115 protein-coding genes, 5 tRNA genes and 52 pseudogenes (1 of these 172 only partly in view) are annotated in these 111939 nt (G+C 36.5%); 93 read left to right on the forward strand and 79 right to left on the reverse strand.

The genetic code is table 11. The features are described from left to right. The first annotated feature begins 428 nt into the window (after nucleotides 1-428). Complete coding sequence (locus AYJ55_RS11565) at nucleotides 429-641, forward strand: hypothetical protein (RefSeq protein WP_063656500.1); 213 nt, start codon at nucleotides 429-431, stop codon at nucleotides 639-641. 16 nt (nucleotides 642-657) lie between these two features. On the opposite strand, the gene AYJ55_RS11570 is transcribed toward AYJ55_RS11565, so the two are convergent. After that, entirely contained in the window at nucleotides 658-1050 is a 393-nt protein-coding gene (locus AYJ55_RS11570) for a hypothetical protein (RefSeq protein WP_063656501.1), read from the reverse strand. 100 nt (nucleotides 1051-1150) lie between these two features. Between AYJ55_RS11570 and AYJ55_RS11575 the strand changes: the two genes are divergently transcribed. The 6 genes from AYJ55_RS11575 to AYJ55_RS11595 all read left to right on the forward strand — a co-directional run bounded on the left by AYJ55_RS11575 (nucleotide 1151) and on the right by AYJ55_RS11595 (nucleotide 4160). After that, nucleotides 1151-1621 carry a KilA-N domain-containing protein gene (locus AYJ55_RS11575; protein ID WP_063656503.1) on the forward strand — a complete coding sequence of 157 codons (471 nt, stop codon included), beginning with the start codon at nucleotides 1151-1153 and terminating at the stop codon, nucleotides 1619-1621. Nucleotides 1622-1943: 322 nt separating this feature from the next. Beyond that, nucleotides 1944-2531 carry an ORF6N domain-containing protein gene (locus tag AYJ55_RS33105; protein WP_063656505.1) on the forward strand — a complete coding sequence of 196 codons (588 nt, stop codon included), beginning with the start codon at nucleotides 1944-1946 and terminating at the stop codon, nucleotides 2529-2531. Then, complete coding sequence (locus tag AYJ55_RS30750) at nucleotides 2524-2730, forward strand: hypothetical protein (RefSeq protein ID WP_063656507.1); 207 nt, start codon at nucleotides 2524-2526, stop codon at nucleotides 2728-2730. Before AYJ55_RS33105 ends, AYJ55_RS30750 begins: the two co-directional genes overlap by 8 nt. Before the next feature lie 65 nt (nucleotides 2731-2795). Beyond that, on the forward strand, nucleotides 2796-3617 hold the full coding sequence (locus AYJ55_RS35140) for an antA/AntB antirepressor family protein (RefSeq protein WP_074168048.1): 822 nt from the start codon (nucleotides 2796-2798) through the stop codon (nucleotides 3615-3617). A 9-nt stretch (nucleotides 3618-3626) separates the two neighbouring features. Then, nucleotides 3627-3764, forward strand: coding sequence for a hypothetical protein (locus AYJ55_RS30755; RefSeq protein WP_187153132.1), 138 nt, complete (start codon nucleotides 3627-3629; stop codon nucleotides 3762-3764). 147 nt (nucleotides 3765-3911) lie between these two features. Then, nucleotides 3912-4160, forward strand: coding sequence for a hypothetical protein (locus AYJ55_RS11595; protein WP_063656509.1), 249 nt, complete (start codon nucleotides 3912-3914; stop codon nucleotides 4158-4160). A gap of 92 nt (nucleotides 4161-4252) precedes the next feature. Here the strand turns inward: AYJ55_RS11595 and AYJ55_RS11600 are convergent, their stop codons facing one another. From AYJ55_RS11600 to AYJ55_RS11610, 3 genes are all read right to left on the reverse strand, one after another. After that, nucleotides 4253-5293 carry an IS481 family transposase gene (locus AYJ55_RS11600; protein ID WP_063654070.1) on the reverse strand — a complete coding sequence of 347 codons (1041 nt, stop codon included), beginning with the start codon at nucleotides 5291-5293 and terminating at the stop codon, nucleotides 4253-4255. Between the two features lie 77 nt (nucleotides 5294-5370). Then, on the reverse strand, nucleotides 5371-5910 hold the full coding sequence (locus AYJ55_RS11605; protein WP_342668165.1) for an IS630 family transposase: 540 nt from the start codon (nucleotides 5908-5910) through the stop codon (nucleotides 5371-5373). Next, nucleotides 5834-6199 carry an IS630 transposase-related protein gene (locus AYJ55_RS11610; protein ID WP_063653415.1) on the reverse strand — a complete coding sequence of 122 codons (366 nt, stop codon included), beginning with the start codon at nucleotides 6197-6199 and terminating at the stop codon, nucleotides 5834-5836. Before AYJ55_RS11610 ends, AYJ55_RS11605 begins: the two co-directional genes overlap by 77 nt. Before the next feature lie 31 nt (nucleotides 6200-6230). Here AYJ55_RS11610 and AYJ55_RS35945 point away from each other — a divergent pair. The 3 genes and pseudogenes from AYJ55_RS35945 to AYJ55_RS11620 form a co-directional block, all read left to right on the forward strand. Continuing rightward, nucleotides 6231-6422 (forward strand): annotated as a pseudogene (locus tag AYJ55_RS35945) (IS701 family transposase); the annotation flags it as partial. Nucleotides 6423-6810: 388 nt separating this feature from the next. Further along, entirely contained in the window at nucleotides 6811-7218 is a 408-nt protein-coding gene (locus tag AYJ55_RS11615; RefSeq protein WP_063656513.1) for an InvB/SpaK family type III secretion system chaperone, read from the forward strand. A gap of 33 nt (nucleotides 7219-7251) precedes the next feature. After that, the gene (locus AYJ55_RS11620) at nucleotides 7252-7968 is read left to right on the forward strand and encodes a hypothetical protein (protein WP_063656515.1); all 717 of its coding nucleotides are present in this window, start codon (nucleotides 7252-7254) and stop codon (nucleotides 7966-7968) included. 621 nt (nucleotides 7969-8589) lie between these two features. Here AYJ55_RS11620 and AYJ55_RS11625 read toward each other — a convergent pair. Then, the gene (locus AYJ55_RS11625; protein ID WP_063656517.1) at nucleotides 8590-9168 is read right to left on the reverse strand and encodes a metal-dependent hydrolase; all 579 of its coding nucleotides are present in this window, start codon (nucleotides 9166-9168) and stop codon (nucleotides 8590-8592) included. 203 nt (nucleotides 9169-9371) lie between these two features. Here AYJ55_RS11625 and AYJ55_RS11630 point away from each other — a divergent pair. After that, nucleotides 9372-9964, forward strand: a pseudogene (locus AYJ55_RS11630) (Rpn family recombination-promoting nuclease/putative transposase); the annotation flags it as partial. A gap of 186 nt (nucleotides 9965-10150) precedes the next feature. On the opposite strand, the pseudogene AYJ55_RS35950 reads toward AYJ55_RS11630, so the two are convergent. From AYJ55_RS35950 to AYJ55_RS11680, 8 genes and pseudogenes are all read right to left on the reverse strand, one after another. Further along, nucleotides 10151-11025 (reverse strand): annotated as a pseudogene (locus AYJ55_RS35950) (IS701 family transposase); the annotation flags it as partial. A 188-nt stretch (nucleotides 11026-11213) separates the two neighbouring features. Continuing rightward, a pseudogene (locus AYJ55_RS11650) lies at nucleotides 11214-12402 on the reverse strand (IS91 family transposase). A gap of 433 nt (nucleotides 12403-12835) precedes the next feature. After that, nucleotides 12836-13096, reverse strand: coding sequence for a hypothetical protein (locus tag AYJ55_RS11655; protein ID WP_187153242.1), 261 nt, complete (start codon nucleotides 13094-13096; stop codon nucleotides 12836-12838). A gap of 45 nt (nucleotides 13097-13141) precedes the next feature. Further along, nucleotides 13142-13675 carry an IS630 family transposase gene (locus AYJ55_RS11660; RefSeq protein ID WP_162505291.1) on the reverse strand — a complete coding sequence of 178 codons (534 nt, stop codon included), beginning with the start codon at nucleotides 13673-13675 and terminating at the stop codon, nucleotides 13142-13144. Then, the gene (locus tag AYJ55_RS11665; RefSeq protein WP_063653415.1) at nucleotides 13599-13964 is read right to left on the reverse strand and encodes an IS630 transposase-related protein; all 366 of its coding nucleotides are present in this window, start codon (nucleotides 13962-13964) and stop codon (nucleotides 13599-13601) included. Before AYJ55_RS11665 ends, AYJ55_RS11660 begins: the two co-directional genes overlap by 77 nt. A gap of 33 nt (nucleotides 13965-13997) precedes the next feature. After that, a pseudogene (locus AYJ55_RS11670) lies at nucleotides 13998-14282 on the reverse strand (BRO-N domain-containing protein); the annotation flags it as partial. A gap of 18 nt (nucleotides 14283-14300) precedes the next feature. Next, a complete protein-coding gene (locus AYJ55_RS11675) occupies nucleotides 14301-14834 on the reverse strand; it encodes an IS630 family transposase (protein ID WP_342668166.1) in 534 nt (177 codons plus the stop codon). Beyond that, nucleotides 14758-15123 (reverse strand): IS630 transposase-related protein, encoded by a 366-nt coding sequence (locus AYJ55_RS11680; protein ID WP_063653415.1) that lies wholly within the window; start codon nucleotides 15121-15123, stop codon nucleotides 14758-14760. Before AYJ55_RS11680 ends, AYJ55_RS11675 begins: the two co-directional genes overlap by 77 nt. Nucleotides 15124-15201: 78 nt before the next feature. Between AYJ55_RS11680 and AYJ55_RS11685 the strand changes: the two are divergent. After that, nucleotides 15202-15393: pseudogene (locus tag AYJ55_RS11685) on the forward strand (IS256 family transposase); the annotation flags it as partial. A gap of 30 nt (nucleotides 15394-15423) precedes the next feature. Here AYJ55_RS11685 and AYJ55_RS11690 read toward each other — a convergent pair. Further along, nucleotides 15424-15600: pseudogene (locus AYJ55_RS11690) on the reverse strand (IS701 family transposase); the annotation flags it as partial. A 321-nt stretch (nucleotides 15601-15921) separates the two neighbouring features. Between AYJ55_RS11690 and AYJ55_RS11695 the strand changes: the two are divergent. Continuing rightward, nucleotides 15922-16221, forward strand: coding sequence for a hypothetical protein (locus AYJ55_RS11695; RefSeq protein ID WP_063656535.1), 300 nt, complete (start codon nucleotides 15922-15924; stop codon nucleotides 16219-16221). 339 nt (nucleotides 16222-16560) lie between these two features. Next, nucleotides 16561-16707, forward strand: coding sequence for a hypothetical protein (locus tag AYJ55_RS30760; RefSeq protein WP_187153243.1), 147 nt, complete (start codon nucleotides 16561-16563; stop codon nucleotides 16705-16707). Between the two features lie 529 nt (nucleotides 16708-17236). On the opposite strand, the pseudogene AYJ55_RS33115 reads toward AYJ55_RS30760, so the two are convergent. Continuing rightward, nucleotides 17237-17380: pseudogene (locus tag AYJ55_RS33115) on the reverse strand (integrase); the annotation flags it as partial. Nucleotides 17381-17601: 221 nt separating this feature from the next. Continuing rightward, on the reverse strand, nucleotides 17602-17883 hold the full coding sequence (locus AYJ55_RS11705) for a hypothetical protein (RefSeq protein WP_063656539.1): 282 nt from the start codon (nucleotides 17881-17883) through the stop codon (nucleotides 17602-17604). Between the two features lie 154 nt (nucleotides 17884-18037). Between AYJ55_RS11705 and AYJ55_RS11715 the strand changes: the two genes are divergently transcribed. Then, a protein-coding gene (locus AYJ55_RS11715; RefSeq protein WP_162505502.1) for an IS3 family transposase occupies nucleotides 18038-19203 on the forward strand; the annotation gives its coding sequence in 2 pieces (ribosomal slippage) (nucleotides 18038-18293 and nucleotides 18293-19203; 1167 coding nt in all). Nucleotides 19204-19265: 62 nt separating this feature from the next. On the opposite strand, the gene AYJ55_RS11720 is transcribed toward AYJ55_RS11715, so the two are convergent. From AYJ55_RS11720 to AYJ55_RS11745, 5 genes and pseudogenes are all read right to left on the reverse strand, one after another. Next, complete coding sequence (locus AYJ55_RS11720) at nucleotides 19266-20165, reverse strand: transposase family protein (RefSeq protein WP_063656543.1); 900 nt, start codon at nucleotides 20163-20165, stop codon at nucleotides 19266-19268. Nucleotides 20166-21037: 872 nt separating this feature from the next. Beyond that, complete coding sequence (locus AYJ55_RS11730; protein ID WP_063656547.1) at nucleotides 21038-21541, reverse strand: hypothetical protein; 504 nt, start codon at nucleotides 21539-21541, stop codon at nucleotides 21038-21040. A gap of 302 nt (nucleotides 21542-21843) precedes the next feature. Next, nucleotides 21844-22023 (reverse strand): ORF6N domain-containing protein, encoded by a 180-nt coding sequence (locus AYJ55_RS11735; RefSeq protein ID WP_063656549.1) that lies wholly within the window; start codon nucleotides 22021-22023, stop codon nucleotides 21844-21846. A gap of 196 nt (nucleotides 22024-22219) precedes the next feature. Beyond that, a pseudogene (locus tag AYJ55_RS34615) lies at nucleotides 22220-22605 on the reverse strand (KilA-N domain-containing protein); the annotation flags it as partial. A gap of 492 nt (nucleotides 22606-23097) precedes the next feature. After that, the gene (locus AYJ55_RS11745) at nucleotides 23098-23442 is read right to left on the reverse strand and encodes a transposase (protein WP_162505503.1); all 345 of its coding nucleotides are present in this window, start codon (nucleotides 23440-23442) and stop codon (nucleotides 23098-23100) included. On the opposite strand from AYJ55_RS11745, the gene AYJ55_RS11750 reads away from it, so the two are divergent. Continuing rightward, nucleotides 23441-23806 carry an IS630 transposase-related protein gene (locus AYJ55_RS11750; protein WP_063653415.1) on the forward strand — a complete coding sequence of 122 codons (366 nt, stop codon included), beginning with the start codon at nucleotides 23441-23443 and terminating at the stop codon, nucleotides 23804-23806. The genes AYJ55_RS11745 and AYJ55_RS11750 overlap by 2 nt on opposite strands. Continuing rightward, nucleotides 23775-24263, forward strand: a complete 489-nt coding sequence (locus AYJ55_RS11755) for an IS630 family transposase (protein WP_063653499.1) — start codon at nucleotides 23775-23777, stop codon at nucleotides 24261-24263. Before AYJ55_RS11750 ends, AYJ55_RS11755 begins: the two co-directional genes overlap by 32 nt. Before the next feature lie 14 nt (nucleotides 24264-24277). Here AYJ55_RS11755 and AYJ55_RS33120 read toward each other — a convergent pair. Next, a pseudogene (locus AYJ55_RS33120) lies at nucleotides 24278-25135 on the reverse strand (IS91 family transposase); the annotation flags it as partial. Nucleotides 25136-25416: 281 nt separating this feature from the next. Between AYJ55_RS33120 and AYJ55_RS11765 the strand changes: the two are divergent. The 3 genes and pseudogenes from AYJ55_RS11765 to AYJ55_RS35955 all read left to right on the forward strand — a co-directional run. Continuing rightward, entirely contained in the window at nucleotides 25417-25782 is a 366-nt protein-coding gene (locus AYJ55_RS11765; RefSeq protein WP_063653415.1) for an IS630 transposase-related protein, read from the forward strand. Beyond that, the gene (locus tag AYJ55_RS11770) at nucleotides 25751-26239 is read left to right on the forward strand and encodes an IS630 family transposase (RefSeq protein WP_063653499.1); all 489 of its coding nucleotides are present in this window, start codon (nucleotides 25751-25753) and stop codon (nucleotides 26237-26239) included. The genes AYJ55_RS11765 and AYJ55_RS11770 overlap by 32 nt, the downstream gene beginning before the upstream one ends. A gap of 23 nt (nucleotides 26240-26262) precedes the next feature. Beyond that, nucleotides 26263-27317: pseudogene (locus AYJ55_RS35955) on the forward strand (helix-turn-helix domain-containing protein); the annotation flags it as partial. A gap of 23 nt (nucleotides 27318-27340) precedes the next feature. Here the strand turns inward: AYJ55_RS35955 and AYJ55_RS25960 are convergent. Next, on the reverse strand, nucleotides 27341-27829 hold the full coding sequence (locus AYJ55_RS25960) for an IS630 family transposase (RefSeq protein ID WP_063653499.1): 489 nt from the start codon (nucleotides 27827-27829) through the stop codon (nucleotides 27341-27343). A gap of 17 nt (nucleotides 27830-27846) precedes the next feature. Then, nucleotides 27847-28164: pseudogene (locus AYJ55_RS33125) on the reverse strand (IS630 transposase-related protein); the annotation flags it as partial. 39 nt (nucleotides 28165-28203) lie between these two features. Here AYJ55_RS33125 and AYJ55_RS28830 point away from each other — a divergent pair. Then, entirely contained in the window at nucleotides 28204-28320 is a 117-nt protein-coding gene (locus AYJ55_RS28830; RefSeq protein ID WP_162505504.1) for a hypothetical protein, read from the forward strand. A 58-nt stretch (nucleotides 28321-28378) separates the two neighbouring features. Here AYJ55_RS28830 and AYJ55_RS28835 read toward each other — a convergent pair whose 3' ends face one another. The 4 genes from AYJ55_RS28835 to AYJ55_RS11800 form a co-directional block, all read right to left on the reverse strand. After that, nucleotides 28379-28681, reverse strand: coding sequence for a hypothetical protein (locus AYJ55_RS28835; protein WP_162505505.1), 303 nt, complete (start codon nucleotides 28679-28681; stop codon nucleotides 28379-28381). Continuing rightward, nucleotides 28665-28859 carry a sulfatase-like hydrolase/transferase gene (locus AYJ55_RS35960; protein ID WP_162505506.1) on the reverse strand — a complete coding sequence of 65 codons (195 nt, stop codon included), beginning with the start codon at nucleotides 28857-28859 and terminating at the stop codon, nucleotides 28665-28667. Before AYJ55_RS35960 ends, AYJ55_RS28835 begins: the two co-directional genes overlap by 17 nt. Before the next feature lie 201 nt (nucleotides 28860-29060). Beyond that, a complete protein-coding gene (locus AYJ55_RS11795) occupies nucleotides 29061-29414 on the reverse strand; it encodes a sulfatase-like hydrolase/transferase (protein WP_063656559.1) in 354 nt (117 codons plus the stop codon). Nucleotides 29415-29905: 491 nt separating this feature from the next. Further along, nucleotides 29906-30925 carry a glycosyltransferase gene (locus AYJ55_RS11800; RefSeq protein WP_162505507.1) on the reverse strand — a complete coding sequence of 340 codons (1020 nt, stop codon included), beginning with the start codon at nucleotides 30923-30925 and terminating at the stop codon, nucleotides 29906-29908. Between the two features lie 591 nt (nucleotides 30926-31516). Here AYJ55_RS11800 and AYJ55_RS35965 point away from each other — a divergent pair. Next, nucleotides 31517-32028: pseudogene (locus tag AYJ55_RS35965) on the forward strand (IS701 family transposase); the annotation flags it as partial. 503 nt (nucleotides 32029-32531) lie between these two features. Then, nucleotides 32532-34094, forward strand: coding sequence for a hypothetical protein (locus tag AYJ55_RS11810; protein WP_162505508.1), 1563 nt, complete (start codon nucleotides 32532-32534; stop codon nucleotides 34092-34094). Nucleotides 34095-34153: 59 nt separating this feature from the next. On the opposite strand, the gene AYJ55_RS11815 is transcribed toward AYJ55_RS11810, so the two are convergent. Continuing rightward, on the reverse strand, nucleotides 34154-35194 hold the full coding sequence (locus AYJ55_RS11815; RefSeq protein WP_063656566.1) for an IS481 family transposase: 1041 nt from the start codon (nucleotides 35192-35194) through the stop codon (nucleotides 34154-34156). Nucleotides 35195-35290: 96 nt separating this feature from the next. Here AYJ55_RS11815 and AYJ55_RS25975 point away from each other — a divergent pair. The 4 genes and pseudogenes from AYJ55_RS25975 to AYJ55_RS11825 form a co-directional block, all read left to right on the forward strand. Continuing rightward, nucleotides 35291-35536, forward strand: a pseudogene (locus AYJ55_RS25975) (integrase core domain-containing protein); the annotation flags it as partial. A gap of 492 nt (nucleotides 35537-36028) precedes the next feature. Then, a pseudogene (locus AYJ55_RS35970) lies at nucleotides 36029-36198 on the forward strand (IS701 family transposase); the annotation flags it as partial. A 213-nt stretch (nucleotides 36199-36411) separates the two neighbouring features. After that, entirely contained in the window at nucleotides 36412-36777 is a 366-nt protein-coding gene (locus tag AYJ55_RS11820) for an IS630 transposase-related protein (protein ID WP_063653415.1), read from the forward strand. Next, nucleotides 36746-37234 (forward strand): IS630 family transposase, encoded by a 489-nt coding sequence (locus tag AYJ55_RS11825; protein WP_063653499.1) that lies wholly within the window; start codon nucleotides 36746-36748, stop codon nucleotides 37232-37234. Before AYJ55_RS11820 ends, AYJ55_RS11825 begins: the two co-directional genes overlap by 32 nt. Before the next feature lie 19 nt (nucleotides 37235-37253). Here the strand turns inward: AYJ55_RS11825 and AYJ55_RS28850 are convergent, their stop codons facing one another. Both AYJ55_RS28850 and AYJ55_RS11835 read right to left on the reverse strand, forming a co-directional pair. Further along, on the reverse strand, nucleotides 37254-37706 hold the full coding sequence (locus tag AYJ55_RS28850; protein WP_162505368.1) for a transposase: 453 nt from the start codon (nucleotides 37704-37706) through the stop codon (nucleotides 37254-37256). After that, the gene (locus tag AYJ55_RS11835; RefSeq protein ID WP_063653415.1) at nucleotides 37630-37995 is read right to left on the reverse strand and encodes an IS630 transposase-related protein; all 366 of its coding nucleotides are present in this window, start codon (nucleotides 37993-37995) and stop codon (nucleotides 37630-37632) included. Before AYJ55_RS11835 ends, AYJ55_RS28850 begins: the two co-directional genes overlap by 77 nt. A 26-nt stretch (nucleotides 37996-38021) precedes the next feature. Here AYJ55_RS11835 and AYJ55_RS11840 point away from each other — a divergent pair. Then, a pseudogene (locus AYJ55_RS11840) lies at nucleotides 38022-38321 on the forward strand (tyrosine-type recombinase/integrase); the annotation flags it as partial. Nucleotides 38322-38431: 110 nt separating this feature from the next. On the opposite strand, the gene icd reads toward AYJ55_RS11840, so the two are convergent. Beyond that, the gene (gene icd, locus AYJ55_RS11845; protein ID WP_063656570.1) at nucleotides 38432-39682 is read right to left on the reverse strand and encodes an NADP-dependent isocitrate dehydrogenase; all 1251 of its coding nucleotides are present in this window, start codon (nucleotides 39680-39682) and stop codon (nucleotides 38432-38434) included. Between the two features lie 139 nt (nucleotides 39683-39821). Between icd and AYJ55_RS11850 the strand changes: the two are divergent. The 8 genes and pseudogenes from AYJ55_RS11850 to AYJ55_RS11885 all read left to right on the forward strand — a co-directional run. After that, a pseudogene (locus AYJ55_RS11850) lies at nucleotides 39822-40451 on the forward strand (pseudouridine synthase). Continuing rightward, the gene (locus AYJ55_RS11855; RefSeq protein ID WP_063656571.1) at nucleotides 40444-40893 is read left to right on the forward strand and encodes an NUDIX domain-containing protein; all 450 of its coding nucleotides are present in this window, start codon (nucleotides 40444-40446) and stop codon (nucleotides 40891-40893) included. The pseudogene AYJ55_RS11850 and the gene AYJ55_RS11855 overlap by 8 nt, the downstream one beginning before the upstream one ends. Nucleotides 40894-40982: 89 nt before the next feature. Next, nucleotides 40983-42092, forward strand: a complete 1110-nt coding sequence (gene mnmA / locus AYJ55_RS11860; RefSeq protein WP_063656572.1) for a tRNA 2-thiouridine(34) synthase MnmA — start codon at nucleotides 40983-40985, stop codon at nucleotides 42090-42092. Further along, nucleotides 42089-42715 (forward strand): high frequency lysogenization protein HflD, encoded by a 627-nt coding sequence (gene hflD / locus AYJ55_RS11865; protein WP_063656573.1) that lies wholly within the window; start codon nucleotides 42089-42091, stop codon nucleotides 42713-42715. The genes mnmA and hflD overlap by 4 nt, the downstream gene beginning before the upstream one ends. Before the next feature lie 21 nt (nucleotides 42716-42736). Further along, nucleotides 42737-44107, forward strand: a complete 1371-nt coding sequence (gene purB / locus AYJ55_RS11870; protein WP_063656574.1) for an adenylosuccinate lyase — start codon at nucleotides 42737-42739, stop codon at nucleotides 44105-44107. Between the two features lie 175 nt (nucleotides 44108-44282). Beyond that, entirely contained in the window at nucleotides 44283-44972 is a 690-nt protein-coding gene (phoP, locus tag AYJ55_RS11875) for a two-component system response regulator PhoP (protein ID WP_063656575.1), read from the forward strand. Further along, entirely contained in the window at nucleotides 44962-46431 is a 1470-nt protein-coding gene (phoQ, locus tag AYJ55_RS11880; RefSeq protein ID WP_162505524.1) for a two-component system sensor histidine kinase PhoQ, read from the forward strand. The genes phoP and phoQ overlap by 11 nt, the downstream gene beginning before the upstream one ends. Before the next feature lie 44 nt (nucleotides 46432-46475). Then, nucleotides 46476-46700 (forward strand): annotated as a pseudogene (locus AYJ55_RS11885) (cupin domain-containing protein); the annotation flags it as partial. A 48-nt stretch (nucleotides 46701-46748) separates the two neighbouring features. Here AYJ55_RS11885 and AYJ55_RS25980 read toward each other — a convergent pair. The 4 genes and pseudogenes from AYJ55_RS25980 to AYJ55_RS11900 form a co-directional block, all read right to left on the reverse strand. Then, a pseudogene (locus AYJ55_RS25980) lies at nucleotides 46749-46859 on the reverse strand (IS481 family transposase); the annotation flags it as partial. 20 nt (nucleotides 46860-46879) lie between these two features. After that, a complete protein-coding gene (locus AYJ55_RS11890) occupies nucleotides 46880-47413 on the reverse strand; it encodes an IS630 family transposase (protein WP_162505291.1) in 534 nt (177 codons plus the stop codon). Beyond that, a complete protein-coding gene (locus tag AYJ55_RS11895; RefSeq protein WP_063656581.1) occupies nucleotides 47337-47702 on the reverse strand; it encodes an IS630 transposase-related protein in 366 nt (121 codons plus the stop codon). Before AYJ55_RS11895 ends, AYJ55_RS11890 begins: the two co-directional genes overlap by 77 nt. A 37-nt stretch (nucleotides 47703-47739) precedes the next feature. Continuing rightward, nucleotides 47740-48042: pseudogene (locus AYJ55_RS11900) on the reverse strand (transposase); the annotation flags it as partial. A 100-nt stretch (nucleotides 48043-48142) separates the two neighbouring features. Here AYJ55_RS11900 and pagP point away from each other — a divergent pair. Further along, a pseudogene (pagP, locus tag AYJ55_RS11905) lies at nucleotides 48143-48502 on the forward strand (lipid IV(A) palmitoyltransferase PagP); the annotation flags it as partial. Nucleotides 48503-48560: 58 nt separating this feature from the next. Here the strand turns inward: pagP and AYJ55_RS11910 are convergent. Together AYJ55_RS11910 and mgrB are read right to left on the reverse strand one after the other, a co-directional pair. Further along, nucleotides 48561-49922 carry an amino acid permease gene (locus AYJ55_RS11910; protein ID WP_063656588.1) on the reverse strand — a complete coding sequence of 454 codons (1362 nt, stop codon included), beginning with the start codon at nucleotides 49920-49922 and terminating at the stop codon, nucleotides 48561-48563. Between the two features lie 152 nt (nucleotides 49923-50074). Further along, nucleotides 50075-50227 (reverse strand): PhoP/PhoQ regulatory lipoprotein MgrB, encoded by a 153-nt coding sequence (gene mgrB, locus AYJ55_RS11915; protein ID WP_187153245.1) that lies wholly within the window; start codon nucleotides 50225-50227, stop codon nucleotides 50075-50077. A gap of 349 nt (nucleotides 50228-50576) precedes the next feature. Between mgrB and AYJ55_RS11920 the strand changes: the two genes are divergently transcribed. After that, the gene (locus tag AYJ55_RS11920) at nucleotides 50577-50969 is read left to right on the forward strand and encodes a helix-turn-helix domain-containing protein (RefSeq protein WP_063656590.1); all 393 of its coding nucleotides are present in this window, start codon (nucleotides 50577-50579) and stop codon (nucleotides 50967-50969) included. A gap of 493 nt (nucleotides 50970-51462) precedes the next feature. On the opposite strand, the gene AYJ55_RS11925 is transcribed toward AYJ55_RS11920, so the two are convergent. Next, on the reverse strand, nucleotides 51463-52923 hold the full coding sequence (locus AYJ55_RS11925) for an alanine/glycine:cation symporter family protein (RefSeq protein WP_063656592.1): 1461 nt from the start codon (nucleotides 52921-52923) through the stop codon (nucleotides 51463-51465). A gap of 1550 nt (nucleotides 52924-54473) precedes the next feature. Here AYJ55_RS11925 and mgtS point away from each other — a divergent pair. After that, entirely contained in the window at nucleotides 54474-54551 is a 78-nt protein-coding gene (gene mgtS / locus AYJ55_RS35975; protein ID WP_148305538.1) for a protein MgtS, read from the forward strand. 336 nt (nucleotides 54552-54887) lie between these two features. Continuing rightward, nucleotides 54888-55157: a hypothetical protein gene (locus AYJ55_RS11930; RefSeq protein WP_063656594.1), complete on the forward strand. Its 270-nt coding sequence runs from the start codon at nucleotides 54888-54890 to the stop codon at nucleotides 55155-55157. A 10-nt stretch (nucleotides 55158-55167) separates the two neighbouring features. Here AYJ55_RS11930 and AYJ55_RS11935 read toward each other — a convergent pair whose 3' ends face one another. The 7 genes and pseudogenes from AYJ55_RS11935 to AYJ55_RS11960 all read right to left on the reverse strand — a co-directional run bounded on the left by AYJ55_RS11935 (nucleotide 55168) and on the right by AYJ55_RS11960 (nucleotide 61315). Next, the gene (locus AYJ55_RS11935) at nucleotides 55168-56040 is read right to left on the reverse strand and encodes an IS982 family transposase (RefSeq protein WP_063656596.1); all 873 of its coding nucleotides are present in this window, start codon (nucleotides 56038-56040) and stop codon (nucleotides 55168-55170) included. A gap of 461 nt (nucleotides 56041-56501) precedes the next feature. After that, nucleotides 56502-56831, reverse strand: coding sequence for a pyrimidine dimer DNA glycosylase/endonuclease V (locus AYJ55_RS35980; RefSeq protein WP_074168037.1), 330 nt, complete (start codon nucleotides 56829-56831; stop codon nucleotides 56502-56504). 86 nt (nucleotides 56832-56917) lie between these two features. Next, nucleotides 56918-57589: a transposase gene (locus AYJ55_RS11940; RefSeq protein ID WP_063656598.1), complete on the reverse strand. Its 672-nt coding sequence runs from the start codon at nucleotides 57587-57589 to the stop codon at nucleotides 56918-56920. Nucleotides 57590-58446: 857 nt separating this feature from the next. Beyond that, nucleotides 58447-59211, reverse strand: coding sequence for an N-acetylmuramoyl-L-alanine amidase (locus tag AYJ55_RS11945; RefSeq protein ID WP_063656677.1), 765 nt, complete (start codon nucleotides 59209-59211; stop codon nucleotides 58447-58449). Nucleotides 59212-60192: 981 nt separating this feature from the next. After that, nucleotides 60193-60300 (reverse strand): annotated as a pseudogene (locus AYJ55_RS35985) (hypothetical protein); the annotation flags it as partial. A 66-nt stretch (nucleotides 60301-60366) separates the two neighbouring features. Then, nucleotides 60367-60795 (reverse strand): annotated as a pseudogene (locus AYJ55_RS11955) (integrase core domain-containing protein); the annotation flags it as partial. A 160-nt stretch (nucleotides 60796-60955) separates the two neighbouring features. Further along, nucleotides 60956-61315, reverse strand: a complete 360-nt coding sequence (locus tag AYJ55_RS11960; RefSeq protein ID WP_063654074.1) for a transposase — start codon at nucleotides 61313-61315, stop codon at nucleotides 60956-60958. Here AYJ55_RS11960 and AYJ55_RS11965 point away from each other — a divergent pair. After that, nucleotides 61314-61679, forward strand: coding sequence for an IS630 transposase-related protein (locus tag AYJ55_RS11965; RefSeq protein ID WP_063653415.1), 366 nt, complete (start codon nucleotides 61314-61316; stop codon nucleotides 61677-61679). The genes AYJ55_RS11960 and AYJ55_RS11965 overlap by 2 nt on opposite strands. After that, on the forward strand, nucleotides 61648-62136 hold the full coding sequence (locus tag AYJ55_RS11970) for an IS630 family transposase (protein WP_063653499.1): 489 nt from the start codon (nucleotides 61648-61650) through the stop codon (nucleotides 62134-62136). The genes AYJ55_RS11965 and AYJ55_RS11970 overlap by 32 nt, the downstream gene beginning before the upstream one ends. On the opposite strand, the gene AYJ55_RS35990 is transcribed toward AYJ55_RS11970, so the two are convergent. Together AYJ55_RS35990 and AYJ55_RS11975 are read right to left on the reverse strand one after the other, a co-directional pair. Continuing rightward, the gene (locus tag AYJ55_RS35990) at nucleotides 62067-62372 is read right to left on the reverse strand and encodes a transposase (protein ID WP_425393794.1); all 306 of its coding nucleotides are present in this window, start codon (nucleotides 62370-62372) and stop codon (nucleotides 62067-62069) included. The two genes, AYJ55_RS11970 and AYJ55_RS35990, sit on opposite strands and share 70 nt — an antisense overlap. Further along, nucleotides 62296-62661: an IS630 transposase-related protein gene (locus AYJ55_RS11975; protein ID WP_063653415.1), complete on the reverse strand. Its 366-nt coding sequence runs from the start codon at nucleotides 62659-62661 to the stop codon at nucleotides 62296-62298. The genes AYJ55_RS35990 and AYJ55_RS11975 overlap by 77 nt, the downstream gene beginning before the upstream one ends. A 42-nt stretch (nucleotides 62662-62703) precedes the next feature. On the opposite strand from AYJ55_RS11975, the pseudogene AYJ55_RS33130 reads away from it, so the two are divergent. Both AYJ55_RS33130 and AYJ55_RS11990 read left to right on the forward strand, forming a co-directional pair. Further along, nucleotides 62704-63766, forward strand: a pseudogene (locus tag AYJ55_RS33130) (IS3 family transposase); the annotation flags it as partial. A 105-nt stretch (nucleotides 63767-63871) separates the two neighbouring features. Further along, a complete protein-coding gene (locus tag AYJ55_RS11990) occupies nucleotides 63872-64771 on the forward strand; it encodes a transposase family protein (RefSeq protein ID WP_074168038.1) in 900 nt (299 codons plus the stop codon). 52 nt (nucleotides 64772-64823) lie between these two features. On the opposite strand, the pseudogene AYJ55_RS11995 reads toward AYJ55_RS11990, so the two are convergent. After that, nucleotides 64824-65065: pseudogene (locus AYJ55_RS11995) on the reverse strand (helix-turn-helix domain-containing protein); the annotation flags it as partial. Between the two features lie 240 nt (nucleotides 65066-65305). On the opposite strand from AYJ55_RS11995, the gene AYJ55_RS12000 reads away from it, so the two are divergent. The 9 genes and pseudogenes from AYJ55_RS12000 to AYJ55_RS12040 form a co-directional block, all read left to right on the forward strand. After that, nucleotides 65306-65671 (forward strand): IS630 transposase-related protein, encoded by a 366-nt coding sequence (locus tag AYJ55_RS12000; protein WP_063653415.1) that lies wholly within the window; start codon nucleotides 65306-65308, stop codon nucleotides 65669-65671. Continuing rightward, nucleotides 65640-66128, forward strand: a complete 489-nt coding sequence (locus AYJ55_RS12005) for an IS630 family transposase (RefSeq protein WP_222703488.1) — start codon at nucleotides 65640-65642, stop codon at nucleotides 66126-66128. The genes AYJ55_RS12000 and AYJ55_RS12005 overlap by 32 nt, the downstream gene beginning before the upstream one ends. A 90-nt stretch (nucleotides 66129-66218) precedes the next feature. Beyond that, on the forward strand, nucleotides 66219-66437 hold the full coding sequence (locus tag AYJ55_RS35995; RefSeq protein ID WP_425393798.1) for a hypothetical protein: 219 nt from the start codon (nucleotides 66219-66221) through the stop codon (nucleotides 66435-66437). 182 nt (nucleotides 66438-66619) lie between these two features. Continuing rightward, a complete protein-coding gene (locus tag AYJ55_RS12015) occupies nucleotides 66620-66895 on the forward strand; it encodes a phage antirepressor KilAC domain-containing protein (protein ID WP_162505514.1) in 276 nt (91 codons plus the stop codon). A gap of 607 nt (nucleotides 66896-67502) precedes the next feature. Next, nucleotides 67503-67670, forward strand: a complete 168-nt coding sequence (locus tag AYJ55_RS12020; protein WP_063656610.1) for a helix-turn-helix transcriptional regulator — start codon at nucleotides 67503-67505, stop codon at nucleotides 67668-67670. A 35-nt stretch (nucleotides 67671-67705) separates the two neighbouring features. After that, nucleotides 67706-68276 (forward strand): annotated as a pseudogene (locus tag AYJ55_RS36000) (transposase); the annotation flags it as partial. Between the two features lie 37 nt (nucleotides 68277-68313). Further along, nucleotides 68314-68598, forward strand: coding sequence for an IS630 transposase-related protein (locus AYJ55_RS12030; protein WP_063654386.1), 285 nt, complete (start codon nucleotides 68314-68316; stop codon nucleotides 68596-68598). Nucleotides 68599-68703: 105 nt separating this feature from the next. Further along, complete coding sequence (locus AYJ55_RS12035; protein WP_245677353.1) at nucleotides 68704-69120, forward strand: transposase; 417 nt, start codon at nucleotides 68704-68706, stop codon at nucleotides 69118-69120. 40 nt (nucleotides 69121-69160) lie between these two features. Continuing rightward, nucleotides 69161-69381 (forward strand): annotated as a pseudogene (locus AYJ55_RS12040) (IS701 family transposase); the annotation flags it as partial. A 14-nt stretch (nucleotides 69382-69395) separates the two neighbouring features. Here the strand turns inward: AYJ55_RS12040 and AYJ55_RS12045 are convergent. Then, nucleotides 69396-69929, reverse strand: coding sequence for an IS630 family transposase (locus AYJ55_RS12045; RefSeq protein WP_162505291.1), 534 nt, complete (start codon nucleotides 69927-69929; stop codon nucleotides 69396-69398). Beyond that, nucleotides 69853-70218: an IS630 transposase-related protein gene (locus AYJ55_RS12050; RefSeq protein ID WP_063653415.1), complete on the reverse strand. Its 366-nt coding sequence runs from the start codon at nucleotides 70216-70218 to the stop codon at nucleotides 69853-69855. The genes AYJ55_RS12045 and AYJ55_RS12050 overlap by 77 nt, the downstream gene beginning before the upstream one ends. Nucleotides 70219-70249: 31 nt before the next feature. On the opposite strand from AYJ55_RS12050, the pseudogene AYJ55_RS36005 reads away from it, so the two are divergent. Further along, nucleotides 70250-70363, forward strand: a pseudogene (locus AYJ55_RS36005) (IS701 family transposase); the annotation flags it as partial. Between the two features lie 179 nt (nucleotides 70364-70542). Further along, complete coding sequence (locus AYJ55_RS26000; RefSeq protein ID WP_187153248.1) at nucleotides 70543-70713, forward strand: SDR family oxidoreductase; 171 nt, start codon at nucleotides 70543-70545, stop codon at nucleotides 70711-70713. 1 nt (nucleotide 70714) lies between these two features. Here the strand turns inward: AYJ55_RS26000 and AYJ55_RS12055 are convergent. From AYJ55_RS12055 to AYJ55_RS12070, 4 genes are all read right to left on the reverse strand, one after another. Beyond that, nucleotides 70715-70790: transfer RNA gene (locus AYJ55_RS12055), tRNA-Lys, on the reverse strand. A 71-nt stretch (nucleotides 70791-70861) separates the two neighbouring features. Further along, nucleotides 70862-70937: transfer RNA gene (locus AYJ55_RS12060), tRNA-Lys, on the reverse strand. 61 nt (nucleotides 70938-70998) lie between these two features. Further along, a tRNA-Val gene (locus AYJ55_RS12065) sits at nucleotides 70999-71074 on the reverse strand. A gap of 26 nt (nucleotides 71075-71100) precedes the next feature. Continuing rightward, nucleotides 71101-71176, reverse strand: a tRNA-Val gene (locus AYJ55_RS12070). Between the two features lie 456 nt (nucleotides 71177-71632). Here AYJ55_RS12070 and AYJ55_RS28875 point away from each other — a divergent pair. Continuing rightward, nucleotides 71633-71815: pseudogene (locus tag AYJ55_RS28875) on the forward strand (hypothetical protein); the annotation flags it as partial. Between the two features lie 23 nt (nucleotides 71816-71838). Here the strand turns inward: AYJ55_RS28875 and AYJ55_RS12075 are convergent. Together AYJ55_RS12075 and AYJ55_RS12080 are read right to left on the reverse strand one after the other, a co-directional pair. Next, nucleotides 71839-72372 carry an IS630 family transposase gene (locus AYJ55_RS12075; RefSeq protein ID WP_162505291.1) on the reverse strand — a complete coding sequence of 178 codons (534 nt, stop codon included), beginning with the start codon at nucleotides 72370-72372 and terminating at the stop codon, nucleotides 71839-71841. After that, nucleotides 72296-72661: an IS630 transposase-related protein gene (locus AYJ55_RS12080; protein WP_063656616.1), complete on the reverse strand. Its 366-nt coding sequence runs from the start codon at nucleotides 72659-72661 to the stop codon at nucleotides 72296-72298. Before AYJ55_RS12080 ends, AYJ55_RS12075 begins: the two co-directional genes overlap by 77 nt. A gap of 34 nt (nucleotides 72662-72695) precedes the next feature. On the opposite strand from AYJ55_RS12080, the pseudogene AYJ55_RS36010 reads away from it, so the two are divergent. The 3 genes and pseudogenes from AYJ55_RS36010 to AYJ55_RS12090 all read left to right on the forward strand — a co-directional run. Then, nucleotides 72696-72899, forward strand: a pseudogene (locus AYJ55_RS36010) (IS701 family transposase); the annotation flags it as partial. Between the two features lie 177 nt (nucleotides 72900-73076). Then, nucleotides 73077-74501, forward strand: a complete 1425-nt coding sequence (gltX, locus tag AYJ55_RS12085; RefSeq protein WP_063656618.1) for a glutamate--tRNA ligase — start codon at nucleotides 73077-73079, stop codon at nucleotides 74499-74501. Between the two features lie 152 nt (nucleotides 74502-74653). Then, nucleotides 74654-74729, forward strand: a tRNA-Ala gene (locus AYJ55_RS12090). Nucleotides 74730-74909: 180 nt separating this feature from the next. Here AYJ55_RS12090 and AYJ55_RS36015 read toward each other — a convergent pair. The 5 genes and pseudogenes from AYJ55_RS36015 to AYJ55_RS33140 all read right to left on the reverse strand — a co-directional run. Continuing rightward, on the reverse strand, nucleotides 74910-75158 hold the full coding sequence (locus AYJ55_RS36015) for a tyrosine-type recombinase/integrase (RefSeq protein WP_222703489.1): 249 nt from the start codon (nucleotides 75156-75158) through the stop codon (nucleotides 74910-74912). Next, nucleotides 75128-75757 (reverse strand): annotated as a pseudogene (locus AYJ55_RS12095) (IS982 family transposase); the annotation flags it as partial. The pseudogene AYJ55_RS12095 and the gene AYJ55_RS36015, both read right to left, overlap by 31 nt. A 22-nt stretch (nucleotides 75758-75779) precedes the next feature. Further along, the gene (locus AYJ55_RS12100; RefSeq protein WP_342668168.1) at nucleotides 75780-76313 is read right to left on the reverse strand and encodes an IS630 family transposase; all 534 of its coding nucleotides are present in this window, start codon (nucleotides 76311-76313) and stop codon (nucleotides 75780-75782) included. After that, the gene (locus AYJ55_RS12105) at nucleotides 76237-76602 is read right to left on the reverse strand and encodes an IS630 transposase-related protein (RefSeq protein ID WP_063653415.1); all 366 of its coding nucleotides are present in this window, start codon (nucleotides 76600-76602) and stop codon (nucleotides 76237-76239) included. The genes AYJ55_RS12100 and AYJ55_RS12105 overlap by 77 nt, the downstream gene beginning before the upstream one ends. A gap of 35 nt (nucleotides 76603-76637) precedes the next feature. Continuing rightward, nucleotides 76638-76766 (reverse strand): annotated as a pseudogene (locus AYJ55_RS33140) (IS982 family transposase); the annotation flags it as partial. Nucleotides 76767-76889: 123 nt separating this feature from the next. Between AYJ55_RS33140 and AYJ55_RS12110 the strand changes: the two are divergent. Continuing rightward, a pseudogene (locus tag AYJ55_RS12110) lies at nucleotides 76890-77931 on the forward strand (IS481 family transposase). A gap of 188 nt (nucleotides 77932-78119) precedes the next feature. After that, nucleotides 78120-78260: a hypothetical protein gene (locus AYJ55_RS36020; RefSeq protein WP_187153249.1), complete on the forward strand. Its 141-nt coding sequence runs from the start codon at nucleotides 78120-78122 to the stop codon at nucleotides 78258-78260. 14 nt (nucleotides 78261-78274) lie between these two features. On the opposite strand, the gene AYJ55_RS12120 is transcribed toward AYJ55_RS36020, so the two are convergent. Continuing rightward, the gene (locus AYJ55_RS12120; protein WP_063656626.1) at nucleotides 78275-78676 is read right to left on the reverse strand and encodes a hypothetical protein; all 402 of its coding nucleotides are present in this window, start codon (nucleotides 78674-78676) and stop codon (nucleotides 78275-78277) included. A gap of 872 nt (nucleotides 78677-79548) precedes the next feature. Here AYJ55_RS12120 and AYJ55_RS28890 point away from each other — a divergent pair. Both AYJ55_RS28890 and AYJ55_RS26015 read left to right on the forward strand, forming a co-directional pair. Then, nucleotides 79549-79911, forward strand: a complete 363-nt coding sequence (locus AYJ55_RS28890; RefSeq protein WP_063656628.1) for a helix-turn-helix domain-containing protein — start codon at nucleotides 79549-79551, stop codon at nucleotides 79909-79911. Further along, complete coding sequence (locus AYJ55_RS26015; RefSeq protein ID WP_162505518.1) at nucleotides 79859-80443, forward strand: transposase family protein; 585 nt, start codon at nucleotides 79859-79861, stop codon at nucleotides 80441-80443. Before AYJ55_RS28890 ends, AYJ55_RS26015 begins: the two co-directional genes overlap by 53 nt. 260 nt (nucleotides 80444-80703) lie before the next feature. On the opposite strand, the gene AYJ55_RS12135 is transcribed toward AYJ55_RS26015, so the two are convergent. Further along, nucleotides 80704-81237 carry an IS630 family transposase gene (locus tag AYJ55_RS12135; RefSeq protein ID WP_162505291.1) on the reverse strand — a complete coding sequence of 178 codons (534 nt, stop codon included), beginning with the start codon at nucleotides 81235-81237 and terminating at the stop codon, nucleotides 80704-80706. Continuing rightward, on the reverse strand, nucleotides 81161-81526 hold the full coding sequence (locus tag AYJ55_RS12140) for an IS630 transposase-related protein (protein WP_063653415.1): 366 nt from the start codon (nucleotides 81524-81526) through the stop codon (nucleotides 81161-81163). Before AYJ55_RS12140 ends, AYJ55_RS12135 begins: the two co-directional genes overlap by 77 nt. Before the next feature lie 84 nt (nucleotides 81527-81610). On the opposite strand from AYJ55_RS12140, the pseudogene AYJ55_RS12145 reads away from it, so the two are divergent. Next, a pseudogene (locus tag AYJ55_RS12145) lies at nucleotides 81611-81889 on the forward strand (helix-turn-helix domain-containing protein); the annotation flags it as partial. Nucleotides 81890-81896: 7 nt separating this feature from the next. Here the strand turns inward: AYJ55_RS12145 and AYJ55_RS26020 are convergent. Both AYJ55_RS26020 and AYJ55_RS33150 read right to left on the reverse strand, forming a co-directional pair. Beyond that, nucleotides 81897-82154, reverse strand: a pseudogene (locus AYJ55_RS26020) (integrase core domain-containing protein); the annotation flags it as partial. 195 nt (nucleotides 82155-82349) lie between these two features. Continuing rightward, nucleotides 82350-83253: pseudogene (locus AYJ55_RS33150) on the reverse strand (IS3 family transposase); the annotation flags it as partial. A gap of 70 nt (nucleotides 83254-83323) precedes the next feature. On the opposite strand from AYJ55_RS33150, the pseudogene AYJ55_RS12165 reads away from it, so the two are divergent. The 6 genes and pseudogenes from AYJ55_RS12165 to AYJ55_RS12190 form a co-directional block, all read left to right on the forward strand. After that, a pseudogene (locus tag AYJ55_RS12165) lies at nucleotides 83324-84040 on the forward strand (integrase core domain-containing protein); the annotation flags it as partial. A gap of 210 nt (nucleotides 84041-84250) precedes the next feature. Next, a pseudogene (locus AYJ55_RS36655) lies at nucleotides 84251-84692 on the forward strand (site-specific integrase); the annotation flags it as partial. 352 nt (nucleotides 84693-85044) lie between these two features. After that, nucleotides 85045-85170: a hypothetical protein gene (locus AYJ55_RS34620; RefSeq protein ID WP_281181136.1), complete on the forward strand. Its 126-nt coding sequence runs from the start codon at nucleotides 85045-85047 to the stop codon at nucleotides 85168-85170. A 1-nt stretch (nucleotide 85171) separates the two neighbouring features. After that, nucleotides 85172-86716 carry a phosphoethanolamine transferase gene (locus tag AYJ55_RS12175; RefSeq protein WP_063656681.1) on the forward strand — a complete coding sequence of 515 codons (1545 nt, stop codon included), beginning with the start codon at nucleotides 85172-85174 and terminating at the stop codon, nucleotides 86714-86716. 88 nt (nucleotides 86717-86804) lie between these two features. Continuing rightward, nucleotides 86805-87343, forward strand: a pseudogene (locus AYJ55_RS12180) (transposase); the annotation flags it as partial. Nucleotides 87344-87418: 75 nt separating this feature from the next. Continuing rightward, nucleotides 87419-88584 (forward strand): annotated as a pseudogene (locus AYJ55_RS12190) (IS3 family transposase). Nucleotides 88585-88593: 9 nt separating this feature from the next. Here AYJ55_RS12190 and AYJ55_RS12195 read toward each other — a convergent pair. Together AYJ55_RS12195 and AYJ55_RS12200 are read right to left on the reverse strand one after the other, a co-directional pair. Then, nucleotides 88594-89994 carry a DUF6880 family protein gene (locus tag AYJ55_RS12195; protein WP_063656644.1) on the reverse strand — a complete coding sequence of 467 codons (1401 nt, stop codon included), beginning with the start codon at nucleotides 89992-89994 and terminating at the stop codon, nucleotides 88594-88596. Between the two features lie 409 nt (nucleotides 89995-90403). Beyond that, nucleotides 90404-90787, reverse strand: a pseudogene (locus AYJ55_RS12200) (transposase family protein); the annotation flags it as partial. A gap of 74 nt (nucleotides 90788-90861) precedes the next feature. Between AYJ55_RS12200 and AYJ55_RS12210 the strand changes: the two are divergent. Further along, nucleotides 90862-92028 (forward strand): annotated as a pseudogene (locus AYJ55_RS12210) (IS3 family transposase). Nucleotides 92029-92035: 7 nt separating this feature from the next. Here the strand turns inward: AYJ55_RS12210 and AYJ55_RS26025 are convergent. Then, a pseudogene (locus AYJ55_RS26025) lies at nucleotides 92036-92436 on the reverse strand (IS4 family transposase); the annotation flags it as partial. A gap of 416 nt (nucleotides 92437-92852) precedes the next feature. After that, nucleotides 92853-93828 (reverse strand): annotated as a pseudogene (locus tag AYJ55_RS12220) (IS701 family transposase). Nucleotides 93829-94211: 383 nt separating this feature from the next. Between AYJ55_RS12220 and AYJ55_RS36660 the strand changes: the two are divergent. The 18 genes and pseudogenes from AYJ55_RS36660 to AYJ55_RS12290 all read left to right on the forward strand — a co-directional run bounded on the left by AYJ55_RS36660 (nucleotide 94212) and on the right by AYJ55_RS12290 (nucleotide 106478). Beyond that, a complete protein-coding gene (locus AYJ55_RS36660; RefSeq protein WP_187153252.1) occupies nucleotides 94212-94472 on the forward strand; it encodes an aminotransferase class IV in 261 nt (86 codons plus the stop codon). Further along, nucleotides 94462-94821, forward strand: coding sequence for an aminotransferase class IV (locus AYJ55_RS36665; protein ID WP_162505521.1), 360 nt, complete (start codon nucleotides 94462-94464; stop codon nucleotides 94819-94821). The genes AYJ55_RS36660 and AYJ55_RS36665 overlap by 11 nt, the downstream gene beginning before the upstream one ends. A 57-nt stretch (nucleotides 94822-94878) precedes the next feature. Beyond that, nucleotides 94879-95904, forward strand: coding sequence for an endolytic transglycosylase MltG (mltG, locus tag AYJ55_RS12230; RefSeq protein WP_063656650.1), 1026 nt, complete (start codon nucleotides 94879-94881; stop codon nucleotides 95902-95904). Continuing rightward, nucleotides 95901-96536: a dTMP kinase gene (gene tmk, locus AYJ55_RS12235; protein WP_063656652.1), complete on the forward strand. Its 636-nt coding sequence runs from the start codon at nucleotides 95901-95903 to the stop codon at nucleotides 96534-96536. Before mltG ends, tmk begins: the two co-directional genes overlap by 4 nt. 1 nt (nucleotide 96537) lies before the next feature. Continuing rightward, nucleotides 96538-97527, forward strand: a complete 990-nt coding sequence (holB, locus tag AYJ55_RS12240) for a DNA polymerase III subunit delta' (RefSeq protein WP_063656654.1) — start codon at nucleotides 96538-96540, stop codon at nucleotides 97525-97527. A gap of 11 nt (nucleotides 97528-97538) precedes the next feature. After that, nucleotides 97539-98324 (forward strand): metal-dependent hydrolase, encoded by a 786-nt coding sequence (locus AYJ55_RS12245; protein WP_063656656.1) that lies wholly within the window; start codon nucleotides 97539-97541, stop codon nucleotides 98322-98324. Between the two features lie 38 nt (nucleotides 98325-98362). Further along, nucleotides 98363-98725, forward strand: coding sequence for a purine nucleoside phosphoramidase (gene hinT / locus AYJ55_RS12250; protein WP_063656658.1), 363 nt, complete (start codon nucleotides 98363-98365; stop codon nucleotides 98723-98725). 152 nt (nucleotides 98726-98877) lie between these two features. Beyond that, nucleotides 98878-99453 (forward strand): penicillin-binding protein activator LpoB, encoded by a 576-nt coding sequence (lpoB, locus tag AYJ55_RS12255; protein WP_063656660.1) that lies wholly within the window; start codon nucleotides 98878-98880, stop codon nucleotides 99451-99453. Further along, nucleotides 99446-100306: a phosphotransferase gene (locus tag AYJ55_RS12260; RefSeq protein ID WP_187153253.1), complete on the forward strand. Its 861-nt coding sequence runs from the start codon at nucleotides 99446-99448 to the stop codon at nucleotides 100304-100306. The genes lpoB and AYJ55_RS12260 overlap by 8 nt, the downstream gene beginning before the upstream one ends. 41 nt (nucleotides 100307-100347) lie before the next feature. Next, nucleotides 100348-100882 (forward strand): annotated as a pseudogene (nagZ, locus tag AYJ55_RS12265) (beta-N-acetylhexosaminidase); the annotation flags it as partial. A gap of 193 nt (nucleotides 100883-101075) precedes the next feature. After that, nucleotides 101076-101261, forward strand: a pseudogene (locus AYJ55_RS26030) (IS701 family transposase); the annotation flags it as partial. Between the two features lie 85 nt (nucleotides 101262-101346). Further along, nucleotides 101347-102252 (forward strand): transposase family protein, encoded by a 906-nt coding sequence (locus AYJ55_RS12270; protein ID WP_074168046.1) that lies wholly within the window; start codon nucleotides 101347-101349, stop codon nucleotides 102250-102252. Nucleotides 102253-102304: 52 nt separating this feature from the next. Next, nucleotides 102305-102454 (forward strand): annotated as a pseudogene (locus AYJ55_RS36025) (transposase); the annotation flags it as partial. A gap of 84 nt (nucleotides 102455-102538) precedes the next feature. Further along, nucleotides 102539-102904, forward strand: coding sequence for an IS630 transposase-related protein (locus AYJ55_RS12275; RefSeq protein ID WP_063653415.1), 366 nt, complete (start codon nucleotides 102539-102541; stop codon nucleotides 102902-102904). After that, entirely contained in the window at nucleotides 102873-103361 is a 489-nt protein-coding gene (locus AYJ55_RS12280; protein WP_063653499.1) for an IS630 family transposase, read from the forward strand. Before AYJ55_RS12275 ends, AYJ55_RS12280 begins: the two co-directional genes overlap by 32 nt. Before the next feature lie 173 nt (nucleotides 103362-103534). Next, a pseudogene (locus AYJ55_RS30790) lies at nucleotides 103535-103678 on the forward strand (IS701 family transposase); the annotation flags it as partial. A gap of 324 nt (nucleotides 103679-104002) precedes the next feature. Continuing rightward, a pseudogene (locus AYJ55_RS12285) lies at nucleotides 104003-105334 on the forward strand (NAD(P)/FAD-dependent oxidoreductase). 103 nt (nucleotides 105335-105437) lie between these two features. After that, complete coding sequence (locus AYJ55_RS12290; RefSeq protein WP_063656662.1) at nucleotides 105438-106478, forward strand: IS481 family transposase; 1041 nt, start codon at nucleotides 105438-105440, stop codon at nucleotides 106476-106478. Between the two features lie 72 nt (nucleotides 106479-106550). On the opposite strand, the pseudogene AYJ55_RS26035 reads toward AYJ55_RS12290, so the two are convergent. Continuing rightward, nucleotides 106551-107060, reverse strand: a pseudogene (locus AYJ55_RS26035) (transposase family protein); the annotation flags it as partial. A 22-nt stretch (nucleotides 107061-107082) separates the two neighbouring features. Beyond that, on the reverse strand, nucleotides 107083-107199 hold the full coding sequence (locus AYJ55_RS35155; protein ID WP_162505336.1) for a hypothetical protein: 117 nt from the start codon (nucleotides 107197-107199) through the stop codon (nucleotides 107083-107085). Between the two features lie 90 nt (nucleotides 107200-107289). On the opposite strand from AYJ55_RS35155, the gene AYJ55_RS12295 reads away from it, so the two are divergent. After that, nucleotides 107290-108189, forward strand: coding sequence for a transposase family protein (locus tag AYJ55_RS12295; protein ID WP_063653812.1), 900 nt, complete (start codon nucleotides 107290-107292; stop codon nucleotides 108187-108189). Between the two features lie 80 nt (nucleotides 108190-108269). On the opposite strand, the gene AYJ55_RS12300 is transcribed toward AYJ55_RS12295, so the two are convergent. Then, nucleotides 108270-108803, reverse strand: coding sequence for an IS630 family transposase (locus AYJ55_RS12300; protein WP_342668169.1), 534 nt, complete (start codon nucleotides 108801-108803; stop codon nucleotides 108270-108272). After that, nucleotides 108727-109092: an IS630 transposase-related protein gene (locus AYJ55_RS12305; RefSeq protein WP_063653415.1), complete on the reverse strand. Its 366-nt coding sequence runs from the start codon at nucleotides 109090-109092 to the stop codon at nucleotides 108727-108729. Before AYJ55_RS12305 ends, AYJ55_RS12300 begins: the two co-directional genes overlap by 77 nt. Before the next feature lie 34 nt (nucleotides 109093-109126). On the opposite strand from AYJ55_RS12305, the pseudogene AYJ55_RS26045 reads away from it, so the two are divergent. The 3 genes and pseudogenes from AYJ55_RS26045 to AYJ55_RS12315 all read left to right on the forward strand — a co-directional run. Next, nucleotides 109127-109279 (forward strand): annotated as a pseudogene (locus AYJ55_RS26045) (IS3 family transposase); the annotation flags it as partial. Nucleotides 109280-109316: 37 nt separating this feature from the next. Continuing rightward, nucleotides 109317-109682 (forward strand): IS630 transposase-related protein, encoded by a 366-nt coding sequence (locus AYJ55_RS12310; RefSeq protein WP_063653415.1) that lies wholly within the window; start codon nucleotides 109317-109319, stop codon nucleotides 109680-109682. Continuing rightward, nucleotides 109651-110139, forward strand: a complete 489-nt coding sequence (locus AYJ55_RS12315) for an IS630 family transposase (RefSeq protein ID WP_063653499.1) — start codon at nucleotides 109651-109653, stop codon at nucleotides 110137-110139. The genes AYJ55_RS12310 and AYJ55_RS12315 overlap by 32 nt, the downstream gene beginning before the upstream one ends. A 19-nt stretch (nucleotides 110140-110158) precedes the next feature. Here the strand turns inward: AYJ55_RS12315 and AYJ55_RS28915 are convergent, their stop codons facing one another. From AYJ55_RS28915 to mfd, 4 genes and pseudogenes are all read right to left on the reverse strand, one after another. Next, nucleotides 110159-110572, reverse strand: coding sequence for a transposase (locus AYJ55_RS28915; RefSeq protein ID WP_162505523.1), 414 nt, complete (start codon nucleotides 110570-110572; stop codon nucleotides 110159-110161). Then, a complete protein-coding gene (locus AYJ55_RS12325; protein ID WP_063653415.1) occupies nucleotides 110496-110861 on the reverse strand; it encodes an IS630 transposase-related protein in 366 nt (121 codons plus the stop codon). The genes AYJ55_RS28915 and AYJ55_RS12325 overlap by 77 nt, the downstream gene beginning before the upstream one ends. Nucleotides 110862-110916: 55 nt before the next feature. Next, nucleotides 110917-111111 (reverse strand): annotated as a pseudogene (locus tag AYJ55_RS12330) (transposase); the annotation flags it as partial. 360 nt (nucleotides 111112-111471) lie between these two features. Then, a protein-coding gene (gene mfd / locus AYJ55_RS12335) for a transcription-repair coupling factor (protein ID WP_063656668.1) crosses the window boundary here: on the reverse strand, nucleotides 111472-111939 show its 3' end. Its footprint extends 2970 nt past the window's final position; only the last 468 of its 3438 coding nucleotides appear in the window; the start codon falls outside the window, past its right edge — the gene reads right to left on this strand; its stop codon occupies nucleotides 111472-111474.

The following is a 111939-nucleotide window of genomic DNA, read 5'->3' on the forward strand; positions in this document are numbered from 1 at the left end:
CGAACCTGAAGACATTGAATTCCATCTGATAGGAGAATAATTAATCAATTCACAAAATCAAATCCTTTCTTTTTATTAATCATAAATAAACAATTCATAATATAATGTCTTATTAAGGTGATCATTATTCCTGTTTTTGTGTGTGTTGGATTACACAGAGGGAGCGAGCCTGACGCGCCAGAAATATCTGGCAATCAAATTAGTTTCAGGATGTGTGAATGCGGCTCTGCGCGCGGGACAGTCAACATTCTATAAATTATCTTTCAAATAGCTAAATATAGTTTGATTGCGTTTACCCGACCGTGATGACTGTAATCGGACACCAAGAGGCACTTGGCACACATCCTAACTTTTCAGCAAATGTTAACAAGGAGTACACATAATGAGATTGGACAATCCACGCAATTGTAACAGCAAAGCATCCCAATATGGGTAATCTGGTTGGGATTACTAATGGTAGTCGTCATTTGAGCGATGCAAAATACTTAAGCAGCATTGATATATGGAATGACGACGACATGGAAACAAAAACTTTCAAAGAAATTATACAGTGCTTAACAAAAGAAAATAAGCGTCTTAAAAAAGAGAATTTAAGACTGATGAAGATATATCGTGAAATTGGCGGGCTGTGCAGGACTTGAACCTGCAACCGAGGAATTAGAAGAATTTGAGTATTGCAGTTGCAGCACTAATAGTCACAACGATTACACCACCAAGTTTTAAAAGTAGTCCAGTAGCAATAGTTTCAACGTCTTTACGAATCAACGCTATCTGACCATCAGTTTTCTCGAAACGCACCGCCATATCTTTACGAACATCAGAGATTTGAGCATCTACTTTTTCAAAACGTAAATTCATCTCAGCCGATAAGTCTTTACGAACATCAGCAATATTGCGATTTACCTCAACAATATCAGCTTTAGTCGCTACATCCGCAACTTCATGAGATCTACGTACAACAAGTGAAATAGCCTTAGCTTGCTGACTAGTAAGCCCAGCCGTTTGAAGCTCTTCTGATGCCTGTAGTGTATCAAATGCAACCTGACCCATAGGAAATCCTCCTTTTGGTAAGTATAACGGGTTTAGGCTGCAATCTGCAAAATTTTTCGCGTTAATACCTTTATTTGTTTAATTACGGAGAAATATTTTTATGTCAAAATTAGTTGTTATTGAAAATACCGTTGTCCGTCAAGATGCTTTCGGGCGTTATTGTCTGAATGATTTACATCGTGCTGCAGTTGCGCAAGGTAAAGCTACAGAGTCGCAACGGCCATCTGCTTTTATTAAAAGTAAAGGTATTTCTAAAGTAATAAAAATCTTAGGTAAAAATTCAGTACAAATAATGCATGGTGGTATTGAATCAGGAATTTGGGCTGTAGAAACATTAGCTATCCGTTACGCTACGTGGCTCAAAAAAGAAACAATTATAGAAAAAAATAGAGCAACAACCGCTTGTAATTATAACGTAATAACTCATCAACAAGAGTTTACCGATAAGATTAATGCGGGACTTATATTACTGGATTTTGCAAAAACAGAGCTGAAGCTCAAGCCTTCTGAAATAATTAACGCGACAAATAAATTGGGTCAGTACATAGGCATAGAAAATATTCTACGATAACCAATTCCCACGATTGCTAAGCGTGATGGTGAACGGGATTACAGCAGCATAGTAAAACATTGACATTTTAAATACCCATTGACGAAAGAAGAAATCATGCGCTATATTCTATATCAGGTGCTGAACACACCACTAACAGCGGATACCGCTCCCGAAAGTAATGCGGTTTTTTTACGTCCATAGATTGTTATGGTCGGGTAGCGAGCAAAAGATACAACACCTTTTAGAAGGGAAAATTGCTGGCCGTCTGTTAGCGGTGTTCAAGTACCCGACCGCCCATCCGAACAATGGGTTATTTGAACAATCTAACAGGATGTAAATTATGAACTATCAAATTACTGCAGATAATCTTACTGTTATTACTCACAATGACCTCCCTGTAATCACTACCGAACTACTCGCTCAGCTTTACAGAACAGAGGTCAAACATATCCAAAATAACTATCTTCGAAATGCTGATAGATTTATTGTTGGTAAACATTTATTTAAACTTGAAAACTACGAGTTAAAAAATTTCAAGAACAGACCCTCTTTAAGAGGGTTAGTTGCTAAAAATACCCGTAGCCTCATCCTTTGGACAGAACGTGGGGCGGCAAGACATGCTAAAATGCTTGAAACCGATAAAGCATGGGATGTATTCGAGCAACTAGAAGACTGTTACTTTAATTCAGCAAAAGTTAATAACCCGCAACCAAGACCCGAAGCCCCCGAACTCTTAAATGATAACGATACTCGTAATCTAGCTCATCTTGTTTGGAGCATGGCTAATGGATTTAGGTTTGAAAAAGCATGGACACAAGGTATCTGGTATGCGCTACGTCATGCGACAGGAATCGCATCGCCTCAGCACTTCGAGGTTAATCAAATCGCAATAATTGCAAGAATGCCGCCGGATTTACGGCATGACTAACACGCTCAAATCAGCTATTTTTGATGCTGAAAAACAAGTTATCCGTCGTTTACTTCGTCATAAAGACGATGTCGAGACCGTACTTCGTGAAATGCAGCAACTGTTAGAATCCAGCACTCACGCACACGATAGCGTCATGACTCAATCCCTTGAAAGATGGCAACAGGCGAACGTCAATCGCTTCCTCCAACGTAACTAAATAATCCTAACGCCCCTTTTTACAGGGGTAATCATTCATCAATTTAACTATTGAGAGATACCTTTATGTCAAATTTAATAAACATCGAAACAAAAAACATCAACGGGGCATTAATCCAAACTGTCAATGCACGTGATCTACATGCGTTTTTGGAAATCGGTAAAGATTTTACCACATGGATAAAAGACAGAATTAAGCAATATGGATTTGCTGAAAATATCGACTTTATAGTTTTCACCAATTCTGGGGAAAACCCCTTCGGAGGCCGTCCGGCAAAGGAATACCACATTGCCCTCGATATGGCGAAAGAACTATCCATGGTTGAACGCAACGAAAAAGGGAAACAGGCCAGACAGTACTTCATTGAATGCGAAAGACGAATTTTACAATCACAATTACCCAATAACCCAACAACTTTAGGCTTACCTAATTTCATTGACCCTGCTGAATCTGCAATTGCATGGGCTGAGCAGCATAAAAAAGTTCAACTGTTAGGGGTACAGGTTCAACAGCTTGAAACCGAAATCGATAGCCTAAAAAACCTGTTTCAGATTGGTATGACACCTGTTCAATTCTGCAAGCAGCTTAATGGCGTAAATATTAACCAGGTCAACCTTTTTCTGGAATCGCGTCATTTTCTCTACGATGCAGAAAAGGATATCAGCAAGGCTTATGTCTGGCGTGTTCATTCTTATGCGAGAGATACCTATCTAACCGAATCACCCTTCATCATGACAAACGATTACGGGAAACACCAGTGTTATAAAATCGTTCTGCTAAAAAAGGGGGCTTCATGGCTATATAACCAATACCTCAAAAGTAAGCTACCGATGAAGAAAGACTGGAACGGCGAATTCACTCACGACAAATATAATCAGGTGGCATAAGGGGTAACGATGAACAAAGACAACATCCTGCTAGCGCTGGCAAGACAGGCAGCAAAGTTAGCGATTGATACCCAACGACAAGATATATGGCTAATCGCTTTATCACTGCAACTAAAAGCTTATGGAAAAAATCATCATGCCCCTTAAATCTGAAAAGGCGAAAAAACGCCATCTTAAAGAAAAAATTATCACTCTGCTACTGGATTCGTCCTTTTCACAAAATGAAATCGAGTTATTAGTCGCGGAGATTAAAACCAGAAAAAACAGGATGCTATTTCAGTTCGAGGAGGTCAAATGAAACCTTACGCCATGCAAGATTACTGGTACGAACAACAGCAAGAAATTGCTTATTGGGAAGACAGGCTGGACGACGAAATCAGCGAACTTGTCCAGCCTGTTTATGACTGCCTACCTTCCTCAGTGATGCGAAAACTCAGTATTGAGGATTTTGACGATATCTGGAAGGCGCTGTTTAACCATTTTAAAAATGAGAACATCCATCAGTACAAAGCACTTCGAGCACCTAAGAGGAAATATAGCTAGGCGACTTAATTTTGATTACAGCATATGTATTAAAATGTAGTAGCTCAGACTTAATCTGACAGTTACCGGTTATTTATACAGTACCTGTCAGGTTAAATTTGATTTAAATCTTTCTCTCTCCAAAGTTGTTTTCCATCGTGTAAAGTTGCCATAGGAGTTCGACCGCAACACATTTTTCCTTGATGAGTGCGTTGGTTATTATATTCCGCTAACCATTTATCTAAATCAGCTTGTAATTCATTTAAAGCCCTATAGATTTTCTTACGAAAAGCCACCTGATAGAACTCTTGTAATACAGTTTTATGAAAGCGTTCACAAATCCCATTAGTTTGAGGTGAACGAGCTTTAGTTTTTGTATGATCAATATCATTGATAGCGAGATAAAGTTGATAATCGTGATGTTCAACTTTACCACAATACTCACTGCCTCTGTCCGTCAGTATACGTAACACCGGTAACCCATGCTGGGAATAAAAAGGGAGAACCTTGTCATTTAATAAATCTGCCGCCGTTATCGCGCTTTTTGTTGTGTAAAGCTTACAATGAACGACTTTACTGTAAGTATCAATGTAAGTTTGTTGATAAACACGACCAACGCCTTTTAAATGACCGACATAAAAAGTATCTTGTGAACCCAGATAACCTGGATGCGCTGTTTCAATCTCACCACAGGCTTCATCATCTTGCGCTTTCTTTTCTAGAGCACTGATTTGTGATTCTGACAGGATAATTCCTTCTGTTGCGATTTTATCTTCAAGCGCTTTTAGGCGTTTTGTAAAATTTTCGAGATTATGGCGCAGCCAAATAGAGCGAACGCCACTCCCCGAAACAAAAATGCCTTTTTTTCTTAGTTCATTACTACTGCGGTGTTGACCGTGTGCAGGGTATTCAATCGCATACTCGACTACAGCGCTTTCAATCTGTTCATCTACTCTATTTTTTACGTTAGGCACCCGTCGATTTTGATTAATTAAAGCGTCTATCCCACCATCGTTAACAAGTTCCTGGTAGCGATAAAACGTATCTCGGGATACCCCCATAATCTTACAGGCTTTTGAGACGTTATTAAGCTCTTCAGCGAGGTTAAGTAACCCGACTTTATGTTTGATGATAGGATTATTTGTTTGATACATAGAATTACCTTTTATTTAATTATCTAATGATGTTAATTAAAACCGGTAACGCTCTTTTTTAAATCAGAATTGTCGGATTAAGTTAAGACTAATACAATTAAAAACAGGTCATCGATAGTGCATCCTGTTTCCATCTTTTTACGTTTAGCTTGAGACCATTTATGTTCTATAGGATTTAAATCTGGTGAATACACAGGCAAATATTCTATCTGGTGTCCTGCGTTTATAATTGCCTGTTCAATATTCTTACCTTTGTGAAAGCTAGCGTTGTCCATAAAAATAACAGAATTTTCAGGAAGTTCTGGGAGCAATATTTTTGTGATCCAAACATAAAAAACATCACGATTAATATTGCAATCAAATAATCCGATAGCAAAAAGGGTTGTTCCCAATAAAGCGCCAATAACATTTGTTCTTCCCTTAGCACCCCAGTTTTTCAGGCCAAAACAACGGTGACCTTTTGGGGAATAGCCGTGAGTTCGTGGAGTGTCATGTGAAAAACCACTTTCATCAATAAAAACAACAGATTTATCTTTTTTTTCATACTGTTGTCTTTTTTGCTGATGTGCCAGCCTGTCGCTTTCGTTGGTTTTTGGATGGAATAGAGTTTTTTTTATAGGTTAATCCCAGCTTTTTAAGGGATTGCCAAATAGTCTTTTTACAAACACCGAATCGCTCTGCCCGTTCCTTTTGGTAAGCATCTGGATACTGTTCCACATCTTTTGCTAAAGCATTTTTATCGAGCTTCCTCTTACGTGGCGTTGAATTTTTTGGCTCTGGTCGTTTAAGCCAACGTACTAAAGACGCTTTTCCAATACGGAATTGTTTCGCAGTTTCTCGAATTGTTAAACCTTCGGCTTTCCTTACAGATATTACTTTACGTCGAAAATCAATTGTATAACTCATAACACACATTGTAATCAAAATTAAGTCGCCTAGCTATATTGAACGCTGGCAGGCTCGCACGAGTCGGGCGCAAAGAAATCATATTTTTCTCGCTATTTCTGCGTGGTTTGAACAACATAAACGTCGTATATCTGAAAAAATAACCCTTTATCAACAAAATTGGCATGTAATCAAAAATGCTATTACTGAGCACATCCGTGTTTTATTAGCGTACCCAAATTAGTTTTGTGCGAAACTCGTGATATTAATTTTTTAATATTGATTAAATCATTATAATTCACGAGTTTCGCACAGGCATATAAAATTCCAGAAATGGATTAAAAGCAATGGTTAATTTGCAAATTACTAAAACGTATAAGATTTGTTTAAATTGCAATAAGTTGCTTTTAATTTATAAGATTTTGTCTATTTATATATTATGCTGAATTAAACTTTAAAATAGAGCGCTTTTTTATTGGTGCGAAACTCGTGTAATTATATTTACTTTTAATTACTTTTATTATATTGACTTTTAATTATAATTATAATTATCTTATTAAAGAGTTTTTTATAAAAATTGTTAGTAAATATTATTATGTATATAATAATTTTCTTTTTAAGATGTTTATTTTATGGAATCTAACGTATCAGAAATTTTAACTTTATTATTACAAGAAGCTGGTTTTGAATATATCGTAAATAAAAAGTTAACAGATGATTCAACTATAACTATCGATATTTATGATGATTGTCCAAATATTAATATTATTAATTTAGGAGATGAAGTTTGGATTTGGTCTGTATTATGTGATTTTAATGAATACTATTTGCTATTTGATAGTTATAAATTTTTGTCATTTTTTTTAAATATTGAAGAAGAAGTTTTTTGTTTAGGTCAACCAACCTTAAAAAAAGTAGATGGGAAAATAGAATTAAGAGCTCAAATAAGAAATGAAAGTTTAGTTTCTGTAGAGAATTTTATTGAGATGATAGAAACGTATTATTTTATTTTAAAAAAATATTTGGATTTTTTTGTTTAATTTCTTATATTTTTATCACTAGGGGGTTATTGTATGTTATCTTCATTAAATAATGTATCAAAGTTTTTTAACATATCTCATACTAGATCAGTCATAGAGGAAAATAGTGTAAATAAAGGTAATTCCACAATTTGCTGTAGTTTATTAAAAAAGATAAAGAATGTTTTTAATAGTTTTGTTAAATTTGTTAAAAAAACATCTAATAAACCTAATTTTATTAGACAAAAAGTTTTGGATAATAAAGAAGTTAGAATGTTTATTGATAATTATTTATTAGAATTAAATATATTGGGTAAAGTAAAAAATGATAAAGAGGGCAAATTTCAGCTTATAGATTCAACCTTAGCTTCTATTTATAGTCGTCAGAAAGATATGTTTTGTAAAGAAGAGAAAGATGTAAAATTAAGACAAGATTATTTAATTGAAGTTGGAGAATTGTGTAAAAATTTGGGGCTTAAAGGTAAAGAAAACAGTAAAGGTCAATTTATTCCTTCTGCTGCTGGTGCTTACCCTTATGCTACAGCTGTAATGAGTATAGTTCAAAAAAAATATCCTTTTAGAATTTTTAATTATGGTCAACGTAAAGTTTTAGAAAATTATGCAATGCAAAAAGTATATAAAGATGTAGCTAAATTATGTAAAGAAGAAGGGATTATTCAGCCTAATGATTTTTGTTCTAAACTGAATGATATTAGAGATAAATATCGTTCAAAATCAAATGCTTTTATAAATAATTTTAAGACGGTATAATAAATAACCTGAGTTCGGGATAAGCGGTAGTTATGGGAAAATAAAAACAGCTCACTTATCAATAGAAACATTTTAAAATCAATAAAATGATAAAAAAAGGAAAGATTTTTACTGATTACTAGTTAAAAAGTGAGCTGCTTTCTTTGCTAAAATCATGAAAAAAACAAAAATTGAGCACTATTTTATGTAATGATTTTAAGGTAATTATTTAAATATATAATAAAAATTTTTAATTTTCTTATCCCGAACTCAGGTTAAGATAGAGTGATGGGTGAAATCGATAGCGTGCTAACCGAAGCCAGCCAGAATAACACCTTAATACTTACCGATACGCTGGTATAAGTACGCACTCGGCTAGTTCGCGCAGAGGCAATGTATGGTCAAGCGAGTTCTTTTTAAATGGTATATACACAATAAACTTCAATATGCACGGCAAGGCAGCGAGAAAGACTTATTGTCTGTGCCTTCTGCTGGATAGGCAGATGCATCTTGAAGTACGTTGAGCATAGCGTCTAAGAGACAAATTGTAATTCATATCTGTTGATAAGCAAGGTGCATCAAATATTTGCTGCTTTTCCTAGGATTGTATGGTGACTTATATCTTCTGTGAATAATTGGATTTTAAATCAAATTGTTACGTGCCCATTGCCATATATTCTGTATAGAATCAGTGATCAATAATTTATTACTCATTAATATGTCAAAGGGATACAGAAAAGCACATACCAGTACCAATACACAAAATATTCGTTCCCACTTAGGATATTTATTGGGGTTCAATATTGGCATACAAAAACGTCGACGATATGGCCATAGTAACGGTATTCCTGCTGGTGTTAACATATCAGCTACAACATGGCTAATATAACCAACGACCATGGCATGGACAAAATCTACCGGTATCGGAATGATAATTCGTGACAATAAGTCTGAAGAAAGAAATATGCTGCATCCGGCAATAGCCAGAAAACTGTGAGTAATACCTCTATGACCGAACACCTTGGCAATGGGTATCGAAAGCCATTTTAATCGCTGGCCTAAAAAAGACTTGGGGTGATCGATGTCTGGCAGCAGGCAGGTTAATATTCCGCCAATAATGATATGCCCCCAGTTCCCTTGAGCTAATGCTGGTGATAACGCCAATTTCTTCGCAAAAATAGCACTTGCTAAAGCAAAGATCAAATGCCCGCCAGCAGTCATAGTAACCACACATAGTTATATTTGGATATCATTATTTATTTGTGTATTATGCAGCTAGAATCATTCAACAATCAACCGCTTACTCAGTTAAAAAACTCCGCCCATGCTAGATAGCTTGTGACATCCATCAGAAGCGATCCGGCTTATTAGAGGTTCAATAATTTCAATGGTAGACTATCCCCTTAACGCGGTATACTACACCCATGACAAAATCATCACTATCCCAACATGATGCCGTGTTCAAAAAGTTCCTTGGCGATATTGATGTCGCTAGAGATTTTTTGGAATCACATCTACCTCCTTATCTGCGGGAACGCTGCGATTTCAGCACTCTTGCGATGGAGTCTGGCAGCTTTATCGAAGACGACTTGCGACCCACTGTTCAGATATGCTCTACTCTGTGCAGACGAAAGCGGGAAAAGGTTATATCTACACATTGGTCGAGCACCAGAGCCGCCCAGAAAAACTAATGGCGTTTCGCCTCATGCGTTATGCTGTAGCGGCGATGCAGCGCCATTTAGAACAAGGCAACGACACCACCTTACCGATAGTTATCCCGCTACTGTTCTACCACGGCACCACGTCGCCCTATCTGTACAGCACTCAATGGTTAGACTGTTTCTGTGATCCAAAACTGGCAGCTACTGTATATCAGCAAGCTTTTCCGCTAGTTGATATTACAACGATACCGGATGAGGAGATCCTGACACACCGCAGGGTAGCACTCCTGCAACTGGTGCAAAAGCATATAAGAACGCGAGATATGTTGGAACTTGCCGTAGAGTTAGCTAATCTAACACGAGTTTCGCACCAATAAAAAACGCTCTATTTTTAAGTTTAATTCAGCATAATATATAAATAGAAAAAACCTTATAAATTAAAAGCAACTTATTGTAATTTAAACAAATTTATACGTTTTAGTAACTTGCAAATTAACCATTGCTTTTGAGCCATTTCTGGAATTTTATATGCCTGTGCGAAACTCGTGAGATATACGACGTTTATGTTGTTCAAACCACGCAGAAATAGCGAGAAAAATATGATTTCTTTGCGCTCGGCTCGTGCGAGCCTGACAGCGTTCAATACTACAATTTTGTTTAACTTCTCGATGATAAACTTCAACAGACCAACGGGCATCCATGATAGATTTGACGTATTGACGGGTGGGATTGTCTTTGTTTGTTACTCTGTAATCAATACGGCCGTTTTTGGCTGTAAATTTGAAAACAGTCACCCAACCGTAGCCTCGTAAGTGTATTGGAGTTCCTTCTTCTGAGATGTCTAACTTGTTCAGTTGTTTGTTATGGTTAACAATCCTGTTTTTCCTCAGCGTGGTTACCCAGACCCAACCATGAGAGCGAATTGATTTCAGATTATCCAGGCTAGAATACCAGGCATCCATTCACTACCGCTTCTGATATGATCCCTCTTTTTTTAGCAAGAGCGAGCATTTCGGAAAAGTGCGTGTTTTTTGTTTTTCCATCAGAATCTTTATCATAAATACGATAATCAATAGGAATTGATTCAACAGTTGTTAGATTATGCCAAAGTAAATTAACTAAACCTATGCCAGCAATAACATCATGTTCATTACCTGAATATTGATAATGGACCATCTTTATTCTTTTACTACGTGTTTTGGCAATCAATGTATCATCGGCAATTAGTACGTAAGGGCTTTTTTTGTCCATAGAAGGTTGAACTAATCGCCATAAGTCTTTAGGTCGAAAACGTCTACTTTTTAGCCATCGGCTAACAGTGTCATGAGATAAAGGCGATGGGCTTACTTCTGATAACGCCAAACCAGAGTATCTTACCACTGCTTACTTGTAAGAATGTTTTATAACCTGAGTTCATGTAATAAGAAATCAATACCCGAAATGGTTACTCATTGACCTGCGCCATGATGAAATACTTTTTATTTTCTTCTAAATTTTGTCAAAATTATGTTGAAGGTTGAGATAAGGAACGGAATAGATGGTTAAAAAACGATTAATTATTAATCAATTTTGAACAAAAGGATAGATCTACCCTGTCGTGAGTTTTTATCGCCACTGCAAACAAGCCAGATCATGGTGACGTGCCACAAGTTCTTTACGATTCAATCCAAAATTCATTCCTGCGAAAAGTAATTTTTTCCCACATAAGCGACAAGCAAGTGGATCGACTTTAAAGACGTGTTGATACATGTTTCGCCAGGTGACTTTTTTAGCGGGTTTTTTATCTTGCTGGGCTAAAGGATAAACAACCTCCGTTAACATTTTTCGCATCCGTGCTGATGGACTTAAAAAGCCGTAATAGCGGATCATGTGAAACCATTTTTCTGGCACATGAGACGCAAACTGGCTAATAAATTCATCGGATGTAATGACCAGGTCTTCCTGTTTTTTCGTGCGGTGGCTCTTAGCGTAACGTGATGTTATCTTCGCTGGAATAATGTTTTAAGCGACTGAGAGAGACAGGGGGTTTCTTTAGATAAAATCCGAGATAAAGGGTGACATGGGTAATATTGGAAAGAATATCAGAAAGATTAATATTCCACCCGCGCTTGTCGTGAGTGTTAAGTAATTGATTCCATGATGCTTTACTTCTTCCTTCAGCTTTAAGCTCATCGGGAATGGTGAGCGTGTAATAATGTTTTCTCAATAATGCCGTTATCCGATATCGCCACATTGTCATAATGTTTTCGCGATAAAAGCTGATATCCCGCCAGGTATTCTTTTTAGTCACCCCGCCGGCTGTGGTTGAAAAATGAATATGCGGATGCCATTTTTGGTCTCGTCTCCAGGTATGGATGGCAGTGAAAACGCCTGGGGTGATATTGAGGTCACGGCAGATGGTTAATATCACATCAGCGGCTAATCGATTCATTTCACCGAGAAGCCAACGGTTGGCGCGAATAATAGGCCAATATTCACAAGGCATGGTAAAAGTGATGTGCTGCCAAGGAGCTTCGGGTAACCAAGCTAGCGTATTGTTAATCCATTGTAGGCAAGCTTTGACGCCACAATGTGGGCAGCTTCGACTTTTGCAGGTAAATTTAACCCGTTTCTCAGAATTACATTGAGGGTCAGGACAGCGCCAAATTGACCACCCCATAAGCGAAGTGCCGCAAGCCATGACCTTTACCATGGTTTCCATCACAACAGTGCGGACCCTATCAGGGGGTTGGCGATTAAGTCAAGTGAGCCAGCGTTGACCAAATTGAAAAACATGACTAAAACGCGGTGACATAAAAGGGACCAAAAGATTGAGACAATAGGTATCGGGTTATACCAGTACTAACAAGCAATGACAAGTCGTCGCCATAGGCGACCATCTTAGATTCGTACGTTATGAGTTTCTTCGAAATAAAATGAGATAGCTTGTGCGGTAGTCATAATATGACCTCCGATAGTGGTTTGAATTTACTCACCACCGAGAGACGCTAACCTTTGATTTGGTGGCGAACTGAATGGAGTTAGCGTTACCGGAAACCACCGACCGGCCAACCTTTGGGTTGCCCCATCCAGCTCACCATTGAATTGTGGCTAGATTACGACATTAAAAAACACGCTCGCGGCGTGTACATGTCGTGGTAGTTTACGGCGGAACGCTAATCCCGACATCTGATTTTGCAGATGCAAATAAACTATAGCGCATGATTTCTTCTTTCGTCAATAGTGATTTAAACGAGTTCGCTTTTTGCTGCTTCCTGTTCAGCGATAGGAATGTCTTTGAATTTCTTAATTGCCTTATCGTTGTAGCGAAAGGACTCAACCTCTTTGTTACTGTAAGGTGATTTATCGAGGTAGGTATCGCCATACGTTTTAACTTTCATTTTGTTGTCATTAGCGATACGCCCAATCTTATTTGCGGAAACATTAAACATTTTACCAATCTCTGTGGCGGTATAATGTTTTTCTGTGATTAGCGGTAAAAGGATCACTTCACTACCCGCAATCGGATTTATAGCTAGGCGACTTAATTTTGATTACAGCATATGTATTAAAAACAGGTCATCGATAGTGCATCCTGTTTCCATCTTTTTACGTTTAGCTTGAGACCATTTATGTTCTATAGGATTTAAATCTGGTGAATACACAGGCAAATATTCTATCTGGTGTCCTGCGTTTATAATTGCCTGTTCAATATTCTTACCTTTGTGAAAGCTAGCGTTGTCCATAAAAATAACAGAATTTTCAGGAAGTTCTGGGAGCAATATTTTTGTGATCCAAACATAAAAAACATCACGGTTAATATTGCAATCAAATAATCCGATAGCAAAAAGGGTTGTTCCCAATAAAGCGCCAATAACATTTGTTCTTCCCTTAGCACCCCAGTTTTTCAGGCCAAAACAACGGTGACCTTTTGGGGAATAGCCGTGAGTTCGTGGAGTGTCATGTGAAAAACCACTTTCATCAATAAAAACAACAGATTTATCTTTTTTTTCATACTGTTGTCTTTTTTGCTGATGTGCCAGCCTGTCGCTTTCGTTGGTTTTTGGATGGAATAGAGTTTTTTTTATAGGTTAATCCCAGCTTTTTAAGGGATTGCCAAATAGTCTTTTTACAAACACCGAATCGCTCTGCCCGTTCCTTTTGGTAAGCATCTGGATACTGTTCCACATCTTTTGCTAAAGCATTTTTATCGAGCTTCCTCTTACGTGGCGTTGAATTTTTTGGCTCTGGTCGTTTAAGCCAACGTACTAAAGACGCTTTTCCAATACGGAATTGTTTCGCAGTTTCTCGAATTGTTAAACCTTCGGCTTTCCTTACAGATATTACTTTACGTCGAAAATCAATTGTATAACTCATAACACACCTTGTAATCAAAATTAAGTCGCCTAGCTATATCAATCCGGCTATAATAGTTTGTCTGGCGTTATCGGATAGATTTGTGGCCCATTCAAATATTTTTTTCACATTTTCCATTTGAATTTGTATGGCTTTAGCCTGAATTTCTATCGCCTTTGCTTTACGAAATTCAGGTAATCCACTACCTTCGTCTTTGTAAGATTTTTTAATACTATAATTTCCATGTTGACGTAAGGCCGGTAAAACTTCTTCACATACCCAATCTTGAATTCGTTCAGCCGATGGAAGTTTACTTTTCAGTATCAAGCGGTATATAGCTAGGCGACTTAATTTTGATTACAGCATATGTATTAAAAACAGGTCATCGATAGTGCATCCTGTTTCCATCTTTTTACGTTTAGCTTGAGACCATTTATGTTCTATAGGATTTAAATCTGGTGAATACACAGGCAAATATTCTATCTGGTGTCCTGCGTTTATAATTGCCTGTTCAATATTCTTACCTTTGTGAAAGCTAGCGTTGTCCATAAAAATAACAGAATTTTCAGGAAGTTCTGGGAGCAATATTTTTGTGATCCAAACATAAAAAACATCACGATTAATATTGCAATAAAATAATCCGATAGCAAAAAGGGTTGTTCCCAATAAAGCGCCAATAACATTTGTTCTTCCCTTAGCACCCCAGTTTTTCAGGCCAAAACAACGGTGACCTTTTGGGGAATAGCCGTGAGTTCGTGGAGTGTCATGTGAAAAACCACTTTCATCAATAAAAACAACAGATTTATCTTTTTTTTCATACTGTTGTCTTTTTTGCTGATGTGCCAGCCTGTCGCTTTCGTTGGTTTTTGGATGGAATAGAGTTTTTTTTATAGGTTAATCCCAGCTTTTTAAGGGATTGCCAAATAGTCTTTTTACAAACACCGAATCGCTCTGCCCGTTCCTTTTGGTAAGCATCTGGATACTGTTCCACATCTTTTGCTAAAGCATTTTTATCGAGCTTCCTCTTACGTGGCGTTGAATTTTTTGGCTCTGGTCGTTTAAGCCAACGTACTAAAGACGCTTTTCCAATACGGAATTGTTTCGCAGTTTCTCGAATTGTTAAACCTTCGGCTTTCCTTACAGATATTACTTTACGTCGAAAATCAATTGTATAACTCATAACACACCTTGTAATCAAAATTAAGTCGCCTAGCTATAACCGAGTAAAATAGTGGATCAATTTTCGGTGATCGTTGACAATCGGCAGTTTAGGAAATTAACTAAAACCAAAGGGGCTTTTCCTAATGAAAACAGCTTATTAAAATTACTCTATATTGGCATCAATCAGGTATCCAACAAATGGACTATGCCGATTAGTAACTGGGCGTTAACCATTGCTCAATTGTCCATCTATTTTAAAGGGCGCCTAGATGGTGTAATCAAAATATAAAATCCCCTGACACAGAATTATGAACACCCTCTATGTGCTCATTTTGATTACGTCCCAATTTTGTTGATAAAGGGTTATTTTTTTAGATATACGACGTTTATGTTGTTCAAACCACGCAGAAATAGCGAGAAAAATATGATTTCTTTGCGCTCGGTTCGTGCCAGCCTGACAGCGTTCAATACCACAATTTTGTTTAACTTCGCGATGACACGAGTTTCGCACCAATAAAAAAACGCTCTATTTTTAAGTTTAATTCAGCATAATATATAAATAGACAAAATCTTATAAATTAAAAGCAACTTATTGTAATTTAAACAAATTTATACGTTTTAGTAACTTGCAAATTAACCATTGCTTTTAAGCCATTTCTGGAATTTTATATGCCTGCGCGAAACTCGTGTATGATTAAAATGCACTTAAGTAAAAAAAGAATTAATATTTGTTAGTTAACTATAAAAATAGCACTAGGGTTAAAAGTAAATTGGAGTTTTAACTATTTTATGAAAAAAATTTTTAGGGGTTTTAATTATGATGCAAGTTTTATTCTCCTCAGGATGTTCTGATGAGAAGTCTAAGATTGAAGCATACAAAAATAATTTTGTTAAGCATTGCATAAATTCTGCAAGTGGCACTGAAGATAAAATAAATACTATTACTGATGTGTGTAATTGTGCTTTTGATAAAATAGTTAAAAAATATGGTATGAATAAGTTTATACAATTAGATAAACAATTAAAAGATAATGGTTATAGTCCCCCAGAAGTTGAGCAAGATATGTTAAGTATTGATAAGTTTTGCTTGTCAGAATCAAAGGAAAGCACACATTAATTTTATATCTTAGCGCTGTTAATATCATTTTGATTAATAGCGCTTTTATAAAAACTAATGACATTAAATTTATTTTAATTATTTTTAATAATCCCATATTATTTTCCATTGTTAATTTTAAAATTTTGTAAATATGAATTAGCGAAATTTTTTCTGCTAGATTTCATATTATATAGATTTTTTTTGTTAATATTGCTTTAAAAAAAGTACATCTATTTTTTTAAAATAAAATTTTTAAAATTGATATTTATAGATTATGCTTATAGTTAATAAATTAACTAAAGTGGATAATCATTTATGATAAAGCATAATGAAAATCTAAAATATACATTAGAGTCAATGGCTTATGATCTTGCTATTCAAATAGTTTCTAAAACATCTCATTCGTGGAATTCTAGTGACTTATTGGCAGAATTGGCTGTAATATTGCCAATGTGTATAGAAATAATTAAATTTCAGCAGAAAAGTGATAAAATTTTACAATAAATTTATTTTTCATGAAAATGGTATGATTATTTTTTAAATATAAATAAATTTAATGTTCTCCTCTTTGTAATAAAAAATTTTTAACGCTGATGATTAATTAATTCATATTTATCGTACTGGCATTACTTTATTTTATTATTAATGAATATTAATTTTTGTTACTAAAGTTTAAACTAATAATTTTACTTTAGATGGTATGTTTTTATCTATTTTAGCATTTATTTGAAATTCTATTTTTTATAAAATATCCAATCATTAAAATAAACTCTAGTATTTTGATTGATTCATAACTCTACTATATTTAGTCAGTAACACCTTTTTATAATTAATTTTCATATAATACACGAGTTTCGCACAGGCATATAAAATTCCAGAAATGGCTTAAAAGCAATGGTTAATTTGCAAGTTACTAAAACGTATAAATTTGTTTAAATTACAATAAGTTGCTTTTAATTTATAAGATTTTGTCTATTTATATATTATGCTGAATTAAACTTAAAAATAGAGCGTTTTTTTATTGGTGCGAAACTCGTGATGGATTTATTTTGACTAATCCTCGCTCATAACCCCACCCAAAAACACGTGATAATACTGTTTTTTCTCTGTTAGCCTGAGTTTTACTCTTTAGACCTCTTTTGTCCATATACTTACGAATGTGTTCTGGCTTTATATTAAGCCTGTTGCTCAATAGCAAAATTAATTATGACTTACAAAAAAACCAGCCGATGATGATAAAATCATCAATTTTTGCATTAAAAATAACCTATTCAAGATTAAAAAATAAACTATTTTTGTATTTTTTAGATGTATCTAACTTGTTTTTATTTTAAGCAACTTTATTTCACTATTGAGCAACATGCTTATTGTCAGGTAACATTTTTCCAAACACAAGCATTAACTTATTGGCATATTTCCATAATCTTTTTGTGTTTCACCTGATAAATTAAGAAAGTCAGGGGAATTGAAAAATGCATTAAATAAAGCTGCAAGTGTTTCTTCATTTTTGTATGATAGCAATAATTTTTCGTATGCAACCCACATCTCGGCTTGAGTAAAAGAAAAATCACATAATCGAATTGTCCTTCCATCTGGAGTCAAAAACTCAAATGCTGATTTTCCTCTTCTCACTCTTGAAGGCATCCAATTATCAGCCGGATTTTTTCTTTTTCTAGCCATTTAGATTGCTCCGAAATCTGGTTTTTCAGCAAAGTTAATACCCGTTGCTTTTGAAAGTCGTTTATTGAAATGTTCCCATGTTGTAGTGGCATACTAAATTTGGCCACCTAAGTTGAGGTGATATGCTTACCTCATAATTTTTATAGGTGCCGAAATGAGTAAAATAATTACTGCTGAATTTAAATGTGAAACCGCCAAATTAGTCCTTGACCAAAATTACACCTACCAGGAAGCCGCGAAAGGCATGAACGTCAGTCTTTCAGCGATTAGCCGGTGGGTAAGAACCCTTCGTTTAGAACGTCAAGGGAAAACATCGCCTGGTCTGCCATTAACACCTGAACAAATTGAGTTCAGAGAAATGAAGAAAAAAATCCACCGGCTGGAAATGGAGAATGACATCTTAAAAAAGGCTACTGCGCTCTTAATGTCCGACTCACTGAAAAATTTTCGGTAGTTGAAAAGCTAAGAGTGCTTTATCCGGTGAAAACTTTGTGTCGTATTTTTAATGTTCACCGAAGCAGTTATCGCTATTGGTGTCGGCCTAAGGAGCCAGATATTGAGCGGACGATAAAACGTAGCCTAGTCAGCGAAGCGTGGAACGTTAGTGGCGGCTCTGCTGGCGCAAGGACTATCGCCACGATGGTTACCAATACACACAACGTGAAACTTGGGCGGTGGTTAGCGGGTAAGTTGATGAAAGAATTAATCATCGTCAGTTGCCAAGAGCGAAAACATAAATACAACCGCGGTGGAAGTGAACGTATTGATATTCCAAATCTGCTCAATAGGCAGTTCGCTGTTACAAAGCCTGACCAGGTTTGGTGCGGCGATGTAACCTATATTTGGACAGGCTCACGATGGGCCTATCTGGCTGTGGTATTGGATTTGTTTGCACGAAAACCGGTGGGCTGGGCAATGTCATTTGCACCAGACTCAGAATTAACCGCCAAAGCACTACAAATGGCTTGGGAACTACGTGGGCATCCCAAACAGGTGATGTTCCATAGTGATCAGGGAAGTCATTATACCAGTCGTCAGTATAGGCAGGCATTGTGGTGTTATCAGATGACCCAAAGTATCAGTCGCAGAGGGAATTGTTGGGATAATAGTCCGATGGAACGATTCTTCCGTAGTCTGAAGACCGAATGGGTGCCAACGACTGGCTACCAAAGCTTTAGTACTGCTCAGTCAGCCATTATTCGCTACATAACCCACTACTATAGCGATATAAGACCTCACTGGTATAACGGTGGATTAACGCCAAACGAATCAGAGCGACTGTTCCGTGAACAGTCAGGTAGGGTGGCCAATTTTAGTTGACCACTACAATAAGCGTGTTGCTTAATAGTGAAATAAGGGTATTTCGGTGATTGAAGTAAATTTTAGGCTGTTCTGAGATGGAAATTCCAAAGACCGGCACTAAGGAGTAAAAAGGTATCATCAATAAAGGGTCTACGATTCCGTAAAATTTGGATCATACAACCGAGGCGCTTGATACCCGCGATGGCGTGTTCAACCGTAATACGGATGCCCGAGATTATTTTATTTTCTTGTTTTTGTTCAGGCGATAAAGGTCTTTTTCGAGTTCCTTTTTTTGGGATTTGTGTATTAGGATGCTGTTTATCTATACCTTGAAAACCGGTATCGGCCCAGATGGTTACCTCAGGGGGAATATGGCGAATTATATCGACTTTATCGAGTAAGCGTTTATCGTGACGGCGCCCATTTTTGATCATGGGGATAAATCCAATTTTCCTCGTTTCGTCAGTCATAATAAGCCCTTTTCGAGTGGTCTGTCTTTTCTTTACCGAATACATTTTTTTTCGCCGACGCAGATTCTTAGGCTTTTGGACAGGTCGCTCTGTCCCATCAATAAAGACGTCTTTAACTCCAGGAAAGGCGCGAAAAAATTCCTCAGCAGAGCGAATTTGACGAGCGGGCAAAACACATTCTCGCCCCAAGGTCATCTCTAAAACCGGCAATAATATTTTTACCCAGCGACATACCCGTGTTCTATCTAAACCAAAAAGAAGTCCTTGCAAATCATAGGTCGGATAACATTTTAAATACAATAAAATAAAAAGCAGTTTATCTAATGGGGTTGGGATAAATCCTTTCTGCCCTGCACCCATCTGCCGCTCGTGATCTTTTCGATTCTTTTTCCGATAAATCAAATAACAAGCTGAAAATTCAGCGGCTAAATTTTTCAATTCTTCGACTGATAATCCAATGATTGCTTTACATAAACGATTATCTCGTAACAACCGCTCTTTGTTGATCATTTCAAACCGTTATTTTCTAAGTTAAACCTCTTTTTATTGTCTATAGCGTGACAAAAAATGCAACTCTCTATTCAGCAACTATTTTTTTGTTAGGTCAGGGCATATGATTTGCGGGGAAGAGTATTAGCACGAGTTTCGCACAGACATATAAAGTTCTAAAAATAGCTAAAATAATGTTTTATCCGCAAGATACTAAATAATATAAAAAAAAATATATATATATTTATTTCAATAATTTATATTTGAATTAACAATTTTTGCGAATTATATATTATGTTGAATTGAACTTATAAATAACTTGTTTATTTGTCGGTGCGAAACTCGTGTTAGGATTTATTTGCTGCGTTGTTTGATGCTTTTTTTGGTATCGTCAGGGTGGGTCTGCGAGTATCAGGTCATACTTCACTTCATTTCCTGTTAAATATACCAGCTTTTACTTTTATGTAAGTCGTCTATTTTTTTTTAAGACAGTGATTTTATTACCGCCATTTCCGGTTAATATTCCGCTTTCTCCATCGGTATCGAATTGATATATCAATCCTTTGTTTGTTAATTTTTTCTCCTTCAACTTAATTATTCTCATTACCTCACCATGATAAATAACCTGCATCCCTGCTTTGACATGATGTAACGTTGTTCGGTATTCATGGATGTTATTCATAATATTTTTCCGGTTATTGATAAAATACCAGTGTAAAATTCTTAGCTTTATTGATTAAATGAATGCAAATGTTGATAAAAAAGTGATCATTTATGAATTATTTATGGTAGCATTGTTGGCGTTGTGTGTTAGTTAACAGCAACATTTTCCCTGGTGTTGGCCAGTCTTGCGCTGGTCTTTTTTTTAGTGATGCAGAAATACCAAATAGCTGTCAATTTCTAGTGAATACTTTGGCTGCAAATAACGATTTCAGATTGATACCGTATACCTGTAGCCATGATTCAGCAGGCCATGACTTTACATGACCATAACGGATATCCGGTACTTCTTTAGCTTCCACCTTGTTCTCACGACACCATCGACGAAGTGGGGCAAATTTGTATTCTTTCACTGTAGCATTCTTTACTGCTGTGATGGTGGCATGTTTAACACTTTCTCCTAACCGTTCTGTCAGTTCCCTGTTTTTACGAGTAGCAACACTGAGTTTACCCATTGCAGAAGCTTCACGAGTGCGACTGATTTGTGATTTTGTCCTAATTGCTTCATCGCGTTCATCTGAAATAACCAGCTTTTCTTTTTCTGACTCAACTAGAGCTTCCAATGCTTGAATATAATTTCCAGGTAACGCTTTTGGAGATTGAGCTGGACGGAAATAGGCGTTTTCCATTTTTTCAAAGAAAGACCATGCTTCATCAGTATCAACAATTTTTGACATACGAGCTGCGCCTTTCTCTGTCCATAATGTCAATGATATTGTATGTTTATTAACCGAGTGACCATTAGTAACTTAGTTACGAAATGTTCTAAGATCATTATTTTTGATAGTAAATACATGAATACCTTCTATGACACGAGTTTCGCACCAATAAAAAAACGCTCTATTTTTAAGTTTAATTCAGCATAATATATAAATAGACAAAATCTTATAAATTAAAAGCAACTTATTGTAATTTAAATAAATTTATACGTTTTAGTAACTTGCAAATTAACCATTGCTTTTAAGCCATTTCTGGAATTTTATATGCCTGTGCGAAACTCGTGTATGAATCTATCTTTATTGCGTGACAGATTTTTTCTAATATTTGCTTCAGTTGTTCCGTATCCTTTAGCAAGTGTTTCAGTAGTCACAACACGAGCATTTTGCCACTCGATGATGGGTAATGGATTAGAATCGATAGTAATTAATTCATATTTCATCGTAATTATCCTTTAGTAAATTGGATATAATGTGGGTTGAGCTATAAAGAAATTAAAATTTTTAATAAAGTACTGTTTGGCTATATCATGGGAAAGGTGGTACTCATTTGCTGGACTCCCAACATTTTTTCTATTTGCTCGGTATAACTAATTAGCATTTTTTGTAATTGTGCGGGATTATCTAACCAGTCTGTTGTTGGGATGACAGGAGCTAATCTTCCTGTTTTGTAATCAAGGAAGGTTTGGTTAACCATCAATCTGAACTTTGGCGCAATCCATCTTGCATACTCAATGGCTAAAAGCTCATGAGCAAACGTGTCTGGTGATGAGCCAGCCATTAACAACATTGACTGCTTTATGAGCAGGCTGCATATTTGCAGTCTGGTTATTTTTCAATAAGTTAGCCTCTAATTCTAAGATGAGTTCTTTTGCCTGTTTAGTTCGTAGCCATTGGTTAGGTGCTTTATTTTCACCTTCACCACTGGCTTTATGTAACGCATTAAGGTTGAAACGACCTTCTGAGTCTGTCGTGATTTCTACACCCGCAATAATGGGATAATTTTCATTTGTTAGATTTTGCATATAGTGATTCCTCAAAGTTAATTGATGAATGTGTATTGATGTTGATTAAGTAGGGTAAATACAGGTAGGGTAATTACTTTTTAACGCAAATGGCTTTGGCATCTATATCTTTGAAAGTTTCAAATTTCCGCTTAAACTGTTTAGCGGCGAATTGATACATGTTCTCAGTGTTAAACTACTGTGTATTAACGCTTGCAAAGTTACTTGATGCGTAAGGGCTGGCGTACATGGCTAAAATTAAAATCCACATGGTGGTTTCTCCTGCGTCTAAAAGGGGATGTCTTAGTCTTCAAAATCAGCTTGATGTATAAGAAATTAATACCCGAAATGGTTACTCATTAACCTGCGCCATGATGAAATCCTTTTTATTTTCTTCTAAATTTTGCCAAAATTATGTTGAAGGTTTAGATAAGGAACGGAATAGATGGTTAAAAAACGATCAGTTATTAATCAATTTTGAACAAAAGGATAGATCTACCCTGTCGTGAGTTTTTATCGCCACCGCAAACAAGCCAGATCATGGTGACGTGCCATAAGTTCTTTACGATTCAATCCAAAATTCATTCCTGCGAAAAGTAATTTTTTCCCACATAAGAGACAAGCAAGTGGATCGACTTTAAAGACGTGTTGATACATGTTTCGCCAGGTGACTTTTTTAGCGGGTTTTTTAACTTGCTGGGCTAAAGGATAAACAACCTCCGTTAACATTTTTCGCATCCGTGCTGATGGACTTAAAAAGCCGTAATAGCGGATCATGTGAAACCATTTTTCTGGCACATGAGACGCAAACAGGGTAATATAGCTAGGCGACTTAATTTTGATTACAAGGTGTGTTATGAGTTATACAATTGATTTTCGACGTAAAGTAATATCTGTAAGGAAAGCCGAAGGTTTAACAATTCGAGAAACTGCGAAACAATTCCGTATTGGAAAAGCGTCTTTAGTACGTTGGCTTAAACGACCAGAGCCAAAAAATTCAACGCCACGTAAGAGGAAGCTCGATAAAAATGCTTTAGCAAAAGATGTGGAACAGTATCCAGATGCTTACCAAAAGGAACGGGCAGAGCGATTCGGTGTTTGTAAAAAGACTATTTGGCAATCCCTTAAAAAGCTGGGATTAACCTATAAAAAAAACTCTATTCCATCCAAAAACCAACGAAAGCGACAGGCTGGCACATCAGCAAAAAAGACAACAGTATGAAAAAAAAGATAAATCTGTTGTTTTTATTGATGAAAGTGGTTTTTCACATGACACTCCACGAACTCACGGCTATTCCCCAAAAGGTCACCGTTGTTTTGGCCTGAAAAACTGGGGTGCTAAGGGAAGAACAAATGTTATTGGCGCTTTATTGGGAACAACCCTTTTTGCTATCGGATTATTTGATTGCAATATTAACCGTGATGTTTTTTATGTTTGGATCACAAAAATATTGCTCCCAGAACTTCCTGAAAATTCTGTTATTTTTATGGACAACGCTAGCTTTCACAAAGGTAAGAATATTGAACAGGCAATTATAAACGCAGGACACCAGATAGAATATTTGCCTGTGTATTCACCAGATTTAAATCCTATAGAACATAAATGGTCTCAAGCTAAACGTAAAAAGATGGAAACAGGATGCACTATCGATGACCTGTTTTTAATACATATGCTGTAATCAAAATTAAGTCGCCTAGCTATAAATACATCGGATGTCATGACCAGGTCTTCCTGTTTTTTCGTGCGGTGGCTCTTATAGCGTAACGTGATGTTATCTTCGCCGGAATAATGTTTTAAGCGACTGAGCGAGACAGGGGGTTTCTTTAGATAAAATCCGGGATAAAGAGTGACATGGATAATATTGGAAAGAATATCAGAAAGATTAATATTCCACTCGCGCTTGTAGTGAGTGTTAAGTAATTGATTCCATGATGCTTTACTTCTTCCTTCAGCTTTAAGCTCATCGGGAATGGTGAGCGTGTAATAATGTTTTCTCAATAATGCCGTTATCCGATATCGCCACATTGTCATAATGTTTTCGCGATAAAAGCTGATATCCCGCCGGCTGTGGTTGAAAAATGAATATGCGGATGCCATTTTTGGTCTCGTCCCCAAGTATGGATGGCAGTGAAAACGCCTGGGGTGATATTGAGGTCACGGCAGATGGTTAATATCACATCAGCGGCTAATCGATTCATTTCACCGAGAAGCCAACGGTTGGCGCGAATAATAGGCCAATATTCACAAGGCATGGTAAAAGTGATGTGCTGCCAAGGAACTTCGGGTAACCAAGCTAGCGTATTGTTAATCCATTGTAGGCAAGCTTTGACGCCACAATGTGGGCAGCTTCGACTTTTGCAGGTAAATTTAACCCGTTTCTCAGAATTACATTGAGGGTTAGGACAGCGCCAAATTGACCACCCCATAAGCGAAGTGCCGCTTTACCATGGTTTCCATCACAACAGTGCGGACACTATCAGGGGGTTGACGATTAAGCCAATTGAGCCAGCGTTGACCAAATTGAAAAACATGACTAAAACGCGGTGACATAAAAGGGACCAAAAGATTGAGACAATAGGTATCGGGTTATACCAGTACCAACAAGCAATGACAAGTCGTCGCCATAGGCTGTATTAGTCTTAACTTAATCTGACAATTCTGATTTAAAAAAGAGCGTTACCGGTTTTAATTAAAATCATTAGATAATTAAATAAAAGGTAATTCTATATATCAAACAAATAATCCTATCATCAAACATAAAGTCGGGTTACTTAACCTCGCTGAAGAGCTTAATATAGCTAGGCGACTTAATTTTGATTACAAGGTGTGTTATGAGTTATACAATTGATTTTCGACGTAAAGTAATATCTGTAAGGAAAGCCGAAGGTTTAACAATTCGAGAAACTGCGAAACAATTCCGTATTGGAAAAGCGTCTTTAGTACGTTGGCTTAAACGACCAGAGCCAAAAAATTCAACGCCACGTAAGAGGAAGCTCGATAAAAATGCTTTAGCAAAAGATGTGGAACAGTATCCAGATGCTTACCAAAAGGAACGGGCAGAGCGATTCGGTGTTTGTAAAAAGACTATTTGGCAATCCCTTAAAAAGCTGGGATTAACCTATAAAAAAAACTCTATTCCATCCAAAAACCAACGAAAGCGACAGGCTGGCACATCAGCAAAAAAGACAACAGTATGAAAAAAAAGATAAATCTGTTGTTTTTATTGATGAAAGTGGTTTTTCACATGACACTCCACGAACTCACGGCTATTCCCCAAAAGGTCACCGTTGTTTTGGCCTGAAAAACTGGGGTGCTAAGGGAAGAACAAATGTTATTGGCGCTTTATTGGGAACAACCCTTTTTGCTATCGGATTATTTGATTGCAATATTAATCGTGATGTTTTTTATGTTTGGATCACAAAAATATTGCTCCCAGAACTTCCTGAAAATTCTGTTATTTTTATGGACAACGCTAGCTTTCACAAAGGTAAGAATATTGAACAGGCAATTATAAACGCAGGACACCAGATAGAATATTTGCCTGTGTATTCACCAGATTTAAATCCTATAGAACATAAATGGTCTCAAGCTAAACGTAAAAAGATGGAAACAGGATGCACTATCGATGACCTGTTTTTAATACATATGCTGTAATCAAAATTAAGTCGCCTAGCTATAACGTCTCAAAAGCCTGTAAGATTATGGGGGTATCGAGATACGTTTTATCGCTACCAGGAACTTGTTAACGATGGTGGGATAGACGCTTTAATTAATCAAAATCGACGGGTGCCTAACGTAAAAAATAGAGTAGACGAACAGATTGAAAGCGCTGTAGTCGAGTATGCCATTGAATACCCTGCACACGGTCAACACCGCAGTAGTAATGAACTAAGAAAAAAAGGCATTTTTGTTTCGGGGAGTGGCGTTCGCTCTATTTGGCTGCGCCATAATCTCGAAAATTTTACAAAACGCCTAAAAGCGCTTGAAGATAAAATCGCAACAGAAGGAATTATCCTGTCAGAATCACAAATCAGTGCTCTAGAAAAGAAAGCGCAAGATGATGAAGCCTGTGGTGAGATCGAAACAGCGCATCCAGGTTATCTGGATTCACAAGATACTTTTTTATGTCGGTCATTTAAAAGGCGTTGGTCGTGTTTATCAACAAACTTACATTGATACTTACAGTAAAGTCGTTCATTAAGCCTGTTGCCAAATAGTGAACTCACGCTGCTTTAAACAAAAACGACTCACATACACCTCAAAAACACGAGAGTGGTTTATTTTTTAATCTAAAATGGATTATTTTCAATTTAAAACGTGATTATTTTATAGTCAACTTTTAATTTTTTGATAAATTCTAATTAATGCCCTTATTTAGCAACAGGCTTATTGTAAGCTTTACACAACAAAAAGCGCGATAACGGCGGCAGATTTATTAAATGACAAGGTTCTCCCTTTTTATTCCCAGCATGGGTTACCGGTGTTACGTATACTGACGGACAGAGGCAGTGAGTATTGTGGTAAAGTTGAACATCACGATTATCAACTTTATCTCGCTATCAATGATATTGATCATACAAAAACTAAAGCTCGTTCACCTCAAACCAATGGGATTTGTGAACGCTTTCATAAAACTGTATTACAAGAGTTCTATCAGGTGGCTTTTCGTAAGAAAATCTATAGGGCTTTAGATGAATTACAAACTGATTTAGATAAATGGTTAGCGGAATATATAGCTAGGCGACTTAATTTTGATTACAGCATATGTATTAAAAACAGGTCATCGATAGTGCATCCTGTTTCCATCTTTTTACGTTTAGCTTGAGACCATTTATGTTCTATAGGATTTAAATCTGGTGAATACACAGGCAAATATTCTATCTGGTGTCCTGCGTTTATAATTGCCTGTTCAATATTCTTACCTTTGTGAAAGCTAGCGTTGTCCATAAAAATAACAGAATTTTCAGGAAGTTCTGGGAGCAATATTTTTGTGATCCAAACATAAAAAACATCACGATTAATATTGCAATCAAATAATCCGATAGCAAAAAGGGTTGTTCCCAATAAAGCGCCAATAACATTTGTTCTTCCCTTAGCACCCCAGTTTTTCAGGCCAAAACAACGGTGACCTTTTGGGGAATAGCCGTGAGTTCGTGGAGTGTCATGTGAAAAACCACTTTCATCAATAAAAACAACAGATTTATCTTTTTTTTCATACTGTTGTCTTTTTTGCTGATGTGCCAGCCTGTCGCTTTCGTTGGTTTTTGGATGGAATAGAGTTTTTTTTTATAGGTTAATCCCAGCTTTTTAAGGGATTGCCAAATAGTCTTTTTACAAACACCGAATCGCTCTGCCCGTTCCTTTTGGTAAGCATCTGGATACTGTTCCACATCTTTTGCTAAAGCATTTTTATCGAGCTTCCTCTTACGTGGCGTTGAATTTTTTGGCTCTGGTCGTTTAAGCCAACGTACTAAAGACGCTTTTCCAATACGGAATTGTTTCGCAGTTTCTCGAATTGTTAAACCTTCGGCTTTCCTTACAGATATTACTTTACGTCGAAAATCAATTGTATAACTCATAACACACCTTGTGATCAAAATTAAGTCGCCTAGCTATATTTGCCTGTGTATTCACCAGATTTAAATCCTATAGAACGTAAATGGTCTCAAGCTAAACGTAAAAAGATGGAAACAGGATGCACTATCGATGACCTGTTTTTAATACATATGCTGTAATCAAAATTAAGTCGCCTAGCTATAATATAGTTTGGCCAGCAAAACCGTATTAATAACCTTAAGGCGCTAAATCAATCGGTAATTTTGTATAATCAACAAGTTTGTCGTTAAAATTATGGACATGGTTCTGATTTTTACATTTATCATTTGAAATCATCGTACATGAATTGTCTATACGGTTATCATCTATTCCTGACCATTGAGAGAATAGACTGAAAAAATTTAACGCACTTCTTTGAGCGGTTATATATTGTCTTTCTTTGGCGTTGTAAGCAGTAATAAATAGCGGTATTTCAAAACCTTGTTTATAACGATCTTCATGTATAAGCCTCAATTCTTCAGAATTAGAAACCAAGACCATGATCGGAGAAATACAGTATAGACCATTTTGAATGACTTTCAGTTAAATATTGATGAATGGTGGTCAATAATTTGTCGGTATTTTTTATACTTTGAACATAGCATGAAATTTCTTTGTTTTTGTAAAAGGTATCATATTGCCCGTTTGTTCTGCTACATGCACGGGGGTGACTGCCCATTAAATGAATGACGATAACTTTTTTTTTGTTGAGATGAATTTATTGCTTTAGCGATCTCAGGGATTAATTCAGCATCGTTTGATGCTCTGCTATCAGAAGAATTACCTTTTTTCAGAAAAATTGAATAATCTGCTTTTTTTCCTATAGCGGCAACGGGAGTATCATTAAACCCTACAGCGCCCTGATTAGATAACCAATAAGTTATAAATCCTCTTTTTTTGCTAATCCAATGATGTTATTGGCTATTTTGGGGGGTATTGAAAGAGAATTGATAAGTGAATGCTGAGTGGTTGCTCCGGCAGAAATGTAATGCGTAAAGAGTATCCCATTAGCAGAACTCATAAAGGGTGTATTATTGATAGGAAAACCATAAGTATGCATAAAGTCGTGTCTGGCACTTTCACCAATTACAACAACATAGGTATCGAATAAAGTAGTGACATTGCTTTGTTGAAAATCATCTTTTTCAGACATTAAACTAAAAAGTTTTTTAGTCTCTTCTTTGGCATAATAAAAATCTTTTATAATCTTAACTTCAGGGTAACCGGTATTCAAAATATTAAAATAACCTTCGTTCTTATAATCTTTTATTGGGCTATAAAGAAGAATTGAAATAAAAATAAAAAAAGCGATTATTTTTACTTTTCTATTTGTTTTTAATTTAAATGTTGCGCAAATATATCCTATTATCAGAATTAATCATGATGTTAGTGACAAATAATTAGGAATACTTAAAATAAAATCTATTGCCTCATTTAAATTTGTGTAACTTAACGATGTAGTTATTGTTAGAGAAGGAGAACCATATAAAAAGCTTACGGGAAAATAGACAGCACCAGCAAGTGAAAACATTAATATAAAAATAAAATATATTGCCCTGTAGGAATTTAATATCAATAATAGTGAAACGATACCTATCGTGTACTGTATTCTTGGAACATACCCAAGAGCATAGTGAATTACTGAAAATAATATCAGCAACAATGATAATTTTAGGTAGAAACCAATATTACAATTTTTTATTCTTTCTAATCTATTTTTGCTTACTAGCATGTCATGCATTTCCATAAATACTTAATATAAGCACTAAATGCTGATAAATAATTTTTCTGATATAGTGCATGTTTAAATTGATATTTCAGCAGATGGGCGCTTGTAGCGCTTTTCAATGCAATATCTTTCCAGGGAGAGGCGTTTTTAGCCACGATGAAGGCTTGTGTTGATGATGGTTTTGACCATTTATGCCAAGGTTTTGTATGTCCTATATAGTGTATTAATAAATCGTCATTACATATTTCTCTTTTTTTGTTGCCTTTCATTTCATCATCAAGACTATAAATTTTATTCCATTTTTTATCCAAGAAAATGAGTTTATCAACTAATAACAAATTAAGCGCATCTTGATCAGGAAACGGGAGTTTTTTCTTTAATAACAGATTAATGGCTTGAGTTGATATATTTTCTTTTTTCCATTGTTGAATATTTATTAATAAAAATCCAGAGTTGAAATATTTTTCACCTATACTACTGGCATCTATTGATTTAAATTTATCCTTTCCACCTTCCTGTATAACAGCTGCAATTTCATTATTGTGGAAAGTGATTTTAGTTAATTGACTTATATTTCCATTACAAACAATATCTGCGTCAAGATAAAGAACTTCATTAACTTTTAAAAATAAATAGTTAACAATTATAAATCTAAAATAAATAGCATATGACCAATTTGAGGTTGTTGGTAACTTTTTTATTTCATCACATTTAAGAAGATATATTGTTATTTTGGTATTATATTGTTTAGCTAACTGTGAGAACAAATTTTTTTGTTTATTATCAAAAAAATCAGTAAAAATATGGAAATGAAAATCCATATTTTTGTTATGCATTAGTATCGAGGCGATAGAGACTCCAGTACCAAATAGAAAGTTTTTGTCTACTCCATAAGCAATATTAAATACATCATCTGAATAACGTAATTTCTCATCGTCCAAATTAATAACTTTTGTTACTAATTTATCAATTTCTAACATATTTTCCTCAGGCACATTTACAAGTGACTCAATCATAGAAGCATAATATTAGCAGCGTTGGGGAAAGTTGTTAACCTTAGTTTGTTGCTATCGCTACCAGTATAAAACTGATTTATTAAAAATAAAAATGGCAGTTTTAAGTGACTGCCGTTGATGACATTGTAGATCAAAGTAGAGATTTCTGTTTTACACGAGTTTCGCACAGGCATATAAGATTCCAGAAATGGCTAAAAGCAATGGTTAATTTGCAGGTTACTAAAACGTATAAATTTTTTAAATTACAATAAGTTGCTTTTAATTTATAAGATTTTGTCTATTTATATATTATGCTGAATTAAACTTAAAAATAGAGCGTTTTTTTATTGGGGCGAAACTCGTGTTTTACATCGCTAGGAATGTCTATACGTTCGATTGAGCTATGGCTTTAAAAAAACCGGTTTTACTACGTTGATAAAGCAATTTTAGGCAACAGCCCTTATTAATGCATTCTTTTTTCCACATTAGGCAGAACAACATGATGGTCTGCTGAATTCAAAGATACAAAGATGCTAATAAATACACGAGTTTCGCAATCTCCAAAAAAGAAGTATAAATTTAAAAACAAGAAAAAATTAGGGTGTTCATATTTTGTCCGGTTATCCATGCATTAAAAATATCTATAAAATATTCTTACAAGTAAGCAGTGTAAGCTACTCTGGTTTGGCGTTATCAGAAGTAAGCACATCGCCTTTATCTCATGACACTATTAGTCGATGGCTAAAAAAGTAGATGTTTTCGACCTAAAGACTTATGGCGATTAGTTCAACCTTCTATAGACAAAAAAAAGCCCTTGCGTACTAATTGCCGATGATACATTGATTGCCAAAACACGTAGTAAAAAAATAGAGATGGTCCATTATCAATATTCAGGTAATGAACATGATGTTATTGCTGGCATAGGTTTAGTTAATTTACTTTGGCATGATCTAACAACTGTTGAATTAATTCCTATTGATTATCGTATTTATGATAAAGATTCTGATGGAAAAACAAAAAACACGCACTTTTCCGAAATGCTCGAACTTGCTAAAAAAAGAGGGATCATACCAGAAGCGGTAGCGATGGATGCCTGGTATTCTAGCCTGGATAATCTGAACACGAGTTTCGCACAGGCATATAAAATTCCAGAAATGGCTTAAAAGCAATGGTTAATTTGCAAGTTACTAAAACGTATAAATTTGTGTAAATTACAATAAATTGCTTTTAATTTATAAGATTTTGTCTATTTATATATTATGCTGAATTAAACTTAAAAATAGAGCGTTTTTTATTGGTGCGAAACTCGTGTTAGAAACTCGGTTGCTTCTAATATTGGTAGATATACCACACCACTTAACGTATCACGAAAATTTTGCGCTTGTGCCATGTTTTTTCTCAACAGATAAGATAGTTACGCAGGGTAAACGGGTAGATGTTTTTTGAACATAACTTGATCAACAAACATGCTTAATTTGGCTGAATAACATCCTTTTAGATGAAGTTTTCGATCTAAAATATTTGTTTTTTTGATCATTTTGATCATAAAATGAGCATTCACGCTCTTACCCTGATGATAAAGCTCCCTTAAAAGAAAGCATAAATTTGTAACTGTCTTATCGATTTTTTGTATAAAAAACAACCATTTTTAATAAAAAAAGGAGTTTATATGCCAATTAGAGATATACCATCTTCATTTCATTCCAGTTGCTTTTATGAAAAAAGCAACTCAGTAGAGTCTTTGTCAGATATCACATCATTAGAATCATTATCATTGTCTGCTTTTCAAAATTCGGGCGAGAAGTATATAAAACATCTTGATGGTGCCATCGCAGATGCAATGTCTAGCTTATCTCCAAAAGGAAAGAGAATAGCCGAGACTTTATGTGACATAACCGAAAATGGCCCAAATCAAGCCTTAAAGAATACGGAAAAAGACACTCTGGAAAGAGGTTTAGCTGAGAGTGCAAAAATCTACTTAGAGAATGTAGAAGAAGTGCAAAATGGTATACCTCTGACTAATCATGAACGTTGTATTTTAATGTTAAACTTTCTGAAAAGAATTATGGAAAACGATTTTGATAAAAATTTTGAACGCTGGGCTTCAAATATACTTAATGTTAGCTTACGTACTGGATTTATAGTAGGTTTTACTACAATTTTCAGACAGCTTATTGGTTTTTACATTGAAAAAGCTTTATTTCTAGGTGATGTACCTATGCCTATGCGTAAAATTATCGGAGCCGTTTCCATGTTTATTGGGCCTGGATTGAATATTATTGGATTAGTTAGGGATGAATTAAATAATACTTCTACGAAAGAGTCAAGAATAGCCCGCGTTAGTATGTTAGCCCTTTCGATTTCATCCTTCCTAATTGTTTATCAAACAGGTGAACCGTCAGTACTTGCTTCCTTGATGAGTTCTATGGGCCTACAAGCGCTTTCCTATACTTTAGCACGAGATTTAGCTCAATTATTTATCACTTTAGAAAATAATGCAGATATAAATATTTCGGGAACCGTAACTGGAGGATTAATTTATAATTGTATGCAATTTGGCTCAGGAGAAATTTCTAATATTTTATCTCCTAGTTCAGGAGCGAGTCGTGTAATAAACGAAGAAAAGAAAAATACAAAATTAGATACTGAAAATATTAATAATTTACGTCCAGACTTACCACAAGACGTATATCGTGGGGTATTAAATGCTGCTGTCGAGGTTTCAGACGACTTAATTCGTCCATATATTAATCGTAAATTACAGGTGAGAAAAACTAAATCTGACGCAAGAGACGAAGCTATAGCAAAAGGTAAAGATCCAATATTAGCTATTGATGAGTTACCCCAGGAATATGTAGAGGGTTTACGCATAAAACTTGGTATTCGAAAACCTGATTGGACTAATTTTTTTGATCAATTCTTTACAACTTCTGCAATGCGTACTTCTTCATTGCAAACAGTCATGGGAGTAGTCATGAGTGCAGCAACTATTTTGGAAAAAACAAGTTTATCGACGTTTAACCAAGGGCATATTCTCAATGCTATTACCGCTGGAGTTATTTCATTAAATTACATTCCATTTGTTCATGCTCATGAAAACTGTTCATATAATAATCCCCAAAAAGATGAACAGATTATAAATCCAGAGATAGTCTTTCAAAAACGTCGCTTCACGTATAATATCAGCTAGTGTGTAGTAGCTCAGACTTGATCTGACAGTTGCCGGTTATTTATACAGTACCTGTCAGGTTAAATTTGATTTAAATCTTTCTCTCGCCAAAGTTGTTTTCCATCGTGTAAAGTTGCCATAGGAGTTCGACCGCAACACATTTTTCCTTGATGAGTGCGTTGGTTATTATATTCCGCTAACCATTTATCTAAATCAGCTTGTAATTCATTTAAAGCCCTATAGATTTTCTTACGAAAAGCCACCTGATAGAACTCTTGTAATACAGTTTTATGAAAGCGTTCACAAATCCCATTAGTTTGAGGTGAACGAGCTTTAGTTTTTGTATGATCAATATCATTGATAGCGAGATAAAGTTGATAATCGTGATGTTCAACTTTACCACAATACTCACTGCCTCTGTCCGTCAGTATACGTAACACCGGTAACCCATGCTGGGAATAAAAAGGGAGAACCTTGTCATTTAATAAATCTGCCGCCGTTATCGCGCTTTTTGTTGTGTAAAGCTTACAATGAACGACTTTACTGTAAGTATCAATGTAAGTTTGTTGATAAACACGACCAACGCCTTTTAAATGACCGACATAAAAAGTATCTTGTGAACCCAGATAACCTGGATGCGCTGTTTCAATCTCACCACAGGCTTCATCATCTTGCGCTTTCTTTTCTAGAGCACTGATTTGTGATTCTGACAGGATAATTCCTTCTGTTGCGATTTTATCTTCAAGCGCTTTTAGGCGTTTTGTAAAATTTTCGAGATTATGGCGCAGCCAAATAGAGCGAACGCCACTCCCCGAAACAAAAATGCCTTTTTTTCTTAGTTCATTACTACTGCGGTGTTGACCGTGTGCAGGGTATTCAATCGCATACTCGACTACAGCGCTTTCAATCTGTTCATCTACTCTATTTTTTACGTTAGGCACCCGTCGATTTTGATTAATTAAAGCGTCTATCCCACCATCGTTAACAAGTTCCTGGTAGCGATAAAACGTATCTCGGGATACCCCCATAATCTTACAGGCTTTTGAGACGTTATTAAGCTCTTCAGCGAGGTTAAGTAACCCGACTTTATGTTTGATGATAGGATTATTTGCTTGATACATAGAATTACCTTTTATTTAATTATCTAATGATGTTAATTAAAACCGGTAACGCTCTTTTTTAAATCAGAATTGTCGGATTAAGTTAAGACTAATACAAGTATCAGTCGCAGAGGGAATTGTTGGGATAATAGTCCGATGGAACGATTCTTCCGTAGTCTGAAGACCGAATGGGTGCCAACGACTGGCTACCAAAGCTTTAGTACTGCTCAGTCAGCCATTATTCGCTACATAACCCACTACTATAGCGATATAAGACCTCACTGGTATAACGGTGGATTAACGCCAAACGAATCAGAGCGACTGTTCCGTGAACAGTCAGGTAGGGTGGCTAATTTTAGTTGACCACTACAATTTTCTATTTTCCGAAAAGTGTAAAATTTAAAATAAACTTCATTTGCTTATTTTGGTTTATCCCAAAATACTTAATTTAATAACTTATACGTAACTTATCTGTGTTAAATAATAATCAGGTAATCGTCTTAATTTTTATGAAATTACTACACGAGTTTCGCAATCTCCAAAAAAGAAGTATAAATTTAAAAACAAGAAAAAATTAGGGTGTTCATATTTTGTCCGGTTATCCATGCATTAAAAATATCTATAAAAACCTGAGTTCGGGATAAGGATCCTAATTTTTTATCACTTATTCAAATAGTTAATTTAAAATAATTACATAAAACAGTATTAATTTTGGTTTTTTTCATGATTTTAGTAGAGAAAAATAGCTTCTTTTTTAACCTGCTATCACTAAGAATTTTCCTTCTTTTTTATCTTATTGATTTTAAAATATTTTTTGATAAATCGGCTATTTTTATTTTCTCGCAACTATCGCTTATCCCGAACTCAGGTTATAAAACATTCTTACAAGTAAGCAGTGTAAGATACTCTGGTTTGGCGTTATCAGAAGTAAGCCCATCGCCTTTATCTCATGACACTGTTAGCGATGGCTAAAAAGTAGATGTTTTCGACCTAAAGACTTATGGCGATTAGTTCAACCTTCTATATAGCTAGGCGACTTAATTTTGATTACAAGGTGTGTTATGAGTTATACAATTGATTTTCGACGTAAAGTATAGCTAGGCGACTTAATTTTGATTACAGCATATGTATTAAAAACAGGTCATCGATAGTGCATCCTGTTTCCATCTTTTTACGTTTAGCTTGAGACCATTTATGTTCTATAGCTAGGCGACTTAATTTTGATTACAAGGTGTGTTATGAGTTATACAATTGATTTTCGACGTAAAGTAATATCTGTAAGGAAAGCCGAAGGTTTAACAATTCGAGAAACTGCGAAACAATTCCGTATTGGAAAAGCGTCTTTAGTACGTTGGCTTAAACGACCAGAGCCAAAAAATTCAACGCCACGTAAGAGGAAGCTCGATAAAAATGCTTTAGCAAAAGATGTGGAACAGTATCCAGATGCTTACCAAAAGGAACGGGCAGAGCGATTCGGTGTTTGTAAAAAGACTATTTGGCAATCCCTTAAAAAGCTGGGATTAACCTATAAAAAAAACTCTATTCCATCCAAAAACCAACGAAAGCGACAGGCTGGCACATCAGCAAAAAAGACAACAGTATGAAAAAAAAGATAAATCTGTTGTTTTTATTGATGAAAGTGGTTTTTCACATGACACTCCACGAACTCACGGCTATTCCCCAAAAGGTCACCGTTGTTTTGGCCTGAAAAACTGGGGTGCTAAGGGAAGAACAAATGTTATTGGCGCTTTATTGGGAACAACCCTTTTTGCTATCGGATTATTTGATTGCAATATTAATCGTGATGTTTTTTATGTTTGGATCACAAAAATATTGCTCCCAGAACTTCCTGAAAATTCTGTTATTTTTATGGACAACGCTAGCTTTCACAAAGGTAAGAATATTGAACAGGCAATTATAAACGCAGGACACCAGATAGAATATTTGCCTGTGTATTCACCAGATTTAAATCCTATAGAACATAAATGGTCTCAAGCTAAACGTAAAAAGATGGAAACAGGATGCACTATCGATGACCTGTTTTTAATACATATGCTGTAATCAAAATTAAGTCGCCTAGCTATATAGGATTTAAATCTGGTGAATACACAGGCAAATATTCTATCTGGTGTCCTGCGTTTATAATTGCCTGTTCAATATTCTTACCTTTGTGAAAGCTAGCGTTGTCCATAAAAATAACAGAATTTTCAGGAAGTTCTGGGAGCAATATTTTTGTGATCCAAACATAAAAAACATCACGATTAATATTGCAATCAAATAATCCGATAGCAAAAAGGGTTGTTCCCAATAAAGCGCCAATAACATTTGTTCTTCCCTTAGCACCCCAGTTTTTCAGGCCAAAACAACGGTGACCTTTTGGGGAATAGCCGTGAGTTCGTGGAGTGTCATGTGAAAAACCACTTTCATCAATAAAAACAACAGATTTATCTTTTTTTTCATACTGTTGTCTTTTTTGCTGATGTGCCAGCCTGTCGCTTTCGTTGGTTTTTGGATGGAATAGAGTTTTTTTTATAGGTTAATCCCAGCTTTTTAAGGGATTGCCAAATAGTCTTTTTACAAACACCGAATCGCTCTGCCCGTTCCTTTTGGTAAGCATCTGGATACTGTTCCACATCTTTTGCTAAAGCATTTTTATCGAGCTTCCTCTTACGTGGCGTTGAATTTTTTGGCTCTGGTCGTTTAAGCCAACGTACTAAAGACGCTTTTCCAATACGGAATTGTTTCGCAGTTTCTCGAATTGTTAAACCTTCGGCTTTCCTTACAGATATTACTTTACGTCGAAAATCAATTGTATAACTCATAACACACCTTGTAATCAAAATTAAGTCGCCTAGCTATAGTAAGTCCGTATTTGATTCATTATAGACATACCACATCACAAGCCAAGAGAGGAGAAAAAGTTACGCCAAATGCTCTAACTACAAGGTTTAAAAAAGCAAGAGAAAAATGTGGAATAATTTGGGAAAAAAGATCAGCTCCAACTTTTCATGAACAAAGATCTTTATCCGAGCGTTTGTATAGAGAACAAGGGATTAACACTAAAAAATTGCTTGGTCATAAATCTTATAAAATGACTGATAAATATAATGATGATAGAGGTAAAGAATGGCAAATTATTGCTGTTTAATTGCTCAGTTTTGGGGAAGAATTTTGGTGATATTTTGGGGAAGAAAAAAACAGCTCATAAATTAAGCGGGAACACTTAAGCTCCCGTTATCAATTAAGCAAAACCTAAAATTACATATGATTGATCACTGCATCACCAAACTCACTGCATTTCAATAGTTTAGCACCTGGCATTAAACGCTCAAAATCATAGGTGACGGTTTTGGCGGCAATCGCCCCTTGCATACCTATAATAATTAAGTCAGCGGCCTCTTTCCAGCCCATATGGCGTAACATCATTTCAGCGGAGAGGATAATCGAGCCTGGATTGACTTTATCTTGACCTGCGTATTTCGTTGCTGTTCCATGGGTTGCTTCAAATAGTGCACAACTATCGCCTATATTTGCGCCTGGGGCGATACCAATGCCCCCAACTTGGGCCGCTAATGCGTCAGAAATATAATCGCCATTGAGGTTCATACAAGCAATAACGTCATATTCAGCTGGCCGCAACAAAATTTGCTGTAAAAACGCGTCAGCAATCACGTCTTTGATAATTATATCTTTACCTGTCTCTGGATGCTTAATTTTCATCCATGGGCCACCATCAAGTAATTCACCACCAAATTCTTGTTGTGCTAACTGGTATCCCCAATCTTTAAAAGCACCTTCAGTGAATTTCATTATATTGCCTTTATGCATTAAAGTGACCGATTTACGATTATTTTGGATAGCATACTCAATTGCGGCTCGTATTAGCCGCTTAGTTCCTTCTTCTGAACAGGGCTTTATACCGATACCACAATTGGTTGGGAAACGAATTTTATTTACTCCCATCTCATCTTGCAGAAATTTAATTATTTTATCTGCCTCAGAGCTGCCTGCTTTCCATTCAATACCTGCATAAATATCTTCAGAATTTTCTCGAAAAATCACCATATCAGTCAATTCTGGCTGTTTTACTGGGCTAGGAGTACGTTGATAATAGCGCACCGGTCGCAAACAAATATAGAGATCGAGTTGTTGTCGTAAAGCAACATTTAAAGAACGGATCCCGCCGCCAACAGGTGTAGTTAATGGTCCTTTAATAGACACATGATATTGCTGGATCAAATCGAGTGTTTCAGTGGGTAACCATACATCCTTACCATAAATTTGAGTTGATTTTTCACCAATATAAATCTCCATCCAAGAAATCTTTTTATCACCGTGGTAAGCTTTTTTTACAGCTGCATCAACCACTTTTAACATCACCGGAGTAATATCAGCACCAATACCATCCCCTTCAATATAAGGAATTATTGGATTATTAGGGACATTAAGCTTACCTGCTGCAAGTGTAATTTTTTCACCTTGTTGAGGAACAACTACTTTGCTTTCCATCAATCTCTCCTTTTATTATCTTAGCGCAATACCTGTTAACTTATGGTAAGAATATTGCATGGTACTTGAATAATTTTTCTACGCCAATGTTTGCTAATTTAAGGTATAATAGGGATCTCATTTTTTATTAATCATTACTATGACAAATCTGCAGCATAAAAAGACCAAATCAAAACAATATCATGACAAAAATAGCGCAAATTTTGTCAAACATACGATTAATTCACGCAAAATATTACTCTTTAATAAACCGTTCGATGTATTGTCACAATTAACTGACCAAATTGGTCGGTAGACATTAAAAAATTATATTCCTATCACCAATGTCCATGCTGCAGGACGTTTAGATCGCGATAGTGAGGGTCTATTGATACTCACTAATGATGGCAAATTACAAGCAAATTGACTCAACCAAACAATAAAATGAAAAAAATTTACTATGTGCAAGTTGCAGGTATACCGGAATCAACCGCATTACAAAAATTTTGTCACGGTTTACTATTTAAAGATGGTATGAGCAAGCCAGCAAAAGCTGAACTTGTGGCTGAACCCGACTGGCTTTGGCCACGTCATCCTTCCTATACGCATAAGAAAAAATATTCCAACCTGTTGGCTAAAAATTACCTTATCGGAAAGCCGCAATCGACAAATACATCGTATGACCGCCAACATAGGGTTTCCAACCTTACGATTGATTCGCTATAGTATGGCTAATATTCAATTAGGTAGCTTACAGCCCGGTGAGTGGAAGGAGGTCGATCTTGTTTAAACCACACGTTACGGTTGCTAACGTCGTTCACGTTAAAGGTAAGTTTTTAATTGTAGAAGAAATTATTAATAATAAATCAGTCTGGAATCAACCTGCGGGACATTTAGAAGCTAACGAAACTATTTTTGCTGCCGCGAGCCGCGAGCTATATGAGGAAACCGGTATTAATGCACTTCCCCAGCAATTAATAAAAATTCATCAATGGATAGCCCCAGATGGCTGTGCTTTCCTGCGGTTTCTTTTTTTGATTGAACTGGATGGGATGCCTAAAACCTCTCCACAAGATAATGATATCCACCAATGTTTATGGCTTACTGCTGATGAAATATTATCCAGTCCATGCCTCCGCTCGCCTTTAGTAGCAGAAAGCATCCGCTGCTTTATCAGTCAAGAATTTTTCCCGTTAACATTAATCGACCCTTATCAATTTCATACCGGCTAAGAGAGATTAATCCTTATGCTACTATGGTGCAACTTGCCACTGCATGTTAAAATATTTGTGTTTATGTTTACCCGCAATGAGATTTATTCATGTCAGATAGCCAGTTAAAAAAAGTCATCGTTGGTATGTCCGGTGGCGTTGACTCATCCGTATCCGCTTACCTATTGAAACAACAAGGTTATCAGGTTGCCGGTCTATTCATGAAAAACTGGGAAGAAGACGATAATGATGAGTATTGCTCAGCAGCTACCGATCTTGCCGACGCGCAATCGGTATGCGATAAACTCGATATAGAACTGCATACCGTTAATTTTTCTGCCGAATATTGGGACAATGTTTTTGCCCATTTTCTTGCTGAGTATAAAGCTGGCCGCACACCGAATCCCGATATTCTATGTAATAAAGAAATTAAATTTAAAGCATTTCTAGAATTTGCGGCGCAAGATCTGGCAGCAGACTATATTGCCACCGGCCACTACACTCGACGCAAAACCGTTTATGGTCGCAATCAATTATTGCGTAGTTTGGATAACAACAAAGATCAGAGCTATTTTCTTTATGCGTTGGATCAAGCTCAACTAGCACAAAGTCTTTTTCCAATCGGTGAACTGGAAAAATCAGCCGTTCGCCGTATCGCTGAGGACGTTGGTTTAATTACCGCCAAAAAAAAAGACTCAACAGGAATTTGTTTTATTGGTGAACGTAAGTTTCGCGACTTCCTCGCTCGCTATCTGCCGGCTAAACCAGGTGCAATTATAACAGTTGATGGCAAAATTTTAGGTGAACATACAGGTTTAATGTATCATACGTTGGGTCAACGTAAAGGATTAGGTATTGGTGGTGTAAAAGAAGCTAACGACGATCCGTGGTATGTTGTCGATAAAGATATCAAAAATAATCAGCTAATTGTTGCCCAAGGCCATAACCACCCACGTTTGATGTCCACAGGACTTATCGTCCAACAAATCCATTGGATTAATCCACCAGCGTTAAGCGAAACCAATCAATGTACAGTTAAAACCCGTTATCGACAACCAGATATCCCCTGCACAATTAAGCCACTTAGTGACAATGAAATCGCCGTGCAATTTGACTACCCTATTGCAGCCGTTACACCCGGCCAATCAGCAGTTTTTTATCAAGGTGAAATTTGTTTAGGTGGTGGCGTTATTAAAACACGTATTCAGGAGTCAATGTGAGCAAAAATTTTTATGATATTACTCTTGCATTTGCCGGTATTTGCCAAGCATGCCGTCTAGTTCAACAATTGGCTCATGAAGGTAAAATTGACGATAATACGGCAGAAGTGATGATTAATAGTACACTAAATATTAATCAAACATCCACATTAGCGGTTTATGGCAATAGCGAGGCAAATCTTCGTGTTGGTTTAAATACTTTACTTGCTATACTTACCGCTTCAAGTAATACGCTTTCCTCCGATTTAACCCGCTACTTATTAAGTCTCATTGGCTTAGAACGCCGACTAAGAAAAAATCTATCGGCTAGTGATGAACTTAAACGACGTATTGAATTACTTCAACAGCAAAAAAATTATTTTGAACCTATGTCCAGTGGTATTTTCAATGCGCTGGCAGGTATTTATGTGGATATTATTAGCCCTATTGGCCCGCGTATTCAGGTAACGGGTTCTCCTGACATGCTGCAAAATAGCGCGATACAAGCTAAAGTACGCGCATTACTTTTTACTGGCATTCGTAGCACTGTTCTCTGGCAACAAGTCGGTGGAAGCCGCCTACAATTAATGTTTTCGCGACAACGTTTGATCACTCAAGCAAAAGAAATTCTTGCTCATTGTTAATAAATTTGGGAGTCATTATCAATGGAATTATCTTCACTGACTGCTGTATCGCCAATTGATGGCCGCTACAGTGATAAAGTCAGTCAATTACGTCCAATTTTCAGTGAACTTGGTTTACTGAAATATCGTATACAAGTAGAGGTACGCTGGCTACAAAAATTAGCAGCATGTGCTGACATTAAAGAAGTACCCGGATTTAGTGCCGAAGCAACGGCTTATCTTGAGCAAATTGTCACTAACTTCAATGAAAATGACGCAATTCAGATCAAACAAATTGAACAAACAACTAACCATGATGTAAAAGCGGTTGAATATTTTCTAAAAGAAAAAATGGCAGCCATGCCTGAACTTGAAAAAGTGGCTGAATTTATTCATTTTGCCTGTACCTCTGAAGATATTAATAATCTTTCCCATGCGTTAATGCTAAAAATTGCCCGTGACCAAGTGGTTCTCCCTCAATGGCGAAAAATCATTAATAGCCTAAAAAGGATGGCGCGTCTTTATCGCGCGTTGCCGCTACTATCAAGAACCCATGGTCAACCCGCAACGCCGACGACGATAGGTAAAGAGTTTGCTAATGTGGCTTATCGTATGGAGCGGCAATATCAGCAACTTGAGCAAATCGAAATTTTAGGCAAAATTAATGGTGCGGTGGGTAATTATAATGCTCATTTATCCGCTTATCCTGATATAAACTGGCATCTGTTTAGCGAAGAGTTTGTTACTTCGTTAGGTATCAAATGGAATCCGTTCACAACCCAAATTGAACCCCACGACTATATTGCTGAACTCTTTAATTGTATTGCTCGTTTTAATACCATTTTGATCGATTTTGATCGGGATATCTGGGGTTATATTGCTCTTAATCATTTCAGACAAAAAACTGTCGCTGGTGAAATTGGTTCATCAACCATGCCACATAAAGTTAACCCGATTGATTTTGAAAATTCCGAAGGTAATCTCGGACTAGCCAATGCCTTATTAAATCACCTGGCAAATAAGTTACCGATTTCACGTTGGCAACGTGATCTCACTGATTCAACGGTATTACGTAATTTAGGGGTCGGTATTGGTTATGCATTGGTAGCCTATCAAGTGACATTAAAAGGCTTGAGTAAACTAGAAGTTAATGAGCAGAATTTACAAACTGAATTAGATGCTAATTGGGAAGTGCTGGCTGAAGCTATTCAAACTGTTATGCGCCGTTATAGAATTGAAAAGCCTTATGAAAAACTAAAAGCTTTAACCCGCGGCAAACGCGCTACAGCAGACGACATCAAAGCGTTTATTGATAGCTTAGATTTACCACAAGCAGAAAAAAATCGTTTAAAAACAATGACACCAGCCAACTATATTGGTTATTCAGTCAATCTGGTGGACCATTTAAAATAACGTTAATAGGTGAACAATATTGATTGCTCACCTCACTTTTTCGTTTAATTAGCCACTCAAACCACATAATTATTTTCTTTTCATTCAGTAATATCTTGCCGTCATCCAGCTATCCTTCTAACATAGGATTTATTACTACTTTTTCTAGTAGATTTATTCAGAAATTGAGGTTGTTATGCGGATATTAATTGTAGAAGATAATGCGCTTTTACGTCACCATCTAACTGTCCAGTTAAAAGAGACCGGTCATCAAGTTGATGCAGCAGCAGATGCTAAAGAAGCCGATTATTTTTTACAAGAGGGTAATCCCGATATTGCAATTGTTGATTTAGGATTACCGGGTGAAGATGGATTAAGTATGATCAGGCGTTGGCGGCAGGACAACATTAAATTGCCTATTCTAATATTAACCGCTCGTGAACGCTGGCAAGAAAAAGTGGTTGCCTTAAATAGTGGTGCCGATGATTATGTGACAAAACCTTTTCATCTGGAGGAGATTTTAGCACGGATTCAAGCATTAATGCGCCGTAACAGCGGACTTGCTTCGCAAATACTTCAACTAGGTGATTTTATTATTGATATGTCACGTAAAGAATTCACTATTAAAGATAAAAATATCAAACTCACCGCATTTGAATATACTATTTTAGAAACCTTAATGCGTAATAATAGTAAAGTAGTGAGTAAAGAGACATTGATGCGCCAGCTCTATCCGGATGCAGAATTACGCGAAAGTCATACTATTGATGTCTTAATGGGACGATTAAGAAAAAAAATTATGCAAGCGTGGCCTAATGATGTCATTGTGACAGTTCGTGGGCAAGGTTATCGCTTTGACGCAGAACATTCAAATGATGCTATTTAATTTTTTAAAACGCAAAAAACCCTTTTCGTTGCGAACACGTTTTTTACTCGCAACTTCAGGGATAATATTGGCATTGACACTCTCATATGGTGCCGTTGCAATCGTTGGCTATTTAGTTAGTTTTGATAAAACAACCTATACCTTACTACGTAGTCAAAGTAATCTATTTTATAGCTTGGCACAATGGCGTAATAATAAATTAGATATCCATGTTCCAACTGATTTTACCTTAAATGCCCCAGCCTTTATTTTAATTTATAATCAACAAGGTGAAATTTTGTGGCGGCAACGCCATATTCCTGCTATTGAAAAAGCCATCGAAAAAGAGTGGTTAAAAAAGGATGGATTGTACGAATTAGATACCGATTTAAATACCACCCGTGAATTAATTAAAGTCCCACCTAACGGCAGTAAACCGGCGCAAAAAGTCACTGATATTAAGGATAAATATTCCTCTTTAACTCACTCAGTTTCTGTCAACCACTATCAGGCAACTAAAAATCTGCCGCAACTTACCATTGTTGTAATAGATACTTTACCTTTAGATCTACAGAAAACTGGATTAGTTTGGGAATGGTTTGGCTATGTTATATTAGCCAATTTTATCCTGGTTATTCCGATGCTTTGGCTAGTAACTTCCTGGAGTTTATACCCAATAGAATCATTAAGTTCACAAATAAGTGGCATCGAAAAAGGTGAGCGAGAAGCGCTGGATCAAAATCCGCCATTAGAGCTTAGCGGATTAATGCGTAACTTGAATAAGTTACTAGTAAATGAACAAAAACGCTATACCAAATATCGAACTACACTTGCTGATTTAAGCCACAGCCTAAAAACCCTATTAGCGGTATTACAATCAACCCTCTGTTCTCTGCGCTCAAGCAAACAAATGACCATTGAACAAGCCGAGCCTATCATGCTGGAACAAATTGGCCGAATTTCACAACAAATAGGCTATTATTTGCATCGTGCAAGCATACATAGTGAAGATCATTTCGCAATCCGAAAAATTTCTTCAGTCTCTGCCTTATTAGATAATCTATGCAGTGCCTTAGCCAAAGTGTATCAACAAAAAGGCGTCAATTTGACCCTCGATGTCTCGCCTGAAATCACTTGGATAGGTCAACCGATAGATTTTATGGAGATTATGGGTAATATTATTGAAAATGCTTGTAAATATTGCCTTGAATTTGTCGAAGTTAGCGCTAGTAGCACTGAAAATTCATTAACCATTATCGTCGATGATGATGGTCCTGGTGTTGCTGAAGATAAACGAGATTTGATTTTTTTACGCGGTCAACGTGTTGATACTCTACGGCCAGGACAAGGTTTGGGGCTCTCTATTGCAGCTGAAATTATTGAACAATATGACGGAGATATTGCTATTACTCATAATCCATTAGGTGGAGCACGCGTGATTGTGACTTTTAGACAACAATCGCCCATGACAGATAGCTAATAGCACTAACACCATTTTCTTATTTTTAATCTGACAAAATAAATATGCAAAATAAAATAATTAACCATCAATTTAATATCAATTGGCCAGATTTCATCAAAAATTATTGGCAAAAACGGCCGTTATTAATTAAACAAGGATTTACTAATTTTATTGATCCTACTTCAGCTAATGATTTAGCTGGATTAGCAATGGAAGATGACGTGGATAGTCGATTAATTAGCTACCAGGATGGAAGTTGGAATGTCACTCATGGCTCTAGTAGTAGTTCATACTTGATCTGACAGTTACCGGTTATTTATACAGTACCTGTCAGGTTAAATTTGATTTAAATCTTTCTCTCTCCAAAGTTGTTTTCCATCGTGTAAAGTTGCCATAGGCGTTCGACCGCAACACATTTTTCCTTGATGAGTGCGTTGGTTATTATAGCTAGGCGACTTAATTTTGATTACAGCATATGTATTAAAAACAGGTCATCGATAGTGCATCCTGTTTCCATCTTTTTACGTTTAGCTTGAGACCATTTATGTTCTATAGGATTTAAATCTGGTGAATACACAGGCAAATATTCTATCTGGTGTCCTGCGTTTATAATTGCCTGTTCAATATTCTTACCTTTGTGAAAGCTAGCGTTGTCCATAAAAATAACAGAATTTTCAGGAAGTTCTGGGAGCAATATTTTTGTGATCCAAACATAAAAAACATCACGATTAATATTGCAATCAAATAATCCGATAGCAAAAAGGGTTGTTCCCAATAAAGCGCCAATAACATTTGTTCTTCCCTTAGCACCCCAGTTTTTCAGGCCAAAACAACGGTGACCTTTTGGGGAATAGCCGTGAGTTCGTGGAGTGTCATGTGAAAAACCACTTTCATCAATAAAAACAACAGATTTATCTTTTTTTTCATACTGTTGTCTTTTTTGCTGATGTGCCAGCCTGTCGCTTTCGTTGGTTTTTGGATGGAATAGAGTTTTTTTTATAGGTTAATCCCAGCTTTTTAAGGGATTGCCAAATAGCCTTTTTACAAACACCGAATCGCTCTGCCCGTTCCTTTTGGTAAGCATCTGGATACTGTTCCACATCTTTTGCTAAAGCATTTTTATCGAGCTTCCTCTTACGTGGCGTTGAATTTTTTGGCTCTGGTCGTTTAAGCCAACGTACTAAAGACGCTTTTCCAATACGGAATTGTTTCGCAGTTTCTCGAATTGTTAAACCTTCGGCTTTCCTTACAGATATTACTTTACGTCGAAAATCAATTGTATAACTCATAACACACCTTGTAATCAAAATTAAGTCGCCTAGCTATATCAATATCCTCTGATAATTTTGTCTGATTTTTCTTAATGAGCTGAGGCTCAAAAGCACCTGACCTGTCTCTGGGCGTTTTCAGTTCAAATTGACCTGATGTCGATTTAACCGTTTTTCGAGTATAGCCATTTTTACGCGTATCGATTGACGTTGTCGATAGGTAGTGTTCTATTTCTGCCTGCAAGGCAGCTTCGGTCAGCTGTTTTATGAGTGGTGTGAGTATTCCATCCGTACCGAGTAAATTTTTACCTGATTGTAATTGCTTCAACGCTTCATCAAAATTAAATGATTGATTTCTCATATGTCATACCTCTTTTTTTGAGTTTAAGATATGACACAGATTTTTGAACACTACCAGCACATATTAGCGTACCCAAATTAGTTTTGTGCGAAACTCGTGTTCCGGATACAATGAAACTCCTTGGGGATTAGCTATTGGAAAATACCGCTTTGATCAAAATAGAAATTGGCATTCTATCTATGCTATGGCTTTTGCTGATTCCCATAATAAAGTACAACCCATAGTCGGATATGGATTTCAAAAAATTTGGCGACCAAGTGAGCTTGATGAATTTCGTATAGGAGCAGGTTTTACACTAAGCGTCACGGCCAGAAATGAATATTGGTATATACCGATCCCATTACCGCTTCCGATTGCTTCTATTGAATATAAACAATTCTCAATCCAAGCAACATATATTCCTGGAACATATAATAACGGTGATGTATTTTTTGCTTGGACACGCTGGCAATGGCAATAAATTTTTAAGTTTTATACTTATACCCTGGTTTAAACCAGGGTAATTAGTTACTATTTTATCAATTCGCTCTATTTTGTTTTCTAAATTTTGTGAATAAAAATCCTATCCATAAAAACAGAACCCAAAATGGCATAAGAATAACTGAAATACGAATTCCATCGGTCAGTAAAATGATAACAAAAATAAGAAACAAAAAAATTAAACAGAGATAATTACCAAATGGATACCATAATGCTTTGAATTTAGGCTCAATACCTTCTTTTATTTTTACCGCTCTAAATTTTAAATTAGATATACAAATCGTAATCCAATTAATTACTAAGGTTGTCACAACCAATGATATTAGTAATTCTAGCGCTTTACCATCTAATAAATAATTAATTAAAATACCGCCTGATGTTGCTAAAGCTGAAATAGCAATTGAGACAATAGGCACACCACGCTTAGTCACGATATTCAAAAGATGTGGGGCGTTACCTTGTTTTGCTAAACCATAAAGCATACGACTATTACTATATACTCCACTGTTATAAACTGATAATGCGGCAATTAAAACGACAATATTCAAAGAATTAGAAACAAATTTATCGCCTATGTCATGAAAAATAAGCGCAAACGGGCTTTCGCCACTAACTACATTTGTCCAAGGATACAGTGTGAGCAATACAAATAAAGAACCAATATAAAAAATTAAAATACGATAAACAACTTGATTAGTCGCTTTAGGAATACTTTGTGTTGGATTTTCCGCTTCCGCCGCTGTTATGCCAACGAGCTCTAATCCACCAAAAGAAAACATAATAACTGCCATCGCCATTACCAATCCAGCAATCCCATTAGGAAAGAATCCTCCATATTGCCAAAGATTTGATACCGATGCTTGTGGGCCACCTTTTCCACTAATTAATAGATAGCACCCAAAAATAATCATCGCAATAATTGCTAACACCTTGATTATTGCAAACCAAAATTCTGTTTCACCATATAATCGTACATTCGTAAGATTGATAAGATTGATAGCAATAAAAAAGATTGCAGCTGAAATCCAGGTTGGGATATCCCACCAATATTGCACATAAATACCTGCCGCAGTCAGCTCAGCCATACCAACAAAAATAAACATTGCCCAATAGTTCCAGCCAGATAAAAAACCAGCAAAAGGGCCCCAATATTTATAAGCAAAGTGACTAAAAGAACCAGCAACAGGTTCTTCGACAATCATCTCTCCTAATTGACGCATAATCAGGAAAGCAATAAATCCACCTATTGCATAACCTAATAAAACAGATGGTCCCGCCATGTTTATGGTTTGTGCAATTCCTAAAAAAAGGCCTGTTCCAACAGCCCCACCAAGTGCAATCAATTGAATATGTCTGTTTTTTAACCCGCGCTTAAGCGTTTGCCCAACTTCTTCCGCCATAATTAAACCTTCATTTTATTCTAATTTCCTAATATTTTTATCGATGCAAGGCGCTTAACTAAAGCGCATGTCAAAACTATTAATTAGAACATTAATTTTTCTTTAAGCCTGTATTAAATCATTAAATAAGATTAAAACCCTATTAATTTTAGTTAAAATGGCAAATAACCAGTTATTTTACAGATGCCGATGGTAAAATTTCCACCATTTTGATCCTGGTCACAAAAACTGTCTAATGCGACTAAATATAAAAATAAGCAGAGTAAAACGATCAGCGTCACAATTACTATTTTTTTTATTTTCAATATCTAACCCTTTTCATATCTTTAATACCACATGATAAAAAACAATTAATATGTCACTGTATAAAAATCAAGTCAGTAACTAAAGTAACCATAGCGTCATTGCTGAAATCAATAAAATCTTTTTATTAATTTATTGTACATGCTGTTTGTCAGTTAGCTGCAAAAGTTAAAAAAAATTATTATAGATAAAAAATGCCTTAAACACCCACTTATAAAGAGATAAACTGATCTTTTTTAAAGATTAACATAAATTTTTATATAAATTATTTAAACATTAAGCTTTAGGACTTTGTCATCCCTAAAAAAAGTTGTGTATACTTCTTTAACCAATAACTAGTATGATATCACAATGCTACAAGATACCCACTTAGCACTTGTTTACGAATTAAGTAAATGGATCGAAGAACACATAGGAAGAATAATCTACCTGGAAGAGCTTGCCGCCTACTCAGGTTATTCTCTTTGGCATATGCAAAAAATTTTTAAAGAGATCACGGGAATTTCACTTGGTAAATACATTCGGCAACGTCGACTTGCCAAAGCTGTTAATCTTCTGAGAAATAGTTCCAAAGCCATTTTTGATATTGCGTTGGATTTTGGCTTTGGTTCGCAATCACATTTCACCTATATGTTTCGTAAAGAATTTGGTATCACACCTTACGATTTTCGGCAAAACCCTAATATTAAATTAGAAATTAAGGAACCACTACATTTAATTTACCAAAAGTCATCAAATATTTAACCAACGGAAATAATATGTTAATCAAACTAGTAATAACTAACCAAAACTGTAATCAATAATCCATTAAAAAGGATGGTAATTTTAGATGCTAAGGTAAAATGACATAAATCTACAGCTACTTTATTTTAATTTAGCATCTTTTATTAATGTTCAATATGGGCTCTCTCTTAAGTGCAAATAATTACCATACTATTTATAATAATATATATGCAATAAACTATAAATATAAAAAATATATAGTTTTCTAACAAAAATATACCAATCCTTGAATAATAATAAATCGAAACTAATATTATAAAAATTAACTATAATACAATACGAAATAAATCTGCGTTTGACAGATAAAGATTTATAAAAAATATACTATTTTATCAGACTACCGTACTAGATTATTCCATTTTAATTTTGACTCAAATATTTATTAATAAAAAATAAAGGGTTAGATGGATATAGCGATAAAAACCTTCTTATACGAAGGTTTTTATTATATTAACTAACTGTTAATTTCTCGTTCATTCCATTGCTTTAAATTGTCCTTTTCCCAAATACCATCCTCTACCTGTTTTTTAATATCAGGATAAGCATCTATATCAAATGTGGGTAATTTGCCAGCTTTGCGTTGCTGATTGTAATCTTTAGTAAGTCTAAACGCTATACCTGAGAGCATCAATATTGCAATTAGATTTGTTAACGCCATCAAACCCATCGAGAGATCAGCTAATTTCCAAACTAAGGGCATTTCTGCCATTGAGCCAAAAATAACCATTCCCAAAGTAGCAAGTCTGAGAATATATAATCCAGCAGTATGGTTATTTTCTAAAAAGACCATATTACTTTCTGCATATGCATAATTTGCAATAATTGAAGTAAAAGCAAAGAAGGAAATAGCTATTGCAATGAAAATTGCACCCCAATCTCCAACAGCTGAAGAAAGGGCTCGCTGTGTTAATCCAATTCCACTAATAGTGGCATCGGCGCTATCTAATGCACCAGAAGAGATAATAATAATTGCTGTTGCGCTACAGATCACTAAAGTGTCCATAAAAACACCTAGCATCTGTACATATCCTTGCGATGCCGGATGAGGTGGATAAGGTGAAGCAGAAGCAGCAGCATTCGGCGCTGAGCCCATGCCCGCCTCATTTGAAAATAGGCCTCGCTGTATCCCTTGTGTCATCGCTTGCGCAACCCCATAACCAACTACGCCGCCAACAGCTTCCTGTAAACCAAAAGCATGTTTAATAATTAGTAAAAAAACATCTGGTAAACGTTCAATATTATTGCTCATTACCCAAAATGCTAATATCAAATAAGCGATTGCCATTATAGGAACAACGAATTCTGCCACCCGAGCAATTGAACATAGACCACCAAAAATAATAATGCCACAAATTATTGCAAGCACAATTCCTACGTAAAGAGGGTTAAAACCAAAAGCTACTGCTGTTGCCTGAGCAATTGAATTAGCTTGAACGGAATTGAATACTAGGCCAAAAGCGATAATAAGAAAGATAGAAAAAAGTACCCCCATCCAACGCATTTTAAGACCCTTTTTCATATAGTAGGCAGGGCCGCCACGATAATTCCCTTGATCATCTTTTGTCTTATATAATTGTGCCAAGGTGCTCTCAGCAAAAGAGGTTGCCATACCAATTAAAGCAACAAGCCACATCCAAAAAATAGCACCTGGTCCTCCAGCAGTTAATGCAATAGCAACACCCGTCAGATTTCCAGTTCCAACTCTGGCTGCTAGACTTGTGCATAAAGCTTGAAAGGAAGATATACCTGAACTATCTGATTTATTACTATTCTTCAGTATAGTAAACATATGCCCAAAATGGCGGAATTGAATAAGACCAGTGCCTAACGTAAAATAGATACCTACTCCAAGCAATAAATAGATTAATACACCACTCCAGAGTATATTATTAAAATTATCTATCAGTTCCGTCAAAACATTTCCCCTTATCTGTATTAATAAAAACTATCCAATAAATCAAATACACTAATAAACAATACTAAACCTTTTTTAAAAACAACCCCACGAGTTTCGCACCAATAAAAAACGCTCTATTTTTAAGTTTAATTCAGCATAATATATAAATAGACAAAATCTTATAAATTAAAAGCAACTTATTGTAATTTAAACAAATTTATACGTTTTAGTAACTTGCAAATTAACCATTGCTTTTAAGCCATTTCTGGAATTTTATATGCCTGTGCGAAACTCGTGAACCCTTTTATTTGTATAAATTTCACTCTTTTACTAAAAAATAATAACATTACTAAGCAGTAAAACTCCTTGAAATGTAACATAAACATCCTGTTTAGGTAACCTTTTTATTTTAAAAGTGAGAATCACGAGTTTCGCACAGGCATATAAAATTCCAGAAATGGCTTAAAAGCAATGGTTAATTTGCAAGTTACTAAAACGTATAAATTTGTTTAAATTACAATAAGTTGCTTTTAATTTATAAGATTTTGTCTATTTATATATTATGCTGAATTAAACTTAAAAATAGAGCGTTTTTTATTGGTGCGAAACTCGTGATTATGATTTAGCTACAAACTGCAATATAGCAAAGAGATAAAAAGATATTTGTTAATTCACTGAGTTTTAATGCACATGCTCAATTATGTCAATATCCAGTAAATCTTAACGATAATAACCACTAATAATCAAATTATCTTCATATTTTTATAGATGATAGTCGTTATATTTAATATTAACTTTATAACTGTAGAAATCATTTACCCTAAATTTTAGTTAAAGAAAAATTATATAGAATAATCAACTAATTGATTATAATTACTAATGTAACTTGATATGTTAGCTAAAATAAATATAATACTTAACTATAATCTAAATCTCACTTTTCGCAACTTCTGCTTCACGTTTATTTTTATACTTTTATTTTCTAAATGTATTTTTATATTTAGCAGTATAAAACCATTAATTATATATTTAAATTTATTATAATAACTTTATTAAATTATTAATGTATTTTTTCATAGAAAAACCGTTAAATATTTATTATTTTATTAATAAGTTTTTAATTTATATTATCAATACATTATTTATTTAATATTATTTTAGTATTAGTAATAACTTTCTAGAATATCAGGAAAAAATACAATCCTTTTCATAATCTTTTATGAACTAGTTTTATTTATTGTAACTATTGTTTCTAGCGTAATTTAGTTAAATTCCTACAACCTGAAATTACTTTGACAACACGAATAAACAGTATTTATCACTAAAAGCATCTAATTAATCACATAAAGAGTGAGACTCTAATGTGTTTGTACCACCAAATTCTTTGCTAAAACGAAAAAAATTAAATGAAACCTCAACAAAATCAAATAACTTATGTTTTAGGTACAATACTACTTTTTATCTTGTCACTATTTGACTAGAATTACTCGGCCGAATAATGGCATTTAACTTTCATCCTAGCGAGGTATTTCTATCGAAATGCATTAACGAAAAATAAGGAGAATATCATGTTTTTACTAATTCTCGGTCTGATTTGCGCATCTGGCATTTTCGCCGCAATGATGAGCCCAAAATGGGATGATTAAATGAATACTGAAGAGTATCCACCGAGTAATACGCCCCTTTATTAGATTATCATCTGAAAAAGGGGCATTATCTTATATCTAAAAATCAAATTTAAAATATTCTATAAAATCCTCAATCCAAAAAATCTAATTTCATTCAAAGCAAACGTCTATTATTTCAATATTTATAGAAAAAAATTAATATCAAATCTAATTTAATTTTTTTTCAATAATATCACTTTTTATAAGGCGTGAATCGTGGTTTTAATGTCATTCTTTCATCTATCCTCATAAGCGCTAACCAAAAAATCATCACGATGTATAATTGCTTCTCATGATTGAGAAAAGATGATGAAAATGACATCTACTACAAATTTGGCGTTTGACGACTGGGAAAAAATAACGATGCTCCTGCCTGATGGTTGGCAAGATAAAGCTCGAGAATGCGGTGCATTGAAATTTGGACGTCAATTTACTACTCCTGCTCTTTTGCTCAGGGTGTTGCTGATTTATTTTTGTAATGATTGCTCAATGCGTGAAACTGTCGCTCGAGCAGCCGCTGCAGGGTTAGTCAATATCTCAGATGTTGCGCTTCTAAAACGTATTGATAACCTGAGTTCGGGATAAGCATTATCAATTATGCTTGAAGATATGTTCCTGCCACCGGTATCTTTGGTTTGGATGGAATTAAACAATATGCAACCAGCCCTGCTAATAAATTCACTACAAAGTTAGCAGGAGAGCGGTGCCGCGTATGCGCTATCTGAAAAAGATTTTTTAACTCATCAAATACCGTTTCAATGACAGAACGATGACGCAAGATGGCTTTGTCGAAACAAGTCTGTTCAACAGGCTTCATTTTCTTCTTGATATTCGTTATAAGGTTAATTCCCATTGTTTTCAGTTGCTGTTTCAGTGAAGCCGATAAATACCCTTTATCCGCATACAAACAACCAGAAAGATCTTTTATCAGCTCAGGTAATGGTTTCCGATCATCTGCGTTTCCTGGTGTAAGTCGAAAACTGAGTATTTCCCCCAAATGATTGACAATTACATGAAGTTTGAAACCAAAGAACCAACCTGTTGAGGTTTTTCCTCGTTCAGCTATTCCATCGAAGGCTTTATGCCGGCGGATCCGTAAGTTATCACACACAGCTATCGGAGTAGAATCGGCAACCGACAGACCCGTACACTTTCCCTTAATTGACTCAAACAGTGCCGTTAAAGCTAAGGCACTGCGCGGAAGTAACTCTACGCAGCGTGAATATGATGGCAAGTTAGGAAATTCCTTCCTGAGATATAAACGGACATGATAGAGATAAAATACCTTGAATTGGCTGAATCGGAGTTGATGAAACAAAACAACCAGTGTCATCATTTCAGCCAATGAAAGCTGAGTAGACCGTCTACGATGCTTACTACCGTTATTCAGCAAAATTCCATGCATTTTGGGCTCGAAGTCTTTACAAAAATCATCCATCAGGCAATAAAGTTTAGTAAGATTTTCCATAATTGTTTAACAATGCTCTACTCTTTAACCAGATTGTTAGAGTATTTTAACGAAATATGCGCATTCAACTATTTGAATAGCAAGACTTTCACTTTATTTCTTATCCCGAACTCAGGTTATTGATAAATGCGGTGCGTGGTTCCAATGGATGACAGAAGGTCTCGTAAAGCAAACATCAGAGAATTTTGATATTCCTGAATCCATAAGCCATCGTCCACTTATTGCTGTAGATGGATCTGTGGTAAAAGAACCCTGAAGGCGTTCCCCTGAGTGGAGAATTCACTATGCCACGAGTTTCGCACAGGCATATAAAAATTCCAAAAATGGCTTAAAAGCAATGGTTAATTTGCAAGTTACTAAAACGTATAAATTTGTTTAAATTACAATAAGTTGCTTTTAATTTATAAGATTTTGTCTATTTATATATTATGCTGAATTAAACTTAAAAATAGAGCGTTTTTTTATTGGTGCGAAACTCGTGGCTCAGTAATTTGATAATTTTTCCACAAATGAGAATAGTTTTTCACCTCTTCAGGCCATTTATTGATAACAGAAAATCCTCGCTTAAGACATTCCTGATGTAGTGATGTATATCGCAAATGCAAAAATAGCAATTTATCCCTAAAAAATATGACATGTCCCTTTCCTAAGGTATATGAAGTTAGCGTAGACAATGTAACATTGCCTTCTTTTTTAACAATATAATTTGGTATACGAGTTAATTCTCTATGTTCAGCTAACAAGTGCTGATCGCATAATTCACTATGCGGGATTACATTTATTCCCGTCATAATTAGCTAATAATCAAAATTTTTATGTTAAAAATCTTATTATATCTCTATTTACGAGGGTGTTCATAATTCTGTGTCAGGGGATTTTATATTTTGATTATACCATCTAGGCGCCCTTTAAAATAGATGGACAATTGAGCAATGGTTAACGCCCAGTTACTAATCGGCATAGTCCATTTGTTGGATACCTGATTGATGCCAATATAGAGTAATTTTAATAAGCTGTTTTCATTAGGAAAAGCCCCTTTGGTTTTAGTTAATTTCCTAAACTGCCGATGAACCGCCTCTACTGCATTGGTCATATAAATGGGTTTTCTAATGGCTTTAGGGTATCGAAAATAAGCACTGAGCAACTCCCATTTACTTCGCCAGGATTCTAGCACTATCGGGTATTTTTCACCCCATTTCGATTCCAGTGTAGTGGCCAATTTTAGTTGACCACTACAGATTTTGTTATCAATATCCTCTGATAATTTTGTCTGATTTTTCTTAATGAGCTGAGGCTCAAAAGCACCTGACCTGTCTCTGGGCGTTTTCAGTTCAAATTGACCTGATGTCAATTTAACCGTTTTTCGAGTATAGCCATTTTTACGCGTATCGTTTGACGTTGTCGATAGGTAGTGTTCTATTTCTGCCTGCAGGGCAGCTTCGGTCAGCTGTTTTATGAGTGGTGTGAGTATTCCATCCGTACCGAGTAAATTTTTACCTGATTGTAATTGCTTCAACGCTTCATCAAAATTAAATGATTGATTTCTCATATGTCATACCTCTTTTTTTTGAGTTTAAGATATGACACAGATTTTCGAACACTACCCTATTTCTAAATTTATATTAAAAATTATTTTATCTTATATTGTTACTGTTAATCCATTTTATATATTTAACTAAAACCACGATGACGCAATTGTCTTGCTAAAATGGCAGCAACTAGGCTTACAAAACAACAAATATGGCAATCAAAAAAAGTTTAGAATATTTATGCCGCAACAACTTTCCAGGGTAATATTAATCCCACTGTTCCTACGGCTATACATAACACTCATATTAACCCAAAAACGTATAATTCAGGCAGTCCTGTTTATAGCAATAATGATACCAACTTAGAAATTAATGATGAAGATCTGACTTATTTAAATAGAGATTATCCATAATATAAAGTAATAATTGAGCAGATTTGGTAACCAAAAGTATAATCATAATACAAAAAAACCAGCCGCAATGGCTGGTTATCAAAATAAAGTAACAACTTAAATCATAAAATAGTAAGAGCATATTATTACGGTGGCTAATTAGCATACATTTTATTGAGTACATAGAATGAAAGTTTAATAAATTTACCGGAAAATATAGTTTAATAAACGGTATTTTACAGATAAAATATTAATAGTTAGTTCTAAAAAAATAATTATCATAGTAAAAGAATATTTATATTAAATATCCAATCAGAACTTAACTGACCTATATCGGTTTACCCATATTTTCAAACTCTCAAAATTAACATAGCATCTGCTTTAATAAAAATTTCTTACTTACTTTCAATGGGTTGTTATGTTTAAATGTAAAAAACCATCAGAATTAAATGATAGTTTTTTATAAGGTAAATCTTAATAAACGATTAAGGAAAATATTTTTCTACTAAGGCATAAAGAATGGCCACGGTTTCAACGTCTATTATGCCATCGTAATTTGATTGCCGAAAATGTAGCTGAAAAGCTCTGATCAATTTTATATAGTCATTATTATTAGCTGCCTGAGATACATCATAGCCATAGGACTTTAGTTTTTTGACAATCTCCGCCTTTGCCGGTATTTTATTTTTGAATTGCTCCATATACTTCTGTTTTTTTTCTTCTTCATACCAGGCACCAATTCCGGCGTCATAAAGTTTTTTCCATGGAAAGGCAGCACCTGGATCACTTTTACGGCCAATGGCAATGTCTGAGTGCCCAACAATATTTGTTGGTGACATATCTGGATAACGTTGAACAATATTTAATGCTAATTCTTTTACTGCATCAATTTGTTTATCATTAAACGGCGGAAAAATCATTTTTCCATTAGCATAACCCGCTTCATTGACGATTTCGATCCCTATCGCAGTATCATTTAAATTTGATCGTCCAGCCCATAAGCTAACGCCCGCATGCCATGCTCGCTCATTTTCATCCACCAAATTAAAAATTCTGACATCATTAAAACCAGCAGCCTGATAAGTTTTATCAGTTGGAGCTGGTACTAAATAATGCGCACTAACACTATTACCCGTTAATGCAGTAATTGAAGCTTGAAAATTTAAAGCCGTATAATGCATAACAAGAAAACGAATCCTACGGTTAAAACTTTTGACTGAACGATATGAGTTATAATCGATGAAGTACATGTTTCCTTCCTCTGTTCGTTTAACTATTTTCAACAATAAATGAAACGGTTTTTCAACTCCTTATTAAAAATGTAACAATTAATTTCAAAGAAATATCAATCACAAACGATGAAATCATCATTGAGAACATGAATAACAAATTTATCACTGTTTATAAATTTCCTGCACTCTTGCCCGCAATCCCAAAAATTGGGCTTCTAATGTTTCAAGTTGACGTCTGAGACGAAGATAATTTCGTCCAGCGTCTGGCGCCAATTCGGTGGTGGTGGCAACATTTTGATCTGGGGGACACACTGCTTTGACGAACAAGCGCTTATGGTTATTACGCAAATCATCACTAAGCTTATTGTATTTCCATTTTCGCATTATTAAGTTCCTGAGTACGTTCAACATCAATTTGTTGTAACGACTTTATTTCGTATAAATAATTATTTTTAAGTTTTATTTGTTGTTATAATTCATCTTTAAGTTTTTTGTACACGAGTTTCGCACAGGCATATAAAATTCCAGAAATGGCTTAAAAGCAATGGTTAATTTGCAAGTTACTAAAACGTATAAATTTGTTTAAATTACAATAAGTTGCTTTTAATTTATAAGATTTTGTTTATTTATATATTATGCTGAATTAAACTTAAAAATAGAACGTTTTTTTATTGGTGAAAAACTCGTCTTGTATTGATACTTTAGATGAGTGTAATTGTTATAAACCACCGCAAATATCGCGGATATTAAAGTTGCTATAATTATTATGATAGAATTTAATTTCATAATAAAAGACGTTTTTTCAAACGTTTACTCGTATGTTAACTGCCGTATTCTTTACTAATAAAAGCGGTTTTTATTATTCGACTTATTAATCAATAAACCATTAACTATCAATGAAAATACAAATTTAGATTAAGTTTTAAAACAACCCTGGTTGTTATATCTTATAATTTACCATTTACATAGGATTGCAACAGTATCAACCGCTTTTGTACCTTAAGTCACGATATCCTTTATAGGATTGACTTCGCCGATAATTTCGATTAGAAAGTCCGCTTTTCCATTTCCATCATAATCAAGCATTAGGCTGGTTAAATTTTCTAATTGATTATATGTGGTAGCTCAGACTTGATCTGGCAGTTACCTGTTATTTATACAGTACCTGTCAGGTTAAATTTGATTTAAATCTTTCTCTCTCCAAAGTTGTTTTCCATCGTGTAAAGTTGCCATAGGAGTTCGACTGCAACACATTTTTCCTTGATGAGTGCGTTGGTTATTATATTCCGCTAACCATTTATCTAAATCAGCTTGTAATTCATCTAAAGCCCTATAGATTTTCTTACGAAAAGCTACCTGATAGAACTCTTGTAATACAGTTTTATGAAAGCGTTCACAAATCCCATTAGTTTGAGGTGAACGAGCTTTAGTTTTTGTATGATCAATATCATTGATAGCGAGATAAAGTTGATAATCGTGATGTTCAACTTTACCACAATACTCACTGCCTCTGTCCGTCAGTATACGTAACACCGGTAACCCGTGCTGGGAATAAAAAGGGAGAACCTTATCATTTAATAAATCTGCCGCCGTTATTGTAGTGGCATACTAAATTTGGCCACCTAAGTTGAGGTGATATGCTTACCTCATAATTTTTATAGGTGCCGAAATGAGTAAAATAATTACTGCTGAATTTAAATGTGAAACCGCCAAATTAGTCCTTGACCAAAATTACACCTATAGCTAGGCGACTTAATTTTGATTACAGCATATGTATTAAAAACAGGTCATCGATAGTGCATCCTGTTTCCATCTTTTTACGTTTAGCTTGAGACCATTTATGTTCTATAGGATTTAAATCTGGTGAATACACAGGCAAATATTCTATCTGGTGTCCTGCGTTTATAATTGCCTGTTCAATATTCTTACCTTTGTGAAAGCTAGCGTTGTCCATAAAAATAACAGAATTTTCAGGAAGTTCTGGGAGCAATATTTTTGTGATCCAAACATAAAAAACATCACGATTAATATTGCAATCAAATAATCCGATAGCAAAAAGGGTTGTTCCCAATAAAGCGCCAATATAGCTAGGCGACTTAATTTTGATTACAAGGTGTGTTATGAGTTATACAATTGATTTTCGACGTAAAGTAATATCTGTAAGGAAAGCCGAAGGTTTAACAATTCGAGAAACTGCGAAACAATTCCGTATTGGAAAAGCGTCTTTAGTACGTTGGCTTAAACGACCAGAGCCAAAAAATTCAACGCCACGTAAGAGGAAGCTCGATAAAAATGCTTTAGCAAAAGATGTGGAACAGTATCCAGATGCTTACCAAAAGGAACGGGCAGAGCGATTCGGTGTTTGTAAAAAGACTATTTGGCAATCCCTTAAAAAGCTGGGATTAACCTATAAAAAAAACTCTATTCCATCCAAAAACCAACGAAAGCGACAGGCTGGCACATCAGCAAAAAAGACAACAGTATGAAAAAAAAGATAAATCTGTTGTTTTTATTGATGAAAGTGGTTTTTCACATGACACTCCACGAACTCACGGCTATTCCCCAAAAGGTCACCGTTGTTTTGGCCTGAAAAACTGGGGTGCTAAGGGAAGAACAAATGTTATTGGCGCTTTATTGGGAACAACCCTTTTTGCTATCGGATTATTTGATTGCAATATTAACCGTGATGTTTTTTATGTTTGGATCACAAAAATATTGCTCCCAGAACTTCCTGAAAATTCTGTTATTTTTATGGACAACGCTAGCTTTCACAAAGGTAAGAATATTGAACAGGCAATTATAAACGCAGGACACCAGATAGAATATTTGCCTGTGTATTCACCAGATTTAAATCCTATAGAACATAAATGGTCTCAAGCTAAACGTAAAAAGATGGAAACAGGATGCACTATCGATGACCTGTTTTTAATACATATGCTGTAATCAAAATTAAGTCGCCTAGCTATAACATTTGTTCTTCCCTTAGCACCCCAGTTTTTCAGGCCAAAACAACGGTGACCTTTTGGGGAATAGCCGTGAGTTCGTGGAGTGTCATGTGAAAAACCACTTTCATCAATAAAAACAACAGATTTATCTTTTTTTTCATACTGTTGTCTTTTTTGCTGATGTGCCAGCCTGTCGCTTTCGTTGGTTTTTGGATGGAATAGAGTTTTTTTTATAGGTTAATCCCAGCTTTTTAAGGGATTGCCAAATAGTCTTTTTACAAACACCGAATCGCTCTGCCCGTTCCTTTTGGTAAGCATCTGGATACTGTTCCACATCTTTTGCTAAAGCATTTTTATCGAGCTTCCTCTTACGTGGCGTTGAATTTTTTGGCTCTGGTCGTTTAAGCCAACGTACTAAAGACGCTTTTCCAATACGGAATTGTTTCGCAGTTTCTCGAATTGTTAAACCTTCGGCTTTCCTTACAGATATTACTTTACGTCGAAAATCAATTGTATAACTCATAACACACCTTGTAATCAAAATTAAGTCGCCTAGCTATACCAGGAAGCCGCGAAAGGCATGAACGTCAGTCTTTCAGCGATTAGCCGGTGGGTAAGAGCCCTTCGTTTAGAACGTCAAGGGAAAACATCGCCTGGTCTGCCATTAACACCTGAACAAATTGAGTTCAGAGAAATGAAGAAAAAAATCCACCGGCTGGAAATGGAGAATGACATCTTAAAAAAGGCTACTGCGCTCTTAATGTCCGACTCACTGAAAAATTTTCGGTAGTTGAAAAGCTAAGAGTGCTTTATCCGGTGAAAACTTTGTGTCGTATTTTTAATGTTCACCGAAGCAGTTATCGCTATTGGTGTCGGCCTAAGGAGCCAAATATTGAGCGGACGATAAAACGTAGCCTAGTCAGCGAAGCGTGGAACGTTAGTGGCGGCTCTGCTGGCGCAAGGACTATCGCCACGATGGTTACCAATACACACAACGTGAAACTTGGGCGGTGGTTAGCGGGTAAGTTGATGAAAGAATTAATCATCGTCAGTTGCCAAGAGCGAAAACATAAATACAACCGCGGTGGAAATGAACGTATTGATATTCCAAATCTGCTCAATAGGCAGTTCGCTGTTACAAAGCCTGACCAGGTTTGGTGCGGCGATGTAACCTATATTTGGACAGGCTCACGATGGGCCTATCTGGCTGTGGTATTGGATTTGTTTGCCCGAAAACCGGTGGGCTGGGCAATGTCATTTGCACCAGACTCAGAATTAACCGCCAAAGCACTACAAATGGCTTGGGAACTACGTGGGCATCCCAAACAGGTTATACCAGTCGTCAGTATAGGCAGGCATTGTGGCGTTATCAGATGACCCAAAGTATCAGTCGCAGAGAGAATTGTTGGGATAATAGTCCGATGGAACGATTCTTCCGTAGTCTGAAGACCGAATGGGTGCCAACGACTGGCTACCAAAGCTTTAGTACTGCTCAGTCAGCCATTATTCGCTACATAACCCACTACTATAGCGATATAAGACCTCACTGGTATAACGGTGGATTAACGCCAAACGAATCAGAGCGACTGTTCCGTGAACAGTCAGGTAGGGTGGCCAATTTTAGTTGACCGTGTGCAGGGTATTCAATAAAATAGTTGCTGAATAGAGACTTGCATTTTTTGTCACGCTATAGACAATAAAAAGAGGTTTAACTTAGAAAATAACGGTTTGAAATGATCAACAAAGAGCGGTTGTTACGAGATAATCGTTTATGTAAAGCAATCATTGGATTATCAGTCGAAGAATTGAAAAATTTAGCCGCTGAATTTTCAGCTTGTTATTTGATTTATCGGAAAAAGAATCGAAAAGATCACGAGCGGCAAATGGGTGCAGGGCAGAAAGAATTTATCCCAACCCCATTAGATAAACTGCTTTTTATTTTATTGTATTTAAAATGTTATCCGACCTATGATTTGCAAGGACTTCTTTTTGGTTTAGATAGAACACGGGTATGTCGCTGGGTAAAAATATTATTGCCGGTTTTAGAGATGACCTTGGGGCGAGAATGTGTTTTGCCCGCTCGTCAAATTCGCTCTGCTGAGGAATTTTTTCGCGCCTTTCCTGGAGTTAAAGACGTCTTTATTGATGGGACAGAGCGACCTGTCCAAAAGCCTAAGAATCTGCGTCGGCGAAAAAAAATGTATTCGGGAAAGAAAAGACAGACCACTCGAAAAGGGCTTATTATGACTGACGAAACGAGGAAAATTGGATTTATCCCCATGATCAAAAATGGGCGCCGTCACGATAAACGCTTACTCGATAAAGTCGATATAATTCGCCATATTCCCCCTGAGGTAACCATCTGGGCCGATACCGGTTTTCAAGGTATAGATAAACAGCATCCTAATACACAAATCCCAAAAAAAGGAACTCGAAAAAGACCTTTATCGCCTGAACAAAAACAAGAAAATAAAATAATCTCGGGCATCCGTATTACGGTTGAACACGCCATCGCGGGTATCAAGCGCCTCGGTTGTATGACCCAAATTTTACGGAATCGTAGACCCTTTATTGATGATACCTTTTTACTCCTTAGTGCCGGTCTTTGGAATTTCCATCTCAGAACAGCCTAAAATTTACTTCAATCACCGAAATACCCTTATTTCACTATTAAGCAACACGCTTAATGGCATACTCAACTATAGCGCTTTCAATCTGTTCATCTACTCTATTTTTTACGTTAGGCACCTGTCGATTTTGATTAATTAAAGCGTCTATCCCACCATCGTTAACAAATTCCTGGTAGCGATAAAACGTATCTCGGGATACCCTCATAATCTTACAGGCTTTTGAGACGTTATTAAGCTCTTCAGCGAAGTTAAGTAACCCGACTTTATGTTTGTGATAGGATTATTTGTTTGATACATAGAATTACCTTTTATTTAATTATCTAATGATGTTAATTAAAACCGGTAACGCTCTTTTTTAAATCAGAATTGTCAGATTAAGTTAAGACTAATATAAATGAACATAAATACTCATTCATCAATTAACTTTGAGGAATTATTATATGCAAAATTTAATCAACATCGAAACAAAAAATATCAATGGCGAATTAATCCAAACGGTTATAGCTAGGCGACTTAATTTTGATCACAAGGTGTGTTATGAGTTATACAATTGATTTTCGACGTAAAGTAATATCTGTAAGGAAAGCCGAAGGTTTAACAATTCGAGAAACTGCGAAACAATTCCGTATTGGAAAAGCGTCTTTAGTACGTTGGCTTAAACGACCAGAGCCAAAAAATTCAACGCCACGTAAGAGGAAGCTCGATAAAAATGCTTTAGCAAAAGATGTGGAACAGTATCCAGATGCTTACCAAAAGGAACGGGCAGAGCGATTCGGTGTTTGTAAAAAGACTATTTGGCAATCCCTTAAAAAGCTGGGATTAACCTATAAAAAAAACTCTATTCCATCCAAAAACCAACGAAAGCGACAGGCTGGCACATCAGCAAAAAAGACAACAGTATGAAAAAAAAGATAAATCTGTTGTTTTTATTGATGAAAGTGGTTTTTCACATGACACTCCACGAACTCACGGCTATTCCCCAAAAGGTCACCGTTGTTTTGGCCTGAAAAACTGGGGTGCTAAGGGAAGAACAAATGTTATTGGCGCTTTATTGGGAACAACCCTTTTTGCTATCGGATTATTTGATTGCAATATTAATCGTGATGTTTTTTATGTTTGGATCACAAAAATATTGCTCCCAGAACTTCCTGAAAATTCTGTTATTTTTATGGACAACGCTAGCTTTCACAAAGGTAAGAATATTGAACAGGCAATTATAAACGCAGGACACCAGATAGAATATTTGCCTGTGTATTCACCAGATTTAAATCCTATAGAACATAAATGGTCTCAAGCTAAACGTAAAAAGATGGAAACAGGATGCACTATCGATGACCTGTTTTTAATACATATGTCGTAATCAAAATTAAGTCGCCTAGCTATACTAAAATCTCGTCAACGAGTGCTTAAAGAGTATGCAATTTCTATCAATATGGCGAAAGAGTTATCAATGGTTGAGCGCAATGAAAAAGGGAAACAGGCCAGACAGTATTTTATTGAATGTGAAAGAAAAGCATTAGAAGCTGTCAGTCCGGTTGAGATACTAAATGACCCATCAGCGATGAGAGGATTGTTGCTTAATTACACAGAAAAAGTTATTGCACTTAAACACACAGTCGATGATATGAAACCGCAAGTCGAAGCACTAACACGAGTTTCGCACCAATAAAAAAACGCTCTATTTTTAAGTTTAATTCAGCATAATATATAAATAGACAAAATCTTATAAATTAAAAGCAACTTATTGTAATTTAAACAAATTTATACGTTTTAGTAACTTGCAAATTAACCATTGCTTTTAAGCCATTTCTGGAATTTTATATGCCTGTGCGAAACTCGTGACTAAAACGAATCAGCTATTCAGAAGGCTCGCTTTGTATTACTGATGCGGCAAAATCACTCCAAATGAAACCCAAAGCACTTTTTTCATGGTTACAAGGACATGATTGGATTTATCGGCGTGTTGGTGGAAAAAGTTGGGTTGGCTATCAGGATAAAATCAAGCAGGATTTAATCGAGCGTAAAGCGACTGTCGTTGCCAGAAATGACGGTTCGGAAAAGTTAACTGAACAGGTAAGAATTACGCCAAAAGGACTTGGAAAATTATCCGTTCTTATTAGTGAATAATACCAAGCAAAAAAAAAAGACCAGCGCAAGACTGGCCAACACCAGGTAAAATGTTGCTGTTAACAAACACACAACGTTAACAATACTACCATAAATAACCTTATGAAAATTAATGTTTTGATCAACATTTACATTCATGTAATCAATAATCGGAGTAATCCTATGAATAACATCCACGAATACCGAACAACGTTACATCATGTAAAAGTTGGTATAGCGGTGTCCACTAACAAATAGACATTTACTTAAGGGTCTGCCCCATAACATTTTCTAATATTAGCGCCATCCATTAAAAATAATTTTGACTATTTGTTAATGGGTAGCGCTATATATTTAACAGGAGATGAAGTGAAGTATGACCTGATACTCGCAGACCCACCCTGGCAATACCAAAACAAAGTATCAAACGGTGCAGCAAATAAATCCTAATACTCTTCCCCGCAAATCATATGCCCTGACCTAACAAAGAACGAAGATAACCATTCGTGGCTTTGCTATTGATTTTTGTGGGGCAATGAAGCGCCTGAAAATAGTGTGAGTTTTTGAATGAGGATAGATAAAATGGAATAGATTACAACCAGATTCATGGGTTGATATTAAATTTATTATGCAGGACACAGGGTTCGGTAAAACGTTTATTTATGATAGAATTAAAGAAGGTTTACTTCCCAAAGCTAAGTTAATCCATGGTCGAGCTCGTTGGTTATATTCAGATCATCTTGCCTTTAAAAATAAACTATTCACGAGTTTCGCAATCTCCAAAAAAGAAGTATAAAGTTCAAAACAAGTAAAAATTAGGATGTTTATATTTTGTCAGTTTATCCATGCATTAAAAATATCTATAAAACATTCTTACAAGTAAGCAGTGTAAGATGCTCTGGTTTGGCGTTATCAGAAGTAAGCCCATCGCCTTTATCTCATGACACTATTAGTCGATGGCTAAAAAGCAGGTGTTTTCGACCTAAAGACCTGTGGAGATTAGTTGAAACATCTATACAAAAAAAGCCCTTGTGTACTAATAGCTGACGATACACTAATTGCCAAAACACGTAGTAAAAAAATAGAGATGGTCCATTATCAATATTCAGGTAATGAACATGATGCTATTGCTGGCATAGGTTTAGTTAATTTACTTTGGCATAATCTAACAACTGTTGAATCAATTCCTACTGATTATCGTATTTATGATAAAGATTCTGATGGAAAAACAAAAAACACGCACTTTTCCGAAATGCTCGCTCTTGCTAAAAAAAGAGGGATCATACCAGAAGCGGTAGTGATAGATGCCTGGTATTCTAGCCTGGATAATCTGAAATCAATTCGCTCTCACGGTTGGGTTTGGGTAACTACGCTGAGAAAAAATCGGATTGTTAACCGTAATATAGCTAGGCGACTTAATTTTGATTACAAGGTGTGTTATGAGTTATACAATTGATTTTCGACGTAAAGTAATATCTGTAAGGAAAGCCGAAGGTTTAACAATTCGAGAAACTGCGAAACAATTCCGTATTGGAAAAGCGTCTTTAGTACGTTGGCTTAAACGACCAGAGCCAAAAAATTCAACGCCACGTAAGAGGAAGCTCGATAAAAATGCTTTAGCAAAAGATGTGGAACAGTATCCAGATGCTTACCAAAAGGAACGGGCAGAGCGATTCGGTGTTTGTAAAAAGACTATTGGCAATCCCTTAAAAAGCTGGGATTAACCTATAAAAAAAACTCTATTCCATCCAAAAACCAACGAAAGCGACAGGCTGGCACATCAGCAAAAAAGACAACAGTATGAAAAAAAAGATAAATCTGTTGTTTTTATTGATGAAAGTGGTTTTTCACATGACACTCCACGAACTCACGGCTATTCCCCAAAAGGTCACCGTTGTTTTGGCCTGAAAAACTGGGGTGCTAAGGGAAGAACAAATGTTATTGGCGCTTTATTGGGAACAACCCTGTTTGCTATCGGATTATTTGATTGCAATATTAATCGTGATGTTTTTTATGTTTGGATCACAAAAATATTGCTCCCAGAACTTCCTGAAAATGCTGTTATTTTTATGGACAACGCTAGCTTTCACAAAGGTAAGAATATTGAACAGGCAATTATAAACGCAGGACACCAGATAGAATATTTGCCTGTGTATTCACCAGATTTAAATCCTATGAACATAAATGGTCTCAAGCTAAACGTAAAAAGATGGAAACAGGATGCACTATCGATGACCTGTTTTTAATACATATGCTGTAATCAAAATTAAGTCGCCTAGCTATATACAATTGAACAAGTTAGACATCTCAGAAGAAGGAACCTTAATACACTTACGAGGCTACGGTTGGGTGACTGTTTTCAAATTTACAGCCAAAAACGGCCGTATTGATTACATAGTAACAAACAAAAACAATCCCACCCGTCAATACGTCAAATCTATCATGGATGCCCGTTGGTCCGTTGAAGTTTATCATCGAGAAGTTAAAAAAATTGTGGTATAGCTAGGCGACTTAATTTTGATTACAGCATATGTATTAAAAACAGGTCATCGATAGTGCATCCTGTTTCCATCTTTTTACGTTTAGCTTGAGACCATTTATGTTCTATAGGATTTAAATCTGGTGAATACACAGGCAAATATTCTATCTGGTGTCCTGCGTTTATAATTGCCTGTTCAATATTCTTACCTTTGTGAAAGCTAGCGTTGTCCATAAAAATAACAGAATTTTCAGGAAGTTCTGGGAGCAATATTTTTGTGATCCAAACATAAAAAACATCACGATTAATATTGCAATCAAATAATCCGATAGCAAACAGGGTTGTTCCCAATAAAGCGCCAATAACATTTGTTCTTCCCTTAGCACCCCAGTTTTTCAGGCCAAAACAACGGTGACCTTTTGGGGAATAGCCGTGAGTTCGTGGAGTGTCATGTGAAAAACCACTTTCATCAATAAAAACAACAGATTTATCTTTTTTTTCATACTGTTGTCTTTTTTGCTGATGTGCCAGCCTGTCGCTTTCGTTGGTTTTTGGATGGAATAGAGTTTTTTTTATAGGTTAATCCCAGCTTTTTAAGGGATTGCCAAATAGTCTTTTTACAAACACCGAATCGCTCTGCCCGTTCCTTTTGGTAAGCATCTGGATACTGTTCCACATCTTTTGCTAAAGCATTTTTATCGAGCTTCCTCTTACGTGGCGTTGAATTTTTTGGCTCTGGTCGTTTAAGCCAACGTACTAAAGACGCTTTTCCAATACGGAATTGTTTCGCAGTTTCTCGAATTGTTAAACCTTCGGCTTTCCTTACAGATATTACTTTACGTCGAAAATCAATTGTATAACTCATAACACACCTTGTAATCAAAATTAAGTCGCCTAGTTATATTGAACGCTGTCAGGCTCGCACTAGCCGAGCGCAAAGAAATCATATTTTTCTCGCTATTTCTGCGTGGTTTGAACAACATAAACGTCGTATATCTGAAAAAATAACCCCACGAGTTTCGCACAGGCATATAAAATTCCAGAAATGGCTTAAAAGCAATGGTTAATTTGCAAGTTACTAAAACGTATAAATTTGTTTAAATTACAATAACTTGCTTTTAATTTATAAGATTTTGTCTATTTATATATTATGCTGAATTAAACTGAAAAATAGAGCGTTTTTTTATTGGTGCGAAACTCGTGTAAGGCAAACTTAGGGCTTGATGAAAAAACATGGGATTATTTATCGCAAACTGTTGACCATATTTTTCATGCTGGTGCTTTAGTTAATCATGTATTGCCATATCAACATTTGTTTGAAACAAATGTGTTACTTTGGAAAGCAAGAAAATATTTTTAGATGGTGGGTCGTACAGGATTTGAACCTGTGACCAATTGATTAAAAGTCAACTGCTCTACCGACTGAGCTAACGACCCATCTGAATAAACTGGATTATGTTTAGTTAGTAGCAAATAGGATAAACAAAAACTTTATCTAACACTATTAATGGTGGGTCGTACAGGATTCGAACCTGTGACCAATTGATTAAAAGTCAACTGCTCTACCGACTGAGCTAACGACCCTATTAATAGCAAAACACAGCATAAATAATTTAAACAAATAATGCTTTATTTTTTGGATAAATGGTGGGCGATACCAGATTCGAACTGATGACCCCCTCCTTGTAAGGGAGATGCTCTACCATCTGAGCTAATCGCCCAATCATAACTAAATCATCACAACAATTGGTGGGCGATACCAGATTCGAACTGATGACCTCCTCCTTGTAAGGGAGATGCTCTACCAACTGAGCTAATCGCCCGTCGTGATGGAGGTGCATTATAGGGATAGTTTTGCATGAGTCAACGGTTTTTCTAAGGAAAATATCCGTTCGTTGCAAAATTAAGCAAGATGCACCAAATATTATCGACGCTAAATAATATTTATTTAAACTTAATTTAGTCTAGCTCCTATCAGTCACGAGTTTCGCAATCTCCAAAAAAGAAGTATAAATTTAAAAACAAGAAAAAATTAGGGTGTTCATATTTTGTCAGTTTATCCATGCATTAAAAATATTTATAAAACATTCTTACAAGTAAGCAGTGTAAGATACTCTAAGCCTGTTGCTAAATAAGGGCATTAATTAGAATTTATCAAAAAATTAAAAGTTGACTATAAAATAATCACACTTAAAATTGAAAATAATCCATTTTAGATTAAAAAATAAACCCCTCTCGTGTTTTTGAGGTGTATGTGAGTCGTTTTTGTTTAAAGCAGCGTGAGTTCACTATTTGGCAACAGGCTTTCTGGTTTGGCGTTATCAGAAGTAAGCCCATCGCATTTATCTCATGACACTATTAGTCGATGGCTAAAAAGTAGATGTTTTCGACCTAAAGACCTATGGCGATTAGTTCAACCTTCTATAGACAAAAAAAGCCCTTGCGTACTAATTGCCGATGATATAGCTAGGCGACTTAATTTTGATTACAGCATATGTATTAAAAACAGGTCATCGATAGTGCATCCTGTTTCCATCTTTTTACGTTTAGCTTGAGACCATTTATGTTCTATAGGATTTAAATCTGGTGAATACACAGGCAAATATTCTATCTGGTGTCCTGCGTTTATAATTGCCTGTTCAATATTCTTACCTTTGTGAAAGCTAGCGTTGTCCATAAAAATAACAGAATTTTCAGGAAGTTCTGGGAGCAATATTTTTGTGATCCAAACATAAAAAACATCACGATTAATATTGCAATCAAATAATCCGATAGCAAAAAGGGTTGTTCCCAATAAAGCGCCAATAACATTTGTTCTTCCCTTAGCACCCCAGTTTTTCAGGCCAAAACAACGGTGACCTTTTGGGGAATAGCCGTGAGTTCGTGGAGTGTCATGTGAAAAACCACTTTCATCAATAAAAACAACAGATTTATCTTTTTTTTCATACTGTTGCCTTTTTTGCTGATGTGCCAGCCTGTCGCTTTCGTTGGTTTTTGGATGGAATAGAGTTTTTTTTATAGGTTAATCCCAGCTTTTTAAGGGATTGCCAAATAGTCTTTTTACAAACACCGAATCGCTCTGCCCGTTCCTTTTGGTAAGCATCTGGATACTGTTCCACATCTTTTGCTAAAGCATTTTTATCGAGCTTCCTCTTACGTGGCGTTGAATTTTTTGGCTCTGGTCGTTTAAGCCAACGTACTAAAGACGCTTTTCCAATACGGAATTGTTTCGCAGTTTCTCGAATTGTTAAACCTTCGGCTTTCCTTATAGATATTACTTTACGTCGAAAATCAATTGTATAACTCATAACACACCTTGTAATCAAAATTAAGTCGCCTAGCTATAAACAAAATTGTGGTATTGAACGCTGTCAGGCTCGCACTAGCCGAGCGCAAAGAAATCATATTTTTCTCGCTATTTCTGCGTGGTTTGAACAACATAAACGTCGTATATCTGAAAAAATAACCCTTTATCAACAAAATTGGGACGTAATCAAAAATGCTATTACTGAGCACATCCGTGTTTTATTAGCGTACGCAAATTAGTTTTGTGCAAAACTCGTGTCAGTATAAGTTAAGCAGTTTTACCATTAAATTAGCAAAATAAAGTATCATTATCACGCTAACAGCATTGAGCAATTAAGTTGCAGTGATAAAATAACCAACTGTAAATTTATCACTAGACTAGATTCGATATAAAAAAAGATCATTAAGGCAATCCTAATGAATAAAATAAAAACCCGTTTTGCACCAAGTCCAACAGGTTATCTTCACGTCGGCGGCGCTCGTACTGCACTCTATTCATGGCTTTATAGTCGACATAATAACGGAAAGTTTGTCTTACGTATTGAAGACACCGATCTTGAGCGTTCAACACAAGAAGCCATTGACGCCATAATGGATGGAATGAACTGGTTAAGTTTAAATTGGGATGAAGGTCCTTACTATCAAACTAAACGCTTCGATCGTTATCATGCCGTTATCGATCAAATGCTTAGCGCAGGGACAGCTTATCGCTGTTACTGTTCTAAAATACGGTTAGACAATTTACGTGAAGAACAGATGGTTAGAGGCGAAAAACCACGTTACGATGGCTATTGCCGCTCGCATGCTCATAACCATACACCGAATGAACCTCACGTAGTGCGCTTTCGCAACCCCCAGCAAGGATCTGTTATTTTTGAAGACCAAATCCGTGGCCCAATTGAATTTAGTAATCTTGAGCTAGATGATCTCATTATACGCCGCACCGATGGCTCTCCTACCTATAATTTCTGTGTTGTTATTGATGACTGGGATATGAAAATCACCCATGTGATTCGCGGTGAAGATCATATTAATAATACCCCACGGCAAATTAACATATTAACCGCTCTCGGTGCGCCAATACCTGTATATGCGCATGTTTCAATGATCTTGGGTGATGATGGTAAAAAATTATCTAAGCGTCATGGCGCAGTTTGTGTCATGCAATACCGTGATGACGGTTATCTACCAGAAGCCTTATTAAACTATTTGGTTCGTCTCGGGTGGTCCCATGGTGATCAAGAAATTTTTAACCGCGAGGAAATGATCAGTTATTTTTCCTTAGATGCAATTAATAAATCCGCCAGTGCCTTTAATACTGACAAATTATTATGGCTTAATCATCATTATATCAATTCATTACCGGCAGAATATGTTGCTACTCACTTAGCATGGCACATTGAACAGCAAGGTATTGATACCCAAATTGGGCCAAGCTTAGCAGATTTAGTTAAGCTTCTCGGTGAACGTTGTAAGACCTTAAAAGAAATAGCCGGTTCATGTCGTTATTTCTATCAGGATTTTGCTACATTCGACGGAGACGCCGCTAAAAAACATTTACGCCCAATAGCGCGCTTACCATTAAAAACCGTACGGGCAAAATTGGCGGCTATTAGCAACTGGACATGTGAAAATGTTCATCATGCAATCGAAGCAACGGCTACAGAACTGGAAATTGGGATGGGTAAAGTGGGTATGCCTCTGCGGGTCGCTGTGACAGGAACAGGCCAATCACCGAGTGTTGATGCCACTGTACATGCTATTGGCCAAAATCGTTCATTAAAACGCATTGATAACGCTTTGGTTTATATTAATGAGCGTGAAAATAGGGTTAGCAAATAAAATTAGCTTAGTATAAAGGCACATTTCACTGTGCCTTTTTTCTTCACACTAGGCTTTATGTGCATTTTTTCAACGGTTAAACACTATTTTCCTATTAATCGATTGACAGTCTTATTCAGCTTGCATATTATGCGCCCAACCGACTTGGTGTAGGGGCTATAGCTCAGCTGGGAGAGCGCTTGCATGGCATGCAAGAGGTCAGCGGTTCGATCCCGCTTAGCTCCACCAAATTTTTAATGTTATTTAATAAGATAAGAGGCCAAAAGTAGGCCTCTTAATTCTTATTCTGTGTCAAATCTGTGCCACTAGTGACGATGCGTTCAGCGTGTTGCTGCAAAATTGTGTTGAAAGGTGTGCATATTTACGTACGGTGTCTGCCTTGCTCCAGCTTCCCAGCTCTTGTAAAACTTATAGTGGGGTTCCTGCCATTATGTGGCGAGTTGCCCATGTGTGACGCAGGTCATGAAAATGAAAATCTCCCAGCCCAGCTCGATAAACTGCTTTTCGCCATCCTTTAGCACCTGCGTTTTTTATTCTATTCCCTTGATAAGTAAAAACATACTCTCTGTAATGTCCTTGCTGTTCCCGTATTATTGTTAACCTGAGTTCGGGATAAGCATTATCAATTATGCTTGAAGATATGTTCCTGCCACCGATATCTTTGGTTTAGATGGAATTAAACAATATGCAACCAGTCCTGCTAATAAATTCACTACAAAATTAGCAGGAGAGCGGTGCCGCGTATGCGCTATCTGACAAAGATTTTTTAACTCATCAAATACCGTTTCAATGACAGAACGATGACGCAAGATGGCTTTGTCGAAACAAGTCTGTTCAACAGGCTTTATTTTCTTCTTGATATTCGTTATAAGGTTAATTCCCATTGTTTTCAGTTGCTGTTTCAGTGAAGCCGATAAATACCCTTTATCCGCATACAAACAACCAGAAAGATCTTTTATCAGCTCAGGTAATGGTTTCCGATCATCTGTGTTTCCTGGTGTAAGTCGAAAACTAAGTATTTCCCCCAAATGATTGATAATTACATGAAGTTTGAAACCAAAGAACCAACCTGTTGAGGTTTTTCCTCGTTCAGCTATCCCATCGAAGACTTTATGACGGCGGATCCGTAAGTTATCACACACAGCTATCGGAGTAGAATCGGCAACCGACAGACCCGTGCACTTTCCCTTAATTGACTCAAACAGTACCGTTAAAGCTAAGGCACTGCGCGGAAGTAACTCTACGCAGCGTGAATATAGCTAGGCGACTTAATTTTGATTACAGCATATGTATTAAAAACAGGTCATCGATAGTGCATCCTGTTTCCATCTTTTTACGTTTAGCTTGAGACCATTTATGTTCTATAGGATTTAAATCTGGTGAATACACAGGCAAATATTCTATCTGGTGTCCTGCGTTTATAATTGCCTGTTCAATATTCTTACCTTTGTGAAAGCTAGCGTTGTCCATAAAAATAACAGAATTTTCAGGAAGTTCTGGGAGCAATATTTTTGTGATCCAAACATAAAAAACATCACGATTAATATTGCAATCAAATAATCCGATAGCAAAAAGGGTTGTTCCCAATAAAGCGCCAATAACATTTGTTCTTCCCTTAGCACCCCAGTTTTTCAGGCCAAAACAACGGTGACCTTTTGGGGAATAGCCGTGAGTTCGTGGAGTGTCATGTGAAAAACCACTTTCATCAATAAAAACAACAGATTTATTTTTTTTTTCATACTGTTGTCTTTTTTGCTGATGTGCCAGCCTGTCGCTTTCGTTGGTTTTTGGATGGAATAGAGTTTTTTTTATAGGTTAATCCCAGCTTTTTAAGGGATTGCCAAATAGTCTTTTTACAAACACCGAATCGCTCTGCCCGTTCCTTTTGGTAAGCATCTGGATACTGTTCCACATCTTTTGCTAAAGCATTTTTATCGAGCTTCCTCTTACGTGGCGTTGAATTTTTTGGCTCTGGTCGTTTAAGCCAACGTACTAAAGACGCTTTTCCAATACGGAATTGTTTCGCAGTTTCTCGAATTGTTAAACCTTCGGCTTTCCTTACAGATATTACTTTACGTCGAAAATCAATTGTATAACTCATAACACACCTTGTAATCAAAATTAAGTCGCCTAGCTATATGATGGCAAGTTAGGAAATTCCTTCCTGAGATATAAACGGACATGATAGAGATAAAATACCTTGAATTGTCTGAATCGGAGTTGATGAAACAAAACAACCAGTGTCATCATTTCAGCCAATGAAAGCTGAGTAGACCGTCTACGACGCTTACTTACATTAGTCTTAACTTAATCTGACAATTCTGATTTAAAAAAGAGCGTTACCGGTTTTAATTAACATCATTAGATAATTAAATAAAAGGTAATTCTATGTATCAAACAAATAATCCTATCATCAAACGTAAAGTCGGGTTACTTAACCTCGCTGAAGAGCTTAATAACGTCTCAAAAGCCTGTAAGATTATGGGGGTATCCCGAGATACGTTTTATCGCCACCAAGAACTTGTTAACGATGGTGGGATAGACGCTTTAATTAACCAAAATCGACGGGTGCCTAACGTAAAAAATAGAGTAGATGAACAGATTGAAAGCGCTGTAGTTGAGTATGCGATTGAATACCCTGCACACGGTCAACACCGCAGTAGTAATGAGCTAAGAAAAAAAGGCATTTTTGTTTCGGGGAGTGGCGTTCGTTCTATTTGGCTGCGCCATAATCTCGAAAATTTTACAAAACGCCTAAAAGCGCTTGAAGATAAAATCGCAACAGAAGGAATTATCCTGTCAGAATCACAAATCAGTGCTCTAGAAAAGAAAGCGCAAGATGATGAAGCCTGTGGTGAGATTGAAACAGCGCATCCAGGTTCTCTGGGTTCACAAGATACTTTTTATGTCGGTCATTTAAAAGGCGTTGGTCGTGTTTATCAACAAACTTACATTGATACTTACAGTAAAGTCGTTCATTGTAAGCTTTACACAACAAAAAGCGCGATAACGGCGGCAGATTTATTAAATGACAAGGTTCTGCCTTTTTAATTCTCAGCATGGGTTACCGGTGTTACGTATACTGACGGACAGAGGCAGTGAGTATTGTGGTAAAGTTGAACATCACGATTATCAACTTTATCTCGCTATCAATGATATTGATCATACAAAAACTAAAGCTCGTTCACCTCAAACTAATGAGATTTGTGAACGCTTTCATAAAACTGTATTACAAGAGTTCTATCAGGTAGCTTTTCGTAAGAAAAGCTATAGTGCTTTAGATGAATTACAAGCTGATTTAGATAAATGGTTAGCGGAATATAATAACCAACGCACTCATCAAGGAAAAATGTGTTGCGGTCGAACTCCTACGGCAACTTTACACGATGGAAAACAACTTTGGAGAGAGAAAGATTTAAATCAAATTTAACCTGACAGGTACTGTATAAATAACCGGTAACTGTCAGATCAAGGCTGAGCTACTACAGACTATGACGCCATTACCACGACTTACAAAAAAGGTGGAAAGTGGAGGTTTTTCATAAATCATTGAAGTCGAATGCTAATCTGGCCAAGTCCCCCACCAGAACAGTGCGAACTCAAAGCAATCACATATTCATGGCTATCTGCGCAGCCTTTAAGCTTGAAGGTTTGCGCATTAAAAACAAGCTCAATCCCTTTGTGTCGCAAGCTACTCATCAATGCATCGCGCTCTGCTTAGCTTATGCTGAACTTCAGAAATTTCGGGCTACTGCGTAACATCAGTAAGTAAATTATATTTCTATCTTATATCCAGTAAATTCAAGATAAGCTGGTCTGTGTTCAGCTTCAGGATAAGCAACAATAAAACCAATATCTCCGAAGCGTTGTTCATCATGAAGAACAGTAATTTTTCCACTTACAGTTTTTGGCTCTTCATTATCAACCACAAACTCACTGCCAAATACACCACCTACATTTACACGCCCTTTTGCATTCTTTAGTGTTACAATTATTTCTTTTTCAGTGGAAGCATCTTCGATATTTACACCAAACACAGAACTATATGGACCGTTTGAAGTAATAATTAATTTATTACCAGTAAACCGATGAAGCATCCTTTCAGATGGATTAATTATCCCATAATATTTAAGATCGTGTTTATCATCAAAATCAAAATCAACTAATACTGCCATTTTGAGCCCCTAATATTTTATTTAATATTTCACGGATATTACACAATGCAACTTGTTTATTATCTAAGCTGCAATTCTTAAAATCTATTTTATTCACGTACTCAAATTATTCGATTGTGAACGGTTGATACGAAATCCGATCATTTTCTCATTGCCTCAATCTGCCTCAGCGCGGCTTTATCCTGATTGCACATCTCCAGTATCATGTGAATTTATGGTAGTGTCAATGCCAACTGAATTCTGATCCACTTTGCTAAAGTAAAACTGATCCACCTCCTTCAATTTACTCGCTGATTTCCGCTTTCAATTTTTTATGCAGCTGACGGAGTATCGTTTGGCGCCGACGTTCAGTAAGGGAATGTTTGGCGAAAGGGAAATTAAAGTACGTTAAGCAAGAAAGCGTGAGGTTAAGCTGTACCCTGCAAAAAGCGAGGCTAGTAAGTTAGGAGTTTTTTGTATAACTACAACAGGATAGTTAAAATTATTGATCATTAAAGTCAAACAAAAACTAAGCATATTTGTTAACTTTAACTGAAAAGTTTGAGTTTTTCATGACATTTGACAGCATTTTGTAGACAAGATATAAACTGGCATTCAACATATCATAAATTTCTCTTCTACATGTTATGCGTGATGGTTTTTTCCACCCACGAGTTTCGAACAAGCATATAAAATTCCAAAAATGGCTTAAAAGCAATGGTTAATTTGCAAGTTACTAAAACGTATAAATTTGTTTAAATTACAATAAGTTGCTTTTAATTTATAAGATTTTGTCTATTTATATATTAAAATAGTTGCTGAATAGAGAGTTGCATTTTTTGTCACGCTATAGACAATAAAAAGAGGTTTAACTTAGAAAATAACGGTTTGAAATGATCAACAAAGAGCGGTTGTTACGAGATAATCGTTTATGTAAAGCAATCATTGGATTATCAGTCGAAGAATTGAAAAATTTAGCCGCTGAATTTTCAGCTTGTTATTTGATTTATCGGAAAAAGAATCGAAAAGATCACGAGCGGCAGATGGGTGCAGGGCAGAAAGGATTTATCCCAACCCCATTAGATAAACTGCTTTTTATTTTATTGTATTTAAAATGTTATCCGACCTATGATTTGCAAGGACTTCTTTTTGGTTTAGATAGAACACGGGTATGTCGCTGGGTAAAAATATTATTGCCGGTTGATGACCTTGGGGCGAGAATGTGTTTTGCCCGCTCGTCAAATTCGCTCTGCTGAGGAATTTTTTCGCGCCTTTCCTGGAGTTAAAGACGTCTTTATTGATGGGACAGAGCGACCTGTCCAAAAGCCTAAGAATCTGCGTCGGCGAAAAAAAATGTATTCGGGAAAGAAAAGACAGACCACTCGAAAAGGGCTTATTATGACTGACGAAACGAGGAAAATTGGATTTATCCCCATGATCAAAAATGGGCGCCGTCACGATAAACGCTTACTCGATAAAGTCGATATAATTCGCCATATTCCCCCTGAGGCAACCATCTGGGCCGATACCGGTTTTCAAGGTATAGATAAACAGCATCCTAATACACAAATCCCAAAAAAAGGAACTCGAAAAAGACCTTTATCGCCTGAACAAAAACAAGAAAATAAAATAATCTCGGGCATCCGTATTACGGTTGAACACGCCATCGCGGGTATCAAGCGCCTCGGTTGTATGACCCAAATTTTACGGAATCGTAGACCCTTTATTGATGATACCTTTTTACTCCTTAGTGCCGGTCTTTGGAATTTCCATCTCAGAACAGCCTAAAATTTACTTCAATCACCGAAATACCCTTATTTCACTATTAAGCAACACGCTTATTATGCTGAATTAAACTTAAAAATAGAGCGTTTTTTTATTGGTGCGAAACTCGTGCCACCTTCCCCCTGCCCTTGTAATCATTCTTTTCGGTTTAGCTGTTTTGTGATAATAAGTAGCAATACTAGGCTTTAATTTGTATTACTCTTAACTTAATCTGATAATTCTGATTTAAAAAAGAGCGTTATAGCTAGGCGACTTAATTTTGATTACAGCATATGTATTAAAAACAGGTCATCGATAGTGCATCCTGTTTCCATCTTTTTACGTTTAGCTTGAGACCATTTATGTTCTATAGGATTTAAATCTGGTGAATACACAGGCAAATATTCTATCTGGTGTCCTGCGTTTATAATTGCCTGTTCAATATTCTTACCTTTGTGAAAGCTAGCGTTGTCCATAAAAATAACAGAATTTTCAGGAAGTTCTGGGAGCAATATTTTTGTGATCCAAACATAAAAAACATCACGATTAATATTGCAATCAAATAATCCGATAGCAAAAAGGGTTGTTCCCAATAAAGCGCCAATAACATTTGTTCTTCCCTTAGCACCCCAGTTTTTCAGGCCAAAACAACGGTGACCTTTTGGGGAATAGCCGTGAGTTCGTGGAGTGTCATGTGAAAAACCACTTTCATCAATAAAAACAACAGATTTATCTTTTTTTTCATACTGTTGTCTTTTTTGCTGATGTGCCAGCCTGTCGCTTTCGTTGGTTTTTGGATGGAATAGAGTTTTTTTTATAGGTTAATCCCAGCTTTTTAAGGGATTGCCAAATAGTCTTTTTACAAACACCGAATCGCTCTGCCCGTTCCTTTTGGTAAGCATCTGGATACTGTTCCACATCTTTTGCTAAAGCATTTTTATCGAGCTTCCTCTTACGTGGCGTTGAATTTTTTGGCTCTGGTCGTTTAAGCCAACGTACTAAAGACGCTTTTCCAATACGGAATTGTTTCGCAGTTTCTCGAATTGTTAAACCTTCGGCTTTCCTTACAGATATTACTTTACGTCGAAAATCAATTGTATAACTCATAACACACCTTGTAATCAAAATTAAGTCGCCTAGCTATACCGGTTTTAATTAACATCATTAGATAATTAAATAAAAGGTAATTCTATGTATCAAACAAATAATCCTATCATCAAACATAAAGTCGGGTTACTTAACCTCGCTGAAGAGCTTAATAACATCTCAAAAGCCTGTAAGATTATGGGGGTATCCCGAGATACGTTTTATCGCTACCAGGAACTTGTTAACGATGGTGGGATAGACGCTTTAATTAATCAAAATCGACGGGTGCCTAACGTAAAAAATAGAGTAGATGAACAGATTGAAAGCGCTGTAGTTGAGTATGCGATTGAATACCCTGCACACGGTCAACACCGCAGTAGTAATGTAGTGGTCAACTAAAATTGGCCACCCTACCTGACTGTTCACGGAACAGTCGCTCTGATTCGTTTGGCGTTAATCCACCGTTATACCAGTGAGGTCTTATATCGCTATAGTAGTGGTTTATGTAGCGAATAATGGCTGACTGAGCAGTACTAAAGCTTTGGTAGCCAGTCGTTGGCACCCATTCGGTCTTCAGACTACGGAAGAATCGTTCCATCGGACTATTATCCCAACAATTCCCTCTGCGGCTGATACTTTGGGTCATCTGATAACAAGCCTGTTGCTCAATAGCAAAATTAATTATGACTTACAAAAAAACCAGCCGATGATGATAAAATCATCAATTTTTGCATTAAAAATAACCCATGCAAGATTAAAAAATAAACTATTTTTGTATTTTTTAGATGTATCTAACTTGTTTTTATTTTAAGCAACTTTATTTCACTATTGAGCAACATGCTTAACGCCACAATGCCTGCCTATACTGACGACTGGTATAATGACTTCCCTGATCACTATGGAACATCACCTGTTTGGGATGCCCACGTAGTTCCCAAGCCATTTGTAGTGCTTTGGCGGTTAATTCTGAGTCTGGTGCAAATGACATTGCCCAGCCCACCGGTTTTCGGGCAAACAAATCCAATACCACAGCCAGATAGGCCCATCGTGAGCCTGTCCAAATATAGTTACATCGCCGCACCAAACCTGGTCAGGCTTTGTAACAGCGAACTGCCTATTGAGCAGATTTGGAATATCAATACGTTCATTTCCACCGCGGTTGTATTTATGTTTTCGCTCTTGGCAACTGACGATGATTAATTCTTTCATCAACTTACCCGCTAACCACCGCCCAAGTTTCACGTTGTGTGTATTGGTAACCATCGTGGCGATAGTCCTTGCGCCAGCAGAGCCGCCACTAACGTTCCACGCTTCGCTGACTAGGCTACGTTTTATCGTCCGCTCAATATCTGGCTCCTTAGGCCGACACCAATAGCGATAACTGCTTCGGTGAACATTAAAAATACGACACAAAGTTTTCACCGGATAAAGCACTCTTAGCTTTTCAACTACCGAAAATTTTTCAGTGAGTCGGACATTAAGAGCGCAGTAGCCTTTTTTAAGATGTCATTCTCCATTTCCAGCCGGTGGATTTTTTTCTTCATTTCTCTGAACTCAATTTGTTCAGGTGTTAATGGCAGACCAGGCGATGTTTTCCCTTGACGTTCTAAACGAAGGGCTCTTACCCACCGGCTAATCGCTGAAAGACTGACGTTCATGCCTTTCGCGGCTTCCTGGTAGGTGTAATTTTGGTCAAGGACTAATTTGGCGGTTTCACATTTAAATTCAGCAGTAATTATTTTACCCATTTCGGCACCTATAAAAATTATGAGGTAAACATATCACCTCAACTTAGGTGGCCAAATTTAGTATGCCACTACAATTTGGCTGCGCCATAATCTCGAAAATTTTACAAAACGCCTAAAAGCGCTTGAAGATAAAATCGCAACAGAAGGAATTATCCTGTCAGAATCACAAATCAGTGCTCTAGAAAAGAAAGTGCAAGATGATGAAGCCTGTGGTGAGATTGAAACAGCGCATCCAGGTTCTCTGGGTTCACAAGATACTTTTTATGTCGGTCATTTAAAAGGCGTTGGTCGTGTTTATCAACAAACTTACATTGATACTTACAGTAAAGTCGTTCATTGTAAGCTTTACACAACAAAAAGCGCGATAACGGCGGCAGATTTATTAAATGACAAGGTTCTCCCTTTTTATTCCCAGCATGGGTTACCGGTGTTACGTATACTGACGGACAGAGGCAGTGAGTATTGTGGTAAAGTTGAACATCACGATTATCAACTTTATCTCGCTATCAATGATATTGATCATACAAAAACTAAAACTCGTTCACCTCAAACTAATGGGATTTGTGAACGCTTTCATAAAACTGTATTACAAGAGTTCTATCAGGTGGCTTTTCGTAAGAAAATCTATAGGGCTTTAGATGAATTACAAGCTGATTTAGATAAATGGTTAGCAGAATATAATAACCAACGCACTCATCAAAGAAAAATGTGTTGAGGTCGAACTCCTATGGCAACTTTACACGATGGAAAACAACTTTGGAGAGAGAAAGATTTAAATCAAATTTAACCTGACAGGTACTGTATAAATAACCGGTAACTGTCAGATCAAGTCTGAGCTACTACACTCTCCAGCGAGGTTAAGTAACCCGACTTTATGTTTGATGATAGGATTATTTGTTTGATACATAGAATTACCTTTTATTTAATTATCTAATGATGTTAATTAAAACCGGTAACGCTCTTTTTTAAATCAGAATTGTCAGATTAAATTAAGACTAATACACTTTATTCTATATCACCAATTGTAGTAAAAATTGCGATGGAGCTTGCCTATCTTTGCCTTGCCAGGCAAGCAGATATTTTATCTTTAACTTATTCTCAGCTATCTAATGATGGCATATTTATTAAGCAAGGGAAAACAGGGGTTGCACAAATAAAAGCATGGACAGATCGTTTACATGCAGCTATAGAGTTAAGTCATACTTTACCTTTAGATAAGGGAATTGGCAGTATATATGTTCTCCATCAACAAAGTGGATCTGGGTATACTTGTGATGGTTTAAATAGCAGTTGGAGGAAAGCAAAAGGTGTCTCAGATTTTGATGGTTCCTTTATCTGAAAAACAAACAATATCTGGTCATAAAAACATCGCTCAAACTGCAAGATACGATAGAAAAATTAATATTGTTCCTGTCGTTGGAGGTCAAAAAAAGAAATGATCAAATCAAAAATATAGTGAAAGGTGATTTTAGTCACAAAAATTCGGCCTTAAGTGACTAGCTTTTTATCACTTAACTTATTGATAATAAAGGAAAAATTAATCACATTCAAAATAGTCAATTATTCGTTTAGCCGGACTTACACAAATCCACTTACACCCAACCAACAACTAATTCTTAACAACCTCCTCCAACGCTGCTAATATGATGCTCATTAGGTGGGGCTATTATGTTTACGGTGAATAATGATCAATAAAAATTAAAGCTAGCAAAAAGAGGTTAATTCCAGTCAAAAAGGATAGCGAAGTCTGGCTGGCAAACGGCACGGGCGACGCTTGGTGATTTCGAGACGGTGAAATCATCCACGGTTTCTTTTGAGGCTGAGAAAAAAGCCAAAGAAACAGGCATGGTGCTTGAAGAATGCAAAAAATACCAGTTTAGCCGAGTCATTAATTTTATCGAATTTTTTAAAGATTAACATGATTTATACGAAAATTTTAAAAAAAAATATTGTCATATTATTATTAATATTTTTAATCTCTCAAATTATCAATCTCTATGTTTTTAGAACAAGTAAAGGAATATCACACATCTCTACTTTTACTATTCTCTTAATAACTTTTGTATTAATAATTAGTAATGGAAGCATAAAAAAAGCGATAGGAATATTTTTTCTATTTTTTATAAATTTAAAAATTATTTACTCATTATGTTTTAACGGAAACATAACAGTCTCTGCGATAAAATCAATATTCGAAACCAACATAAAAGAAGTTTCACTTATGTTTAATGGTTTATTTTTTAAATTAACTTTTCCTTCGTTAATTTTAACAATTTCTGTATTTTTCTTGGTAAGTAAAATAAGAAAAAATTTAAATATTAATCCTTTATTTTTAAATGTAACATTGATTTCTATTTGCTTAACTTTTATTTCTGTTTTTATTAATATAAAAAATGAACCAAGGTTAATTCCTAACATTAAAGAAGATAATAAAGAGCTTGGAATATTTTTAAAGAATAGAGTTCCTTTAGTGGTTGGAGACATCATTTTTATAATGACGAATTGGTCAGGCAGTAAAAAATATTTAAATATAAGCAAGATTGAAAAACTTAATAACTCTATCATTAAAAAAATCAATAGTAATAATAAAAATATTATCTTAATAATGGGGGAAGCATCGTTATCATTACGTTACAGCGTTTATGGTTATCACTTAAATACAACACCACATATGGCAAAAATCTTCTCTACAGAAGATGCCTGTATATTAAATAATGTCCATTCAAGCGCACCGATAACGAGGGATTCTGTATCAATGACATTAGCTTTCCACGTGCCAGAAAGTGAAGATAATTTGTTTATTAATAAATCGATAGTCGAAATGGCAAAAGAGAATGGCTATAAAACTTATTGGATCGGCGCACAAGAAATTAAAGGATTGTTTGCTTCTAAGTATGGTTTTATTGCCAAAAAAAGCGATTATATAAAACTAACTCATTATGATGACAATAAATTAACTACATTATTATCGGAAGTCTTGTCTGATGGTAAAGAAAAACGATTTATTGTTATCCATCTAAATGGTAACCATTTACCCTACAACAATTATGATGAAATAGACAAAAATTTATTACCCAATGCAGAAAAATATGATTTAACTATCCATCATGTTGATAGAGTCGTAAATGATATATTTAATGTTATTGATAAACAAAAAATTGATTACAATTTGATTTATACCGCCGATCATGGCGAAATCGTAAATGTAGGTCATGGCTTAGAAAAAGGTATAGAGCAGTATATTATACCTTTTATGTATCGATCAACAAATCCAGATAACGACTGTAAATTCATTGAATCTTTTCGCAATAAAAACGGATATCTAAGTGGTTTAATGAATAAATATATTTTATCGGAACTTCTTGGTTATAAAATAGATAAAAATGTACTTACAAAAGAGCGAGAATATGACAGAGTGTTAACAGCAAATGAAGAGGTTGTAACATTTTATGATATAAAATGATAAATATCTCTATGCAGGTTTATCAGGCCAAAAGGTAGTGTTCAAAAATCTGTGTCATATCTTAAACTCAAAAAAAGAGGTATGACATATGAGAAATCAATCATTTAATTTTGATGAAGCGTTGAAGCAATTACAATCAGGTAAAAATTTACTCGGTACGGATGGAATACTCACACCACTCATAAAACAGCTGACCGAAGCTGCCCTGCAGGCAGAAATAGAACACTCCCTATCGACAACGTCAATCGATACGCGTAAAAATGGCTATACTCGAAAAACGGTTAAATCGACATCAGGTCAATTTGAACTGAAAACGCGCAGAGACAGGTCAGGTGCTTTTGAGCCTCAGCTCATTAAGAAAAATCAGACAAAATTATCAGAGGATATTGATAACAAAATCCTATCGTTATTTGCATTAGGCATGAGTTATCGTGATATTCAAAAACATATTGCAGAATTATATGGACTGGAAATATCAGATGGAGATATTACGCATATTACTGATAAATTACTCCCTGAATTAAAAGCCTGGCAACAACGCCCTCTGGAGGCGCTCTATCCTTTTGTCTGGCTCGATGCCATTCATTCAAGATAAAACATGATGGTCACTATATCAATAAGGCAATCTTGTAGTGGCATACTAAATTTGGGCCACCTAAGTTAAGGTGATATGCTTACCTCATAATTTTTATAGGTGCCGAAATGAGTAAAATAATTACTGCTGAATTTAAATGTGAAACCGCCAAATTAGTCCTTGACCAAAATTACACCTACCAGGAAGCCGCGAAAGGCATGAACGTCAGTCTTTCAGCGATTAGCCAGTGGGTAAGAGCCCTTCGTTTAGAACGTCAAGGGAAAACATCGCCTGGTCTGCCATTAACACCTGAACAAATTGAGTTCAGAGAAATGAAGAAAAAAATCCACCGGCTGGAAATGGAGAATGACATCTTAAAAAAGGCTACTGCGCTCTTAATGTCCGACTCACTGAAAAATTTTCGGTAGTTGAAAAGCTAAGAGTGCTTTATCCGGTGAAAACTTTGTGTCGTATTTTTAATGTTCACCGAAGCAGTTATCGCTATTGGTGTCGGCCTAAGGAGCCAGATATTGAGCGGACGATAAAACGTAGCCTAGTCAGCGAAGCGTGGAACGTTAGTGGCGGCTCTGCTGGCGCAAGGACTATCGCCACGATGGTTACCAATACACACAACGTGAAACTTGGGCGGTAGTTAGCGGGTAAGTTGATGAAAGAATTAATCATCGTCAGTTGCCAAGAGCGAAAACATAAATACAACCGCGGTGGAAATGAACGTATTGATATTCCAAATCTGCTCAATAGGCAGTTCGCTGTTACAAAGCCTGACCAGGTTTGGTGCGGCGATGTAACCTATATTTGGACAGGCTCACGATGGGCCTATCTGGCTGTGGTATTGGATTTGTTTGCCCGAAAACCGGTGGGCTGGGCAATGTCATTTGCACCAGACTCAGAATTAACCGCCAAAGCACTACAAATGGCTTGGGAACTACGTGGGCATCCCAAACAGGTGATGTTCCATAGTGATCAGGGAAGTCATTATACCAGTCGTCAGTATAGGCAGGCATTGTGGTGTTATCAGATGACCCAAAATATCAGTCGCAGAGGGAATTGTTGGGATAATAGTCCGATGGAACGATTCTTCCGTAGTCTGAAGACCGAATGGGTGCCAACGACTGGCTACCAAAGCTTTAGTACTGCTCAGTCAGCCATTATTCGCTACATAACCCACTACTATAGCGATATAAGACCTCACTGGTATAACGGTGGATTAACGCCAAACGAATCAGAGCGACTGTTCCGTGAACAGTCAGGTAGGGTGGCCAATTTTAGTTGACCACTACAGTCATGGCAGGTTCCTTTGGTAGCAAATCCCTTTTTTCCCCACCGTTAGACCCTTAATTTTCTTTTCCATCAACGGCCAGAGGGCTGTTTTTCGCTTATGTTTTTCGTAGAGAGTGGTAAGGTAGGTCACTGTTCCCGGGAACTGCAAACTTTCTTCCAGACCTTTGCTGTAATCGATAGATTTTTTCATATCTGAAGCGGCATAGCTGTAATATTTACTCTTCGCTTGATTAATAGCGTCTTCGACCAGAAAACGGCGCAATAGCGTAGCAGCAAGGGCATAGCCATGTTTATACAGCGTACTGGATAATGTTCGGATGAATGAGTTTGTGAGGTGAACAAGGGAATTGGCTAGTTTCTCTATTGGCATGGCTGTAATACATTCGTCGATTAAATCAAATCGCTCTATATCTGAGGCAAAAGCGATATACCGCTCAAGCCCTTTCTCTTTTGCAATGCTCAGGAAATGCTGAATATTATCGTTTTCTTCCCTACTGGCCTTTGTGTATAATCGATAGAAACGGGTCTCACATCGTAAAGAAAAGGCATCAATAGCTTTTTCTTTCGCTTCCTCATTTTTGCCATCTTCAATCAGTGCAGTAATTAATAATTCATTCCATGTTGTTTTATCTACGTATCGTTTATCGCTTTGTTTCTCCATGCTTAATAATAATTCAACGGCTTCATCAGCTCTTATCTCTTCTATCAGTAATCTTGCATAATCAAAATAGTGTTCAGAATGACAGAATTCACCTTTTTGAAAGGCTATTGTCAGAAAATCGATATCTCTTATTAATATACTGATGTCTAATGCTTCCCATGGGCGTTTATTTTGATAATACATATCCCGAATTGTGCGTAAAACATCTGTACTTAATAAAGTACGGTATTTTTTAAAAATCTTAACACCAAAATAAAGTTCATTCGCAACAAAATTAAAAACCTTGTTGGCAATGAAAAATGGGTCACTATTTTTTTGAGCTACCACTGATTTCATCCACGCATCCAGCAGAACAGAGTAGTATTCCATCCAGCTTCCGCTAGATGAGTCTGTACTCTCACTGAATTTATCAAACTCAAGCATGATTTTTGCACTCAAGCTTTCTACCTGTTCTGGGAGTGTGTCCGCTACCTTCTCAAGTGGCTGTGCAATACTGCGTGTTAGCTCATCATAAAGCGCATCCGCTTCGTAGTAATCATAAAAGCGTTTACTTTTATTTTGTCGGTTATACTCTTTTTCGGTGCTTTTGAGTATTTCCTGATCAGATAATAAATACTCGTTTACCAGTACAGCTTTGGCCTGTTCATTATCCTGTATAATGTAATGTATCACGTTTAATAACTCTTCATGACTCATACCATTTAACAATTCATTTTGTTTTTTATTAAGTTTGATTGCCATCTTCCCTCCATAAACACTTTTTTAAAAGAAAGAACGCATTATTCGCAATAGCTAAACGCCGGTATCATAATAAATAATTTCCACTCTTGTTCACAAAGTTCCAAAATCGGTTGATTGTTGTCGAAAACGTCGCTCTCAGTATAATCAAAATAACAATTTAGATAAAGTATATATTATTAATCATCAAGTTATTTAATTTCATGATGTTTTAATTTATTTTTATATACACAGTTATGTACAAATTATTTTTTCACCCCCGTGTGCTATCTTTGGCAAAATACCAAAAACAAAACCGCAATCTCTCACAAAGCCACTTACACCCAACCAACAACTAAAATAGTTAACAGCTTCCTGCAACGCTGCTAATATGATGCCCCTTGGGTGCTGAGGAATCCCCAGAAAATCAGTGTTAATAAACCAACACCATATTTCGGTAGTTTTTAGTCAGATGATTAAGAACGGTGCTCAGTACCGTTCGCCTTAAAATTAGCGGGGTGTGTCGCAGGATATTCTTCGCTAACGCCAGACAAGAGATAACTCGTCGTGATTTAATGCTGTTGGCCTGGTACCTCAGGTGTAATCCTTTATTTTCAGCGTGATAACCAAGAAGCCACATGACGATTGTACTCAGCGTTGCCAGCAGACTCAGAACCAACATTCTTCCTGTTGAGCGACTTTTACTGGCCCGAAGACCAAACCCAAAGCGTTCGCTTTTTTCGTCGCGGAAGTTCTGCTCTATCTGCATCCGACGGCTGTATAACTTGATAATTTCTCGGGGCCTGAAGTCATCTGTATGTAGTGGCATACTAAATTTGGCCACCTAAGTTGAGGTGATATGCTTACCTCATAATTTTTATAGGTGCCGAAATGAGTAAAATAATTACTGCTGAATTTAAATGTGAAACCGCCAAATTAGTCCTTGACCAAAATTACACCTACCAAGGAAGCCGCGAAAGGCATGAACGTCAGTCTTTCAGCGATTAGCCGGTGGGTAAGAGCCCTTCGTTTAGAACGTCAAGGGAAAACATCGCCTGGTCTGCCATTAACACCTGAACAAATTGAGTTCAGAGAAATGAAGAAAAAAATCCACCGGCTGGAAATGGAGAATGACATCTTAAAAAAGGCTACTGCGCTCTTAATGTCCGGCTCACTGAAAAATTTTCGGTAGTTGAAAAGCTAAGAGTGCTTTATCCGGTGAAAACTTTGTGTCGTATTTTTAATGTTCACCGAAGCAGTTATCGCTATTGGTGTCGGCCTAAGGAGCCAGATATTGAGCGGACGATAAAACGTAGCCTAGTCAGCGAAGCGTGGAACGTTAGTGGCGGCTCTGCTGGCGCAAGGACTATCGCCACGATGGTTACCAATACACACAACGTGAAACTTGGGCGGTGGTTAGCGGGTAAGTTGATGAAAGAATTAATCATCGTCAGTTGCCAAGAGCGAAAACATAAATACAACCGCGGTGGAAATGAACGTATTGATATTCCAAATCTGCTCAATAGGCAGTTCGCTGTTACAAAGCCTGACCAGGTTTGGTGCGGCGATGTTACCTATATTTGGACAGGCTCACGATGGGCCTATCTGGCTGTGGTATTGGATTTGTTTGCCCGAAAACCGGTGGGCTGGGCAATGTCATTTGCACCAGACTCAGAATTAACCGCCAAAGCACTACAAATGGCTTGGGAACTACGTGGGCATCCCAAACAGGTGATGTTCCATAGTGATCAGGGAAGTCATTATACCAGTCGTCAGTATAGGCAGGCATTGTGGCGTTATCAGATGACCCAAAGTATCAGTCGCAGAGGGAATTGTTGGGATAATAGTCCGATGGAACGATTCTTCCGTAGTCTGAAGACCGAATGGGTGCCAACGACTGGCTACCAAAGCTTTAGTACTGCTCAGTCAGCCATTATTCGCTACATAACCCACTACTATAGCGATATAAGACCTCACTGGTATAACGGTGGATTAACGCCAAACGAATCAGAGCGACTGTTCCGTGAACAGTCAGGTAGGGTGGCCAATTTTAGTTGACCACTACAGTACTGCTGAAGATCAGCCAGGCCTCTATTGCTAATTTACTTTGTTCTTTGTTGGTTTTGGTTAACCCGGGCTTGCCTTTCGAACGTTTCTTTTTTCGCCCTTTTGCCGGTTTTTTATAGGTGTAAAAATGACCGCTGATGCTTTTTTTCTTTTCTTTGACCAGCGTCCCCGCCCCCATATATTCCGGCGTTTTACATTCCTGGCAATCCAACACTTTTAACCATATTTGAGGAGCCTTATCGAGGCAAAACTGAACGTTATTTCTGATCTGACCGATAAAATCCCAGCCCAGCGATGTAATATGGTGAAACCATGCACTGTGAAATCCAGCATCAGTGACAATAATGACCCTGGCATCGGGCGGCAGGGATTGAGCGGGGAATCAAGGAAATCATTTTTGTACCAATGTCACGAGTTTCGCACAGGCATATAAAATTCCAGAAATGGCTTAAAAGCAATGGTTAATTTGCAAGTTACTAAAACGTATAAATTTTTTAAATTACAATAAGTTGCTTTTAATTTATAAGATTTTGTCTATTTATATATTATGTTGAATTAAACTTAAAAATAGAGCGTTTTTTTATTGGTGCGAAACTCGTGTCCTATAGAGATAAAGGCACGGTTACAAGGAAAACTGTTCCTTTCTTGTCTGTTAGAGCATCTGCTAGCAATCAGCAGACGTTTTTCCCCTCAAAAACTCCGATAAAGAACTTAATGATTCAGCTAGCAGATGGCAATCTATATCACTAATATTTAACCTGTTAATTCACGTTCTTTATCCCGCAGTATCACTCTTTCACGAGTTTCGCACAAAACTAATTTGGGTACGCTAATAAAACACGGATGTGCTCAGTAATAGCATTTTTGATTACGTCCCAATTTTGTTGATAAAGGGTTATTTTTTCAGATATACGACGTTTATGTTGTTCAAACCACGCAGAAATAGCGAGAAAAATATGATTTCTTTGCGCTCTGCTAGTGCAAGCCTGACAGCGTTCAATACCACAATTTTGTTTAACTTCTCGATGATAAACTTCAACAGACCAACGGGCATCCATGATAGATTTGACGTATTGACGGGTGGGATTGTCTTTGTTTGTTACTCTGTAATCAATACGGCCGTTTTTGGCTGTAAATTTGAAAACAGTCACCCAACCGTAGCCTCGTAAGTGTATTGGAGTTCCTTCTTCTGAGATGTCTAACTTGTTCAGTTGTTTGTTATGGTTAACAATCCTGTTTTTCCTCAGCGTGGTTACCCAGACCCAACCATGAGAGCGAATTGATTTCAGATTATCCAGGCTAGAATACCAGGCATCCATCACTACCGCTTCTGGTATGATCCCTCTTTTTTTAGCAAGAACGAGCATTTCGGAAAAGTGCGTGTTTTTTGTTTTTCCATCAGAATCTTTATCATAAATACGATAATCAATAGGAATTGATTCAACAGTTGTTAGATTATGCCAACGTAAATTAACTAAACCTATACCAGCAATAACATCATGTTCATTACCTGAATATTGATAATGGACCATCTCTATTTTTTTACTACGTGTTTTGGCAATCAATGTATCATCGGCAATTAGTACGCAAGGGCTTTTTTTGTCTATAGGAAGGTTGAACTAATCGCCATAGGTCTTTAGGTCGAAAACATCTACTTTTTAGCCATCGACTAATAGTGTCATGAGATAAAGGCGATGGGCTTACTTCTGATAACGCCAAACCAGAGTATCTTACACTGCTTACTTGTAAGAATGTTTTATAGATATTTTTAATGCATGGATAACCGGACAAAATATAAACACCCTAATTTTTTCTTGTTTTGAACTTTATACTTCTTTTTTGGAGATTGCGAAACTCGTGTCTAAGTTGAGGCTTTTTTTATTGATTATAAATGATGGATTTCAAATAAACTGTAGCGATAAATAGCAGGCATTCAGTTTTATTAAGAATTTAACAAAATTATACGTTGGATTAATGGTGAACAGCAAAATAATGTTTCGATAATGGATAGAGCTGTTCAATTTAGGTGATGGCTGTTTACAACAATTCGCGTGGTTGGACATCAACCAGCCTTATTGTCACACCACATTTATCGATTAAAGGGGTTACACAACCACTTTTACCTACACCAGATTGGCAAAAATTGGCTGCTGATATAAAGTAAGATAGTGCAATTGAATAAAAAGGATTTAGCGGTGATTAAAATTATCATTAGTCGTGGTGAAGGTGGGCGAGGATATAGCATAGCAGGCCTCAACAAAGCAACAGTCATTATTTCGTTAACTGATTATCCAGTTATTTATTTGAATCAACAGCAAACAGGTATTAATTTAGCATTGAGTAAAATACCCGTAAATAGTAACTGTTATTTAGCCGGCATTAAACATTTAAATCGATTAGAACAAATATTAATAAAACAGCAAATTGAATGTTGATGAAGCTATTGTGACGGATACTAATAGCATATTTATTGGATGTTGCGCAGCAAATATTTTTTTACGGAAAGGAAAACAAATTTATACGCCAAATTTAAATCACGCTGGTGTTGAAGGTGTAATGCGCAAACAGGTTATTGCGAGTTTATCCGATACTGATTATGAACTTTTCTATATCAGCGACTATTCTAATATATTGGCACAAAGCGATGAGGTAATCATTACTAATGCTTTAATGCCCATATTATCGGTTAAACGTATTATAACGCAGCCTAAACAACCCGTGTGGCACTATTATTCTCGTGAATTATTCAATTTTCTTATGCCATATTGTTTGAGGTTAACTTAATTTTGTGATTAATATTAGATTAATTTTTATAGTGTAATATTAGGAAATGAATGTTAAATGAAGTATGCAAGAAGAATATTGTGGTTGATTATTTTTTTATTAATATTGAGTGGCTGTATTCTTTATACGTTTTACCGTCAGATACAAAATTACGCTGATACAGCGATTAATATTCAAGAAACAACTATTTTTACTTTGCCAGTAGGTACAGGGCGAGAAGGATTAGAATCATTGTTAGCAAAGCAGAAAATAATAAATTCGGCGGATAATTTTCAATGGTTACTAAGATTAGAACCACAATTGGCGCAATTTAAAGCGGGAACCTATCGATTAAATCCTGGCATGTCTTTGCGGGCAATGTTAGAAATGTTTTATGCTGGTAAAGAAGCGCAATTTAGCTTGCTGTTTATTGAAGGCTCTCGTTTTGAAGATTGGAAAAAAGTATTACACCAAGCGCCTTATTTAAAGCAAACTATTGAAAATCAGTCTGCTGATAAACTAGCGCAGCAATTAGGGTTACTGCCAGGTCAATCACTAGAGGGATGGTTTTATCCAGATACTTACTATTACACAGCAGAAATGAATGATATTGACATATTAAAGCGTGCGCATCAGAGAATGTTAACGGCTGTTGAATATGAATGGCAAGGACGAGCGTCAAATTTGCCGTATAAAACGCCATATGAAATGTTAATTATGGCTTCAATTATTGAAAAAGAAACCGGCATTGATATAGAGAGAACTAAAGTGGCATCGGTATTTATTAATCGATTAAAGAAAAAAATGCGGTTGCAAACGGATCCTACTGTTATATATGGTTTAGGCGATAAATACCGTGGAGTGCTTTATCGTAGTGACTTAGATAAGCAGAGTCCTTATAACACTTATTTGATTGTTGGGTTGCCTCCTTCGCCAATTGCTATGCCAGGTAGAGCTTCAATTAAAGCAGCGGCTCATCCTGATGAAACCGATTATCTTTATTTTGTTGCAACAGGTAATGGTGGGCATACTTTTACTACCAATATTAATGATCATAATCAGGCAGTTAAACATTATCGTCAGACAAAAGATAAAAATGAATGAAAAGTCGTTATATAGTTATTGAAGGTCTCGAAGGTGCAGGAAAAACTACCGCGATAAAAACAGTTGTAGAAACACTCGCTGAGGTAGGAATAACTGAGATTGATTTTACCCGTGAGCCGGGAGGAACACCGTTAGCAGAAAAATTGCGACAATTAATTAAGCATGGTATTGCCGAGGAAAAAGTCACCGATAAAGCGGAGTTACTAATGCTTTATGCCGCGCGTATACAATTAATTGAAAATGTTATCAAGCCTGCTCTTGCAAAGGGAAGGTGGGTCATTGGTGATCGCCATGATCTCTCATCACAAGCATATCAAGGTGGAGGACGTGGGCTTTCTGCCGAATTAATGCAAGTATTGCGCAATACCATATTGGATGATTTTCGACCTGATCTAACACTATATCTTGATATAGAACCCACTCTTGGCTTGCAGCGAGCACGGGATCGTGGTGAACTAGATCGGATAGAAAAAGAGTCATTGGACTTTTTTAAACGAACCCGTCAGCGCTATCTTGAATTAGCTGCGGAAGATGACACAATCATCACAATTGATGCTAACAAATCATTAGAAGAGGCGCAAAAAACCATTCGCCAGGCATTATCGAATTGGTTGACAGCGCAAGACAAGTAGAATGAATTGGTATCCATGGTTAAATCATGCATATAGACAGATAATTGCTTTCCATCAGAAGAAGCAAGGACATCATGCATTGCTATTACATGCTAATGCTGGAATGGGAAGTGATTCACTCATTTATGCTATTAGCCGTTGGCTGATGTGCCAACAACCAGCGGGCATGAAAAGCTGTGGTAGTTGTCATAGCTGTCAACTGATGTTAGCAGGGACACATCCTGACTGGCATAAAATTACCGCTGACAAAGGTAAAAATACGATAGGTATTGAAAGTATTCGTTGTTTAACTGAGTTTTTAGTTAGCCATGCACAGCAAGGTGGCGCGAAAGTTATTTGGTTTCCTGCGGTGGAAGCACTAACAGAAGCGGCTAGCAACGCATTATTGAAAACTTTAGAAGAGCCGACAGACAATACCTATTTTTTTTTAGAGTGTCGAGATCCAGCTTCATTGCTAGCTACGTTACGTAGTCGATGTTTTTATTATTACCTTTCAGTACCTGAGTGTAAAACCGCGATTTCTTGGTTACAAAAACAAAAAATATCGTTAGCGCAAGTTGATATTGAAACGGCAATAAAACTGAACGCAGGTGCGCCTCTTGCCGCTTTAACACTGTTACAACCTGAGAATTGGCTAAAAAGAAAGCAATTTTGCCAATCATTAATGCAACATTTATCAACAAAGACACTTTTAAACTGGTTACCTGAATTGGATCAGCCAGACGCTGCCTGTCGGATCAGTTGGCTGATAAGCCTATTGTTGGATGCAGTAAAATATCAACAGCATGCAGGGAATTATTGTGTCAATCAAGATCAGTCATCATTAATCACTAAATTGGCTACCATCAACTCTGTAGACATCTTACTAAAGAGCGCTACTGAATGGCAAAATTGTCGCCATCAATTAATGTCAGTGATGGGATTGAATCAGGAATTACGATTGACATCTCAGTTAATTAACTGGCAAAACGCACTTCATTACCATAATTAAAAGGGTTTATTATGTTTTTAGTTGATTCACACTGTCATCTCGATTGTTTAGATTATAAGGGAAAACATAAAGATATCGATGATGTTATCGCAAAAGCAGCGGCTAATGAGGTAAAATATATTTTGGCTGTTGCAACAACCCTGCCAGGCTTTATTAGCATGAAAAAGCAGATTGGTCAGCGTGATAATGTGGCCTTTTCTTGTGGCATACATCCGCTTGATCTTAATCAAGGTTATGATTTTGATGAACTGGCACGTTTAGCGTCAGGCGATGAAGTTGTTGCGTTAGGTGAAACCGGTTTGGATTATCACTACCAAAGTGAAAATGCTAAATTGCAACAAACATCTTTTCGTCAACATATTCGTATAGGTTGTCAATTAAACAAACCTGTTATTGTCCATACACGAGCAGCCCAGCAAGACACATTAGCGATATTGAAAGAAGAACAGGTGGGTAATTGCGGCGGGGTTTTACACTGTTTCACGGAGGATGAGCGGATGGCTAAAGCATTATTAGATATAGGGCTTTATATCTCATTTTCCGGTATAGTGACATTTCGTAATGCAGAACAGATCCGCCAAGCTGCGCGTATGGTGCCTTTAGATCGTATTTTAATTGAAACTGATGCTCCTTACCTGGCGCCTGTTCCCCATCGTGGCCAAGAAAATCAACCCGCTTATGTAAGAGATGTAGCACAGTTTTTAGCCCAATTAAAAGGTGTAGATATTAAAGAAATTGCGCGAGCTACTACACAAAATTTTTGTGATCTTTTTCATTTAACAATTAAACGTGATTAATACACTTGCATCTTCATAAAAATTTAAAGGATGAAATTATGGCAGCAGAAACGATTTTTAGTAAAATTATCCGCCGCGAAATCCCCGCTGATATTGTTTATCAAGATGATTTAGTGACGGCGTTTAGGGATATAGAACCACAGGCACCGGTCCATATTTTAATTATTCCTAATATTTTGATAGCCACTATCAATGATGTGAAACCTAAGCATGAACAAACGTTAGGCCACATGATTACAGTTGCGGCAAAGATTGCTAAGCAGGAAAGCATTGCTGATGATGGTTACCGTTTAATTATGAATTGTAACCAACATTCCGGCCAGGAAGTTTTCCATATCCATATGCATTTAGTGGGAGGTCATCCTTTAGGGCCGTTGTTAACAAAAAAGATAGATAAATAAATTTTGTATCGTTATTTTGTTGATTTGTTATTAGAAAGACAAAAGTAATTTTTTGGTTAATATTTAATTATAAAGCAATTTAAATTGGTATTTTGGCGCAGGCTTTGTTATTCAGTTTACCTTGCAATTTAAGGTACACAGGAGAAGAGTAAATGAGACGTATTTTTCAACTTATTGTTGTGACATTCATATTAGTTGGTTGTTCATCGATAACGAGTAAAAAACCAGCACCTGTTATTACAATCGAACCTACTGAGCCTACCGAACAACCAACAACACCAACGTCTTCAGATACTGTACCGCAGCTACCAAAGGTAAAAACAGTAGATTGGTCAACAGCAGTGATTCCTTTAGCCCATCAATTGGTACAAGCTCAAGGGGTTGAGTCAGGCAAGGTGTTATTAATTGATTCAATAAAAAATAATACCAATATGTCAATTCAATCAATGCAAGCAACCGATGCGATTATTGAGGCTGTTAATAACCAAAATGTATTCAAATTAGTTCCGCAAGATGTGGTGGCAAATGCACGTAAAGCACTGGGCTTATCTCAGGAAGACAGTTTAGTTACGCGGAGTAAGGCCATCGGCTTAGCGCGTTATGTGCAAGCTGACTATGTGCTTTATTCTGTCATTTCGGGCAATCAACAGCAAAGTGAAATTGGAATGCAGCTAATGGCAGTACAAACGGGTGAGATCCTTTGGTCGGGATCAAATCGCATTGAATAAAAAGAAAACACTTATTAACTTGTTATTACAAAAATATCCGGCAATAACCAGTGATAAGTGGCGAATTAAGGCGTTATCAGGAGCAAGCGGTGGAAGTTTTTACGCTGAAGCAACTGCCAATATTAAATTGATTGCGCGTTTTGCCGGAAAAGATCAGCGCTTATTAGGTATTAACCGGCGAAAAGAGCGAAAAATATTACACCAGCTTACTCAATTTGTTGCTGCTCCGAAGGTACTGGGAGCTAATAATGACTGGTTACTATTAGAATGGATGGAAGGTAAAGTAGTTACTGATACCGCCTATTCTTTACTAGAATTATATCAACCATTAAGTCGGATACTCGCATCATTACATTCATTTCCATTATCTGGTTATTCACTGCATCTGAAACAACATTTAGCCAGTTACTGGTATCAAATTGATCGGCGCAGACTATCAGCTAATTGGTTAAATTTACATCATTTTTTTCAGCATGCCTGCCAACCTAAAACCAGTAAAAAAGTACTTGCCCATCTTGATATTCATAGTGGAAACGTTTTATTAGCTGATAATGGAGCTTTAAGACTTTTGGATTGGGAGTATGCTGCTGATTATGATTTGGCATTTGCGCTGGCAACGTTATTCGCGACAAATAGTTGGGATAGAAATGTACAAAGTCAGTTTTTGCAACACTATTGTCAGCAATTGCATGCTTATAATGATTTTTATAAATTAAACCAGCAAGTTCTGTTATGGCAGCCTTGGGTTAATTATATGAGAATGATGTGGTATGAAGTCCGATGGATGCAGACAAAAGATCCGCAATACATAGCGCTGGCTCAGCCTATTAGAATATGGTTTGGTTTGATCTGATAATAAATAGTGATTCAAAAAATGTATTAAGAGGATAATTTATGGGGCTAATTATATTAGATCTACAGGAATTTGAATTAGATGCTGAAGAACGTGAAATTCTACAGCATCCGCTGGTTGGCGGTATTATTCTCTTTACGCGCAATTATCATGATCCTGAGTAACTCAGAGAGCTAGTCCGCCAAATTCGCAATGCGACAGATAACCGTTTAATTATTGCTGTGGATCAAGAAGGTGGCCGTGTGCAGCGATTTCGAGACGGATTTACTGCGCTACCTACCTGCGGCCCAATCTTTTGCAATGCTTAATGATCAGTATACGGCGGCTAATTTAGCGGAAGAAGCTGGTTGGTTGATGGCGGCAGAAATGATCGCGATGGATATTGATATTAGTTTCGGCCCTGTGCTTGATATTGGACATAATTGTATAGCTATCGGTGATCGCTCTTTTCATCAATAACTGGATATGGCTGTTATTATGGCTGAGCGTTTTATTAAAGGCATGCATACGGCGGGAATGAAAACAACAGGTAAACATTTTCCCTGCCATGGTGCAGTTAATAGTGATTCACATAAACACGAATTTCGCACAGGCATATAAAATTCCAGAAATGGCTTAAAAGCAATGGTTAATTTGCAAGTTACTAAAACGTATAAATTTGTTTAAATTACAATAAGTTGCTTTTAATTTATAAGATTTTGTCTATTTATATATTATGCTGAATTAAACTTAAAGATAGAACGTTTTTTTATTGGTGCGAAACTCGTGTCTGAAATCAATTCGCTCTCATGGTTGGGTCTGGGTAACCACGCTGAGGAAAAACAGGATTGTTAACCATAACAAACAACTGAACAAGTTAGACATCTCAGAAGAAGGAATTCCAATACACTTACGAGGCTACGGTTGGGTGACTGTTTTCAAATTTACAGCCAAAAACGGCCGTATTGATTACATAAAAATAGTTGCTGAATAGAGACTTGCATTTTTTGTCACGCTATAGACAATAAAAAGAGGTTTAACTTAGAAAATAACGGTTTGAAATGATCAACAAAGAGCGGTTGTTACGAGATAATCGTTTATGTAAAGCAATCATTGGATTATCAGTCGAAGAATTGAAAAATTTAGCCGCTGAATTTTCAGCTTGTTATTTGATTTATCGGTATCGGAAAAAGAATCGAAAAGATCACGAGCGGCAAATGGGTGCAGGGCAGAAAGGATTTATCCCAACCCCATTAGATAAACTGCTTTTTATTTTATTGTATTTAAAATGTTATCCGACCTATGATTTGCAAGGACTTCTTTTTGGTTTAGATAGAACACGGGTATGTCGCTGGGTAAAAATATTATTGCCGGTTTTAGAGATGACCTTGGGGCGAGAATGTGTTTTGCCCGCTCGTCAAATTCGCTCTGCTGAGGAATTTTTTCGCGCCTTTCCTGGAGTTAAAGACGTCTTTATTGATGGAACAGAGCGACCTGTCCAAAAGCCTAAGAATCTGCGTCGGCGAAAAAAAATGTATTCGGGAAAGAAAAAACAGACCACTCGAAAAGTGCTTATTATGACTGACGAAACGAGGAAAATTGGATTTATCCCCATGATCAAAAATGGGCGCCGTCACGATAAACGCTTACTCGATAAAGTCGATATAATTCGCCATATTCCCCCTGAGGTAACCATCTGGGCCGATACCGGTTTTCAAGGTATAGATAAACAGCATCCTAATACACAAATCCCAAAAAAAGGAACTCGAAAAAGACCTTTATCGCCTGAACAAAAACAAGAAAATAAAATAATCTCGGGCATCCGTATTACGGTTGAACACGCCATCGCGGGTATCAAGCGCCTCGGTTGTATGACCCAAATTTTACGGAATCGTAGACCCTTTATTGATGATACCTTTTTACTCCTTAGTGCCGGTCTTTGGAATTTCCATCTCAGAACAGCCTAAAATTTACTTCAATCACCGAAATACCCTTATTTCACTATTAAGCAACACGCTTATAGTAACAAACAAAGACAATCCCACCCGTCAATACGTCAAATCTATCATGGATGCCCGTTGGTCTGTTGAAGTTTATCATCGAGAAGTTAAACAAAATTGTGGTATTGAACGCTGTCAGGCTCGCACGAGTCGGGCGCAAAGAAATAATCATACACGAGTTTCGCACCAATAAAAAAACGCTCTATCTTTAAGTTTATAGCTAGGCGACTTAATTTTGATTACAAGGTGTGTTATGAGTTATACAATTGATTTTCGACGTAAAGTAATATCTGTAAGGAAAGCCGAAGGTTTAACAATTCGAGAAACTGCGAAACAATTCCGTATTGGAAAAGCGTCTTTAGTACGTTGGCTTAAACGACCAGAGCCAAAAAATTCAACGCCACGTAAGAGGAAGCTCGATAAAAATGCTTTAGCAAAAGATGTGGAACAGTATCCAGATGCTTACCAAAAGGAACGGGCAGAGCGATTCGGTGTTTGTAAAAAGACTATTTGGCAATCCCTTAAAAAGCTGGGATTAACCTATAAAAAAAACTCTATTCCATCCAAAAACCAACGAAAGCGACAGGCTGGCACATCAGCAAAAAAGACAACAGTATGAAAAAAAAGATAAATCTGTTGTTTTTATTGATGAAAGTGGTTTTTCACATGACACTCCACGAACTCACGGCTATTCCCCAAAAGGTCACCGTTGTTTTGGCCTGAAAAACTGGGGTGCTAAGGGAAGAACAAATGTTATTGGCGCTTTATTGGGAACAACCCTTTTTGCTATCGGATTATTTGATTGCAATATTAATCGTGATGTTTTTTATGTTTGGATCACAAAAATATTGCTCCCAGAACTTCCTGAAAATTCTGTTATTTTTATGGACAACGCTAGCTTTCACAAAGGTAAGAATATTGAACAGGCAATTATAAACGCAGGACACCAGATAGAATATTTGCCTGTGTATTCACCAGATTTAAATCCTATAGAACATAAATGGTCTCAAGCTAAACGTAAAAAGATGGAAACAGGATGCACTATCGATGACCTGTTTTTAATACATATGCTGTAATCAAAATTAAGTCGCCTAGCTATAATTCAGCATAATATATAAATAGACAAAATCTTATAAATTAAAAGCAACTTATTGTAATTTAAACAAATTTATACGTTTTAGTAACTTGCAAATTAACCATTGCTTTTAAGCCATTTCTGGAATTTTATATGCCTGTGCGAAACTCGTGTCATATTTTTCTCGCAATTTCTGCGTGGTTTGAACAACATAAACGCCGTATATCTGAAAAAATAACTCTTTATCAACAAAATTGGCATGTAATCAAAAATGCTATTGCTGAGCACATCCGTGTTTTATTAGCGTACCCAAATTAGTTTTGTGTGAAACTCGTGTCTACCTTTAATGTTGAGGCAAATTTTAGTGTTGCGACAACCATATAAACACTATTATTGATAAATAGAAATTAGATAGTGAGTTTTGGTTATTGTAAAATAGCCGCAGTATTTTGTTTCACTTACTTATTAATAGTAATGATATAAAAATAGCCAGCTAAATTGATTTTAATTAATTTAGGTATGAGCAAATAATCAACTATGTTATTCTGTCGGCAAAATAAACTTTTTTGAAAAATGATTCCATTTGAAGCTAATTATTAAATTTATTTAAATAACAAAAAATTATTTTAGGATAGCGTAGTTATAATGACGCCAAAAACCAAGATTATCATTGTCGGTGATGGGGCAGGAGGATTAGAACTCGCAACCAAGTTGGGGCATAAATTAGGACACAAGAATAAAGCTGAGATTATATTAGTTGATCGCAATCAAAGCCATTTATGGAAACCTCTACTGCATGAAGTTGCGACCGGCTCTTTAGATGATGGAGTAATGCTCTGAGTTATTTGGCACATGCCCGTAATCACTATTTTCATTTTCAATTAGGTTGTTTAACAAATATTAATCGTGAAAATAAAACCATTACGCTTGCAGCCATACATGAAAGGAAGGCTAATTATTAGTTCCTGAGCGGCAATTAGATTTTGATATTTTAGTGATGGCGTTAGGCAGTGTGTCTAATGATTTTGGTACCGCCGGCGTAAAAGAGCATTGTATTTTCCTGGATAACCTACAGCAAGCACATGGTTTTCATGACAAAATGTTAAATTTATTTCTCAGTTACTCGGTGCGACATAAACCGGATGATAAGATTAATATCACCATTGTTGGTGGTGGCGCAACTGGAGTGGAACTTTCGGCTGAACTCTATAATGCTATCGAGCAATTTAACCAGTTATGGTTTTGCAGGCTTGGATAAGGAAGCGCTTAATGTAACCCTGGTTGAGGCGGGAGAACGTATTTTACCGGCATTACCTGTACGGATCTCAACAGCTGCACATCATGAATTAACCAAATTGGGTGTTCGTGTTTTAACACAGACCATGGTAACTAGTGCGGATAGAGATGGCCTTAACACTAAATCGGGAGAAAAAATTAACGCCGATCTTATGGTTTGGGCTGCGGGTATTAAAGCACCTGATTTTATGCACCAAATTGGTGGCTTAGAAATTAATCAATTAGTCGTTAAAACAACACTACAAACGACGCTAGATAATGCTATTTTTACTATTGGTGATTGTGCATCTTGCCCTAAAAAAGAGGGTGAATTTGTGCCTCCTCGCGCCCAAGCTGCACATCAAATGACCACTTTGTGTTATAAAAATATCCTCGCATTACTCGAGCATAAAGCGTTGCAAGAGTATGTTTATAAAGATCATGGTTTTTAGTCTCATTGTCTCGTTTTAGTACGGTTGGCAGCCTAATGGGAAATTTAATGCGCGGTGATATGATGGTTGAAGGGAAAATTGCTCGTATCGTTTATGTTTCACTTTATCGTATGCATCAAATAGCGTTCATGGTTATATTAAAACTGGATTGATGATGTTAGTGGGTAGTATTATTTGTAGTAGCTTAGACTTGATCTGGCAGTTACCAGTTATTTATACAGTACCTGTTAGGTTAAATTTGATTTAAATCTTTCTGTATTAGTCTTAACTTAATCCGACAATTCTGATTTAAAAAAGAGCGTTACCGGTTTTAATTAACATCATTAGATAATTAAATAAAAGGTAATTCTATGTATCAAACAAATAATCCTATCATCAAACATAAAGTCGGGTTACTTAACCTCGCTGAAGAGCTTAATAACGTCTCAAAAGCCTGTAAGATTATGGGGGTATCCCGAGATACGTTTTATCGCTACCAGGAACTTGTTAACGATGGTGGGATAGACGCTTTAATTAATCAAAATCGACGGGTGCCTAACGTAAAAAATAGAGTAGATGAACAGATTGAAAGCGCTGTAGTCGAGTATGCGATTGAATACCCTGCACACGGTCAACACCGCAGTAGTAATGAACTAAGAAAAAAAGGCATTTTTGTTTCGGGGAGTGGCGTTCGCTCTATTTGGCTGCGCCATAATCTCGAAAATTTTACAAAACGCCTAAAAGCGCTTGAAGATAAAATCGCAACAGAAGGAATTATCCTGTCAGAATCACAAATCAGTGCTCTAGAAAAGAAAGCGCAAGATGATGAAGCCTGTGGTGAGATTGAAACAGCGCATCCAGGTTATCTGGGTTCACAAGATACTTTTTATGTCGGTCATTTAAAAGGCGTTGGTCGTGTTTATCAACAAACTTACATTGATACTTACAGTAAAGTCGTTCATTGTAAGCTTTACACAACAAAAAGCGCGATAATGGCGGCAGATTTATTAAATGACAAGGTTCTCCCTTTTTATTCCCAGCATGGGTTACCGGTGTTACGTATACTGACGGACAGAGGCAGTGAGTATTGTGGTAAAGTTGAACATCACGATTATCAACTTTATCTCGCTATCAATGATATTGATCATACAAAAACTAAAGCTCGTTCACCTCAAACTAATGGGATTTGTGAACGCTTTCATAAAACTGTATTACAAGAGTTCTATCAGGTGGCTTTTCGTAAGAAAATCTATAGGGCTTTAAATGAATTACAAGCTGATTTAGATAAATGGTTAGCGGAATATAATAACCAACGCACTCATCAAGGAAAAATGTGTTGCGGTCGAACTCCTATGGCAACTTTACACGATGGAAAACAACTTTGGAGAGAGAAAGATTTAAATCAAATTTAACCTGACAGGTACTGTCCTGACAGGTACTGTATAAATAACGGTAACTGTCAGATTAAGTCTGAGCTACTACAGATAATCGTGATGTTCAACTTTACCACAATACTCACTGCCTCTGTCCGTCAGTATACGTAACACCGGTAACCCATGCTGGGAATAAAAAGGGAGAACCTTGTCATTTAATAAATCTGCCGCCATTATCGCGCTTTTTGTTGTGTAAAGCTTACAATGAACGACTTTACTGTAAGTATCAATGTAAGTTTGTTGATAAACACGACCAACGCCTTTTAAATGACCGACATAAAAAGTATCTTGTGAACCCAGATAACCTGGATGCGCTGTTTCAATCTCACCACAGGCTTCATCATCTTGCGCTTTCTTTTCTAGAGCACTGATTTGTGACTCTGACAGGATAATTCCTTCTGTTGCGATTTTATCTTCAAGCGCTTTTAGGCGTTTTGTAAAATTTTCGAGATTATGGCGCAGCCAAATAGAGCGAACGCCACTCCCCGAAACAAAAATGCCTTTTTTTCTTAGTTCATTACTACTGCGGTGTTGACCGTGTGCAGGGTATTCAATGGCATATAGCTAGGCGACTTAATTTTGATTACAGCATATGTATTAAAAACAGGTCATCGATAGTGCATCCTGTTTCCATCTTTTTACGTTTAGCTTGAGACCATTTATGTTCTATAGGATTTAAATCTGGTGAATACACAGGCAAATATTAAAATAGTTGCTGAATAGAGAGTTGCATTTTTTGTCACGCTATAGACAATAAAAAGAGGTTTAACTTAGAAAATAACGGTTTGAAATGATCAACAAAGAGCGGTTGTTACGAGATAATCGTTTATGTAAAGCAATCATTGGATTATCAGTCGAAGAATTGAAAAATTTAGCCGCTGAATTTTCAGCTTGTTATTTGATTTATCGGAAAAAGAATCGAAAAGATCACGAGCGGCAAATGGGTGCAGGGCAGAAAGGATTTATCCCAACCCCATTAGATAAACTGCTTTTTATTTTATTGTATTTAAAATGTTATCCGACCTATGATTTGCAAGGACTTCTTTTTGGTTTAGATAGAACACGGGTATGTCGCTGGGTAAAAATATTATTGCCGGTTTTAGAGATGACCTTGGGGCGAGAATGTGTTTTGCCCGCTCGTCAAATTCGCTCTGCTGAGGAATTTTTTCGCGCCTTTCCTGGAGTTAAAGACGTCTTTATTGATGGGACAGAGCGACCTGTCCAAAAGCCTAAGAATCTGCGTCGGCGAAAAAAAATGTATTCGGGAAAGAAAAGACAGACCACTCGAAAAGGGCTTATTATGACTGACGAAACGAGGAAAATTGGATTTATCCCCATGATCAAAAATGGGCGCCGTCACGATAAACGCTTACTCGATAAAGTCGATATAATTCGCCATATTCCCCCTGAGGTAACCATCTGGGCCGATACCGGTTTTCAAGGTATAGATAAACAGCATCCTAATACACAAATCCCAAAAAAAGGAACTCGAAAAAGACCTTTATCGCCTGAACAAAAACAAGAAAATAAAATAATCTCGGGCATCCGTATTACGGTTGAACACGCCATCGCGGGTATCAAGCGCCTCGGTTGTATGACCCAAATTTTACGGAATCGTAGACCCTTTATTGATGATACCTTTTTACTCCTTAGTGCCGGTCTTTGGAATTTCCATCTCAGAACAGCCTAAAATTTACTTCAATCACCGAAATACCCTTATTTCACTATTAAGCAACACGCTTATTCTATAGCTAGGCGACTTAATTTTGATTACGGCATATGTATTAAAAACAGGTCATCGATAGTGCATCCTGTTTCCATCTTTTTACGTTTAGCTTGAGACCATTTATGTTCTATAGGATTTAAATCTGGTGAATACACAGGCAAATATTCTATCTGGTGTCCTGCGTTTATAATTGCCTGTTCAATATTCTTACCTTTGTGAAAGCTAGCGTTGTCCATAAAAATAACAGAATTTTCAGGAAGTTCTGGGAGCAATATTTTTGTGATCCAAACATAAAAAACATCACGATTAATATTGCAATCAAATAATCCGATAGCAAAAAGGGTTGTTCCCAATAAAGCGCCAATAACATTTGTTCTTCCCTTAGCACCCCAGTTTTTCAGGCCAAAACAACGGTGACCTTTTGGGGAATAGCCGTGAGTTCGTGGAGTGTCATGTGAAAAACCACTTTCATCAATAAAAACAACAGATTTATCTTTTTTTTCATACTGTTGTCTTTTTTGCTGATGTGCCAGCCTGTCGCTTTCGTTGGTTTTTGGATGGAATAGAGTTTTTTTTATAGGTTAATCCCAGCTTTTTAAGGGATTGCCAAATAGTCTTTTTACAAACACCGAATCGCTCTGCCCGTTCCTTTTGGTAAGCATCTGGATACTGTTCCACATCTTTTGCTAAAGCATTTTTATCGAGCTTCCTCTTACGTGGCGTTGAATTTTTTGGCTCTGGTCGTTTAAGCCAACGTACTAAAGACGCTTTTCCAATACGGAATTGTTTCGCAGTTTCTCGAATTGTTAAACCTTCGGCTTTCCTTACAGATATTACTTTACGTCGAAAATCAATTGTATAACTCATAACACACCTTGTGATCAAAATTAAGTCGCCTAGCTATACCAGTCGTCAGTATAGGCAGGCATTGTGGCGTTATCAGATGACCCAAAGTATCAGTCGCAGAGGGAATTGTTGGGATAATAGTCCGATGGAACGATTCTTCCGTAGTCTGAAGACCGAATGGGTGCCAACGACTGGCTACCAAAGCTTTATAGCTAGGCGACTTAATTTTGATCACAAGGTGTGTTATGAGTTATACAATTGATTTTCGACGTAAAGTAATATCTGTAAGGAAAGCCGAAGGTTTAACAATTCGAGAAACTGCGAAACAATTCCGTATTGGAAAAGCGTCTTTAGTACGTTGGCTTAAACGACCAGAGCCAAAAAATTCAACGCCACGTAAGAGGAAGCTCGATAAAAATGCTTTAGCAAAAGATGTGGAACAGTATCCAGATGCTTACCAAAAGGAACGGGCAGAGCGATTCGGTGTTTGTAAAAAGACTATTTGGCAATCCCTTAAAAAGCTGGGATTAACCTATAAAAAAAACTCTATTCCATCCAAAAACCAACGAAAGCGACAGGCTGGCACATCAGCAAAAAAGACAACAGTATGAAAAAAAAGATAAATCTGTTGTTTTTATTGATGAAAGTGGTTTTTCACATGACACTCCACGAACTCACGGCTATTCCCCAAAAGGTCACCGTTGTTTTGGCCTGAAAAACTGGGGTGCTAAGGGAAGAACAAATGTTATTGGCGCTTTATTGGGAACAACCCTTTTTGCTATCGGATTATTTGATTGCAATATTAATCGTGATGTTTTTTATGTTTGGATCACAAAAATATTGCTCCCAGAACTTCCTGAAAATTCTGTTATTTTTATGGACAACGCTAGCTTTCACAAAGGTAAGAATATTGAACAGGCAATTATAAACGCAGGACACCAGATAGAATATTTGCCTGTGTATTCACCAGATTTAAATCCTATAGAACATAAATGGTCTCAAGCTAAACGTAAAAAGATGGAAACAGGATGCACTATCGATGACCTGTTTTTAATACATATGCTGTAATCAAAATTAAGTCGCCTAGCTATATCTGGTGTCCTGCGTTTATAATTGCCTGTTCAATATTCTTACCTTTGTGAAAGCTAGCGTTGTCCATAAAAATAACAGAATTTTCAGGAAGTTCTGGGAGCAATATTTTTGTGATCCAAACATAAAAAACATCACGATTAATACTGCAATCAAATAATCCGATAGCAAAAAGGGTTGTTCCCAATAAAGCGCCAATAACATTTGTTCTTCCCTTAGCACCCCAGTTTTTCAGGCCAAAACAACGGTGACCTTTTGGGGAATAGCCGTGAGTTCGTGGAGTGTCATGTGAAAAACCACTTTCATCAATAAAAACAACAGATTTATCTTTTTTTTCATACTGTTGTCTTTTTTGCTGATGTGCCAGCCTGTCGCTTTCGTTGGTTTTTGGATGGAATAGAGTTTTTTTTATAGGTTAATCCCAGCTTTTTAAGGGATTGCCAAATAGTCTTTTTACAAACACCGAATCGCTCTGCCCGTTCCTTTTGGTAAGCATCTGGATACTGTTCCACATCTTTTGCTAAAGCATTTTTATCGAGCTTCCTCTTACGTGGCGTTGAATTTTTTGGCTCTGGTCGTTTAAGCCAACGTACTAAAGACGCTTTTCCAATACGGAATTGTTTCGCAGTTTCTCGAATTGTTAAACCTTCGGCTTTCCTTACAGATATTACTTTACGTCGAAAATCAATTGTATAACTCATAACACACCTTGTAATCAAAATTAAGTCGCCTAGCTATACTCAACTCTACAGCGCTTTCAATTTGTTCAGGTGTTAATGGCAGACCAGGCGATGTTTTCCCTTGACGTTCTAAACGAAGGGCTCTTACCCACCGGCTAATCGCTGAAAGACTGACGTTCATGCCTTTCGCGGCTTCCTGGTAGGTGTAATTTTGGTCAAGGACTAATTTGGCGGTTTCACATTTAAATTCAGCAGTAATTATTTTACTCATTTCGGCACCTATAAAAATTATGAGGTAAGCATATCACCTCAACTTAGGTGGCCAAATTTAGTATGCCACTACAGACGTTATTAAGCTCTTCAGCGAGGTTAAGTAACCCGACTTTATGTTTGTGATAGGATTATTTGTTTGATACAATAGAATTACCTTTTATTTAATTATCTAATGATGTTAATTAAAACCGGTAACGCTCTTTTTTAAATCAGAATTGTCAGATTAAGTTAAGACTAATATATATTATTCGACCTAGATTAAAATTACATTAATTTATGCCGATCACCATTAATAATAGCAAATTTGATATTAACCATCGCTTCTTACTGTAATCAAAATAAGAAGCGATGAGTTAATTTATACTTGATGTGACTGAAAATCAGTTATTAAGTGTCTGACGAAAGTGAGCCTTTCAGCATAATTGATTAGTGGTTTAACAAATTTCAATTTATTAGGCCCATCTAGGCGATAAATATCAACTGAGTTTTGCAGTAACGCGATAAGAAAAGCCGCGTTTACTTTATTTTGTTCACTAAATTCAATAAATCCGCCTTTTTCATGAGCTTCTATTCGTTTAATGCCTAATGCTTGTGCATGCATCCGGATGGCAGTAGATTGTAGTAACTGCTTGCCTGCATCAGGCAGGCTACCAAAACGATCAATAAGTTCAATTTTTAACTCATCCAGCTCATTGTCATTTTTGGCGCTGGCAATCCTTTTATAAAACGATAATCGGAGATTTGCGTCGGGAATATAGTCATCCGGCAGTAGTACCGGCATTCTTAACTCAATTTCAGTCTGTTGGCTGGTAAGTTCTTCTAAAGA

The sequence above is a fragment of the Candidatus Arsenophonus triatominarum genome (assembly GCF_001640365.1).
Classification (GTDB): domain Bacteria; phylum Pseudomonadota; class Gammaproteobacteria; order Enterobacterales; family Enterobacteriaceae; genus Arsenophonus; species Arsenophonus triatominarum.

Excerpts from the sequence above, each read along its gene's own strand:
- AYJ55_RS11565 (WP_063656500.1), top strand. The coding sequence starts at position 429 with ATGGGTAATCTGGTTGGGATTACTAATGGTAGTCGTCATTTGAGCGAT.
- AYJ55_RS11570 (WP_063656501.1), bottom strand. The coding sequence starts at position 1,050 with ATGGGTCAGGTTGCATTTGATACACTACAGGCATCAGAAGAGCTTCAA.
- AYJ55_RS11575 (WP_063656503.1), top strand. The coding sequence starts at position 1,151 with ATGTCAAAATTAGTTGTTATTGAAAATACCGTTGTCCGTCAAGATGCT.
- AYJ55_RS33105 (WP_063656505.1), top strand. The coding sequence starts at position 1,944 with ATGAACTATCAAATTACTGCAGATAATCTTACTGTTATTACTCACAAT.
- AYJ55_RS30750 (WP_063656507.1), top strand. The coding sequence starts at position 2,524 with ATGACTAACACGCTCAAATCAGCTATTTTTGATGCTGAAAAACAAGTT.
- AYJ55_RS35140 (WP_074168048.1), top strand. The coding sequence starts at position 2,796 with ATGTCAAATTTAATAAACATCGAAACAAAAAACATCAACGGGGCATTA.
- AYJ55_RS30755 (WP_187153132.1), top strand. The coding sequence starts at position 3,627 with ATGAACAAAGACAACATCCTGCTAGCGCTGGCAAGACAGGCAGCAAAG.
- AYJ55_RS11595 (WP_063656509.1), top strand. The coding sequence starts at position 3,912 with ATGAAACCTTACGCCATGCAAGATTACTGGTACGAACAACAGCAAGAA.
- AYJ55_RS11600 (WP_063654070.1), bottom strand. The coding sequence starts at position 5,293 with ATGTATCAAACAAATAATCCTATCATCAAACATAAAGTCGGGTTACTT.
- AYJ55_RS11610 (WP_063653415.1), bottom strand. The coding sequence starts at position 6,199 with ATGAGTTATACAATTGATTTTCGACGTAAAGTAATATCTGTAAGGAAA.
- AYJ55_RS11615 (WP_063656513.1), top strand. The coding sequence starts at position 6,811 with ATGGAATCTAACGTATCAGAAATTTTAACTTTATTATTACAAGAAGCT.
- AYJ55_RS11620 (WP_063656515.1), top strand. The coding sequence starts at position 7,252 with ATGTTATCTTCATTAAATAATGTATCAAAGTTTTTTAACATATCTCAT.
- AYJ55_RS11625 (WP_063656517.1), bottom strand. The coding sequence starts at position 9,168 with ATGACTGCTGGCGGGCATTTGATCTTTGCTTTAGCAAGTGCTATTTTT.
- AYJ55_RS11665 (WP_063653415.1), bottom strand. The coding sequence starts at position 13,964 with ATGAGTTATACAATTGATTTTCGACGTAAAGTAATATCTGTAAGGAAA.
- AYJ55_RS11680 (WP_063653415.1), bottom strand. The coding sequence starts at position 15,123 with ATGAGTTATACAATTGATTTTCGACGTAAAGTAATATCTGTAAGGAAA.
- AYJ55_RS11695 (WP_063656535.1), top strand. The coding sequence starts at position 15,922 with ATGATGCAAGTTTTATTCTCCTCAGGATGTTCTGATGAGAAGTCTAAG.
- AYJ55_RS30760 (WP_187153243.1), top strand. The coding sequence starts at position 16,561 with ATGGCTTATGATCTTGCTATTCAAATAGTTTCTAAAACATCTCATTCG.
- AYJ55_RS11705 (WP_063656539.1), bottom strand. The coding sequence starts at position 17,883 with ATGGCTAGAAAAAGAAAAAATCCGGCTGATAATTGGATGCCTTCAAGA.
- AYJ55_RS11720 (WP_063656543.1), bottom strand. The coding sequence starts at position 20,165 with ATGATCAACAAAGAGCGGTTGTTACGAGATAATCGTTTATGTAAAGCA.
- AYJ55_RS11730 (WP_063656547.1), bottom strand. The coding sequence starts at position 21,541 with ATGTCAAAAATTGTTGATACTGATGAAGCATGGTCTTTCTTTGAAAAA.
- AYJ55_RS11735 (WP_063656549.1), bottom strand. The coding sequence starts at position 22,023 with ATGAAATATGAATTAATTACTATCGATTCTAATCCATTACCCATCATC.
- AYJ55_RS11750 (WP_063653415.1), top strand. The coding sequence starts at position 23,441 with ATGAGTTATACAATTGATTTTCGACGTAAAGTAATATCTGTAAGGAAA.
- AYJ55_RS11765 (WP_063653415.1), top strand. The coding sequence starts at position 25,417 with ATGAGTTATACAATTGATTTTCGACGTAAAGTAATATCTGTAAGGAAA.
- AYJ55_RS28835 (WP_162505505.1), bottom strand. The coding sequence starts at position 28,681 with ATGGTCTTGGTTTCTAATTCTGAAGAATTGAGGCTTATACATGAAGAT.
- AYJ55_RS35960 (WP_162505506.1), bottom strand. The coding sequence starts at position 28,859 with ATGGGCAGTCACCCCCGTGCATGTAGCAGAACAAACGGGCAATATGAT.
- AYJ55_RS11800 (WP_162505507.1), bottom strand. The coding sequence starts at position 30,925 with ATGATTGAGTCACTTGTAAATGTGCCTGAGGAAAATATGTTAGAAATT.
- AYJ55_RS11815 (WP_063656566.1), bottom strand. The coding sequence starts at position 35,194 with ATGTATCAAGCAAATAATCCTATCATCAAACATAAAGTCGGGTTACTT.
- AYJ55_RS11820 (WP_063653415.1), top strand. The coding sequence starts at position 36,412 with ATGAGTTATACAATTGATTTTCGACGTAAAGTAATATCTGTAAGGAAA.
- AYJ55_RS11835 (WP_063653415.1), bottom strand. The coding sequence starts at position 37,995 with ATGAGTTATACAATTGATTTTCGACGTAAAGTAATATCTGTAAGGAAA.
- icd (WP_063656570.1), bottom strand. The coding sequence starts at position 39,682 with ATGGAAAGCAAAGTAGTTGTTCCTCAACAAGGTGAAAAAATTACACTT.
- mnmA (WP_063656572.1), top strand. The coding sequence starts at position 40,983 with ATGTCAGATAGCCAGTTAAAAAAAGTCATCGTTGGTATGTCCGGTGGC.
- purB (WP_063656574.1), top strand. The coding sequence starts at position 42,737 with ATGGAATTATCTTCACTGACTGCTGTATCGCCAATTGATGGCCGCTAC.
- phoP (WP_063656575.1), top strand. The coding sequence starts at position 44,283 with ATGCGGATATTAATTGTAGAAGATAATGCGCTTTTACGTCACCATCTA.
- phoQ (WP_162505524.1), top strand. The coding sequence starts at position 44,962 with ATGCTATTTAATTTTTTAAAACGCAAAAAACCCTTTTCGTTGCGAACA.
- AYJ55_RS11895 (WP_063656581.1), bottom strand. The coding sequence starts at position 47,702 with ATGAGTTATACAATTGATTTTCGACGTAAAGTAATATCTGTAAGGAAA.
- AYJ55_RS11910 (WP_063656588.1), bottom strand. The coding sequence starts at position 49,922 with ATGGCGGAAGAAGTTGGGCAAACGCTTAAGCGCGGGTTAAAAAACAGA.
- AYJ55_RS11920 (WP_063656590.1), top strand. The coding sequence starts at position 50,577 with ATGCTACAAGATACCCACTTAGCACTTGTTTACGAATTAAGTAAATGG.
- mgtS (WP_148305538.1), top strand. The coding sequence starts at position 54,474 with ATGTTTTTACTAATTCTCGGTCTGATTTGCGCATCTGGCATTTTCGCC.
- AYJ55_RS11930 (WP_063656594.1), top strand. The coding sequence starts at position 54,888 with ATGACATCTACTACAAATTTGGCGTTTGACGACTGGGAAAAAATAACG.
- AYJ55_RS11935 (WP_063656596.1), bottom strand. The coding sequence starts at position 56,040 with ATGGAAAATCTTACTAAACTTTATTGCCTGATGGATGATTTTTGTAAA.
- AYJ55_RS35980 (WP_074168037.1), bottom strand. The coding sequence starts at position 56,831 with ATGACGGGAATAAATGTAATCCCGCATAGTGAATTATGCGATCAGCAC.
- AYJ55_RS11940 (WP_063656598.1), bottom strand. The coding sequence starts at position 57,589 with ATGAGAAATCAATCATTTAATTTTGATGAAGCGTTGAAGCAATTACAA.
- AYJ55_RS11945 (WP_063656677.1), bottom strand. The coding sequence starts at position 59,211 with ATGTACTTCATCGATTATAACTCATATCGTTCAGTCAAAAGTTTTAAC.
- AYJ55_RS11965 (WP_063653415.1), top strand. The coding sequence starts at position 61,314 with ATGAGTTATACAATTGATTTTCGACGTAAAGTAATATCTGTAAGGAAA.
- AYJ55_RS11975 (WP_063653415.1), bottom strand. The coding sequence starts at position 62,661 with ATGAGTTATACAATTGATTTTCGACGTAAAGTAATATCTGTAAGGAAA.
- AYJ55_RS11990 (WP_074168038.1), top strand. The coding sequence starts at position 63,872 with ATGATCAACAAAGAGCGGTTGTTACGAGATAATCGTTTATGTAAAGCA.
- AYJ55_RS12000 (WP_063653415.1), top strand. The coding sequence starts at position 65,306 with ATGAGTTATACAATTGATTTTCGACGTAAAGTAATATCTGTAAGGAAA.
- AYJ55_RS35995 (WP_425393798.1), top strand. The coding sequence starts at position 66,219 with ATGGTTGAGCGCAATGAAAAAGGGAAACAGGCCAGACAGTATTTTATT.
- AYJ55_RS12020 (WP_063656610.1), top strand. The coding sequence starts at position 67,503 with ATGCAGGACACAGGGTTCGGTAAAACGTTTATTTATGATAGAATTAAA.
- AYJ55_RS12030 (WP_063654386.1), top strand. The coding sequence starts at position 68,314 with ATGAGTTATACAATTGATTTTCGACGTAAAGTAATATCTGTAAGGAAA.
- AYJ55_RS12050 (WP_063653415.1), bottom strand. The coding sequence starts at position 70,218 with ATGAGTTATACAATTGATTTTCGACGTAAAGTAATATCTGTAAGGAAA.
- AYJ55_RS12080 (WP_063656616.1), bottom strand. The coding sequence starts at position 72,661 with ATGAGTTATACAATTGATTTTCGACGTAAAGTAATATCTATAAGGAAA.
- gltX (WP_063656618.1), top strand. The coding sequence starts at position 73,077 with ATGAATAAAATAAAAACCCGTTTTGCACCAAGTCCAACAGGTTATCTT.
- AYJ55_RS12105 (WP_063653415.1), bottom strand. The coding sequence starts at position 76,602 with ATGAGTTATACAATTGATTTTCGACGTAAAGTAATATCTGTAAGGAAA.
- AYJ55_RS36020 (WP_187153249.1), top strand. The coding sequence starts at position 78,120 with ATGGCTATCTGCGCAGCCTTTAAGCTTGAAGGTTTGCGCATTAAAAAC.
- AYJ55_RS12120 (WP_063656626.1), bottom strand. The coding sequence starts at position 78,676 with ATGGCAGTATTAGTTGATTTTGATTTTGATGATAAACACGATCTTAAA.
- AYJ55_RS28890 (WP_063656628.1), top strand. The coding sequence starts at position 79,549 with ATGATCAACAAAGAGCGGTTGTTACGAGATAATCGTTTATGTAAAGCA.
- AYJ55_RS26015 (WP_162505518.1), top strand. The coding sequence starts at position 79,859 with ATGACCTTGGGGCGAGAATGTGTTTTGCCCGCTCGTCAAATTCGCTCT.
- AYJ55_RS12140 (WP_063653415.1), bottom strand. The coding sequence starts at position 81,526 with ATGAGTTATACAATTGATTTTCGACGTAAAGTAATATCTGTAAGGAAA.
- AYJ55_RS12175 (WP_063656681.1), top strand. The coding sequence starts at position 85,172 with ATGATTTATACGAAAATTTTAAAAAAAAATATTGTCATATTATTATTA.
- AYJ55_RS12195 (WP_063656644.1), bottom strand. The coding sequence starts at position 89,994 with ATGGCAATCAAACTTAATAAAAAACAAAATGAATTGTTAAATGGTATG.
- mltG (WP_063656650.1), top strand. The coding sequence starts at position 94,879 with ATGAAGTATGCAAGAAGAATATTGTGGTTGATTATTTTTTTATTAATA.
- tmk (WP_063656652.1), top strand. The coding sequence starts at position 95,901 with ATGAAAAGTCGTTATATAGTTATTGAAGGTCTCGAAGGTGCAGGAAAA.
- holB (WP_063656654.1), top strand. The coding sequence starts at position 96,538 with ATGAATTGGTATCCATGGTTAAATCATGCATATAGACAGATAATTGCT.
- AYJ55_RS12245 (WP_063656656.1), top strand. The coding sequence starts at position 97,539 with ATGTTTTTAGTTGATTCACACTGTCATCTCGATTGTTTAGATTATAAG.
- hinT (WP_063656658.1), top strand. The coding sequence starts at position 98,363 with ATGGCAGCAGAAACGATTTTTAGTAAAATTATCCGCCGCGAAATCCCC.
- lpoB (WP_063656660.1), top strand. The coding sequence starts at position 98,878 with ATGAGACGTATTTTTCAACTTATTGTTGTGACATTCATATTAGTTGGT.
- AYJ55_RS12270 (WP_074168046.1), top strand. The coding sequence starts at position 101,347 with ATGATCAACAAAGAGCGGTTGTTACGAGATAATCGTTTATGTAAAGCA.
- AYJ55_RS12275 (WP_063653415.1), top strand. The coding sequence starts at position 102,539 with ATGAGTTATACAATTGATTTTCGACGTAAAGTAATATCTGTAAGGAAA.
- AYJ55_RS12290 (WP_063656662.1), top strand. The coding sequence starts at position 105,438 with ATGTATCAAACAAATAATCCTATCATCAAACATAAAGTCGGGTTACTT.
- AYJ55_RS12295 (WP_063653812.1), top strand. The coding sequence starts at position 107,290 with ATGATCAACAAAGAGCGGTTGTTACGAGATAATCGTTTATGTAAAGCA.
- AYJ55_RS12305 (WP_063653415.1), bottom strand. The coding sequence starts at position 109,092 with ATGAGTTATACAATTGATTTTCGACGTAAAGTAATATCTGTAAGGAAA.
- AYJ55_RS12310 (WP_063653415.1), top strand. The coding sequence starts at position 109,317 with ATGAGTTATACAATTGATTTTCGACGTAAAGTAATATCTGTAAGGAAA.
- AYJ55_RS12325 (WP_063653415.1), bottom strand. The coding sequence starts at position 110,861 with ATGAGTTATACAATTGATTTTCGACGTAAAGTAATATCTGTAAGGAAA.